Source organism: Roseateles albus (genome assembly GCF_028595345.1).
Classification (GTDB): Bacteria; Pseudomonadota; Gammaproteobacteria; order Burkholderiales; family Burkholderiaceae_C; genus Paucibacter_A; species Paucibacter_A albus.
The window spans coordinates 55,178-169,096 of sequence record NZ_JAQQXT010000005.1; the positions used below are offsets into that span (position 1 = coordinate 55,178).

The window sequence follows — 113,919 nt, forward strand, 5'->3', positions numbered from 1 at the left end:
CGCTGGATGCGCCTTGCTGGGGTCATGTGCCTCGCTTGGAAAACCCTTCCCCGGCGGCCGTTGCCGCCCATTTTTCGAATCACGCGCTCTTGCTGACGCAAGTCGCAACATTGTCTTTGCAATAAGTCTTTTTCGGAATCGTTAGCTATGACCCACTCCCAAACCGTCAATCAAATCCAGTCGCTGACCCCGACCACCGACGCCGAGCGCCGCAGCAACAAGACCTGGACGGTCAAAGAGGTCGTGGCGCTGTATGACCTGCCTTTCAATGACCTGATGTTCCGCGCCCAGCAGGTGCACCGCGAGAACTTCGACGCCAATGCGGTGCAACTCTCTACGCTGCTGTCGATCAAGACCGGCGGCTGCGAGGAAGACTGCGCTTACTGCCCACAGTCGGCGCATTTCGACACCGGCCTGAAGGCCGAAAAGCTGATCCCGCTGCAAGAAGTGCTGGAAGCGGCGCGTGCGGCCAAGGCCAATGGCGCCACCCGTTTTTGCATGGGTGCCGCTTGGCGCACCCCGAAAGATAGGCATCTTGAAGCGATTGGCGAGATGGTCAAAGAGGTCAAGGCGATGGGCCTGGAAACCTGCTTGACCGCCGGTATGTTGGGTGACGGCCAAGCCGAGCAACTGGCCGAGGCAGGCCTCGACTACTACAACCACAACCTCGACACCTCGCCCGAGTTCTACGGCCAGATCATCACCACGCGTACTTATCAGGACCGGCTGGATACGCTGGACCGGGTGCGCAATGTGGGCTTAAAGGTTTGCTCGGGCGGCATCGTTGGGCTGGGCGAGACGCGCGGTCAGCGGGCTGGTTTGATTGTGCAATTGGCCAATCTGAATCCGTATCCGGAGTCGGTGCCGATCAATAACTTGGTCAAGGTCGAAGGCACGCCTTTGGCCGACGCCGAGGCGCTCGATCCCTTTGAGTTCATCCGCTCGATCGCGGTGGCGCGGATCACGATGCCACGCGCGATGGTGCGGCTGTCGGCCGGGCGTGAGGAGATGCCTGAAAGCATGCAGGCGCTGTGCTTCTTGGCGGGGGCTAACTCGATGTTCTATGGGGACAAGTTGCTGACGACGAGCAATCCGCAGGCGGAGAAGGATAGGGCGTTGCTGGATCGGCTGGGGATGCGGTGCGCTACCGAGGAGGAGTTGGTGCCGCAGGCTGCGGCTGAGGATGGTTGCGGCAAGGTGAGTTGCCACTCGCATTGAGCTTGCACGAGTCATGGGCGTTGCTGTTCTGCTGAGACCGATGCCGGGAGTTCGCCCCGGCAGGCGACCTTCTTTCTTGGGCGGCCAAGAAAGAAGGCAAAGAAACCGCCCCTGCCGCATGGCCCTTCGGGTTCGCTGCGGTGCTCAGGTTTACCGGGCCGCGCCCAACTCACTTCGCTACGCTGCGTTCAAACATGGGGCGCGAATTCAGTCTTTGAAGTCGCTCCGCGACGCCCGGCAAACCTTCCGCTCCTCGCCCATGCAGAAGGGGAACCCCCAAATACCGACACGCCTCGCTGCGCATCGGCTCGCTAGAGCCGTGCCGCTCGTGAGACAGGGCAATAGTTGTTTCGCGATATCTCGGTCAGAAGGTTAGGCAGTAAATGCAACTGTTCCAGTCAATTTACCAATGGGGCGGACTCTTTTTTATATTTATTGGCCTGATTTATTCGGTGGCCGGGCTTGTTCGAGGTGACTGCCCTCTTGTTGGTCACCGCGTTTTCGCAGATTCGTGTGTTTCACGTTTTGCTTCGGGCGTCGGTATCGCGATGGTTTGGCCGGTGTTTTTACCCTTTGCAATTGTTTCTGTTTTTATGGATGGCAGGAGCGGGCGGAGAAACTGAATTTGCCGAGTTGCCTGTCTAAATTCACCGCGCAGTTTTGTAGGTTTTTGTTAGCTGGGTAGGTTGTAGTGAGCGAATGCGAACTCCAACGACGGGCACGAGCGCTGGATCAGCCGATGCGAAGCGAGGTGTGTTGGTATCTCGGGGTTCCCCTTCTGCATGGGCGAGGAGCGGAGAGTTTGCAGGGCGTCGCGAAGCGACTTCAAGAACAGGTTTCGCGCCCCCTGTCTGAACGGAGCGTAGCGCAGTGAGTTGGGCGCGGCCCGGCAAACTTGAGCACCACAGCGGACCCGAAGGGCCATGCGGCAGGGGCGGTTTCTTTGCCTTCTTTCTTGGACGCCCAAGAAAGAAGGTCGCCCGCCGGGGCGAAATCCCGGCGCGGTCTTAAAGAGATGGTGATGTGGCAGCGAAGCCCCGGCGCATTCCGGGGCATGAATGAAGATATTGCGGCCCTCCCAGAGACCCTGGAAGTAAAAGTAAGAGTTCAAAGTTCACGAGACTGGAGACAAACAACATGTTCAAGAAAATCCTGATCGCCAACCGAGGCGAAATCGCCTGCCGCGTCGCGGCCACCGCCCGCCGCATGGGCATCAAAACCGTCGCCGTCTACTCCGACGCCGACGCCAAAGCCAAGCATGTCCAGGCCTGCGACGAAGCCATCCTGATCGGCGGCCCCGCCCCCCGCGACTCCTACTTGCAATGGCAACGCATCATTGATGCGGCCAAAGCCACCGGCGCCGAAGCCGTCCACCCCGGCTACGGCTTTCTGAGCGAAAACGAAGCCTTTGCCCAGGCCTGCGCCGCCAACGGCATCGCCTTCATCGGCCCTTCTCCGGCCGCCATCCAGGCCATGGGCCTGAAGGCCGAATCCAAGCGGCTGATGGAAACCGCCGGCGTGCCGCTGGTGCCCGGCTACCACGGCGCCGACCAAGACCCGGCGCTGCTGCGCGCCGAGGCCGAGCGCATTGGCTTCCCCGTCCTGATCAAGGCCAGCGCCGGCGGCGGCGGCAAGGGCATGCGCGCGGTCTACCAGTTAGACGAGTTCGACGCCGCCCTGGCCTCCTGCAAACGCGAGGCGATCAACAGCTTTGGCGATGATGCAGTCTTGATCGAGCGTTATGTGCAACGCCCGCGCCATATCGAGATCCAGGTATTTGGCGACAATTTCGGCGACTGCGTCTACCTGTTCGAGCGCGATTGCTCGGTGCAGCGGCGCCACCAGAAGGTGCTGGAAGAAGCGCCTGCGCCGGGTATGACGGCCGAGCGCCGCGCCCAAATGGGCGGCGCCGCGGTGGCAGCGGCCAAGGCGGTGGGCTATAGCGGCGCCGGTACGGTCGAGTTCATCTGTGAGCAAGACGGGCGCTTCTACTTCATGGAAATGAACACCCGCCTGCAGGTCGAGCATCCGGTGACGGAAGCGATCACGGGGCAGGACTTGGTCGAGTGGCAATTGCGCGTCGCCGCGGGCGAGCCGCTGCCGCTGAAGCAAGAGCAATTGACGATGACCGGCCACGCCATCGAGGCGCGCATCTGCGCCGAAAACCCCGATGCCGGCTTCTTGCCCGCCACCGGATCGCTGCATGTGGCGCGCTGGCCTGAACATGTGAAGTTCCAGCGCGGCTCAGCCCCCTCGGGGGGCGGCTCAGGTACTCCTGGGCCGGGGGCAGGCATATTTGTGCGCATCGATGCCGGTGTGGATGAAGGCGACGCGATCAGCCCGTTTTACGACTCCATGGTCGCCAAGCTGATCGTCTGGGGCGAGGACCGGGCGCAGGCCTTGGCGCGCCTGGACGCCGCCTTGCGCGACACCCATATCGTCGGCCTGCAGACCAATGTGGCCTTTTTGCGCCGCTGCGCCGCGACCGCATCCTTTGCGAGCGCCGACCTCGACACCGCGCTGATCGAGCGTGAGCGCGCGGCCTTGTTCGAACAGCCCGGCCTGCCCTTGAGCACTAGCGCGGCGGCAGTCGTCGCCCATACGCTGGCGGCCGAGGCCACGCTGCAGACCAGCGACCCCTGGAGCCGACGTGACGGCTGGCGCATGTACGGCGCCTCGGCGCGTCGCTTCGATCTGGAGATTGCCGGCGTTCACCACGAGGTCTTGCTGTCGCGCCATCACCAGGGCGGCATGCAGTTGACGGTGGCCGGCGAGGCGATCGCTTTTGCCGCCAACTCGGCTAGCCTGGAAGCGCATGAACTGCTGCTGGGCTCCGGCCTGGCCCAGCAGCGCATCACCGTCAAAACCTATGCCGAAGGCGAAACCGTGGCGGTGTTCGCGCCGACCGGCTCGGCCCTGGTGGTCGAGATCGACGTGATCGCCCGCGCCGGCAGCGGCCCGGCCGAGGGTGGCCGCCTGACCGCGCCGATGCCGGGCAAGCTGGTTGGCTTCCTCGCTCAGGTCGGCGATGCGGTAGCCAAGGGTCAGCCGCTGGCGGTGATGGAGGCGATGAAGATGGAGCACACCATCAGCGCGCCCCGCGACGGTGTGGTGGCCGAGCTGCTGTTCGCTGTCGGTGATCAGATTGGTGACGGCGCCGAAATTCTCCGCTTGGAAGCCTCAGCATGAGTACGCTGCCTTCACGTGTCACCCTGGTCGACGTCGGCCCCCGCGACGGCCTGCAAAACGAAAAAGAGCTGGTCACCACCGAGCACAAGGCGGCTTTGGTCGAGATGCTTTATCTGGCCGGCCTGCGCGAGATTGAGGTCACCAGCTTTGTCAGCCCGAAATGGGTGCCGCAGATGGCCGATAACGCAGCGGTGATGGCGGCGATCACGCGCCAGCCTGGCGTGCGCTACTCGGTGCTGACGCCGAATCTGAAGGGGCTGGAGGCGGCATTGCCTACCCGCCCGGACGAGATTGTGGTTTTTGCTGCCGCGTCCGAAGCCTTCAGCCAGAAGAACATCAATTGCTCGATCGCCGAGAGTATTGAACGCTTCGCTCCGGTGGTCGCAGCCGCCCAAGCCGCGGGCATCAAGGTGCGCGGCGCGCTGTCTTGCGCGGTCGGTTGCCCTTATGAGGGTGACATCAGCGCCGACCAAGTCGAGCGAGTGGTGCTGCTGATGAAGGGCATTGGCGTTGATCATCTGGGCGTGGCGGACACCATAGGCGTGGGCACGCCCAGAAGGATTCAGGCGGCGATGGAGCGTGCCTTGAAGCATTACCCGCTGGTCGAGGTCAGCGGGCACTTTCACGACACCTATGGCCAGGCGCTGGCGAATATCTATGCCTGCCTGGAGCTGGGCATCCACACCTTCGACGCCAGCGTGGCAGGTCTGGGCGGCTGCCCTTATGCCAAGGGCGCGACCGGCAATGTGGCGACCGAAGATGTGGTCTTCATGCTCAATGGCCTTGACATCGAGACCGGCATCGACATCGACAAACTGGTCGACGCCGGCGCATTTATCTCCGGCGTGCTCGGTCGGCCACCGGTGTCGAGAGTCGGCCGGGCCTTGCTGGCGAAACGCGCTGCGGCCTGATAGATCAGGCCAGCAGATGCTGGTTGAAGAAAGCGAGCGTGCGGGTCCAGGCCAGCTCGGCGCTGGCCGCGTCATAGACCTCGGGGCGCTGCTCGTTGAAGAAGCCGTGTTCGGCGGCATAACGCTGTATTTCGGCTGAGGCCGGCAGCTTGGCTTGCAAGGCATCAGCGGCGGCCGGTGTGATCCAGTCGTCCAGATTGGCAAAGTGACCTTGGAAGGGAATTTTGATCAGCGCCGGATCGGCCAATTCGGCCGGCGGAATGCCGTAAAAGCAACTGGCCGCACTTAAGCTCGGCAGGTGCACGGCGGCGGCGATGGTCAGCGCGCCACCCATGCAAAAGCCGGTCACGCCGATCTTGGTGCAATGAGGGGCCAAGAAGGCCAAAGCACCGGCCAAGTCCTGGTGGGTGGCGTCGGCAAAGTCCAGGCCGCTTTTCAGATGCGTGGCTTCATCAGCATTGCTGGCCAGGCGGCCACGGTAGAGGTCGGGCGCCAGGGTGGTGAAGCCAGCCGCCGCAAAGCGATCGGCCACGCCGCAGATCTGCGGGTTCAAGCCCCACCATTCTTGAATCAGGATCAGGCCTGGGCGCTTGAGCCCTTCGCTGCTGTCGGCTTCGGCCAAGTAGGCGGCGCTGTTGGCGCCGTCCGGTCGCGTGAAGTGGATGGTCTGTCCCATGATGTTTCCTGGCTTTTTTTGCTAACGGTGATCAGCGACGGGCTCAAGGCAAGGCCTGGCCGCGAGCGCTGAGATAGAGCCGGTACCAGTCTTCGCGGCTCATCTGAATTGTTGTGGCGGCGGCGCAAGCGCGGATTCGATCGGGATTGGTGCTGCCGATGACGGCCTGTATACCCGCCGGGTGCCGCAGCAGCCAGGCCAGCACGATGCTTTCCGCGCTTACCGCATATTGCTCGGCCATGCTCAGCACCAGTTTGGCAGTGGCCTGCTGAGCCGGGCTGGCGCTGTCTGACTTGGCGCCGCTGAACGCGCCTTGCGCCAAAGGGCTCCAAGCTTGCAGCTGAATGCCTTGCTGCTGGCAATACTGCAGCGTGTCGGCCCAGGGCAAGGCCGTGGCGTTTTGCGCATCGTTGAAGCTGCTGTCGTGATCCAGCCAGTCCAACTTGGCCAGACTCATTTCCAGTTGATTGGCCACCAGCGGCGCATCCAAGGCCTGCTGCAACCAGCGCATTTGACCGGCCTGCATATTCGAGACGCCAAAAAACCGCACCTTGCCGGCGCTGCGCAAGCGGCTGAAGGCTTCGGCAATCTCGTGCGGCTCCATCAAGGGGTCGGGGCGGTGCAGCAGCAGGATGTCCAGATGCTCGACGCCGAGGCGCCGCAAGCTGGCCTCCGCGGCGGACACGATATAGGCGCCGGACAGGTCATAGCGGGCCGGCCCGCTGTCATCGGCGAAACGAATACCGCATTTGCTTTGCAAGAGGATGCTGTCGCGCAGCGAAGCCTGGCGGCGCAGCAATTCACCAAAGCATTGCTCGGCGGTGCCGCGCTTGTAGATGTCTGCATGGTCGAACAGCGTGATGCCGATCTCAAGTGCGGCTTCCAGCGCAGCATGGGCCTGCGCGATATGGCTTTCGGTGACGGCGCCGCCATTCCAGTCGCTGCCCATGCCCATGCAGCCGAGTATGAGGCGGCTGCTGGTTGGCAAGGGCCTGTCAACAGGGCGCGAGGGTGGGGTGCTTGGCATATTCATTCTGGGTTGAGTACCTTGGCCACCGGGTTGGGCCGCAGGCGGAAGGCGTCAGGCAGGCCCGAGCCCAAAAGCGGGCGCAAATAGAGACGGAAGGCATCGGTCACATCGGTGCCGCTGGCCGCAATGAATTCGTCCTCCATCACGCGGGTCTTGCCGGCCACGGCAGTGAGTGGAAGTAACTCGTAATCGACCGAGTAATAGCCGCTGCGCTTGATGGCGACCGAACCGTCACGGCCGGCATTGAAGGCGAACTGCACCGCCTTCTCGCCGACCTCGCGCGCCTCGCGTTGGTCCACATCCGACACGCAGCCAATAAAGCTGCGCTGCAGATAGCCGAAGGTGTCGCCGCGCACCCGTTTGATGCCGAGCTTTTCTTTGATCTCTTCGCACAGCAGATCGGCCAGCGCGCTATTGCCGGACAGCTGCACATTGCCGTGCGCGTCACGCTCCAGGTCTTTGGCCAGCTGTGCGGCGATGGGCTCACCCGAGGCGTCATGGATGCCCTCGGAGACGGCGATCACGCAGCGCCCAAAACGCTCGTAGGTCGCCTTCACGTCGGCCAGGAATTGCTGCAGATCGAACACGCGCTCGGGCAAATAAATCAGGTGCGGGCCGTCGTCGGGGAACTTCTTGCCCAAGGCCGAGGCGGCCGTGAGGAAGCCGGCGTGCCGCCCCATCACGACGCCGACATAGACGCCGGGCAGGGCCGCGTTATCGAGGTTTGCTCCCGCGAAAGCCTGCGCCACAAAGCGCGCGGCCGATGGGAAGCCGGGTGTGTGGTCGTTGCCGACGAGGTCGTTGTCAATCGTTTTGGGGATGTGAATGCAGCGCAGCGGGTAGCTGGCCCTGGCCGCTTCCTCGCTGATGATGCGCACGGTGTCGGACGAATCATTGCCGCCGATGTTGAAAAAGTGCGTGATGCCGTGCGCCTGTAGCACTTTGAACATCTTGTGGCAGTAGGCGGCGTCGGGTTTGTCCCGCGTGGAGCCCAGGGCCGATGAAGGCGTCTGCGCGACCAGTTCCAGGTTGTGGCTGGTTTCTTGCGTCAGGTCGACGAAATCTTCATTGATGATGCCGCGCACGCCGTGGCGGGCGCCGTAGACCAGGCCGACCTGGTGTTGCCGGCGCGCCTCGAGCACCACGCCGACCAAGGATTGATTGATGACAGCAGTTGGGCCGCCGCCCTGGGCGACGAGGATCTTGCAGAGGGACATGGACGTTCCTTGGCATGGTTTGATGGCAGCACAAAGGTGCGTGGTGATTGTGACTTAGCTTGGCTGCTTTGGCTTGCTTGCATAAGCGGCTCTAATGAATCTGAAGCTAAGCAAATCAAGCTTGCTTAGCGGCGGCCCTTGGGCGTACAACAGCACACCACAACAAGCCGCCAAGGCCCTGGAGACAAGCATGAAAGTCGGATGCCCCAAGGAAATCAAGAATCACGAATACCGCGTTGGCCTGACACCGGCCAGTGTGCGCGAGCTGACCTCGCGCGGCCATCAGGTGCTGGTGCAGACCGGCGCTGGCGCAGCGATTGGCCTGCTGGACGAGCATTACGTGGCGGCCGGCGCCAGTATGGCGCCCGATGCGGCGACGGTGTTCGCGCAGGCCGACATGATCGTCAAGGTCAAGGAGCCGCAGCCGCAGGAATGCGCGATGCTGCGTGAAGGTCAGATTCTCTACACCTATCTACACCTGGCGCCCGACCCGGCGCAGACCGCCGCACTGATCAAGTCCGGCGCCGTTTGCATCGCCTATGAGACCGTCACCGGTCCCGGCGGTGGTCTGCCACTGCTGGCACCGATGAGCGAGGTGGCGGGGCGCATGTCGATTCAAGCCGGTGCCGCCCATCTGGAGAAGAGCAAGGGCGGCATGGGCGTGCTGTTGGGCGGCGTGCCCGGCGTGGCCCCGGCGCATGTGGTGATCATTGGCGCCGGCGTGGTCGGCACCCATGCGCTGCAGATGGCCGTCGGCATGGGCGCGCGCGTCACCGTGCTGGACCGCAACGTTGATCGCCTGCGGCAGCTCGATCTGGTCTTCGGTAACCGCATCAGTACTGCTTATTCGAACGTGCAAAGCCTAGAGGAGTCGGTGCTGTCGGCCGACTTGGTCATAGGCGGTGTGTTGATTCCTGGCGCGGCGGCGCCCAAGCTGGTGACGCGCGAGATGATTTCGCGCATGAAGAAGGGCGCCGTGGTGGTCGACGTTGCGATCGACCAGGGCGGCTGCTTCGAGACATCGCACGCGACCACGCACGCAGATCCGACCTTTGTGGTGGACGGAGTTGTCCATTACTGCGTCGCCAATATGCCCGGCGCTGTTGCACGCACCTCGACGTTTGCACTCAATAACGCCACCATTGCCCATGCCGTGGCCTTGGCCGACAAGGGCTGGCGGCGCGCCTTGAATGACAGCCCCTACCTCTGCGCGGGCCTCAATGTGGCCTTGGGTCAGCTGACTTATGAGGCGGTGGCGCGCGACCTGGGCTATGAATATGTGCCGGCGGAAGGCTTGCTGGACTGACATTCCCATCTCGACAAGCTACTCTAGGGCGGCGGCATATTGATCCAAATCAGTCGCCCGTCACCCATCCGTCTAAAAGAGGTGTTAAGTTACGGGGTGAGATTTTTGTAGCCAAGGAGAGCATTGCCATGTCTGAAATCAACCAAGCCCATAAAGACCGCTTGATGAGCGATTTGCATTCCGTCGTGTCGGAAGCCGAGAGCCTGCTGCGTGCCACTGCAGGTTCGGCCAGCGAAGGCGCGTCCGAGTTGCGCGCCAAGGTGCAGGCCAGCTTGGATCGCGCCAAACATAATCTGGCGGATCTGCAGGATGCCGCCGTCGACAAGGCGCGCGCGGCCGGCCGTGCCACCGACCTCTATGTGCATGAAAAGCCATGGCAGGCCATGGGCATGGCGGCCGGTGTGGGCTTGCTGCTGGGTATGTTGATCAGCCGACGTTAATCAATCGGCAGTTCAACTCGGGTAAAGCCGGCGGCGATTTATTCGGCGCCGGCTTTTGTTTGGCTCATCCAGTTTTCCAACTGGTCGGCCGGCATGGGCCGGGCGAACAAGTAACCCTGACCTTCATGGCAGCCCAGATCGAGCAGCAGCGAGCGCTGTTCTTCGGTCTCGATGCCCTCGGCGATCACGGTCAGGCCAAGCCCGCGCCCCAGGTTGATGACCATTTGCGCAATGGTGGAACCTGCTGTGGAGGTCTGCGCCTCGCGCACAAAGGCCCGGTCGATCTTGAGTCGATCCACATCCAGTTGGCGCAGATGGCTTAGCGATGAGAAGCCGGTGCCAAAGTCATCGATCGCCACGGTGATGCCGAGCTTTTTGATATTGGCCAGGATATGCATCACCAACTCGGTGTCTTCCATGGCCATCGATTCGGTAATCTCGAGCTCCAAATTGCGGCCGGCCACGCCGATATCGCGCATGGCATCGTTCACCACGGTCATGAAGTCAGGATGGCGGAACTGCGCCAAGGAGACGTTCACGCACATGCGGAAGTCGGCATAGCCGAGCTCGATCATGTGTTTGAGCTGGTGGCAGGCCGTACGCAGCACGAACTCGCCGATGCTGATGATCAGCCCCGACTTTTCGGCCAGCGGGATGAACTGATCGGGCGGCACAAATTTGCCGTCTTCGGTGCGCCAGCGTAACAAGGCTTCGGCGCCTATCGGTTTGCCGCTGAGCAGATCAACCTGCGGCTGATAGACGACAAACAAACGGTTCTCTTCGAAGCCCGCGCGCAGGCCTTTCAGCAGTTTGAAGCGCTCGCGCGCATCGGTGCCCATGGCGGGCGAGAAGTATTCGGACGATCCGCGGTGCTGTTGTTTGGCTTGCTTGAGCGCAATCTGGGCGTCCAAGAGCAACTCCGAACCAACGGCAGCGGACTCGGTCAAGCGTACCAAGCCTGTCGTGGCCGATAGCTGCAGGCGCTCTCCGGCGACCGAGAAGGGTTCCAGGAACACGTCTTGAATTGTCTCGCCACAGACCACGGCGTTTTCACCCAGCAGGCCGAAGGTGTCCGAGCCAATCCGCGCCATCGCGGTGCTCAGGCCCAGCTTGCTGCCCAGTCGGGCCACAACAGCCTTCAAGACTTGATCGCCGAAATGGTGACCGAAGGCGTCATTGATGTCGGAGAAATCATCCAGATCGATCAAGGCCAACGTGACGCCGGCCGGGTCTTTCAGGTTCTTGTCCAGCAACTCGACAAAGCGGTTGCGGTTGGGTAGTTGCAGCAGCTGATCGTTATAGGCTTGATCCAGCAACTTGCCGTACAGCACTACGTTCTCGAAACCCACCGAGATATTGGAGCAAAACGCACGCAGCAACTGCTGATCGAGATCGCTGAGCCTGCGGCCCACATCGACCAGGGCCGCCATCGGCCGCCCGTTGGAGAGGCTGAAGTAGAGGCAAGTGCCCTCGTCGTAGATGTTCTCGCGTTGGTTCAGGCAACGCTGCAGGCGCTCCCGCACCGACTTGATTTGCACCGAGGCCAATGAGCAGTTGATCAGTCCGCTGTATTGCCCGGCGGCCGCGACGATGCGCACATCGGCCTCGGCCGCGTTTTCCATCTGCACGCAGACCATGCCTTCCGGCAAGATGCCCAACATCGCGCAGAGTTGAGTAACAACGCCCTCGGCAAAGCGGTGCAGCCCGCGCAGGCGGCTCAGCTCGGTGCTGGCCTCGACGATCATTTCCAGACCGCGTCGGTTCGAATCGAGCGAGCAAATCTGGCGGTAGGAGCGAATCGCGGCCGTCAACACTGTGTACAGCCGTGTGCGCGTCAGCTCGGATTTGGTCTTGTAGTCATTGATGTCATAGGCCTGCACCGTTTCGATCTCGGGCGCATAGCCGGGCTGACCGGTGCGCAAGATGATGCGCACGGCGCCGAGCCGCAGGTCGTCACGGATATAGCGCACCAGCTGCAGGCCGGCGTCTTCGGACTCCATCACGACATCGAGCAGGACGACCGCGAGGTCGGTCTCGCTGGTCAAGACTTGTCTGGCCTCGGCTGCCGAGTTGGCATGCAAAAAAGTCAGCGGAAGGCCCTCAACCAGCAGGCCTTGCATGGCCAACTCGGTCGCCTTGTGAACGTCCCCATCGTCGTCAACGATCAAGACGCGCCATGGCTGACTCGAAGCGTGATCGCCGGCATCGCCCATTTCTGGGCCATCCAAAAATTCCAATAGATCGTCGTCGTCCTTGTGATCGGACTTGGCCGGACTGTCTGTCTCGCGCATGTGGGCCTGTGCTCCAGCCTATGGATTGACAATGGCGTAAGGGTATTTCATTTTGCACCCTGCCGCTATGCGCGCAATTGCCTATGAAGCAACGCCCGTAGCGGCATTGTTTGCGGTTATAGACGATTTGCAGCAGCATTGATCGATTGAATAGCTTGGCAAGATGTTTTTTTGGAGAAAAAGATATGAAGAGCGAGCCGGATAGCCAGGAGCGAGGCGAACAAGAGCCCGCGCCTGCGGCGGGACTGTTGGCGTCCTTACGGCGTCTGTTTGTGCATGGCCTGGAGTTGGTGCAGATCCGTGTCGAGCAAATTTCGCTGGAGTTCGAGGCTGAAAAGCTCAGGCTGTTCAGTGCTCTGATTCAGTCGCTGCTCGCCTTGCTCTTGGCGGCGGCCGCGCTGGGCATGTTGAGCCTGTGCTTGTTGCTGATGACGCCGGAGACGTGGCGCTGGCTGACGGCGCTGGTCTTGGGTCTGCTGTACTTGGCGCTGGCCTGGGTTTGCTGGCGGCGGGCCGGTCGCCAGTTGAGTCAACCCGGCGGTGCCTTTGCCGGCACAGTGGCCGAGCTGGGTCGTGACCGCAATGCCTTGGAGCCCTGAATGTTTACACGCGAATTGGTCGAATTGAGGCAGCGCCAGTTGGCGCTGCGCCTGCGCAATATCGAGTTGCGCGCCGAAATGCGCGCCGAGGCCCAAGCCCTGCTCAAGCCGGTGGGCTGGTTTGGCGCAGCCGGCGGTTTGGCCGGCGCGGCGGTGATGGCGGCGGGCTTGCGGCGCCCTGGCTTCTTCAGCAAGCTGCTGGGCTTTACCAGCTTGGGCCTGCGGCTGGCGCGCTTGCTGACTGCCTTGCGCGCCAAGCCCTGAGTCTTACTTCTTCGTCTGCGGGCGACGTACGCCAGTGCTTACGGTCGTAGCGGATGTCGATCGGCGCGGAGCCGGCCGTGATCCGTTATCTCTCGGTGGCAGGCCGGTGTGCTGGGTCAGGATCTGGCCCGCGCGCGGCTTGGCGTTGAACGCTGGCTTCGCCGCTCCGGTCGGTGTCGAGTTCTTCCGCCGCGCACTTTCATAGCTGCCGTCGGTGACCGGCTGATAGGTCGGGATCAAATGGTATTTGCCGTTACCGATCAGATCGGCCCGGCCCATGGTCTGCAAAGCTTCGCGCAAGAGCGGCCAGTTGTTCGCATCGTGGTAGCGCAAAAAGGCCTTGTGCAGGCGTCGGCGGCGATCGCCGCGCACGATGTCGACGGTCTCGCTGGTCTCGGCGCTGCGGGTGATCTTCTTCAGCGGGTTCTTGCTGGTGTGATACATCGCCGTGGCGGTGGCCATGGGGCTGGGGTAGAAGGTCTGCACCTGGTCGGCACGGAAGCCGTTCTTCTTCAACCAGACCGCCAAGTTCATCATGTCCTCGTCGGACGTTCCCGGGTGGGCAGCGATGAAGTAGGGGATCAGGTATTGCTTCTTGCCGGCTTCTTCGCTGGCCTGCTCGAACATCTGCTTGAACTTGTCGTAAGCACCGATGCCGGGCTTCATCATCTTGGACAGCGGCCCGCCCTCGGTGTGCTCGGGTGCGATCTTCAGGTAGCCGCCGACATGGTGCGTTACGAGTTCCTTCACATACTCAGGCGACTTGACCGCCAGGTCATATCGGAGCCCTGAGCTGATCAGAATCTTCTTCACACCCTTCAAGGCCCGCGCACGGCGGTACATCTTGATCAGCGGATCGTGATTGGTGTTGAGGTTGGAGCAGATGCCCGGGTAGACGCAGGATGGCTTGCGGCAAGCGGCCTCGATCTCGGGCGATTTGCAGCCGATGCGGTACATATTGGCGGTCGGCCCGCCGAGGTCGGAGACGACGCCGGTGAAGCCCTTGACCTTATCGCGCATCTCCTCGATTTCGCGGATCACCGAGTCCTCGCTGCGGCTCTGAATGATGCGGCCTTCGTGTTCGGTGATCGAGCAGAAGGTGCAGCCGCCGAAGCAGCCGCGCATGATGTTGACGCTGAAGCGGATCATCTCCCAGGCGGGGATCTTGGTCGCATGGTCATGGCTGCCGTTTTCGTCGGCATAGCGCGGGTGCGGTGAGCGGGCATAGTTCAGATCGAACACATGGTCCATCTCGGCCGTGCTCAGCGGGATTGGCGGTGGATTGATCCATACGTCACGGTCACCGTGCTTTTGCACCAGCGCACGTGCATTGCCCGGGTTGGTCTCCAGGTGCAGCACGCGGTTGGCGTGGGCATACAAGACCGGGTCGCTCTTGACTTGCTCATAGGACGGCAGGCGCACGACGGTGCGCTCGCGCGCGGGCATTTGAATCTTGCCTGACAAGGGTGCCGCAGCTACAGCGGCGCTGGCCATGCGGACGATCTTGATCGGCTTGCTGCCATCATCGTCGGGCGCCTTGACCTGGCCGGTCACGCAGGCGGCGGCCTTGTCGGTCGCGGTTTCTTCAATCGTCTGATAGGGGCTGATATGTGCGTCGATGCGGCCCGGCAGATCAACGGAGGACGAGTCCAGCTCGAACCATTCGTGCGAGGTCGGATCGTCGGTGCGGCGCATGAAGGAGGTGCCGCGCACATCGGTGATGCTCTCGACCGGTTGGCGCGCGGCCAGGCGGTGGGCGATCTCCACAATGGCTCGCTCGGCATTGCCGTAGACCAAGAGATCGGCCTTGGAGTCGACCAGCACCGAGCGGCGCACCTTGTCTTGCCAATAGTCGTAATGCGCGATGCGGCGCAGCGAGGCCTCGATGCCGCCGATCACGATAGGCACCTCGTTCCAGGCCTCTTTGCAGCGCTGGGTGTAAACGAGGGTGGCGCGGTCGGGCCGGCTGCCGCCCTGGCCGCCGGGCGTGTAGACATCGTCGCTGCGGATCTTGCGGTCGGCCGTGTAGCGGTTGATCATCGAATCCATATTGCCGGCGGCGATGCCGAAAAACAGATTCGGTTTGCCCAAGGCCTTGAACGGCTCGGCGCTCTGCCAATCGGGTTGCGCAATGATGCCGACGCGGAAGCCCTGGGCTTCGAGCGTGCGGCCAATCACCGCCATGCCGAAGCTCGGGTGGTCCACATAGGCGTCGCCGGTGACGATGATGATGTCGCAGGAATCCCAGCCGAGCTGATCCATCTCGGCCCGGCTCATGGGCAGAAAAGGGGCGTGACCAAAACGCTTAGCCCAGAACGGGCGATAAGCCGTCAGGGCCTTGACTGGTTTCGGTGCGGTGAGGGTTGGGTGTGCGGACACGGCGGCAATTCTTTGGAGAGCAACCCGCGATTGTCCCTGACTTAGGACAAACCCGCTCATTGCCATCAAAAATCAAGGGCTTAAGCCCAGCAAGTGGCGGGCTTTGTTCATGCTTTGCTGATGAATCGGACGTACAGCTACTGCGTATCAAGCTGGCTGCTGCGCCTGCAAATTCCGACTTGCCCGAGCCGAGCGCGCTCTTCCTCGCTCATCGGTGGCAGCAAATTGACGTCCTTGGAGGCCAAGCTGGTCAAGAAGCCTTCCACAGCAGCTTGCCCGACTTCCAGCAAATCGAAGGAGCTGGGGTCCATCATCCATTGGTGCAGCAACCCGTCCACCAGGGCGACCAAGGACACGGCCGCGATGCGCGTATCGAGGCTACTGGGCAATTGGCCCAAGCCCACGGCGTGATTGAAAGCGGCGCGATTTTGCTCGCGCCACTCGCGGTGCGAGGCCAGTTTGCGTTCCTGTAAGGCCTGCATCTCGCCGGTGTACTCGACCTTTTGCATCGCGATTTCGAACACCCGGCGTGTGCGTTCGTTGTGCATGGCCGAGTAGAAAACGTTGACCAAACCCCAGCGCAATTCCGTCAGCGTCAGGTGGGCGGCGGCCGCGCTGGGAGGGTGCATGCCCTCCTCGAGCGGCATGGTGGCGCGCTCCATCATCGCGTTGAAGAGCTCGGCTTTGTCCTGGAAATGCCAGTAGATCGCGCCTCGCGTCACACCCGCCGCCAAGGCAATGTCCTGCAGCGAGCAGCGTGAAACGCCGCGTTGCTGGAACAGCAGTTCCGCTGCGTCGAGCAAGCTGTTGCGCGTTTCCTGTGCTTCGAGTTTGGTTTTTCTGGCCATCGTGGGGAAATTTTACCCTCATTTACATACATGCGCGAATGTATGTATAGAATGCGAGCCATTCTTGTTCAGTTGCCTCCACACATTTGCCTCCCATCACCATGCCGACAAAAAACGCATCTTTGACCCCACGCGCGCTGAGTACCGGCGCGCGGGTTCTCTATTTGATTCCCTTGGTCATCGCCGTGGCTGCCGCATTGAGTGCCTGTGGCGGCGGCACCGACAAGCCTGCCGGCGGCGGCGCGCCGCCTCCTCCGCAAGTCGGCGTGATCAGCGCCCAGCAGCAGGCCGTGGCCTTGCAAACTGAATTGCCCGGTCGGGTCGAAGCCTTGCGCACCGCGCAGGTCAGGGCACGCGTCAATGGCGTGGTGCTCAAGCGCTTGTTCACCGAAGGTGCGGAAGTCAAAGCCGGTCAGGCCTTGTTCCAGATCGACCCGGCGCCCTACCAAGCCGCGCTGGACAGCGCGCAGGCCAACTTGGCCAAGGCGCAAGCCAATCTGAGCCAGGCGGCCGCGCAAGCGGAACGCAACAAGCCTTTGTATGAAGGCCGGGCCATTTCGCAGCAGGAATACTTGATTTCGGTCGCGTCCGCCAAGTCCGCCGAGGCCGATGTGGCCGCTGCCAAAGCCGCCATCACCACAGCCAAGCTGAATCTGGACTACGCCCATGTGACGGCACCGATCTCCGGCCGCATCGGCCGTGCGTTGGTGACCGAGGGCGCGCTGGTCAGTGCAGCGGAAGCGACACAGCTGGCGCTGATTCAGCAAACCTCCAGCGTGTTCGTCAACTTCACTCAGAGCGCCAACGAGGTGCAGCAAATGCGCCGGGCACTCAATGCTGGGCAGTTGCGCAAGCTCGGCTCAAAGACGGGCCAGCCCGCGGCGGAAGTGCGCATCGTGTTGGATGACGGCAGCGAGCTCAAGCAGCCCGGTCGTCTGCTCTTCACCGATTTGAGTGTGGACCCCACTTCAGGTCAAGTGACGCTGCGCGCCGAAGTGGCCAATGCCGAGGCTCAGCTCTTGCCTGGCCAATATGTGCGGGTGCGCCTGGTGCAGGCCGAGTTGCCGGCCGGCATTCTGCTGCCCCAGCAAGCGGTCAAGCGCGGCAATCAGGGTGACTCGGTGCTGGTCGTTGGCCCCGACAACAAGCCGCTGCCGCGCCAGGTCAAGATCGGCCAGGCCGCCGGCAATCAATGGGTGGTGTTGGAGGGTCTGAAGGTCGGCGAACAAGTCATTGTTGACGGCTTCCAGAAGATGTTCGTACCCGGCGCGCCTGTGACGCCGGTGCCTTGGATGGCAGCTTCGGCTCCGGCCGCTTCGGCGCCCGCGCCCATGGCTGCTGCTTCGGCCGCCAGCCACTAAGCGGAGGGGCACGCAATGGCACGTTTTTTCATTGATCGACCGATTTTTGCCTGGGTGATTGCGCTGTTCATTTTGGTGTTTGGCGCTGTCGCCATCACCAAACTGCCGGTTGCCCAGTACCCGACCGTGGCGCCGCCGTCGCTGGTCATCAGTACCGTCTATCCCGGTGCTTCGGCCAAGACGCTGGACGAGAGCGTTATTTCCGTGATCGAGCAAGAGCTCAATGGCGCGCCCGGCCTGGCCTATCTGGAGTCGGTCAGCCAAGCCAACGGTACCGGTGCGATCACCGTGACCTTCGAGCCCGGCACCAATATCGACTTGGCTCAGGTCGAGATCCAGAACCGCATGGGCCGCGCCTCGCCGCGTCTGCCTTCGGCCGTGGTCCAGCAGGGCGTGCGCATCGACAAGGCGCGCAGCAACTTCTTGTTGTTCGTCACCTTGTCGTCCAAGCATGGGACCATGGATCCCGTGCAATTGGGTGATTACGCCTCGCGCAACATCATCCCCGAGATCCAGCGCCTGCCCGGCATCGGCCAGGCCCAGCTCTTCGGCACCGAGCGGGCGATGCGTATCTGGCTGGACCCGGCCAAGATGTTGTCTTTCAATATCAGCCCGTCCGAAGTCAATAACGCGATCCGCAATCAGAACGCCTTGGTGCCTGCCGGCACGCTGGGCGATCTGCCGAATCTGTCGACGCAGACCATGTCGGCCACCGTGGTGGTCAAGGGTCAGCTGGAAAGCGCTGCGCAGTTCCAGAATGTGGTGCTGCGCGCCAATGCCGACGGCTCAAGCGTGCGCCTGAAGGACGTCGCCCGCATCGAGCTGGGTGGCCAGAGCTATGGCTCCTACTCGCGCCTGAACGGCAAGCCATCCACCGGCATCGGCATCCAGCTGGCACCGAGCGGCAATGCGCTGGCGGCCGCCGATGCGGTGAAGGCGCGCATGCTGGAGTTGCAGCGCTACTTCCCCGAGGACGTTAATTACGAGATCCCTTACGACTCGTCCAAGTTCGTCGACATCTCGATCAAGCAGGTGGTGACGACCTTGTTCGAAGCCATCGTGCTGGTCTTCCTGGTGATGTATCTGTTCCTGCAGAACTGGCGCTACACCTTGATCCCGACCCTGGTGGTGCCGATCGCGCTGCTGGGCACTTTTGCCATCATGCTGACCATGGGTTTTTCCATCAACGTGCTGACGCTGTTCGGCATGGTGCTGGCGATCGGCATCCTGGTTGACGATGCCATCGTGGTGGTCGAGAACGTCGAGCGCATCATGAACGAGGAGGGGCTGTCTCCGCTGGAGGCCACCCGCAAGGCAATGGGGCAGATCTCCGGCGCCATCATCGGCATCACCGTGGTGCTGGTGTCGGTGTTTGTGCCCATGGCCTTCTTCGCCGGCTCGGTCGGCAATATCTACCGCCAGTTCTCGCTCGCCATGGTGGCGGCGATGCTGCTGTCGGCGCTGATGGCGTTGACGCTGACGCCGGCGCTGTGTGCCACGCTGCTCAAGCCGGTGCAGGCTGGTCATGCCCATGCCAAGACCGGTTTCTTCGGTTGGTTCAACCGTGGCTTCTCGCGCACCGCCAAGGGCTATGAGGGCTGGGTTGCCAAGCTGCTGCGCCGCAGCGGCCGGGTACTGATCATTTATGTGGCGCTGGTCGCCGTCGTCGGCCTGCTCTATGTGCGCATGCCGACCTCCTTCCTGCCCAATGAAGATCAGGGTTATCTGATCGTCAATGTGCAACTGCCGCCGGGTGCCACCACCAATCGCACCGAGGCTGCGGTCAAGCAGGTGGAAGACTTCATGCTCAAGCAACCCGAGGTGCAGGCCACCGTCGGCGTGATCGGCTTCTCGTTCTCGGGCCAGGGCCAGAATGCGGCGCTGGTGTTCGTGCCGCTGAAGCCCTGGAGCGAGCGCCATGGCCCCGAGCACAGCGCGCAGGCGCTGGCTGGGCGGGCCTTCGGCGCGATGATGGCGGTGCGTGATGCCTTCATCTTCCCGCTCTCGCCGCCGCCCATCCCAGAACTGGGCACGGCTTCCGGCTTCGCCCTGCGCTTGCAGGACCGCGCCGGCCTGGGCCACGAGGCCTTGCTGAACGCGCGCAATCAGCTGATGGGCATGGCGTCCAAGAGCAAGGTCATCACCGGCATGCGGCCGGACGGCCTGGAAGACGCACCGCAGCTGCAGGTCGAGATCGACCGCGACAAGGCCAATGCCCTGGGCGTCGCCTATGAGTCGGTGGCGGCGGTCATCGGCACGCAGCTCGGCTCGGCCTATATCAATGACTTCCCGAGCAGTGGGCGGCTGCAGCGCGTGATCGTGCAGGCCGAGGCCGCCGCGCGCATGAAGCCCGAGGACTTGCTCAAGCTCAATGTCAATAACAACCTGGGCAAGAGCGTGCCGCTGTCGGCCTTCGCCGCCACGCATTGGACCAGCGGTCAGATGCAGGCGGTGCGCTACAACGGCTACCCGGCGATGCGCCTGGCCGGAGATGCAGCTGTGGGCTCATCCACCGGAGACGCGATGAAGGAGCTGGAGCAGATGATCGCCAAGCTGCCGGCCGGCATCGGCTATGAGTGGACCGGCCTGTCACGCGAAGAAAAGCTCTCGGGCTCCCAGGCGACCATCCTGCTGGTGTTCTCGCTGCTGGCGGTGTTCTTGTGCCTGGCCGCGCTGTATGAGAGCTGGACCATTCCCTTGGCTGTGCTGCTGGTGGTACCGCTGGGCCTGCTGGGTGCCTTGGCAGGCGTGTCGCTGCGCGGCATGCCCAATGACGTGTTTCTGAAGGTGGGCCTGATCACCATCATTGGTTTGTCGGCCAAGAACGCGATCCTGATCATCGAGTTCGCCAAGGACTTGCAGGCCGAGGGGCTGGGGCTGATCGAATCGATTCTGCAAGCCTGTCATCTGCGTTTCCGGCCCATCATCATGACCTCGATGGCCTTCATTCTGGGTGTGATGCCTTTGGTGTTCGCCAGCGGCGCGGGCTCGGCCAGCCAGCGTGCCATCGGTACCGGCGTGATGGCCGGCATGATCTCGGCCACCGTCTTGGCGGTCTTGTTCGTGCCTGTGTTCTTCCTGGTGGTGCGGCGCATCTTCCCGGGCACCGAGCGGCAACGCCAGCTCAGCGCCCAACATCATCTCGGCGCTGGCGTGGCTCCAGCATCGACTCAGGAGCAAGCACCATGATTCGCCCAAGTTTTTCAATCAGTCTGATTGCGGCAGCATCAACCCTGCTGCTCAGTGCTTGCATGTCTTTGGCGCCTGAGCACAAGACGCCGGCGGCGCCGGTGGCTGCCACCTGGCTTCATGCCGAAGGCAGCTCCTCGGCCTCTGTTTCGGCGGTCGAGCTGCCCTGGCAGAGCTTTTACGCCGCCGACGCCAGGCTCAGCGAGCTGATTGCAATCGCCCTCAAGAACAACCGCGATCTGCGCGTGGCGCTGCTCAATGTCGAGCAGGCGCGCGCGCTGGCGCGGGTGGCTGACGCCAATCGTTGGCCGACTGTCAATGCCGGCCTTAGCGCCAACCGGCAGCCCAAAACGGACGGCAGCGGCGGCAGCAGCAATAACTACCAAGCCGGCCTGCAGATCAGCGCCTTCGAGCTCGATTTGTTCGGGCGCGTGAAGAGCCAAAGTGACGCTGCGCTGGCGCGTTACCTGGCCAGCGCCGAGGGCGGCCGCGCAGCCCAGATCAGCCTGGTGGCCGGCGTGGCCTCCAGCTATCTGGCGCTGCAAGCCGACCAGGAGCTCCTGCTCTTGGCCCGCCAGACCTTGGCCGCCCGTGAGGACACGCTGCGCTTGACGCGCATGAAGTTTGACGGCGGCGCCGGCTCGGCCCTGGACCTGAGCTCCGCCGAGTCCGCTGCGGCGTCTGCACGCGCCAGCCTCGCACAGGCCAAGCGCCAGCGCGAGCAGAGCGAGAACGGTCTGGTGCTCTTGCTCGGCCAACCCTTGCCGAGCGATATGGCTCAGGGCCAGCAATTGGCGGCGGCTCAGGTGTTCGAGCTGCCGGCCGGCCTGCCGTCCGAGGTCTTGATCAAACGCCCCGATGTCTTGCAGGCCGAGCAATTGCTGATCGCGGCGAACGCCAATATCGGCGCAGCGCGGGCGGCCTTTTTCCCGTCCATCAGCCTGACCAACAGCTTGGGGACGGCCAGCAATGAGTTGTCGCAGCTGTTCAGCAACACGGTCTGGAGTCTGGGTGCGCAAGCGCTGATGCCGATCTTTGATGCCGGGCGCAATCAGGCCAATCTGGAAGCCAGCAAGGCGGCGCAAGCGATTGCTGTCGCGCAGTACGAAAAGGCGGTGCAACAGGCTTTCCGTGAAGTAGCCGACGCCTTGGCGGGCCGCGCCACTTATGCGGAGCAAACGCAGGCACAGCTTGAGCAGGCGCGCGCCGAGGCTGAGCGGCTGCGCTTGGTGGAGCTGCGGTTTGCCAATGGCGCATCGAACAGCCTGGAGCTTCTGGACGCTCAACGTGCCAGTTATGCCGCGCAACAGGCCTTGTTGCAGACCCGCCTGGGTTTGCTGCTGAACAATGTGCAGTTGTACAAGGCGCTGGGCGGCGGCCTGGCCAAGAGCTAACTTGCCGGCCGCTTGAACGCAAAAAGGCGCTCCTCGGAGCGCCTTTTCTTATTGGCTTATGAGTTCGCGTGCATCAATGCGCGCGCACCCAGGCCAAGCCTTCGGACGTGGCGTAGCGCATCGCGGCGCGCTGGCTGATGAAACGCGGGGTGAAGCGCATCACACGGTCATGGCTGGCCATGCCGCGACCTGAGCGGATTGAAACAGACGCAGCAAAACTGCCATCGTCCTGGGGTTTGATCATGGGTGAGACAAGATATTTGCCCACCTCAATGCTGTTTTTAGTTTGCATTTTTTTCGAGAGAGGTGTGCGCCATGACAGATGTCGCGGCGCGATATGGCGAAGGGAGTTTTTCTATTGACTGCGTGATCGGGGGTCGCGCATGGGGTCGTGAGTCTTCGTGGCCTCAAACGACGGTAATGGCTTGGTCTTGGCTTGGTGGGCGCTTGACAGGTGCCGGGCTCAATGGGCCGACCTTGATATTCGCTTGCCTGGATTTGTAATTATTTTGGCAAGGTGAAACTGCGGCGCATTGTGGGTCAATGGGGCGCATTGGTTTTGTTGGGGGCAAAACCGTTTGATCTGGTGAGATCAAATTTGAAACGGGCAAAACTTGTAAATCAAAACAAAAGGGTCAGCACTTGCGCGCCAACCCTTTTTAGTGACGGCGCTTGCGCGCCGTACCGGGGCTTTTACAGGCCGCGGATGTTCGAAGCTTGCAGACCCTTAGGGCCTTGCTTGACTTCAAACTCAACCTTTTGGTTTTCGGCCAAAGTGCGGAAACCGCCGTTGTTGCGGATTTCGCTGTGGTGAGCGAACAGATCCTTGGAGCCGTCTTCAGGCGTGATGAAGCCGAAGCCCTTGCCGTCGTCGAACCATTTCACGGTGCCAGTTTGCATTGTTGTCATGATGTGTTCCTTTTGAACAAAATAAAAAACACTTCGCGGCTCGCGACAACGCGAGACCTTCGAAGACAGAAACACTCAAGAACAGTCAAACGGGGAGTTGAAACTGAAGCGAGCCTAGCGCGACGAATAAAGCGTACGTACGGCGGGGCTGCAGATTGAAGACCTTGAAGAAACGGTCTTGTGCGTATCTATCCGGTGAATGTAACACGAAAGATAGTGGTTTGTCGAGGAGTTTGAGTTTTCTCTGGCTCATGCCGCGCAAATCTTCACCGCCACGCCGCTGAGCACAGCGTTACCGGAGAGTGGATCGCGCAGGCTGTCATTCAGCAAGGCATTCAGATTGACGCCAGGTTTGATGCCTGCGATGGCCATCCGCACGCCGGGCAAGTCATGTCCCCAGCCATGCGGCAGGCTGACCACACCGGCCGACATGTCCAGGCTCAAGGCCACCCGCACTTGCAACTCGCCCAAGTCGCTGCTGAGCTTGGCTTGGCTGCCGTCGCGCAGACCCAGGCGCGCGGCGTCCTGCGGATTGATCAACAAGGTGCAGCGCTCCGGCCCCTTGGCCAGCAGCGGCAGGTTGTGCATCCAGCTATTGCCCGAACGCAGATCACGCCGGCCTATCAGGCTGAACTCGGGCGCCGGCAAGCTCAATGCCGCGTCGACATATTGCAGATCCGCCAGCAGCGAAGGCGGCGCCAGCTCGATGCGGCCGGACGGCGTGCGCAACAACTCGGGGATGCGCGGCTGCAAAGGGCCGAGGTCGATGCCGCCATCTGCTGCCTTGATCTTGGCGAGGGTCAGGTCTTGCTCTGTGGCTCCACCATAAGGCCCGGTGCGCAAGGCCAAGTCGATCAAGCGCTCCGGCCCGCGCAGGCCAGCGAGTTGCTGTGACAGGGAAGCGGCAGTGGCGGGCCCCAAACGCTGCAGATCTGCCGCGATGGCGGCGTCGTCCAATTCGATCAAATCGGCGCGCCAATCGCTGCCCTCGAGCATGGCCGTCAGCCGCAACAGGGTTTCCCATTCTTCGGGCTGCCCGTTTGGCTTGGCAAACACCGGGCCGGAAAAGCGGGCGTGGTTGCGAAAGGACAGCTGCGGAAAGGCCACATCGAAATGCAAGTCTTCCAGCGGCGACAGCCCCGGCAAGATCACATCGGCATGGCGGCTGGTCTCGTTCAGGTAGATGTCCAGGCTGAGCATGAAGCCCAGACCCTCGAGCGCGCGGGCAAGGCGTGGCCCGTTGGGCGTCGACAGCACCGGATTGGCGGCAATGCAGATCAAGGCGCGCACCTGACCGGCACCGGCGGTTTCGATTTCTTCGGCCAAGCAGGTGATGGGCAATTCACCAAACACCTCGGGCGCGCCGGACACCCGGCTGCTGCGCCGCCCGGTGCTGATGCCGCGGCCACTGCCGGGCTTGCCCTGGGTATTGGCCGCGAAGGCCGCCGCTTTGGGGAACATCGCGCCGCCGGGCGCATCCAGATGGCCGCTGAGTATGTTCAGCACATCGACCAACCAGCTATTGAGTGTGCCGAAGCGCTGCGTGCAGGTGCCGATCCGCCCGTAAACCGCTGCGCATTTGGCGGCGGCCAACTCGCGGGCCAAGCGGCGCAGCGTGATTGCATCAATGCCGCAGCCAGACGCCATGCGCTCGGGCGTGAAGTTAGCGGTCGCAGCGCGCAGCTCCTCCAGCCCGTTGATGTGTTCGCCTAGCCGGCCGGTGCGCACCAGACCTTCGGAGAACAGCGTGTTGACCATGGCCAAGAGCATGAAAACATCGCCGTTCGGCCGGATCGCCAGATGCTCGTCGGCCGCCGCTGCCGTCTCGCTGCGGCGCGGGTCAACCACGACGATACGGCCACCACGGGCGCGCATCGCTTTGGCCTTGCCTCGATAGTCGGGCACCGTCCAGAGGCTGCCATTGCTGACCATGGGGTTGGCGCCCAGGATCAAGAGCCAATCGCAGCGTTCGATATCGGGTACCGGAATTGACAGCCAATGCCCGAACATCAGACCGCTGGAGAGCTGCTTGGGCATCTGGTCCAGGGTTGAGGCCGAGAAAACATTGCGCGTGCCCAGGGCACGGGCCAAGCGCGGGAAGTAGCTCAAGAGGCTGATCTTGTGGGCGGCCGGATTGCCAATCACGGTGGCGACCGAATCCGAGCCGTATTGTTCGATCACCGGAAACAAACGCTTGGCCACTTCGCCCAGCGCCTCGTCCCAGCTGGCTTCAACAAAGCGTCCGTCACGTTTGATCAGAGGCTGGCGCAGGCGGTCGGGGTCTTCGTGCAGATCCTTCAGTGACACGCCCTTGGGGCAGATAAAGCCGCGGCTGAACACATCCTGCTGTGCGCCGCGGATGCTGATGACCTTGTCGCCTTGGGTTTGAAGATCCAGCCCGCAACAGGCCTCGCATAGAGGGCAGATGCGGTAATGCGTCTTTAGCGTGTCGCTCATGGTTCTCTATTCCAAATCAATCGACGAAGGTTGGTGTGAATTTTGTGGCCTGAGCCTTGCTATGCAGGTCTTCTAGGCGACAGCGCTGCGCTATCTTGCATACTGCGCCTTTGTCTGGCGAGGATGCAGCGATGAAGATAGCTATCGGCGGCGGCGTGCGTTTATTCGTGGATGTGGAAGGTCCTGAGTGGGTGCCGGACGGCCCCGCTTTGCGTCAAAAGCCGACGCTGATCTGCTTGCACGGCGGCCCAGGGTTTGATCACAGCGCGTTCAAGCCTATCTTCAGCCGGCTGGCCGACCTGGTGCAAATCATCTATTACGACCACCGAGGACATGGCCGCAGCGACGAGCGGCCGCGCGCCGAATGGGCGCTGGATACCTGGGCCGATGACGTGGTGCGCTTGTGTGACGCGTTAGGCATCGTCAAGCCTATCGTGCTGGGTCAGTCCTTCGGCGGCTTCGTGGCCCAGCATTACCTGGCTCGCCACCCCGAGCATGCGTCCAAGATCATTCTGTCCAGCACCTCACCGAATATGGTGATGGCGCGCAAGCTGGCGATGTTCGAAAAGCTCGGCGGCGCTCGGGCTCGGGATTTGGCCAACAAGTTCTGGACCGAGCCGACACCGGCTTCATGGGCCGCTTATTGGAGCGGTTGCCGCAAGCTCTACAACAGCACCGAGCCGCGCGACCCCGATGCCGGCCAGCGCACCTTGCTGCGTGAGGACATCCTCTTGCACTTTGTCGGCGGTGAAAAGCAGGGCATGGACCTCTTGCCCGGGCTAGCGCGGGCGCAATGCCCGGTGTTGGTGATGGCCGGTGAGGAAGACCCAGTCTGCCCGCTTGAAGATGCACGAGACATTGCGGCGGCTTTGCCGGCGCAATGGGCACAATTCGCCAGCTTCCCCGGCGTCGGCCACGGCGCTTGGCGCGATGACCCCGAGGCCGCGTTTGCGACGCTGCGGCGCTTTATTCAGGCCTGATCAGCTGCTGACCAGAGCGCCCAGTTCGCGCTCTACCAGCGATGCGTCGCCCAGATTCATTTCGATCAGGCGGCGCAGGTGGGTGATGCTTTCGATGTCGATGCTGCGACACAGAAAGCCGGCATGCTCGCCCTCGATATGGGCCAGTTCGCCGGCCATGGCGATGACGGTTTCCTTGTCGTTCAGGCGCACCTTGAGCAAGCAGGGCAGGTTCAGCGCCAACTCGGTCGCGCCGGGCAGGTTCAGCAAGGCACCTTTAAGAGACAGGTCGAGCACCTGGGCTTTCAGGTGTTCTTGCGTGGTGATCAACTCGGCCTCGACGTCGAAGGCGACGCGGGCGAAATGGCGGCGGTCGGTATTGATAGCAAGCTCCTTTTGCACCGCTTTGATGCTTGGCTTTGATGCTAGCAGATGCTCTCTGTGCTTGGCGACGAGATTAGCGCCGACAAAGACGCTGTTTCGGCGCTTCAGCCGTGGTTGGCGTAGATGGTGCTTTGATCGACCGCTTTTTGCAGGCGCTGGGGCACGATGGCGTCCAGCCCCATCGCTTCCAAGGTGTACCAAGCCGCGCGCAGATAGGCGGCGGTGGCTTCGCGGGTCTCCTCGCTCGCCTTCTCTCCCGGCTGCGCAAAGCCCAGGGCTGAAAGCCCCTCACCCCGTTTGGCGCGCGCGTTGTTGGGCTCCAGCGGCGCCGCCTTGTAGCGTTTGGCTATCTTGGCGAGCAAGGTTTGCACCTCGTCGTTGTGGGCCGATGGCCCCAGCAGACGCGCCAGATCCCCCAGCACTTGCTCGGCAGCGGCGGCCAATAGTTTGGCCGCGTGATCGCTGCCGCCGGCCAGATACAGGCCCGCGCCCAAGTCGGCGTATTCCAAGGCAATGGCCAGCTTGGATAAGTCGGCTTGTGTACTCATGTCTCAGGGATGGAATGGGGATGGCGAGTCGCCACAGAAAACTCAGCAAGTACCGCACAAAAGGCAAACACTTGCCAGCTAAGCGCCTGAGTGTAGGCGCAGCCGGGCCGCAGTCAAAGCTTGATGAGCGAGCAAAAAGCCCTGCCAATTGCAAAGGGACGCCATGGGGCGCAATAGACCTCAATAGGCCAGCTCATCAGGCCGAGCCGCTACGCAAGCAGTTGCCCCCGCCGCGCTGCGCTGCGGCCAACGCGCTTTCTGCTCGTTCCAGCAGGCGGGCGAGCTCGTCGCTTGGGCCGCGCCAGGCGCTCAAGCCCATGCTGAGGCTGGCGCCGGCACCTTGCTTGGGCCAAGCAGAGCGAACCCGCTCGCAGACCTTGCGCGCCGAAGCCAGGTCCACATCGCTCAAAACCAGCAAGAGTCCATGGCCGGCGCCACGACCCTGGTGAGCGATCAAATCTTCGGGTCGGCATTGACGGCGCAGCAAGTCGGCGAGCTGCGCTTGTAACTTGGCGCCATCGGCCCTGCCGTCGGCCTCCAGGGCCACCAGACATAAACCGGCGCCCAGCCGCAACGGCTGGGTCGCCAACTCGCTCAGGCTTTGCAGCAGCGTGGCGCGGTCCAGCAAAGCCGTGCCTTGATCCTGCAGGCTGAGCTGATGAAAGCGCCGGTAATGCTGCAGCGCCGCTTCGAAGTCCCGGGCTTGCTCGCACAGCTCGCTCAAGCGCAAATAGCAGGCGCTCAAAGAAGCCGTCAGCGCCGGCGTCCGGGGCTGGGTGGCCGCTTGTGCCAGGGCCTGCTCCAAGGCGGCGCGGCTGGCGGTGGATAAATCAATATCGGCTTGCATAGCGGACGGTATTGGGGCTGCGGGTGACAAGGCGAAGGATAGCGCCCAATAAATCAAACACAAGTCAACATCATGCGCTTTGCCGGGTCGGCAGCATGAGGCTGACGCTCAAACCGCCGCCGCCGCTGCGCTTGGCCAATGTGATGCGTCCGCCATGTGCTTCGGCGATCTCGCGCGCCAGGGCTAGGCCTAGGCCGGTCCCTCCGTCCTGGCTCTTACGTTTTGTTGAGTAAAAAGGAAGCAGCGCTTGCGCCAAGACCGTCTCGCTCATGCCGGGACCGCGGTCGGCCACGGTCAGCACCAGCGTTGCCTGCTCCTGGCGCAGGCTCAGGCTGACCTCATCCGCCGGCCCGCCGGCCTCATGCGCGTTCTTGATCAGATTGATCAGCGCCTGCTCGATCTGCGCGGCGTCAAAGTAACCGGCTTCAGTGGGCGGGCTAGCTTCCAGCTTGAATTGACAATGGGCACTCAGGCCGGCCAGAAAGTCTGCCCACACAACGGTCGTTGGCTGCGGCAGCGGCAGCTTGGCAAAGCTGGCATAGCCGGACAGGAATTGATGCAAATGGCTGGCGCGCCCGCCAATGCTTTTGAACACGCCTTCTAGCCGCTCGATCTGGCCACGCCGCGCCAGCTCTGCGCCGCTGTGCGCCAGCGATGAGATTGGCGCCAGCGAGTTGTTCAGCTCATGACTCATGACCCGGATCACCCGCTTCCAGCTGGCGACTTCTTGGCGCGACAGCTCGCGCGTCATGCGTTTGATTAAGAGCAGCCGGTGGGCTTGGCCCTGCAGCAAGAGCATGCGCTGGGAGATGTGAAACTGTTCCTCCTGGTCCATCTCTTGCACGCTGACCAGCTGATCTTGCTGGCTGCGCAGCGCCTGCGCCAGGGCTGGCGGGACATGGCTCAGCAGTTCATCCAGCTCGGCGCCGGCCAAGCTGCGGCCTTGGGCCAGCAATTGGCGCGCAGCGATATTGGCATAGCTGACTTGCCCCTGCTGGGTACATAAAAGCATGGCGACGGGCGTGTTTTGCACCACGGTGTCGAGCAGCAGTTCCCGCTGCGCAAGCAGCTGGCGTTGCTCGCGCAGCGCCAGGCCTAATTCGTTATGCAGACGCAGCAATTCGGCCAGCTCGGGCGGCTGACCGCTTGAGGGCGCTGCCAGCGACATGCTGAAGTCGCCGTCCCGGTAGCTCAGCACCGAGCCTTCCAGTGCGCGCAACAGCCGTTTGAGCGGCGCCAGCACGGCGCTGCTCAAGCAAAACAAAAGCAAGGCAAGGCCGCCCAACAGCCCGGCCACAAGCCACATCGAGGGCCGAGCAGAAAAAGCCGCTTGAAGCAGCCCACCCAGCAGCGCCGCCGCCAGCAGCGCCAGGCTCAGCCTTGTCTGCAGACCGGGTGCGCGCATCAGCCGGTGTCCAGACCGTAACGTTCCATACGCCGGTACAGCGCTTGGCGCGACAAGCCCAGCTCCTGAGCCGCTCGGCTGACCACGCCGCCGGCCGTCGCCAAAGCCCCCAGCACCGCTTCGCGGCTGGGCTCATCCAGATTGCGCGTGGCGGCCGGCGCTGCGGCCGCGCTCGCCAGGCCCAGATGGCCGAGCTCAATCTTGCCTTCATCGGCCAGCAAACTGGCGCGGGCCATGACGTTCTTCAACTCGCGCACATTGCCGGGCCAGGGGTGCGCCAGCAGGGCGCTGCGGGCCGCGTCAGTGATGCGCGCTCCGCTGCCCTTGCCGAGAAAAAACTCGGCCAGCGGCAAGATGTCATCGCGCCTGTCGGCCAAGGCGCTCAGTCGTAGTTCGAACACATTGAGTCGGTAGTACAAGTCTTCGCGGAAAGTTCCGGCGGCCACCATCGCCTTCAGGTCGGCATTGGTGGCGCTGATCACCCTAACTTTTGATTCGCGCGTCCGGCTGGAGCCCAGGCGCTCGAAGCGGCCGGTCTCCAAGACCCGCAAGAGTTTGACCTGACCGGCCAGCGGCAGCGTGCCGATTTCGTCCAAAAACAGCGTCCCGCCATGCGCGGCTTCAAAGCGGCCTTCGCGCGCCTTGTGCGCGCCGGTGTAGGCGCCGCTGTCGGCGCCGAATAGCTCGGCCTCGATCAAGTCGGCCGGCAAGGCGCCGCAGTTCAAGGCGACAAATGGGCCTTTGCGCTGGGCCGAGTTGGCGTGCACCAGCGCCGCAACCCGCTCCTTGCCGCAGCCGTTCGGGCCGCTGACCAAGACGGGCAATTCGGTGCGCGCGACCTGCGCTGCTAGCTCCAAGGTTGACAGCATCGCGTCCGAGGCAAACACCAGCCCGTCCAAGTCGAATCGCTGCTCCAGGGCCTCGCGGCGGCTGCGACGCTCTTGACGACTGCGCCTCAACTCGGCCGAGGTTTCCGACAGCTCCAGGAGATTGCCAATCGTGATAACCAGCTTGTTGTCATCCCAGGGCTTGGCCAGATAGTCGGACGCGCCGGCTTTGACCAACTCCACTGCGGCCTCTAGCCGCGTCCAGGCGGTCAGCAGGATCACCGGCAGGTCGGAATACTTGGCGCGAATGGCCCGGAACAGCGCCACGCCTTCCGCGCCCGAAGTGGTGTCGGCCGTGAAGTTCATGTCCTGTATCACCAGGTCGATGTTGCCAGCCCCTAGCATAGACAAGCCCTGCTCGGGGCTGGCCGCATACAGCGGCGCCATATCGTGCAGGGACAGCAGCAGCGAAAGGGCCTCCCCGACGCCGGGGTTGTCGTCAATGATCAGAACGGTTTTCATTTGGGCGCGAGCATAACAATCAAGCGCCCCGCAGTGCCGCCACCGGTGGCAGTGCCGCGGCCCGGCGCGCCGGCGCCCAGACGGCCAGTTGCCCCAGACCCCAGAGTATCAAGGCGCCGATCGGTAGAAAGAACAAGGGCAGCGGCGGCAGCTCATAGCTCTTCATCAGCAGCAGACTGATGCCGTAGGCGGCGACCATGCCCAGCCCAATGCCGAGCGTCGAGAGAATGAAATTCTCGGTTTGGAAATAGCGCAAGATCTGACCCTGGGTGGCGCCCAGCGCTCGGCGGGTGCCAATCATGCGGGTGCGCTGCTGGACCCAGAAGCTGGCCAGACCGACGATGCCAAAGGCCGTCACCACCAGCAGGGCCAGGCAGACTGCAGCCAGCAAGTTGATCATGCTGCGGTCCTGGCGGTAGTAGCGCTCACGGTAGTCTTCCAGGCGTTTGCTCTCTGACTTGATCCGGTTGGGCCCGCTCTTGTCCAGCGCCACGGCCGCCGCCTTCAACACCTCGTCGCGCTTGTCCGGCTCGGTGCGCAGCAGGTAGGTGCCGCTGCGAAAGCTCGCGCGAATCGGGAACACCATGTTGTAGCTCAGCGCCTCATCTTTGCCGCCCGGTTGGGCCGAAACCAAGGTGTCAATCAAACCAACGACGCGGATCGGCTTTTCGCCAATGCCGTAGATGACTTGGCCGAGCGCATCCCCCTTGGGGAACATGCGCTTGGCCATCGCCCGGTTGAGGATGACGGCAGGAATGCTGGCGTCTTCGGACTTGTCGACATCGGATTGGTTCTGGTACTCGCCGGCTTCAAAATCACGCCCGGCGACTAGGCGCAGGCCGGTCGCTTTCAACCAGCCTTCGCTGGCCGCATACTGCGATGCATCGACTCCGCTGCCATCCGACTTCGGCTGCAGACGCATGGTGCTCATCTGCATATTGTCGCCAAAGGGAAACTGGTTCAGCAGGGTGGCCTCCTTGACGCCGGGCAGGGCCCGCAGCGCCAGCAGATCAGCGCGGGTCAACGCGTCCTCGTTCTGGATCGGACCGATGCCTCCCATACGGATTGCAACGATCTCCGAGTCGGCCAGGCCCGAGGGTTCATTGATCTTCTCAATGCGTTGCATGATCAAGAAGAGCGCATTGCAGACGATGGCGCAGGTCAAGGCGATCTGCAGCACGATCAAAAATGACGCCGTTTTGTGGCGCTTCAGCGTAGCGAGGATGGGCAGGATGTCCATATTGATGATTCCGTCTTTATTGAGACTTCAATTGCAGTGCCGGCGTCACCTGGCAAGCGCGCCAGGCGGGAAGGATGCCGGCGACCAGGCTGGCGGCCAGGGCCAGGCCCAGCGTGGTGGCCAGCATCAAGGCGTCCATCTGGATCTGGGCGGCGTATTCGCTGGCGCCATTGCGCACCGCCAGCACGCCCAGCCAGGTCAGGCACAGGCCCAGTAGGCCGCCCAGCAGACCGAGACTGCCGGCCTCGACCAGGAACTGCGCAAAGATCTGCCGGCGCGGCGCGCCCAAGGCGCGGCGCACGCCGATCTCGCCCGAGCGGCGCAGCGCTTTGGCCAGTTGCAGGCCCACGGTATTGGTCAAACACACGGCCAGGAAGCCGAAGGCCAGCCAGAGCTGCAGGCCAAGATCATCGGGCACCACTCGGCTCTGCTTGAGCCAGGCCATCACGTCCCGCATGCGCACATTGCTGGGGCGCTCGAAGCGGCCGCTGGCGCGTTGCTGGTCCGAGTATTGGTTTAGATAGGCGAGGTAGTTCTTGGCCTTCTCCGGGCTGTCGACTTGGACCCAGTATTGAATCCAGGAACAAGGCGCGTTGAGGGCGCGGGCATTGCCACCGGCAGGACTGGCCCAGCAAGAGAAATTGCCGGAGATGCCGAACCTGAGCGCCATCGCCGTGCTGAAGGGGAAGTAGATCTCGTCGATCTTGGAGAAGGGCCCGTTGGTCAGGTCGTAGTAGCGCGGCACCACGCGCCATTCGTTCATCACGCCGACGATGGTGACGTCTTTGTCGCGCACCCGCAGCGTTTTGCCGCGGCTATCGGCACCGCCGAACAAGCGCTCGTTCAAGGCCTTGGAAATCACCGCCACGCGGGCCTCGGCCGCATCATCGGCCGCCGTCCAGCCCTGGCCGTACAGAAACGGCACCTCGAACATGGCGAAGAAGTCGGCCGAGGTATTGCGTGACCTGGCGATGAAGGGTTGCTGACCGGTTTGTGGCGGGGTGATCGCCATATTGCCGCCGGCCATCATCACCTGCTTGTCGGCGCGCGCCTCGCGCAGCAAGGTTTCGGCGTCGAAGCGGGTTAGTTGCAGATTGGGCTCTTCGCCGGGCTTGTAGCCGTTCATTGGATTGGCATCCAATTGAATATTGAACAGCTGGCTGCTCTTGCCTGGAATCGGGTTGCCCGACAGCACATGGAACACCGTCAGCGTCGTCATGCAGGCGGCCACGCCCATGGCGATGGTGATGAGCATCAGCGCGGTCAGCCCGCGCGAGGATTTGAAGCTGCGCAGCGCCAGCTCGAAGTAATAAGTGAGCATCATGAAGATTTCCTTTCGGTATTACTTGCTTGCAGCCATTGGTTGACGCCCGCCAATTCGGATGCATCGAGTGCGCCGACCGCTGCGCTGAGCAGCAGCTTGGCCAGCACATAGCGGTGGCGCGCTTGTTCATGCGCGTTTTGCGCCGAGGCCTGGGCTTGAATGGCCAGCAAGAGGTCGGTCATATTGCGCAGGCCCAGGGCTTGGCCGGTCTTGGTGGAAGCGAGTGCCTGATTGGCAGCGGCGACGGCCAGGCGGCTGCTGTCCATCTGCGCCATCGCCGACAGCACGGCTTGGTACTGGGCTTGGGTTTCGCGGATCAGTGCTCGGCGGGTGGACTCTTGATCGCTTTGCGCCGCGTCGCGCCGGTAGCCGGCCTGGCGCACCTGCGACTGGGTCGCGCCGCCGGCAAACAGCGGGATGTTCAGTTTCAGCGCGAGGGTGTTGACCGTGCGAGCGCCTGCCGAATCATTGAGGCTGCGGCGATCGCTGTCCAGGCCCAGGCTGAGCGTGGGCAGATGGCCGGCGCGGGCGGCCTCGATGCGGCGCTCGCTGGCGCGAAGGTCCAAACCACTGGCCTTCAATTGCGGGTTGCCGCTCAAGGCGCGAGTTACCCAGGCTTGCGGGTCTTGCGGCTGTGGCGCCAGCGCCGGCAGATCTTGCGCCAAGGCGGCCAAGTCGCCGGCCGGGCTGCCGGTAATCTCCGCCAAGGCCTGCTTGGCATCGGCCAGGCTTTGCTCGGATTGGAAAATATTGCCGCGCACCAACTCGTGGAAGGTGCGCGCCTGGTCCACATCGACCTGGGCAGACAGGCCTGCAGCAAAGCGGCTGTTGGCCTGCTTGACCTGCTCGGCAAAAGCGGCCTCATTGGCCCGCGCGGTGTTCAGCCCGGCTTGGGCGATCAGCACACCAAAATAGGCGTTGGCGACCCGGGCGCAAAGGTCTTGCTGGGCGGCGCGCAGGCGTTCGTCCTGGGCCGACAGCAAGGTGTTTTCGGCCTCCAGGCTGCGCCATTGGCCGATGTCCAGCAGGCTTTGGCTGATGCGGCTGTTGACGAGCGTGCCGTCGATGGCACCAGGTTTGCTGTGAGTTTGATCGACGCCGGCGCTCCACTGCGGCAGCAGCGCGGCGCGCGCCTGGGTGGCGGCTTCTTGCTGCACGCCGCGTTTGGCGCTGGCGCCGGCCAAGACCGGGTCCGCTGCCAGCGCTTGCGCGTAAATGCTCAGCAGGTCGTCGGCCCGCGCCAAGTTTGGGACGACCAGCACCGGCCAAGCCAGCGCACAGAGCAGGACTAGAGTTTTGGATTTCATAACGCTTAGCCGAGATGCATCTGCTCGGGCTTGAACAGTGCCGGGTCCAGCGCCAACTCGGCGGCGATGTCGACCACCTGGCCGTCGATCACATGCACATTGCGCTGGGCGCGGGCGGCCAACTGCGGGTCATGCGTGACCATCACGATGGTGGCGCCTTCGCGGTGCAGCTCCTCCAGCAGCTCCATCACGCTGCGGGCCATCTGGCTGTCGAGGTTGCCGGTCGGCTCGTCGGCCAGCAGCAGGCGCGGCTCGCCGGCCAAGGCGCGGGCGATCGCCACGCGCTGCTGTTGACCCCCTGACAACTCGGCCGGGTAATGCTTGGCGCGGGCCGACAGGCCAACGCGAGCCAAGGCCTCGGATGCACGCTTCTTGCGCTCGGCCGCGCCCATGCCGCGGTAGCGCAGCGGCACTTCGATATTGTCGAGCACGTTCAAATCACCGATTAGGTTGAAGGCCTGGAAGACGAAGCCGATCTTCTGGTTGCGAATCTTCGAGCGCTCGTCGTCGTTCATGCGGCTGACGTCAACGCCGTCCAGCTCATAGCTGCCGCCGCTGAAGGCTTCGAGCAGGCCGGCGATGGTCAAAAAAGTCGTCTTGCCCGAGCCGGATGGGCCGGTGACGGCGACGAACTCGCCTTGCTTGACTTCCAGATTGAAGTCGCGCAGCGCATAGGTCTCGACCATCTCGGTGCGGTAGACCTTGGCGAGTGATTTCATTTTCAACATGGTGTTGGCTCCTGAGTAATTGAAGAGTTAGCTGCTTAACGACTGATGTTGACGCGCTGTGCGTCCTTGAAGTTGTCCGCGCCCGAGATCACGACCTGCTCGCCGGCCTTCAGGCCTTCCAGCACCTCGACCTTGGCGAGGCTTTGCACGCCGAGCTTGATCGCGCGCTTCTCCGCCTGGTCGCCTTGCAAGACATAAGCAAAGTGGCCGCCGCCTTCTTCAACAAAGCTGCCGCGCGACAGCGTCAAAACCTTGTCGCGGTGGTCCAGCAACATGCGCACCGACAGGCGCTGGTTCTGGCGCAGCTGCTCGGGCTGCTGGCCGGCAAAGCGCAGCCGCGCTGCTACTTCGCCATTGACGACTTCGGGGGAAACCGAGCTGAGCAAGCCCTGCCACTTCTGATCTGCGCCACCGCTGATTTCGCCGGCCATCTTGGGGGTCAGCTCGCGTGCCAGGCTCTCGGCTACCTGGATCTGCACCTCCAGCGCAGACAGATCGATGACCGACAGCAGCTTGGCGTCCTTGGCTACGCTGGCCCGGTCGATGACAAAAAGCTGGCCCACTTGGCCGTCCACAGGCGAGCGCAGATTCAACTCCTCGACCTGGCGCTCGACATCCTTGACCATCAAGGCCTGGCGCTCGAAGGCCTGGCGCTTGGCCTGCAGTTCGAACTTGAGTGCGTCGTCCTTCAGGCCCAGCAACTCCTGCGCCTGCTTCAAGGCGACTTGCGCCTTGGCCTGCGTGTCACGCGCCTGATCGACCTGGGCCGCAGCGGTGGCGCCGGCCTGGAAGGCCTGGGTCTGTCGCGCCAGCTCGTTCTGAGCGGTCTTGAAGCTGATCTGGGCGGTCTCCAGCTGGCTTTGCGCCTGCGCGCGCTGCTGGCGCGAGTCGGCTTGGGCGCGCAGCCATTCGCTTTGTAACGCATCGGCATTGGCACGTTCCTGGCCCAAGCGCGCCGTCAGCTCCGGGCTGGCGATCTTCAGCAAGACCTGACCCCGCTTGACCTGATCGCCGGCTTGCACGCTCAAGCTGACGCTGCCCGGGTTGCCGGCAAACAAGGTCGGGCTGTTGGCGGCGACGACGCGGCCTTCGGCGGCGATGTCGCGCGTCAGCGGCCCAATCTCAACGGTGGCGAGTGACAGCCTGGCGAGGCCGACCGAGGCGCCGCCGCCGAACTGGCCCAGCAATTTTGGGCCGGCGTAGGCGACGAGTGCTAAGGCAGCCAAGGCCACGCCGGCCAGCGCGAAGCGGCGGCGGTTTTTGGTGGGGGGCAAGATTTGGTCCTGCGCAGAGGTGTCTCGAATCATGGGGTGCTTGTGTTGGGTGGCCTGCTTGGTCTATTCAACGCAAGCGGCGTGCCAGGTCTTGCCAATTGCCGGGCGTCAGTCAAATCAAGGGCTTAGGACGGTTTGGCCGGGTCGGGGACTGTCCGCGGACAGTATTCGGACAGAATGTGCGGACAAGGCGGCCGGACAATGCCTTCACAAAGCTGGAACCTAGCGATGACCTTGACCGAGTTACAGATACGCCGGGCCTTGCCCGAAGACCGCTTGCCGCTGGTTCGAATGCTGGAGCTGTACCAGCATGATTTGTCCGATATCTGGGATCAGGACTTGGACAGCCATGGCGAATACGGCTACGAGCTTGATCAGTATTGGCGCGACCTCAGCCACCACCCGTTTGTAGCCCTCGTCAATGGCCGCTACGCAGGATTTGCGCTGGTCAATCCTGCGCTCAAAGTGGGTGAGCCCGGCGCCTCGGCGCATTGGATGGCGCAGTTCTTCGTGCTGAAAAAATACCGCCGCGCCGGCTTGGGTGCCGAGCTGGCCCGCGCGGTGTTCAGCTCGCTGCCCGGCCGGTGGGAAGTCGGGCAGATGAGGGATAACTTGGCGGCACAAGCATTTTGGCGCCGCGTCATTGCCGGCTACACGGACGGCGCTTTCACCGAGCATGTGTTGAGCGAGGGCTGGTGGCAGGGGCTGGTGCAATGCTTTGTCAGCGCGCCGGCTCTTGTTGCGGCCTCGCCAACAGATCAAATTCGATAAGCAACTCGTCTTGCACCGCCAGCAAGCCGCCGGCGACCGAGAACGGCGTCAAGCCAAAGTCACTCTGGCGCAGCACCATGGCGCCGCGCGCATGGACGGTGGCGCTCTCCATGGTCGCGTGCAAGGCCAGCCATTGCTGCTGGCGCCGGCCATGCAGCTCGATTTCGACCAAGGCGGCGACTTTGGGCAAGGCGCCGGCAAGGCGCAGCGAACGCAGGCGCAGCAGCGGGAAAGCGCTGGCCTGCAAGCCCGACTCGCCCAGCATATTGGCGCGCGTGGCGGCGACCATCTCCGGCGCCAAGGTCGAGGCCCAAGCCGCACCCAAGGCTGCACGGGCGGCCGGCGCGTCGAGCTGCAACTCGTCAAGGCGCAAGGCCAGCTCGAACCCGGCTGCGGCCAATTCCGGCTCCCCCTGGGGAAGGCGCAGCCAGCCCATCAGCTTGGGCGCGTTCAGCACATGGTTGTGACCGAGTTTGGCGGCACGGCCGGCGCGGAATACATGGACGCTGAGCGTAGAGGCAGCGGCGTCGATTTGCCATAGCGCCTGCTGCTGGGCGGCGGCGCTTTGGCGCAAGTCGCCAAAGTCCGCGGCCCAGTCGCTCGCCTGAGCTGTTGCTGGCGCGATCCGCGGCGCGGCAGCACAGCTGATCAAGAGCCAGACGCCAAGAATCGCCGGCCAAACCCTTGAAAATTGTCTGAATATTGGGGTCGGGTTCATTTTGTTGGCCAAATTGCCGCAGAATTTGACTTGATTTTGACAGCCAAGCCGCTCCGTGCTGAATTAGTATGGTTGGCAGGCTCCAAGCCTTGATTAGGGAGACTTTTATGGCTGCAAGCCCGTTCCGCTCAGCGCTCGATTTGATGGCGCAATACGCCAGCTACCACCGCGATCGCCGCAATATCGCCACGCATTTCGTCGGCATTCCACTGATCGTTTTCGCCATCGGTGTGCTGCTGGCGCGGGCCGAACTCAGCTTTGGCGGCGTGCAGCTGACCGCCGCTTGGCTGCTCTGGGGCGCCAGCACGGCTTGGTATTTGACGCGCGGCAATCTGGTCTTGGGCTTGGCCGTTAGTGCCGTCAATGGCGTGTTGATGGCCTTGGCGGAGCCGCTGGCTGCCGGCAGCCTGGGCAATTGGTTGAGCTGGGGTGTTGGCGCCTTTGTCGTCGGCTGGGTGGTCCAGTTCCTCGGCCACTATTACGAAGGCAAGAAGCCGGCCTTTGTTGATGATCTGGTGGGGCTGCTGGTCGGCCCGATGTTCGTGGTCGCCGAGGCGATGTTTGCACTCGGCTGGGGGCATGACTTGCTGGGCGAAATTGAACGCCGCGTCGGGCCAACCCATTTGCGCGATTTGGCCCATCCGCTCGCATGAGCGTATTGATGGTCTCGCTCACATGAGCGGATTGAGGGGCGCGCTCGCATGAGCGGATTGCCGGAAGCGCTCGCATGAGCGTTGGGAGGCCCCCAGCGGCCGCCGCTATTTCCATCTTGATCATGGGCGCCGGCTCGGTCGGCTGCTATCTGGGCGGGCTCTTGGCTGCGGCCGGGCTGCGGGTGGACTTTGTCGGGCGGCCCCGTGTCCTGGCTGATGTGCGTGCGCAGGGTTTGACCGTTAGCGACCTGGGCGGTGGCCGCCATCATCTGCCCGCCGCCGAGCTGCATTTGCATGACAGCCTGCCGGCTGGGCTCAGGCCCGCGATTACCTTGTTATGCGTGAAGAGTGGCGCCACCGCCGAGGCCGCTGCGCAACTTCAGGCGAGTTTGCCGGCCGGCAGTTTGGTCGTTTCAATGCAGAACGGCGTCGGCAATACGGAACGCGCGCGCACCGCCGCGCCGGCACTTGATTGGCGGGCGGGCATGACGCCGTTCAATGTGGCCGAGCTCGTGCCCGGGCATTTCCACCGCGGCACCATGGGCGCGCTGGCGATGCAGGGCTCGCCCGCTGAGCCGGGCTTGCTGGCCTTGCAAGCTGCATTCAGGAGCCAGGGCATGGGCTTGCGACTGCACGCCGACCTGCGCGCGGTGCAGTGGGGCAAGCTCCTCATCAATCTGAACAATCCGGTCAACGCGATGTCGGGCCTGCCGCTGCGTGCCCAGCTCTTGCAGCGTGGCTATCGGCGCTGTTTTGCGGCGCTGCAAAGCGAGGCTTTGGATGTGTTGGAGCAAGCCGGTATCGAGGTCGCCGCGATGACGCCGCTGCCGCCGCGCCGCCTCATCACGATGCTGCGCCTGCCCACGCCGCTGTTTCGTATGCTGGCGGCGCGCATGCTCAAGATCGACGCCAAGGCCCGCTCCAGCATGGCTGACGACCTCGCCCTGGGTCGACCGACCGAGATCGACGCCCTATGCGGCGAGGTCGTTCGGTTCGCGGCCGGGCAGGGCGGCCAAGCGCCCTTGAACGCCCGCATGCAGGCGCTGGTGCAGGCTTGGGCACAAGGTCAGCAGGGTTTTTACAGCCCCCATGACTTGCAATTGGCGCTCGGTTTGCGCGCTGTTTGAGTTTTTCTTCCGGTGACTTTTTCCTCCTTGGTGCGGCGAGTGGATTTCGCTTCGATCAAGTTTTTATCGAATTCTGACCGAGAGTGACCGCTCACAATTGATGATTTTTGCCAGGCGTTTTGGCTCGAAACTTGGGTTGCAGCAGCCCGGCTCATGATCGGCATCAAGCCCCGCTCGCTAAGATGCCTGCAACATCGCGCACCGTATTTGATCCCGCCGTCCCGGAGACTTTGCATGACCTCGCCCACCCCCACTCAAAACAGCAGCAACGCCGCCCAAGGCGATATCTTCGGCTCAGCGCAGGCCTTGCCGGCCTTCCCTGCCTTCCGCGTCGCCGTGGCGCCGGCCTCGGCCTTGCCGGCCCAGGACATCAGCGCCGAAGTGCTGTTGGAGAAGTACGCCAAGGGCGATGAGAAGACGCTTGACGAGTTGCGCCAACGTGTGGCGCGCGCTTTGGCGCAGGCCGAGGCGCCCGAGGCGCGGGCCGAGTGGGAAGCGCGCTTTCTGGACGCGCAGCGGCGCGGCTTTGTGCCCGCCGGCCGCATCAATTCGGCCGCTGGCACCGAGCTGTCCGCTACCTTGATCAACTGCTTTGTGCAGCCGGTTGGCGACTCGATCGCCTCGAGCGAAGACGGCCACCCCGGCATTTACACCGCCTTGACCGAAGCGGCCGAGACCATGCGCCGCGGCGGCGGCGTGGGCTACGATTTTTCGCGTATTCGCCCGCATGGCGCCTGGGTCGGCTCGACCCAGAGCAGCGCTTCTGGCCCGGTCAGCTATATGCGTGTGTTCGACCGCAGCTGCGAGACGGTCGAGAGCGCCGGCAGCCGGCGCGGCGCGCAGATGGGCGTCTTGCGCTGCGACCACCCGGACGTCGAAGAATTCATTCGCGCCAAGGACAAGGGCGACCTGAAGAACTTCAATATCTCGGTCGGCGTCACCGATCAGTTCATGCAAGCGGTCGAGGCTGACGGCGAGATTGAGCTGACCCACAAGGCCGAGCCGGGCCAGAAACAGCGCGAAGCCGGCGCCTATCAGCGCGCCGATGGGCAATGGGTCTATCGCAAGCTGAAGGCGCGCGCGCTGTGGGACGAGGTGATGCGCAGCACCTATGACCACGCCGAGCCCGGTGTGCTGTTCCTGGACCGCATCAATGTCGACAACAATCTGCATTACTGCGAGTCGATCGCGGCGACCAACCCCTGCGCCGAGCAGCCGCTGCCGCCTTACGGCTGCTGCTGCCTGGGTTCGGTCAATCTGACCTGTTTTGTGCGTGACCCGTTTGGCCCGAATGCCAGCTTTGATGAAGAGGGCTATGCCGAGGTCTGCCGGGTCGCCACCCGCATGCTCGACAACGTCTTGGACGTGACGCCCTGGCCGCTGCCGGCGCAGCAGCAAGAAGCGCGCAACAAGCGCCGTGTGGGCCTGGGCTTCACCGGCCTGGGTGACACCTTGGTGATGCTCAACCAGCGCTACGACACCGAGTCCGCCCGCGATGTGGCGCGCCGTTTGAGCGAAGTGATGCGCAATGCCGCCTATGAGGCCTCGGCCGATCTGGCGGTCGAGCGCGGCGCCTTCCCGCTCTTCAACGCCGATCTGTATTTATCCGGCGGCAACTTCGCGTCGCGGCTGCCAAATGGCTTGAAGGACAAGATCCGCACGCAAGGCCTGCGCAACTCGCATCTGCTCTCGATCGCACCGACCGGCACCATCAGCCTGGCCTTTGCCGACAACGCGTCCAACGGCATCGAGCCGGCCTTCAGCTGGAGCTATACGCGCAAAAAGCGCATGGCCGACGGCAGCTTCAAGGAATATGCCGTCGAGGACCATGCCTGGCGCCTGTATCGCCATATGTTCGGCAAAGACGCGCCGCTGACCGATGCGTTTGTGACCGCGCTGGAGCTGAGCGCGGCCGACCATGCGGCCATGGTGGCGGCCGTCGCACCCTTTGTGGACACCTCGATCTCCAAGACCGTCAATGTGCCGGCCGATTACCCCTATGCCGACTTCCAGGATCTGTACACCGATGCCTGGAAGGCGGGTCTGAAGGGTCTGGCCACCTACCGGCCTAACAGCATTCTGGGCTCGGTCTTGAGCGTCGAGCCGAGCGCTGTCAAAGAGCCCGAAGCCTTGAAACCGGTGTTGGCCGATGGCAGCAACCAGCGCATGCTGGTATCGCGCCTGCCGAACGCCGTCTTGGCCTCGCTGCGCTGGCCGAGCCGGCCCGAGTTGCCCGGCGGCAACCCGGCCTGGAGTTACATGATCCGTCACCCGCATGGCGACTTCGCGCTCTTCGTCGGAGAGTTGCCGGCCGAGGGGCCGGACGCCGGCCTGTTCGGCAAGAATTTGCCTTTCGAGGTCTGGGTCAATGGCGCCGAACAGCCGCGCGGTTTGGCGGCTGTCGCCAAGACCTTGTCGATGGACTTGCGTACCAATGACGCGGCCTGGTTGCGCCTGAAGCTGGACGCGCTGGCAACGGTGGCCGAGGAGCGCGCCTTCGAGATGCCGATTCCGCCGAGCGGCGAGTCGCGCCTCTTCCCTGGTGTGGTGGCAGCCACGGCAGCGGTCATCCGCTGGCGCTGCGAGCAGTTGGGAGCTTTGCAAGACGGCGGCGCCACGCCGGTGATCGACGCGATGTTCAGCCGCGAAGAGCCGCGCACCAGCACCATGGGCACGCTGGCCTGGGCGGTGGACGTCGACAATCCGGCCACTAACGAACAATTCACGCTGACGCTGAAAGAGGTCAGCCTGCCGACACCGGAAGGTGGCTTTGTGACTCGGCCTTGTGCGATGGGCTTCTCGGGCAATTACCCGAAGGCGCTCGACGGCATGGCACGTTTGTTGAGCCTGGACATGCGGGTGATGGACCCGGCCTGGATAGGTATGAAGCTGCGTAAGCTGCTGAACGTGGGCGAGCCCTTGGGCCACTTCATGGCGCCGGTGCCGACGCTGACCGGCGAGCGCCGCCAGCAGATCTGGCCCTCGACCGTGGCCTATGTGGCGCGCCTGATCATCCATCGGTATGCGATGTTGGGTGTGTTGGATGAGCAGGGCCTGCCCTTGGTCGAGATGGGGCTGTTGCAGGCGCCGATTGCCAAAGCGCATGTGGGCGAGAAGGTGCAGGCGATGGCCGGCAAGCCCTGCCCGGAGTGCGGCAATAGCACGATGATTCACAAGGACGGTTGTGATTTCTGCACCGCCTGTGGGTATGTGGGGCAGTGTGGGTGAGGGGGTAGGGCGCGAGGCTTGACGCTCACTGAGGGAGAGCAGATTGACTGACAAACGGCCCTGTCACTGATCTATCGACTGAGGGTGCTCGCCCCGCGCCATGTAGAGTCACGCCATGACCCAAAAGGAATATCTGCCCATCGATCCTGCCAGAGAGCAAATGCAGTCAAAGCTGTCGACCGCCTTGCTCAAGCTGATCGGCACCGCGCCCGAGCCCAAGGCGCTGCCCAGCGCCAGTCCATCGCTGGCCGCCCAGGCAGCCAAAAAGGCGGCCAGCGACGCGGCATCCAAAGCGGCGATGGCGGCCGGCGCTTTTGCCTTGCCGCCGGGGCCGCTGGGCTGGTTGACGATACTGCCGGAGATGGCGGCGGTCTGGCATATCCAGTCGCAATTGGTCGCCGACATCGCCGCGCTTTACGGCCGCTCGGCGCAACTCGGCCAGGCGCAAATGATTTACTGCCTGTTCCGCCATACGGCGGCGCAGGCGGTGCGCGACCTGGCGGTCCGGGTCGGCCAACGGGTCTTGATCCGGCCGGCCAGCAGCGCGCTGCTGCAGCGCGTGGTCGGCGCGGTCGGCGCCAAGCTGAGCCAGCGGGTGCTGCAAAAAGGCGTGTCGCGCTGGGTGCCGGTGGTCGGTGCGGCGGCCGTCAGCGCCTATGCCTATTACGACACCCAGCAAGTCGCCAAGGCGGCAATCGAGTTGTTTGAGCGCGAACTCATCATCGACAACCCTGACTGAGCGCGCCATGCTTGACCCCTACACTGGGGGCCATGACGCCACCCACCATTCTTGATGTGGAAGCCTCGGGCTTCGGCCGGGGCAGCTATCCGATCGAGATCGGGTTTGTGGAACCGGTGGGTACGGTCTTCTGTTGCTTGATTCGGCCCGAACCTGATTGGTTGCATTGGGACGCTTCGGCCGAGACATTGCACGGCATCACGCGCGAAATCTTGCAACGTCATGGCAAGCCGCCGCTGTGGGTGGCCGAGCAGATCAATCGCCGCTTGGCCGGCCAGACCGTCTACTGCGATGCCTGGGCGCATGACTACCCATGGCTCGCGCGGCTCTTCGATGTCTGCGACCTGGCGCCGAGTTTTCGCCTGGCCGATTTGCGCAGCCTGCTCAGCGAGGCCGAAGCCATGCGCTGGGGCGAGGTCTTGGACCAGGTGCGCGCCGAGCAGCAGTTGCGCCGCCACCGCGCCAGCAGTGATGCGCTGGTCTTGCAACTGACATTGCAGCGGGTCAAGCAAGACTAGGCTCTGCTTGCCTTGATGCAGAGCAAGGCCGATCCGGCTGCACCGTTGGATCATGGCTGACTGTTCAGCGAGGAGATCGCCATGTTCAAGAAGATTCTTTTGCCCACCGATGGGTCCGAAACCGCTCAGCGGGCGGCGCTGGCCGCGATCGATTTGGCAGGCCGCTACGGCGCCACGCTGGAGATCGTCAGCGTCATCGACCCGGTGCCCTTTATGTATTTTCCCGATGGCGGCGCCGAGGCCATGGCCTATTACATGGATGCGGCGGAGGCTGCGGCCAAAGTCGGCTTGGACGGCGCAGCCTCGAGAGCCAAAGCTGCAGGCGTTCCATACAACAGCCATGTCTTGCGTGAACATGGCCCGGCGCAGGCGATCACCGAACATGCGGGCAGCAGCGGCTGCGAGTTGATCGTGATGGGCTCGCATGGCCGGCGCGGCCTGGACGCAGTCTTGTTGGGCAGCGTCGCACAAAAGGTGCTGACCCTCGCCACGATGCCGGTTTTGGTTGTGAAGTGAGGGCAAAGAAAAGCAAGACGCCTCATCATGCCCGCCTGACAGCGCCGCCGCATGGGCTTGCGCATCATCGGCGTGGCATTGCCTTAAGGTTTCAGCGTTTTCGGGCGGCCGGCGCCGGTGCTTTCGCCGCTTTCCTGGCGGTACTGGGTCCGGGCCTGCTGGCGGGCCTGTCCGACGATGATCCAGCCGGCATCACCACCTATTCGGTGTTGGGGGCCGACTTTGGCTACCGGCAGCTTTGGATCATCCCGGCCTCGACCATTTTGCTGGTGCAGTTCCATCTGATGGCGGTGCGCTTGGGTGCGGTGACAGGCCTGGGCTTTGTCGGAGTGATCCGGCAGCGCTGGGGCAAGAACGCCGGCTACTTTGGCGCGCTGGGGCTGCTGTTCGCCAACTTCGGCACCATCTGCGCCGAGTACGCTGGCATTTCCGCCGCCGGCTCGCTGGTCGCCATTCCCAACTGGATCAGCTCGCCGCTCGCTGCGCTGCTGATGTGCGGCTTGGTGGTCTACGGCTCTTTTCACCGCGTCGAGCGGGTCTTGCTGTTGATCTCCTCCACGCTGGCGCTGTACATCGTCGCCGGGATTCTGGCCGGGCCGGATTGGGGTCAGGTCTTGCATAACTCGGTCGTCCCCCATCTCCCGAGCAGCCCGGCCGGTTGGGTGGTGATTGCCGCCACCCTGGGCACGACATTGGCGCCTTGGGGCTTGGCTTTTATCCAATCCTATGCGGTGGACAAGAAGGTGACGCTGGACAAGTTGCGCTGGGAGCGTGTCGATGTGGTGGTGGGGTCGGTCTTGACCGGAGTGATCGGGCTGGCGATTGCGGTGGCCTGCGCGGCCACCTTGAACCGGGCCGGTGTGCATATCAAGGACGCCAGTGACGCGGCCGCCGCGCTCGCTCCGCTGGCAGGCAACTTCGCCACCGTTTTGTTCGGCGCCGGCCTGCTCGGGGCCTCGCTGCTGGCCGCGGCCATCGTGCCTTTGGCGACCGCTTATTCGATCGCAGAAGGGATAGGAGCGCCGGCATCGCTGGACCTGGACTCGCGCCACTTTCAGCTCTTTTATGCCGCCTTTGTAGGCTTGACGGTGGCGGCGGCCAGCGTCGTGTCGCTGCCGGGCCTGCCCTTGATTCCGCTGATCTACACCAGCCAGGTCGTCAATGCGGTGATGCTGCCCTTGCATGTGATCGCGCTGCAATTGCTGGCGCGCGATGCGGGCGTGATGGGCACGGCGCGCACCGGCGCTTGGGGCGCGCTGGCCGGTTGGGTCAGCATTGGCTTGATCGTCGCGTGCGTGGGTGCCCTGGGCCTGAGTTGGCTGGGGGTGATTGCCTGATGGGCTATTTTAGGTGACCGAGCTGCTCAATCACCTTGCCCAGCTTGCCTTCTGTCTCACGGCCTTTGGCCAGCGCCTGAATCACCGCCGTCATATAGGATTTGATCAGCCCGCTGAGGAATTCCTCTTGCTGCGAGAGCAGCCCGAGATTCATATAGCTGTCGTCCACATCTTTGGCCAAGGACTCGAACAAGGTCTGCACCTCGTTGGACATGGCCTTGTTCTTGGCTGAAATATCCGCCAGCGCCAAGCGGGTCATGCTGACCATCTTGATCACGGTGCTGTTGAGTTCGCGCACCGCCAGCTCGTTGTCAAGCGCCGTCACCTTGGTGCAAGCGCCCTCGATCAGCAGCGCCACATTGTCGATGGCGCGGCCGTGGCGTTCGGCCAGCTCGGGGTCCATATCGGGCGAGCGCGTCATCGGCAGATCGCGCAAAAACAGGATGATGCTGCCGAAGTTGAAGCTGGTGTGCGGGCCGAAGGGGCGGATGCGCGGGTCGGGCTTTTGCGCCGCCAGGTGGTCCAGGATGGACAGCTCCAGCGCGGTGCAGGTGGTCTTGCTATTGAGTGAAACCATGCCCATCTTGCCCTGGATGCGTATGCAGCCGTCCAGGCGATATCTCTCGAACGATTCGAAAAGCTGGGCGGCGATGCCGGCGTAATCGGTGCAGGCGTTCAGGGCGCGCTGGAAGTCCAGCACCACGCCGACTTCGCCCACCATATCGGCGCTGCTCATCACCGCGTTGACGGCCTCGTTGAGCTGGTTGCCCAGTTCGCGCTTGGAGCTCACGACGGCCAACTGGCGCTCGATCTTGGCGATCAGCTCAGGCATGTCGAAGGGCTTGCAGACATAGTCGTCGCCGCCGGCCGAATAGCCCAGCAGGCGCTCTTCGATCGAACTCAGCGCAGACAAAAATATCACCGGTGTGCCGGCAGCGCTTGAGCTGCGCAATTTGCGGCAAGTCTCGTAGCCGTCCATGCCCGGCATCATGCAGTCGAGCAGCACCAGATCCGGCGGCACCGAGCCTTCAATGATTTCCAATGCCTGGGCGCCGCCGGAGGCGGTCAGGATGTTGTATTGATCGCTCAGCAACTCTTCCATCAGGATCAAGATGTCGGGCGAATCATCAACGACCAAAATAGTGGGCAGGGCGGCGTTGTGCTGAGGTGCGTTCATGCTGACTTTCGGCGCAAGGCTTGAAGGTGGAGGGCGTGAGTCCAGGCAATACAGACTGTCGTTGCTCTTCCATATTACGGTGCGATGCTTGCCAGCATAGCTCGGAAATGCCCCCCGCTGGGGCCGCTTTTCCGCCAAAGCGCTCAGACTTGAGCGGGCCCGGCTCCCAGCTGTGTAGGCGTTTGTGACTGTAGTTGTTTGAGGCAATTGATGCACAGGCAGCTGCTGTACTGCGCGGCCAAAGCTTGGCGCAGCGGGGCGCTCAATTGCAGTTCGAAACAGTCGCAAAAGCCCTCGGCCGCAGCGCAGTGAAAGCTGCCGCCGCAGCGTGGGCAGCGGTCCTCAAGTGGCTTGCCGAGCGCGGTCATGCAAACAACCCGCCATGCTGTTCGCGCAGCAGCTTCTTTTGAACCTTGCCCATTGCATTGCGCGGCAATTCGCCGACGACGAAGATTTGCTTGGGCACTTTGAAGCCGGCAATCTGGCGTTTCAGTGTGGCGATCAGCGCCGCGCCGTCGAGGCTGTGGGCGGGCTTGGCCACCAGAACGGCGATGACGGCCTCGCCGAAGTCGGCATGCGGCACGCCAATCACCGCCGACTCGGCAACGCCCTCCAGCTCGTTCAAAAAACCTTCGATCTCGGCCGGGTAGACATTGAAGCCGCCGCTGATGATCAGGTCTTTGCTGCGCCCAACAATCGTGACATAGCCATTGGTATCGCGTTTGCCAACGTCACCGGTCTTGAACCAGCCGTCGGCGGTGAATTCCTGCTGTGTCTTCTCCGGCATGCGCCAGTAGCCGCTGAATACATTCGGGCCGCGCGCCTCGATGGCACCGATCTCGCCCGGCGCGCAAAGGCGGCCAGCCTCATCTTGCACGCGCAGCTCAACGCCGGGCAGCGCCGGCCCGACCGTGCCGCCCACCCGCTCGCCGTCCAAGGCGCGGCAGGGGTTGGAGCTCAGCATCAGCGTTTCGCTCATGCCGTAGCGCTCCAGGATGATGTGGCCGCTGCGGGTCTGCCAGTCGGCAAAAGTGTCCAACAGCAGCGGCGCGGAGCCGCTGATGAACAGCCGCATCCTCGTGCAGGCTGCGGGCGTTAATGCGGCCTCCCCGAGCATGCGCACATAAAGCGTGGGCACGCCCATGAAGACCGTCGCGTCGGCAAAGCGGCGTATCACATCGCGCGGCTCAAACTTGGCAAACCAAATCATCTTGGCGCCGGCAAGAATCGCGCCATGGGAGGCAACAAACAGACCGTGCACATGAAAGATCGGCAGCGCATGGATCAAGACATCGTCGCTGCGCCAGGCCCAAAAATCTTTGAGCGTGCGTGCGTTGCTGAGCAGATTGCCGTGGCTCAGCATGGCGCCCTTGGACAGGCCGGTGGTGCCGCTGGTGTAGAGAATGGCGGCCAGGTCGCCGGCGCTCTTTTCGGCGACATCGTGCCGATCGCTCATCGATGAGGCGCGATCCAGCAGGCTGCCGCTTCGGTCGCCGTTCAGGGTGAAGACATAGGTCGTGCCGGCCAGAAACGCCAGCTTGGACACCCAGCTAAACTGGGCTCCGGCGCAAACCAGCACGGCTGGCTCGGCGTCCTTGAGGAAATAGTCCAGCTCGGCCGCTTGGTAGGCGGGATTGAGCGGCAGGTAGACGTAGCCGGCGCGCAGTACGGCGAGGTAAAGCATCAGTGCCTCGACGCTTTTTTCGGTATGGGCGGCGATGCGGCTGCCGGCAGGCAAATCCAGCGACAGCAACAAGTTGGCCAGCATTGCCGTGCCGCGCTCAAGGTCGCGCCAGCTGTAGTGCAGCTCCTGGCCCTGCGCGCTTCCGTCGGAACACTCGGCGCATTCAATAGCGCAACTGTCCAGGTCGGCGGGGAAGGCGCCCTGCAGGGCGGCAAAAAGATTGGCGTTCATGTGGCTTGGAGGCAGAGCTGAAACAGCAGATGCAGCGATTGTGACCTGCCGCTGCTTGCTCTGTGCCGAACCGAGAAAGGCAGTGATTCAGCTCGCTTATCGCCGTTTGCGCAACTTGCCACGCCCGGCCCTCTTCCAGCATAGTGAGAAAAATTGACACGACCATCGACTCGATTCACAAATTGGTCATAAAAAAGAAGAGGAGACAACCATGTCCAAGATGATGTTGGCGACGCGTTTGCGTGCGGCCGTGCTGTTGGCGGTGCTGGGTTTTGCCTTGTTGATGGTCTTGCTGGCTCAAAGAGCCAGCAGCAGTCTGATGACCGTCAAGATGATGACCACGATAGAGCAGGTCAAGCGTGCCGAAAAAAATAGCCAGTGGCTTTCATGACAAGGCCAAGTCGGGCGCGATGAGCGAGGCGGACGCCAAGGCTGCCGCCGCCGCTGAAATCAGCAAGATTCGTTACTCAGGCAACGAGTACATCTGGATCAACGATATGGGGCCGCAGATGGTCATGCACCCGATCAAGCCCGAACTTGACGGCAAAGACCTGAGTGGCAACAAAGATCCCAAGGGCAAGGCCTTGTTTGTCGAGATGGTGCAAGTAGTTCGGGCCAGCGGTTCAGGCTATGTGGATTATTTGTGGGCCAAGCCCGGCGCTTCCGAGCCCGTGGCCAAGCGCTCTTTTGTGATGGGCTTTGCGCCTTGGGGCTGGGTCTTTGGTTCCGGCATTTATATCGATGACGTGCAGGCGATCGCCAATGGCGATGCCGCATTTGGCATGGTTGCGGTGCTGGTGGTGGGCGCGCTGGCCATGCTGGCGGTCGAGATCTTTGTGCGCGGGCTGCGGCGTCGATTGAGCGCGATGCAAAGCGTGATGCAGGCGGTGGCCGAAGGTGATCTGCGTGCCACGATCGAAGTCGGCCAGCGCGATGAGATCGGCCTGGTGATGGAGCAGGTGGTGGCGATGCAGGACCGGCTCAGTGAGTTGGTGCAGGCCATTCGCGGCGCGACGGACTCGATCGGTCATGCCTCCAGCGAGGTGGCTTCGGGCAGCCAGGATTTGTCCATGCGAACCGAGCAAGCGGCGTCCAATCTGCAGGAAACGGCGGCCTCCATGCAAGGCCTGACCGAGCAGGTCAAACACACGGCACAAGCGGCCCGGCAAACCAATCAGTTGGCCGACACGGCGGCGGATCGTGCCCGCGACGGCGCGGCGGTGATGAGCGAGGTGGTCGGCACGATGGAGGGCATCTCGGCCGCCAGCCGCAAGATTTCAGACATCATCTCGGTCATTGACGGCGTGGCATTCCAGACCAATATCTTGGCGTTGAACGCCGCCGTCGAAGCGGCGCGCGCGGGCGAACAAGGGCGCGGTTTCGCGGTGGTGGCCAGCGAGGTGCGCAGTTTGGCCGGCCGCTCGGCCGAAGCCGCCAAGGAAATCAAGACGCTGATCATGGACTCGGTCGAGCGTGTCAATGCCGGTACGCAGCAGGTTAGCCGCGCCGGGGCCTCGATGGATGAGATTTTGGGCGCGGTGCAACGCGTCACCACCACCGTCAACGAGATCAGCCAGGCGAGTGCGGGTCAGTCGGATGGGATCGCCCAGGTCAACCAGGCCGTCACCCAACTCGACAGCATGACGCAGCAAAACGCGGCCTTGGTGGAAGAAACGGCCGCCGCCGCTGAATCACTCAAGCAGCAGGCACAGGGGCTGAACGATACGGTGGCGGTGTTCAAGACCAAACGCTGATGCCCGGTCGGGTTCGCAAGGGCCTGAAAACGAAAATTGTGAATATTCCCGCTTTCGTTTGAGTCGTCAGGATTTCAGGCCCGGCAGCGCCAACCAGCGGCCCAGGCGGCCGCGCAAGGCGACGAAGTCCAGCGGCTTGGTCAGGTGCTCGTCCATGCCGGCAGCCATGCTGGCGGCGATATCGCTTTCCAGTGCATGGGCCGTCAAGGCCAAGATGGGGAAGGCCGGCAAGGCGCCCATCGCCTGCAACTCGCGCAGCTGGCGGGTGCATTCCAGGCCGTCCATGCCGGGCATCTGAATGTCCATCAAGACCAGATCGGGCGGGCTGGCCTTGCAAGATGCCAGGGCTTCCAGGCCGTTTTTGGCCAGGCGGCTGCGCAGACCCATGACGGCGAGGAATTCCAAGGCGACGACTTGATTGATTTGATTGTCTTCCACCAAGAGCACGGTGGGCGGCTCAATGCCGGCGGCGAACTTGGCCCCGCCCAGCAGGCTGTCTTGCTCGTCCGGCATGCCGCCATCGCTCGAATGCTGAGCAGACATGCGCAACCAGTTGGCCGCAACGGCGTTCTTAAAACTGCTGGTTTCCATATCGCTCCCTCCCCTTTGTGCCGCTTGCACACCTCATCGCGAATTTGGCGCTGCCTGCGCTGCTGGCGGCTCCTGCGCCTGGCGTCAGCAGTGCTTTTTATAGCCTCGGGCGCTTGACTAGGCGCTGATCCGAGCGTTGTTTGAGCCAAATTGCTGCCGGCCTGCATTGTTGCTGCTGCGCGGCCGCGCTGCAACAGGCTTGACCGGTGCTTCGTCCCGCGCAGCCCACAACCCCCCGCGATTGGGGGGCTTGACCGGCCTGAATAGTTGTCTGCACTGCCATCAAGCGCCGATTTGGCCTTTTTCTTGGCAGGACGGGATGTCTGCTGACAGCTTTGGTCATCCAGGCTTCCTAGAATGATCGGTCCCAGTGCAGCAGCAGGTCTACTCCATGTCAGAAGGCACCATCCGCATCCGCGGCGCCCGTCAACACAATCTGAAGAACATCGATCTTGATTTGCACACGGGGGAGTTGACCGTTGTCACCGGGCCTAGCGGCTCGGGCAAATCCAGTCTGGTCTTTGACACCCTTTATGCCGAGGGTCAGCGCCGCTATGTCGAGACCTTCTCGGCCTATGCGCGTCAGTTCCTTGACCGCATGGACCGCCCCGCCGTTGACCGGGTTGACGGCGTGCCGCCGGCGATCGCGATCGACCAGACCAACCCGGTGCGCACCTCGCGCTCCACGGTCGGCACGATGACCGAGCTGAACGATCACCTGAAGCTCTTGTTCGCCCGCGCCGCCGAGCTGTTCGACAAGAAAACCGCGCAGCCGGTCAGGCATGACACGGCGCAGACGGTCTATCTGGAGTTGCTCGAACGTACGCGCGCCGCAGATCCAAGAATCGTTTTGACCTTCCCGGTCGAGCTGCCGGCGACGACCAGTTCGGACGAGGTGACGCAGTGGCTGTCGGCCAGCGGCTTCACCAAGGTGCAGGCCGAGCGCGAGGTGGCCTCGGTGACCGGCCCGCGCAAGCTGCTCGACGTGGTGGCGGATAGATTCAGGTTGCAAGGCACCGACAAGCAGCGCGCGATGGAGGCGATTGAGCTTTGCTTGAAGCGCGGCAGCGGACGGATGAATGTTTATGTTCTGCCCAAGGAAGAAGGGCCAGAGCCTGAACTATGGCGCTACTCCACCGGCCTGCATTGCCCTGAAAGCGATCTGCGCTACCAGGAGCCGCAGCCGCCGCTGTTCTCTTTCAATTCAGCGATGGGCGCTTGCGAGACCTGCCGGGGCTTCGGGCGGGTGATCGGGGTTGACCTCGGCCTGGTGATCCCAGACGGCAAGAAGACGCTGCGCAATGGCGCGATCAAGACCTTGTCGACGCCGGCCTGGAAAGACAGCCAGGACGACCTGCTCAAGTACGCGGCCGACGCCGGCATCCCGCGGGACACCTCCTGGAATCAGCTCTCACAAGCTCAACAAGACTGGGTCATCAATGGTTCGCCGAACTGGACCGGCAACTGGAACAAGCAATGGTACGGCGTCAAACGCTTCTTCGAATATCTGGAGAGCAAGGCCTACAAGATGCATATCCGCGTGCTCCTGTCCAAGTACCGCAGCTACACAACCTGCGGCACTTGCGACGGCGCACGGCTGAAGACCGAATCGCTGCTCTGGCGTGTCGGCAGCAAGGAACTGGCCGATGCGTGGTTGCCGGCCCATCAGCGCCTGATGCCCAAAGGCGTGGACTGGAGCCGCGAACAACTGGAGGCTTTGCCGGGCCTGGCCTTGCACGACTTGATGCAGCTGCCGATCCACCGGCTGCGCAGCTTCCTCGATCAGTTGCAACTGCCCAGCACGCTCTTGGACGATGCCCTCAAATTGCTGCTGGAGGAGATCCGCAACCGGCTCAAATACCTCTGCGATGTCGGCATCGGCTACCTGACGCTGGACCGCCAGAGCCGCACGCTCAGCGGCGGCGAGGTGCAGCGTATCAACCTGACCACCGCTTTAGGCACCTCGCTGGTCAACACCTTGTTCGTGCTGGACGAGCCCAGCATTGGCCTGCACCCGCGCGATATGGGCCGCATCGTCCAGGCGATGCACCGGCTGCGCGATGCCGGCAATACGCTGGTCGTGGTCGAGCATGACCCGGCGGTGATGCTGGCGGCCGACCGCTTGATCGATATGGGGCCGGGCCCCGGCGAGCGCGGCGGGCAGATCGTCTTTGACGGCACGCCCGAAACGATCCGCGCGGCAGACACGCTGACCGGCGCCTATATGGGCGCGCGCAAGCTGGTCGGCATGGGCGTCAAGCGCCCGGTCGAAGCCAGCACGCCCAAGCTGATCATCGAAGGCGTGCGTGAGCACAATCTGCGCAATGTCACGGTCGAGTTCCCGCTGCAGCGTATGGTGGTGGTGACGGGCGTGTCCGGCTCGGGCAAGAGCACGCTGATGCAAGACGTTTTGTACCCGGCCTTGGCGCGCCATTTTGGTCAGCAGACCGAGACGCCGGGCCTGCATGAGCGCCTGCTCGGCGCCGATTGGTTGGCCGACGCGGTGTTCGTCGATCAGTCGCCGATTGGCAAGACCGCGCGCTCCAATCCGGCCTCTTACGTCGGCGCATTTGATGAGTTGCGCAAGCTGTTCGCGGCCGCGCCGATGTCGGCCGAGCGCAGCTACACGGCCGGCATGTTCAGTTTCAATGCCGGCGACGGCCGCTGCGCGACCTGCGGTGGCTCGGGCTTCGAGCATGTCGAGATGCAGTTCTTGTCCGACGTCTATCTGCGCTGCCCCGATTGCGATGGCCGGCGCTACCGGGCCGAGATGCTGGACGTCAAGCTCGAAAGAGCCGAGCGCAGCATGAGTGTGGCCGACGTGCTTGAATTGACCGTTAGCGAGGCAGTGCGCCTGTTCAAAGACGACCGCGAGGTGGTCGCCAAGCTGCAGCCGATTGTCGATGTGGGCCTGGAGTACGTGAAGCTGGGTCAGCCGGTGCCGACGCTGTCGGGCGGCGAGGCGCAGCGCCTGAAGCTGGCTGGTTTCCTCGCCGAAGCCGCCAGCAAGCCGCGCCAAGCCTTAGCCAAAAAAGGCACGCTGTTCATGTTCGACGAGCCGACCACCGGCCTGCACTTTGATGACATCGCCAAGCTGATGCGGGCGATGCGCAAGCTGCTGACCATCGGCCATTCGCTGATATTGATCGAACACAACCTCGACGTGATCCGCGCGGCCGACTGGCTGATCGACCTTGGCCCCGAAGGCGGCGAGGGCGGCGGCGAGCTGGTCTGCGTCGGCACGCCCGAGCAGGTCAAGGAGCACCCCACATCGCATACCGCGCTGGCGCTGCGCGAGTATTCGGCCCATATGGACCGGCCGGCGGTGGCGGTAGATCACAAGGTCGAAGAGGGCATGCCGCTGCAGAGCTTGATCCGAGCCCGCCGCGCCCGTGCCAAGGCCGACGAGGTAATCCAGATCGTCAATGCGCGTGAGCACAATCTGCAGTCGGTCAATGTGTCGATTCCGCGCGGCAAGTTCAATGTGATCACCGGCGTGTCGGGCTCGGGCAAGTCGACGCTGGCCTTCGATATTCTGTTCAACGAGGGTCAGCGCCGCTATCTGGAGTCGCTGAATGCCTATGCGCGCTCCATCGTGCAGCCGGCCGGCCGGCCCGAGGTCGATGCGGTCTGGGGCATTCCGCCGACGGTCGCCATCGAGCAGCGCCTCAGCCGCGGTGGGCGCAAGAGCACGGTGGCCACCACCACCGAGGTCTGGCATTTTCTGCGCCTGTTGTATGTGAAGTTAGGTGTCCAGCATTGCATGCATGACGGCACGCCGGTGCGGCCGCAAAGCGTCGAGTCGATCGCCGCGCAGCTGCTGCGCGATCACATGGGCCAGCATGTCGGCCTGTTGGCGCCGCTGGTGATGAACCGCAAGGGCCTCTACACCGACCTGGCCAAATGGGCGAAGACGCGCGGTTATACGCATCTGCGCGTCGACGGCGAGTTCATTGCCACCGCGCCTTGGCCGCGCTTGGATCGCTTCAAGGAGCACACGCTGGAGTTGCCGGTCGGCGATCTTGTCATCTCGGCCGCCAACGAAGGCGAGCTGCGCGAGATGTTGGCCAAGGCGCTGGACCTCGGCAAGGGCGTGCTGCATTTGCTCACACCCTTGGACGGCTTGCACAAGGCGATCGCCGAGGCGCATTCGACGCTGGGGATCGGCACGGTCAAGGTCTTCAGCACCAAGCGCGCTTGCCCGACCTGCGGCACCAGCTATGCCGAGCTGGACCCGCGCATGTTCAGCTACAACAGCAAGCATGGCTGGTGCACGGGCTGCGTGGGCACCGGCTTGGCCTTGACGCGCGAGCAACGCAAGGCATTGGATGATTCCATCCAGGATGACAAAGGCGGCCGCGAGCAGAGCTTTGCCGGCCAAGAGGTCGAGATCGAAGGCTTGGCCGATCAGCCCTGCGGCGAATGCCATGGCGCGCGATTGAACCCATCGGCGCGAGCAGTGACTTTTGAAGATCAGGCCATCAGTACCGTGGCGTCCTGGAGCGTCAAGGACGCGCGCGCTTGGGTTGATGGCCTGACGCTGCTGGGCCGTGACGCCGAGATTGCGCGGGATGTGGTGTCGGAGATCAAGGGCCGGCTGGAGTTTCTGGAGGAGGTGGGCCTCGGCTATCTGACGCTGGACCGTGCCGCACCGACCTTGTCCGGCGGCGAGGCGCAGCGCATCCGGCTGGCTGCGCAGCTGGGCTCGAATCTGCAAGGCGTTTGCTATGTCTTGGATGAGCCGACGATTGGCCTGCATCCGCGCGACAACCAGATTCTTTTGAAGGCGCTGGGGCGCTTGAGCGATCTGGGCAACACCCTGGTCGTGGTCGAGCATGACGAGGACACGATTCGCCGCGCCGACCACATCATCGACATCGGCCCCGGTGCCGGCAAGCGGGGCGGTCATGTGGTCGCCGAGGGCACGGCGGCCGATCTGGCGCTGCAGCCGGACTCGGTGACGGGGCGCTTCCTGTCCAAGCCGCTGATCCATCCGCTGCAAGCGCGCCGTGAGATGGTCGATGGTGCGCCGCGCCTGCGCGTGCTGGATGCGAGTTTGCACAACCTTCAGCATGTGACGCTGGATGTGCCGCTGCACCGCCTGGTCGCGGTGACCGGCGTTTCGGGCTCGGGCAAATCGACCTTGGCGCGGGATGTGTTGCTCGCGAACATGGCGCAAGCCGTGCCCTTGCGCAAAGCGCCCGCGCATTGGATTGGTTGTGCCGGCATCGAAGGCCATGAACTGGTCGACCGGGTGCTGGAGGTTGACCAGACGCCAATCGGCAAGACGCCGCGCAGCTGCCCTGCGACTTATATCGGGTTTTGGGACGCGATCCGCAAGCTCTTTGCTGACACGCTGGAAAGCCGCGCGCGCGGCTATGCGGCGAATCGCTTCAGCTTCAACACCGGCGAAGGCCGCTGCCCCGGTTGCGAGGGCCAGGGCATGCGCACCATCGAGATGAGCTTTTTGCCTGATGTCAAAGTGCTCTGCGACCAATGCCATGGCCAGCGCTTCAACCCTGAGACCTTGGGCGTTAGCTGGCGGGGCAAGAGCATCGGCGATGTGCTGGCGATGGAGGTCGACGAGGCCGCGCCGTTCTTTGCGGCGATGCCGGCGATCGGCCATCCGCTCAAGCTGATGCAGGACGTGGGGCTGGGTTATCTGACCCTGGGTCAACCGTCACCGACGCTGTCTGGCGGCGAGGCGCAGCGGATGAAGCTGGTCAGCGAGCTGGTCAAGGTGCGCGACGAGGTTGGGCGGCGCGGCCAGAAGGCGCCGCACACGCTGTACGTGCTGGACGAGCCGACGGTGGGCCTGCACATGGCCGATGTGGAGCGCCTGATCCGGGTGCTGCACCGGCTGGTCGCGGGCGGGCATTCGGTCGTCGTGATCGAGCATGACCTCGACGTGATCGCCGAAGCCGACTGGGTCATCGACCTGGGGCCGGATGGCGGCACGGCCGGTGGTGAGGTGGTGGTGGAGGGCACGCCGGAGGTGGTCGTGGCGGCGGGCTCGCACACCGGCGTAGCGCTGCGGCCGGTGTTGGCGCGGGGCACATAACGGCTCATCTGTGGTGGCAAAATCCGTCGGCGTAGTTTGACTTTGGCGCCCGTTGGCGCCCGAGTCTCGCGGCATGAAACCATACCGATCAAACACCCCACTCTCAGCGAGGAGCCCTGTGATGAACCCGGAAAACCTGAAAACGTCCGCACTGATGGCGGCCATCCTCACGCTTGCCGCGCCAGCAATGGCCGCCCCGCAGAAGGCCGACAGCATCTGGTCGGGCGGCACCATCCTGACCATGAACGACAAGGCCATGCGCGCCGAAGCGGTGGCTGTCGCCGACGGCAAGATCATTGCCGTGGGCAAGAGCCGCGAGGTGATGAAGTTGAAGGGCCCCGCCACACAGCTCGTGGATCTCAAGGGTCAAACCCTCATTCCCGGCTTTGTCGACGCACATGGCCATATCTTCGGTGGCGGTTTGCAGGCACTTTCGGCCAATCTGCTGGCGCCGCCCGATGGTGAAGTCAAGGACATCGCCTCGCTGCAGCAGACGCTGCGTGACTGGGTGCAAAAGAACGCCGCTGCGGTCGACAAGACCCAACTCATTCTTGGTTTTGGCTATGACAACGCCCAACTGAAAGAACTGCGCCATCCGACCAAAGAGGAGCTGGACGAGGTCTCCAAAGACATTCCGATTCTGATCGTGCACCAGTCGGCCCATTTGGCCACTGCCAACTCCGCCATGTTGAAGGTCATCGGGTATGACGCCAACACCAAAAACCCCGCAGGCGGCGTGATCCAACGCAAGCCCGGCAGCACCGAGCCCAATGGCACGATCGAAGAAACAGCTTTTTCCAGCGCCCTCCCGGCGGTCTTGGGTCGTGTGGGGCCTGAGGGCTTGAAGACCTTTGCGCGCGAAGGCGCCAAGCTCTGGGCCCGCTTTGGCTACACCACGGCCGAAGAAGGCCGGTCCACGCCGCAGATTGTCGCCGTCATGAAACAGGTGGCGGCCGAGGGCGGCTTCGCCAATGACGTCAACACCTATCCCGATGTGCTGGTGGACCGGGCCTTCATCAAGGCGAACCAGAGCAACACTTACACCAACCGCTTCCGCGTCGCCGGTGCCAAGCTCACCATCGACGGCAGCCCGCAGGGTTTCACCGCCTGGCGTGACAAGCCTTATTACAAGCTGGTCGGCAACTATCCCGAGGGTTATTCGGGTTATGCCGCAGCTTCTGCCGAAGATGTGATGGGCGCCGTGCAATGGGCGGCCGAAAACGGCATCCAGGTCATCACTCACTCCAATGGCGAGCGGGCCTCCGACCTCTTGATTGCCTCACACCAAGCGGCGCAGGCGCGCTTCCCGCAAGCCAAGGCTCTGCGCCCAGTGCTGATCCACGGCCAGTTCCTGCGCGAGGATCAGCTCGACAGCTACAAGTCGCTGGGCGTCATTCCCTCGCTGTTCCCCATGCATACCTTTTACTGGGGTGACTGGCATCTCGATCACACGGTTGGCCCGCAGGCGGGCTTGAACATCTCGCCCACCGGCTGGGCACGCAAGCGCGGCATGATCTTCTCCAGCCATCACGATGCGCCGGTGGCCTTCCCGGACTCGATGCGGGTGCTGGACGCTACCGTCACTCGCCGCGCGCGCGGCTCGGGCCGCATCGTTGGACCGGAGCATCGGGTTGATGTCATCACTGCTTTGAAAGCGATGACGATCTGGCCGGCTTATCACCACTTCGAAGAAAAGACCAAGGGCAGCTTGGAGGTCGGCAAGCTGGCCGACTTCGCGCTGCTGTCGAAAGATCCGACGGCGGTGAAGCCGGACACGATTGCCGAGATCAAGGTCACCGAGACCATCAAGGAAGGCAAGACCATCTTCCGCCTTGAGCCCGGCACCAAGAAGGCAGCCGCAGCACCCGACATCACGCCGCTGCTGACGGCCTTCGGCGGCCACGGCGGCGAGCCCGGCGAGGCCTGTGCACATGATGCGATGTTCCGCATGACGGCTGTGATGGCGGGCGGCGACGGGCAGCGCTGAGCCGGCGAGCCCGCGCCAAATGCGCTGACCTTGGCGAAGACGGTCTTCAGTGCGGTTTGCGCGGCTTGTCTTTGCCAAAGCTTTTGGGACGGTAGACATTGCCGTCCCATTCACCCTCGGGCTTGTGCGCGGTCTTGGCGCGGCGTATCGCCGCGTCGGCCTCGCTGGCGGCTGATTTTTTGAAGCGCCGGCTGCGCCAGTAAACACCCAGGCGGTGGCCGGCATCGCGCAAACCCCAGGCGACGCGGCGCAGGCGCGCGTCCATTTGCTGGCGCAAGCGTGGGCTCAAGCACATGCGAATCGCCAGGAAGATACAAGTCAAAAGGCCGGCGGCGGCCAACACGGTGCTGAGGTTCATGGCGCGAGTTTGCCTGAATTGGCTGACAGGGCGTTCAGCGGCCATGACCATCGTTTGACCAGGGGCCGGCCTTTTAGAATGCCGGCTGCCCTGACCCTGGGCGAGCCTGGAGAACGCGGTTTGTTGAACCACAAGAAAACCCCACACCCACTTGAGAATGCCAAGCGCAGCAAGGCCTTGGCCACCAGCTGTCTGATGGCGGCGCTGATGAGTGCGCTGACCTTGTCGGCGCTTGCACAACCGGTGGCCCCGGCGCCGGCCGGCTTGAAGCTGGAGCAAGTCTTTCGTGCCGAGCCGTATCGCGGCGAGAACGCCAAATCCCCTGAGTTCAGCCACAGCGGCCGCTACCTGGCCTACCTTTGGAATCCCTTCGGCGAGCCGGGGACCGATCTCTATGTGCATGACAGCAAGACCGGCAAGACGCAGCGCCTGACCTCGCCTGCACTGATGGCCGCTTTTGATGCGCCGGAAGATCTGGCTCGTTTCGATAAAAAACTGCAGCAAAAGCGCAGCGAAACCGCCGAGCGGCAAGCCAAGGAAGAGGCGCAGGCGGCCTATCTGCTCGGAGCCTCTGTCGACCTGGGTCAATGGGAAGCGGCTGCCCTGGAACAGGTGAAGAAGGATTACGCCGCCAAGAAGGCCCGCGACGACGCCCAAAAGGCGATCGACAAGGCCGAAGCCGAGGCCGAGAAGCTCGCCGCCCAAGCATTGGAAGCCAAGCGGGCCGGCAAGCCGCTGGCAGCTGCGAGCCCAGCCTCGGCCGCCTCTGCGGCAGCCGACAAGCCCGAGAAAGACAAAGAGCAATGGGAGTGGCGTGACGAGCTGAAGAAAAAGCAGGCTAAGGACAAGCTCAAGCCGACCGACTTGTATCCCGGTGCGACTCAAGTCGTCTGGGCCAATCATAAGGATGAGTTGATCTTTGCCTACCGCGGCGGCCTGTTCCGCTGGGTCGCCGGTGACAGCAAGATCACGCCGCTGCAGTCGACTTCGCGGGCTTTACGCATGGTCGCCTACAGCGCCGATGATCAGGCTTATGTCTATATGGACGACAAGCGCGTGCTGCGCGCAAGGCTTGGCGCCGGCGGCGTGCAAGTGCTCAACCGCGAGCTGATCCATCCGGATGATGCCGAGAAGAAGTACCAGATCGAGTCCACCACGATCAGCGAAGACGGCCGCTGGATGGCCTTGGTCGGCCGGGCACCGCTCAAGCCTGCCGAAGAGGGCAAGCCCGCGCCTGAGCCGAGCGGCCGCAAGGTCGAGATCATGAATTACGCCGAGCGTTTCGCCACGGCCAAGAAGGTCGACCGTGAGGTCTCCGACGACAAGCTGACGAACAAGCCGCTGGCCATCTATATCCGCAAGGTGCCCGGGCTTGAGGATGCACCGGCCAAGCAGCCTGCGCCGGTCTTCACCCACGCCGGCGGTGACAGCTGGTTTGAGCTGAGCCCGATTGCCTGGGCGCGCGACGGCAGCCGCTATGCCTTCAGCACTTGGGAGCGCGAGAAAGAATTGCTGCGTGTCTACATCGGCGGCGCGGATGAGAATGCCAAGCCGGAGCTGGTTTTGGAGCGACGCGGCGATGTGGGCCACGAGGTGGTTAACGTCGTCAACCCGCAGTTCACACCGGACGGCAAGACGCTGGTGCTGACGCTGGACGAGAAGGGGTTTCGCCAGCCTTATGGCTGGGATATCGCGGCGCGCAGCCTGCGCCCCTTGCTGGAAGGCGGCAAGGGCGAGTTCGAGGCGCATCAGGTGCTGGGCTTTACGCCCGATAGCAAGGCCATGTTTGTCGTCGCCAACAAGGGTGACCTGGCGGCAATGAATCTGTTCCGCGTCAATCTGGCCGACGGCGCGATGCAAGCGCTGGGCGTTACCGGCGACTATCACCGCAACGGCGTGGTCTCCTATGACGGGCTATGGTTATCGGCCAACGCAGGCAACTGGGCGGCGCGGCCGGAACTGAAGCTGATCGATGCCGGTAAGGGCTCCAGCAAGGTCTTGACCGACAGCCACGACAAGGCCTGGGCGCAAGTGGACTTGCTGCGGCCCGAGCGCTTCTCGTTCAAGAACCGCCATGGCGACAGCATCCCGGCCTATGTGTTCAAACCCAATGGCTGGACCGCTGCCGACAAGCGCCCGGCGGTCGTCTACATCTACGGCGGCCCCTTGAACGACCGCCATTCGGTCGAGGCCGACAGCTTCCAGCCCAGCGCCTATGTGTTCGCCATGTATATGGCGGCCAAGCATGGCTATGTGATGGTGACGATCGATTCACGCGGACACTCGAACTACGGCCGACGCTTCTCCGATGCGAACTGGGAGAACCCTGGCCTGCCGCAGACCGAGGACTTGGAGGATTTGTTCGCCCATATGCGTGCCAACTTCGGCATCGACCCGGCACGCGTCGGCCTGAATGGCTGGAGTTTTGGCGGTTTTCAGACCCAGTACACGATGTACAACAAGCCCGATCTGTTTGCCGCAGGCATCGCCGGAGCGGGACCGACCGAATGGGAGAACTACAACAGCTGGTACAGCGGACGCACCATCGGCAAGGTCGATAGAAGCAAGCCCAATCTGCGCAAATACTCGCTGCTGCCCATGGCCAAAGGCCTGAAAAAGCCACTGCTGCTGGTGCACGGCATGATGGACCCTAACGTCTTGTATCAAGACACGGTGAATGTCTACCGCGCGCTGTTGGAGTCCGGCAAGGAAGGCTTGGTTGATCTCTTCCTGGACCCGGACGGCGAGCACGGCATGGGCGGCGCGGTCAAGACCGTGGGCTGGCACCGCAAGTACGAAGCTTTTTGGCTGCAGCATTTGGGCCGCGCCCAGCCCGCCCAGCCTTGAGGCAGCGGATCAGGGCGCGCTTGCCACGATCTTGACCTTCTGACCCGGTTTCGGGTCAGCGTCCAAGGCGCCGTTCAGCAGGCGCAGCTGGGCCTCGGCACGTTCACCCAGCGGCGAGGTCTTGGCCAACTGGGCGAAGCCGCCCGCCGGCATGGTCACGCTGCGCAAAACCCAGGGTTTGGCGGCAGCGCGGTCGGCCGGCGTCATGGGGCGGAAGCTGGCTTCGGCTTCCTGCATCCGGCGCGAGGCGCGCGCCATCGCATTGGCATCGCGGGCGCGGTAGATCAGCATGTAGTTGGCCTTGTTCGGCCCGCTGATGAGGGTGAATTCGATCGGCAGACGCTGGCCCTGGGCGTTGCGCTGCACGGCGTTGATATGGCTGGCCGGCAGGCCGCCCAGCGACAGCTTGTCGACTTGCACCTGCTCCGCTTGCGGCAAGATCTGGCGCAGGATTTGCTCGTGGCTGCCGCTGAACTTCGGCGGTACGGGGCGCAGCACCAAGCCAGCATCCTGCTCCGGGTTGCTCAGGATCAGCGCTTCGGCGCCGTTCTGGATCTTCCAGCCGGCAGGCGCGGTCAGGGCGAAGCCCAGGCCCGGGTGATAGAAATTACGCCCCCGGCTCAGGCCTTGCTCGGCGCTCTCGCCATAGCTGATGCCCTCAATGGCGGCTAGGTAGCGGGCGCGACCGTCGTCTTGGTAAATCTTGCTGCCGTCAATGCCGGCATATTGCTGTGCCGTTTGGCTGATTTGACTCAGACGCTGATCATTGCTGGGATGCGAGGCCAGCCAGCTGCTGCCGCTGGGGGCGGGCCGACCTTCCAGCCTAGCCTGCTCGGCGGCAAAGCGCTCCTGGTTCTTCAGCACATGGATCACGTCCACCATATTTTTGGGGTCGTAGTGGCTGCGTGACAAATACTCGGCGCCCAGACCATCGGCCTGCAATTCTTGCTCGCGCCCATAGGACGCGATATAGCCGGCGGCCACGCTCTGTGAGGCTTGACCGATCAACTGGCCGGCGCCGCCCAGGCCTTGCGACTCCAGCACCGCGCCGAGCACGCTGGCGGCCAGCACGCCGATGCCGGCGCTTTGTTGGCGGGTAGCGCGCTGCGCACCGTGTCGGGCCGTGACGTGTCCGATTTCATGCCCGATCACGCCGGCCAGATCGGCCTCGCTCTCCAGGTAAGCCATGATGCCGCGTGTCACATAGACATAGCCGCCGGGCAGCGCAAAGGCATTGACCTCGGGGCTGTCAAGCACGGTGAAATGCCAAGTTAGGTGGCTGCGGTGCGAGGCCTTGGCCAAGCGTTGGCCCAGCTCGTTCACATAGGCTTGCAGCTTGGGGTCGGCAAGCTGGGTGTACTCCTGCAGCACCTGCGCGTGGGCCGTGCGGCCCTCGGCGATTTCGCTGGCCTCGTCCATCACCGTGCGCTCGGTCTTGCCGGTGACGGGGTTGACCGAAGTTGTGCCGCAAGCGCTCAGGGCGCCCAAGGCGATCAACAAGGCGGCGCAGGCCGCCCGGCGAAGCAATGCCTTAGGCAAGGGCCTCATTCAATGCTTGTTGCGTGCGGCCCAGAGCAGCAGCACATTGTCCAGTACCGCGCGGCTGAGAGCATCGCGCTCCTTGGGGTCGGCCAGGCGGGCGCGCTCCTCATCGCTGAGTTGCGTCTCGTCGCCACCCAACAAGGCGACCGGAGCCAGCAGCGGGCCGGTGACGGCGTCGTCAAACAGCGGCTCCCAAGCCTCGGGGGCCAGGTCCACGGCGGTCAGGAAGCCAATCGCCCATTCTTCGGCATCGGTCAGATCGGGCTCGCCTTCGACATCGCTTTCAGCGACGCTGAAGATCGGCTCCCACAACTCCGGCTTGGCTGTCCACTGCCAGGCAATCGAGCGCAGGTGGCGCAGCACCAGCAGGGTCACGCGCTTGCGCTGCTTGCCGCTGGCGAAGGGGTAGTTTTCGGGTTTGGTCGACGCTTCGAGGTCGTCACCGTCGCCGCCCCAGGTGAGCGGCAGCCAGGCTGCGCCGGGCAAATCGGCCAAGGGCTTCGGGCTCAACAGCAGCGCTGCCAGGTAGCCATCCAGCGCTTCGATATTCATCGAGGCCTCGGTGGGCAATTTGGTCAGCATGTCATCCAGCGTCGACAACTCCTCGTCAGAGAGTGGCAGATTGTCGGATTGGGGATCGTATTGGGGATATTCCATCGCGTGATTGTCGCAGGCCCAGGTCTTAGAAGCGGCTGCGCGCTTTCTTGCCGTCGAATTCAGCCAGTTGCGCCTTCAGCAAGGCCATCAGCACGCGCGCATTCTTCTCGGTCAGCGCAATGATGGTGCTAGGCTCAATGCCCTCGACTTCGGCCTTGGGGTTGATCAGGGCATCGACCTTGAACAGCACCTGACCGTGGATATTGTTCGAGGCGGCCTTGAACTTCTGGACTTCGATTTGGTAAATTTTCATGCCGGCATCCTACTCCGGACTGTCATATTCGCGCCAGTGCTGCGGCAGCTCCGCCCTTTCAACAGGGTTCAGACCTGACCCTCGGCCTGGCCTCGGGCGATGCGCCAGAGCCGCTGTCCCAAGGTGAACACGGCCACCGCGATGGCGCCAGCGGCCAGGCCAACCAAACCGTCAACAGTCAAGCCAGCCAGCGGCGCCGCTGGGCCCATGTGGGCAGCCAGCGCCGGGGCCAAGCCGTGGAGCTGCGGCAGACCATGGCTGAGGATGCCGCCACCGACCAAGAACATCGCGATCGTGCCCACCACCATCAGCGTGCGCATCAAGCCGGGCGCCAGGCTGACCATGCCTCTGCCCAGGCCGCGCAGCGGTGCGAGTTTGCTTCGACTCAGATAGAGGCCCGCATCATCCAGCTTGACGATCGCCGCCACCAGGCCGTAGACGCCTATGGTCATCAGTACCGCGATGCCGCTCAAAACCAGCACCTGCTTGGGGAAGGAGGCGGCGGCGACGGTGCCCAGGGTGATGGCGATGATCTCGGCCGAGAGTACAAAGTCGGTGCGGATGGCGCCCTTGATCTTGTCGCGCTCGAAGTCGAGCAGGTCTTGCGCCGAATGGAGTGCGGCTGTTTTCAGCGCCTGCTGCGTCTTGGCTTCATCGTCGACGCTGTGCAGCAGCTTCTCGGCGATCTTTTCGAAGCCCTCGAAGCAGAGATAGGTGCCGCCCACCATCAGCAGCGGGGTCACGGCCCAGGGCGCCCAGGCACTGATGGCCAACGCGCCCGGTACCAAAATCGCCTTGTTGCGTGCCGAGCCCTTGGCCACGGCCCAAACGACCGGCAACTCGCGCTCGGCGGCGACACCGCTGACTTGCTGGGCGTTGAGGGCCAGGTCGTCGCCGAGCACGCCGGTGGTCTGCTTGGCGGCAGCCTTGCTGAGCAGGGCCACGTCGTCCAGCAAAGTGGCAATGTCGTCGATCAAGGCAAACAGGCTGGAAGCCGCCATGGGATTTTCTTTCGATGCGTAGCGAGGGAGGTGCCGCTTTGTACCGCATCTCGTGCGTGGCAAACTCGGCCTCATTCAAATTTCATCGCCTCCTATGAAGCTCCTTGCCGCCATCATTTCTTTTGCCTCGCTGTCTGCGGTGCTGCCCGTCCATGCTCAGAGTCAGGCCGCCAGCTCGGCCAGCGCACCGAGGGCTTTGCCTGCAACGGCGGTTCCGAGCAGCGTCAAACAAATCTATAACGAGGCGGCCGATGCGCGCGCCGAGCTGAATCTCGCGCTGGCCAAGGCGCAGGCACAGCAAAAGAATGTGCTGGTGGTCTTCGGTGCCAATTGGTGCGGTGACTGCGTGGCGCTCGACAAGAAGATGAGCGCGGGCAGCTTGGCCGAGCACGTGGACAAACGCTTGGTGTTGCTGAAGGTCAATGTGGGGCGCTTTGATCGCAACACCGATTTGGCCGCCCAGATGGGCGTGTCCTTGAAGAAGGGCATCCCAGCGGTGGCGGTGCTCAAGCGCGACGGCGAGGTGCTCAGCGCCACCAATGGCGGCGAATTGGCGGACGCCCGCAATATGGGCGACGTGGCCGTGTTGACGGTGCTTGAAGGTCTGCATCCCAAGCATTGACGAGGTTTGAATGACCTGACCCCCGACCAGATCGTGGCTGTCGGACCTGCCGTGACTGATGTGGCTTTGATGCGGGCTTCGGCTGGACTAGGGCGGGGTCAGGCCTTGCCTTTTCGAGTGGGCTGGACTATGTTTGGGCATGGCTCGCCCTCCACGCATTGAATTCCCCGGCGCGGTTTACCACGTCAGCGCTTGGTCTGAGGCGGGTCACGCGGCCTTCGCGCTGGAGTCCGACCGTGCGGCCTTCTTGAGCCTCGTGGCCCAAACCATGCAACGCTTTGACGCCCAGCTGCTGGCCTTTTGCGTGCTGCCCGACCATTACCATTTGCTGCTGTACACCCGCCGTGCCAATCTGTCGCGTTTGATGCGCCATTTGGGCGGCGTTTACACCCAGCATCACATGCACCAGCGGCGCGGCGAAGGCGCGCTGTTCCGTGGCCGCTTCAAGGCAGTCTTGGTTGATCGCGAGGCGCATCTGCTCGATGCCTGCCGCTATGTGGAGCTCAACCCCTTGCGCATGGGCCTGGTGGCCTCGCCTGAGCAGTGGCCCTGGTCCAGCTTCGCTGCGCATGCCGGTCTCGAGGCCGCGCCGCCGTGGTTGGATGTAGTCGGCCTGTGGCGTTATGTGCTCGGGCGGGAGCTGCGTAACCCGGCCGATCAGCGGCAGGCCGCCGAACGCTATGCCAAATTGGTCGTCAAAGAGCCGGCTTTGCAGCTCTGGCCGGGGCGCTTGCGGCAGCAGATATTTTTGGGTGATGAGGCCTTCGCCAAGGCCACGTTGGCGCGCGCCCAAATGTCCACCCAGGCTGCAGCTCAAACCAAGCTTCCAACTGCCAAAAGCCCGCACAGCCCTGCGGTAAGCGGGGGCTTTGACTGGTCAGCATGTTTGCGCGACAGCGACTCGCGCGAACAAGCGCTGTACCGCGCTCACACCGAGGCGGGGCAAACGATGAGTGCCTTGGCGGCGCTCTTGGGGCTGTCGGTGTCGCGCGTTAGCCGCCTGATCGCAGCCTACGAACAGGCGGCTGCACTGGGGACAAGGTAGGCCTAAGCCGCCTGCGCCTTCAGCCATTGCAGCAATTGCTGCAAGGCCCGATTGGAGTGACTGGCGCGGCGGGTGCAAAGCATATAGCCGACCGTGAAGGCAACCTTGTCTTCAAATGGCATGGCGATGCGCCCGGCACCGAGTTCATCGTCGATCAAGCAGCGCTGCACGACAGCCACGCCCAAGCCGGCCACCACCGCCTGCACCAGCATGGAAACCTGCTCGAAGTCGGCGCTGGGCTTGAACTCATGCGCGCCCAGGCCGACGGAGTCCAGCCAGAGGCGCCAGTTCTGTTGGTAGTTGGTATTGCACAGCAGCGGGCGACTCAAAAGATCGACCGGCTCACTCAGCGCATCGCTGCCTTGCAGGTCTTTGGGATGGCAGATCGCCACGAGCTCGCGGCCGACGATGTACTCGGCGTCTATGCCGCTGGGGAAGCTGCCGCTGCTCGGGCGCAGCCAGGCGTCGATGTCAGCGTCGCTGAAGTCTTCGTCATATTGCGAGGGGGCCAAGGAGAGCGAAATTTGCGGATGCAGGGCCTGCCAATCGGCCAGGCGAGGGATCAGCCATTTGGCGGCCAAGGTGGGTGGCACGGCCAAGCGCAGCCGGGTCGGGATGTCCGGCGAACGCTGGGCGGTTGCCGCGGACTCCAAGGTTTGCAAGGCGGCGCTGATTTGGCTGAGATAGTCACGGCCGCGCGCGGTCAATTCGATACCGCGAGACTGGCGTACAAAAAACGTCTGGCCCAACTGCTCCTCAAGATGCGCGATGGCGCGACTGATGGCGCCCTGGGTGACGCAGAGTTCTTCGGCCGCTTTCGAAAAGCTGCCGAGCCGGGCCGAAGCCGCAAAAGCATGCAGCTCATGCAAAGAAGGGGAACGGATACGCATGCCGGCATTTTCAATGATGGGCGTGGCACTTGGACCTTCTTGGGCCTATTCGAGCCTATTCGCCCAGGAATCGGCCCGATCTATCCCTGCTTTCTGTGGATAAGTCCGTGGGCAAGCTGCGGCCAGCGCTTTTAAGTCATTGATATGACTGGTCTTACAGCGGTCTGCTGCTTTTTGGGGCAGCCCAGGCCTAAGGCCTCGTCTCTGCGACCGCTTTGAGATTCTTAAGGCCTGCCTCGAAGTCTTTGCCCACCATGCCATCGGCGAACAAAGCCAGCCAATGGAACAAGGGGTTTTTGCCCATATCGCCATTCATCAGCCAAGTGACCTGGGTGTCGCCGCTGGCTTGCGTCTCGAAGCGAAACTCACCACTGGAGGTGGTGCCGAAGTCGGGGAAAAACAGATCGTAGGCGACCCGTTTGGGCGCCTCGGCTGCCGTGAAAGTCATCTTGCCGTCGCCCTCGCTGGCGCTCTTCCAGGCCCAGACCGCGCCGGCCCCGGTGTCCGGGCCGCTGTATTCGATCGTCATGGCCGGATCACGCCGGTTCCAAACGCTCCACTGTCGCCATGCGCCGGGGGCAGCCACCAATGGGTAGATTTTCTCTGGGCTGGCGGCAATCTGCACGCTGCGAGAGACGCTGAAGGTAGAGGGCAGCAGCCAGCCGCCTATCAGAAGGAGGGCCACCAAGCCGACAAGGCTGAGGCCGAGAACTTTCAGGATTTTCATGCGCAGCTCCGTTTGAACTGCCCGTCAGCATGCAGCCAGGCTGCGAAGAATGCAATCCTCGCAAACCTGCGGCAAGCAAGTTTCAATGCGTCTGTGTCTGCAAGGGAGCAGCCAGATCGGCGTCCACCCAGGCTTCCTGACTGGCTTCGCGTGCGGCGGCCAATTGCTGGCAGAGCTCGAACACGCCGAGCTTGTCGGCGCCGATATGTTCGGGCATGGGTGCATTGCCGATTTCGGCCGGCAGGTCGGCCAAGGCGCCGAGCAGCTCGAACAGCAGCTCCAGCGTGGGCTCACCGCCGGCTTCCATTTGACGAGCAAGACCTAGGCTGCGGCACAGATACCAGCAGGCGCTCGCCGCGTCGTCGCACTGAGCGTGGTACTGGGCTTGCGTTTCCAGCGCAGCGCTGCGAGCGGCTTGCTCTTGGCGCGTCTGTGCTTCATCCAAGCTCGTCGGCCAAGTGCTGTCGATCAAAATGCTGTCGTCCTGCTGGGTTTGCGGGATCGGGGGAAGCCTGGAATGTCGCGCCATGATGTGCTTTCACTGCTATCGGCCCAATACTAGGCGGAGGCCCCGGCCGGCGCTTCCCGCAAATCGGGGGGAGCGCGCGGTGAAAGCGACCGTCGGCGTGAATTATCGCGCACGCGGTCGGCATTCGTCAGCGTTTCTTGACCGGTCTTGTCCATCCCGCAATGGCCACCTGTTTGCCGCGCGCAACACTTAGCTCACCGGTGGCAACGTTTTTGCTGATGGTGGAACCGCCGCCAATGGTGGCGCCGGCGCCAATGACCACCGGAGCGATCAACACGCAATTCGAGCCGACATGCACATCGGCGCCGATTTCGGTGCGGTGTTTGTTGGCGCCGTCGTAGTTGGCGGTGATGGAGCCGGCGCCGTAGTTGACGCGCTCGCCGACGGTGGCGTCGCCCAAATAGGCCAGATGGTTGGCCTTGGCGCCCTTGGCCAGGGTGGAGTTTTTGACCTCGACGAAGTTGCCGATATGCACTTCCTCGCCCAGATCGGCACCGGGCCGCAGCCGCGCGAAAGGCCCGACCAAGGCGCCCGCGCCGACCTTGACGCCTTGGGCCTCGCCGTCGATATGGGTGAATTCATGGATACGGGCGCCGGCGCCGATCGTGGCATTGCGGATCACGCAGTTGGCGCCGATGCGCACGCCGTCGCCCAGACTGACTTGGCCTTCAAAGACGCAGTTGACGTCGATCTCGACATCTTGGCCGCAGCTCAAAGTGCCGCGCAGATCGAAGCGCGTCGGGTCGGCCAGACGCACCCCGGCTTCCAGCAAGTCATTCGCCTGTTCGCGCTGAAAGCGGCGCTCCAGATCGGCCAATTGCACCGGACTGTTGACACCCAAGACTTCGGTTTCGTTCGGTGCGGCAATGCCCAAGACCGGCACGCCTTCGGCCACCGCCATCGCGACGATGTCGGTCAGGTAGTACTCGCCCTGCACATTGTTGTTGTTCAGCTGGCTCACCCAGCGCTTCAGTGCCGCCGTGGGCGCGGCCATCATGCCGGTATAGCCTTCCTTGATGCCGCGCTGCTCGGGGCTGGCGTCTTTGTGTTCAACGATGGCCAGCACATTGCCGTCCGCCGTGCCGCCTTGGCGCAGGATGCGGCCATAGCCGCTGGGGTCGCTCAAATGGATGGTCAGCAGCACCAGCGCCTTGCCGTCGCAGGCCTCGACCAGTCGGCGCGCCGTGGCCTGCTTGATCAAGGGCACATCGCCGTTGAGGATCAGCGTCGTGCCATCACCTTCGATGGCGGGCACCGCCTGCTGGATCGCATGGCCGGTGCCGAGCTGAGGCATCTGGCGCACGAACTGCACACCGGGGCCGGCGACTGCCGCTTCGACCACTTCGGCGCCATGGCCGGTGATCACCACATTGCGCGCGCCGCCTAGGCCTTCGGTCATGTTCAGCACATGTTGCAGGAGCGAGCGGCCGGCCAGTTTGTGCAGCACCTTGGGCAGGGCGGACTTCATGCGGGTGCCTTTGCCCGCGGCCATGATGACAATATTCAGCGACATGAGTGTGGTGGGTACGGTCTGAGAAGCCGCAATTATGGCGGGGCCACGTGGCCGAGAAATGACGAGCTTTGGCGGCGACGCTGCAAGTTAATATTCAAGGCGTCAAATCACCCTTCATCGACCAGTCTTGAATCTATGAGCAGCATTACTCCAATCCGCGTGTATCCCGACAGCACTTGGTCCGAAGACGGGCCGACTCGGGGCGTTGAGGCTGTGATTGAGGCCGGGGAAGTTCTGCAGTTCCCCAACTTGCCCTTTGTTTTGACGCCGGCCGAGCGCAAGTTCTTGGACCCTCGCTGGGCCGATGCAAAAGCCAAGAATATTTCGGTGCGTTGGCCGGCCAATGAACTGCGGGGTGCCGCCGGCGACGCTGCCGATCTGGCGGCGCTGCAGGCGATGATTGGCCGCTACGCCGAGCAAAGTGAGGCTCTGGCACTGCGCTTGTTCCCGCATTACCGGGGGCATCTGCGGCGCGGCAATAGCTCGTTCAGGACGGTCAATGTGGCCGGGCGAGAGACCAGCTGGCGCAAGGACGACACGCGTCTACATGTCGATGCCTTCCCGTCCAACCCCATGCAGGGCACAAGGCTGCTGCGCGTTTTTTGCAATATCAATCCAAACGGGCTGCCGCGCCAATGGCGCGTAGGCGAGCCCTTCGAGGATCATGCCAAGCGCTATTTGCCGAAGATCGGTCGGCCGATTTATGGCTCGGCAGCCTTGTTGGAAATGCTGCACATCACCAAGCGCCGCCGCACCGAAAGCGACCACCTGATGCTCAAGCTGCACGATCTGGCCAAGGCTGACGCCGAATTTCAGCGGAGCAGTCCGCAAGCCCGAGTCGACTTTGCGCCCGGTACGACCTGGGTGGTGTTCAGCGACCAAGTGCTGCATGCCGCGATGGGCGGGCAGTACATGATGGAGCAAACCTTCTATCTCGACGCGGCGCACCAGCAGCGTCCCGAGGCTTCGCCACGGGGCACGCTGGAGCGTTTGCTGGGCCGCGAGCTGCGCTAGCCCGCTGCCCAAGGGGCGCGGAGGGCGGGGCTCAGCCCAGCTTCACCGGCACAAAGATCTTGTTGTCGCCGCGTTGGATCAGCAAGGCCACCATATTTCCGGATTTGGCCAAGACGTCGCGCACCTGCTCGCTGGACTGTGCCGGGCGGCCATTGATGGCCAAGAGCACGTCGCCGGCGTTGACGCCGGCACGCGCTGCCGGCCCGTCTGCGTCTTCTATCAGGAGGCCGGCCGCGCCACCTACGGCGCGTGATTCCTCTTTGCTCAAGGGGCGCAGCGCCAGGCCTAGCCGGCCTTGCGGGGCGGCGGCTGTGCTGGCCACTTTGGCCTCGGCCTCGGCGCCACCCAAGACGATGTCCAGGGTTTGCGGCGCTTGGTCGCGCCAGATCTTCAGCTTGACCTTGTCACCAGGTGCCGACAGGCCGATCAGGCTGGACAAGGCGCCCGAGCGCACGACCGGTTCGCCGTCTACCTCGGTGACCACATCGCCGGGCTTGAGCCCGGCCTTGGCGGCGGCGCTGTTTGGGCTGACTTGCGCGATCAAAGCACCGTCGGGCCTTGCCATACCGAAGGAATCGGCCAGCGACTGGTTCAGGTCTTGCACGGCGACGCCGAGCTTGGCGTGTTGGGCGCTACCGGTCGCAACGATCTGATCCTTGACCTTCAAGGCCACATTGATCGGGATCGCAAAGCTCAGGCCTTGGTAGCCGCCGGACTGCGAATAGATCTGCGAGTTGATGCCGATCACGCCGCCCGAGCCGTCAAACAGCGGGCCGCCGGAATTGCCGGGGTTGACGGCGGCGTCGGTCTGGATGAAAGGCACGACCGCGTCATTGGGCAGCGAGCGGCCCTTGGCGCTGACGATGCCTTGCGTGGCGGTCTGCTCCAAGCCGAAGGGCGCGCCAATTGCCAACACCGGGTCACCGACCTCCAACTGGCGCGGGTCGCCCAGGCGCACGGTCGGCAAGTCTTTGCCTTCGATACGCAAAACCGCGATGTCGGTGGCCTTGTCCAGCCCCAGGACCTTGGCGGAAAACTCGCGCCGGTCGCTGAGCTTGATGGTGACCTCCTTGGCGTCATTGACCACATGGGCATTGGTCAGGATCAGGCCGTCGCTGCTGATGATGAAGCCCGAGCCCTGGCCGCGGAAAGGCTGACCGCCTTGCTCGCGGCCACGCTGGCCGGGTTGGCCGCGGAAGAACTGCGAGAAGGGCGACTGCGGGTCGCTGAAGGCTTCGGGCATGCCTTGCTCTTCACGGCTGGCATGGCGCATGCCTTCGACGGTCACGCCGACCACGGCCGGGCCGGCCTGCTTGACGATGGCGCGGAAGTCTGGCGCACCGCCGGCGTTCAGGTAGGGGACGGGGGCGATCTGTGGGCTTTGCAGCTGCTGAGCAGTTGCTTCGTTAGTGCCGGTGGCTGCAAGTGCATTCGCACTCGTCGCTTGATGCTGAGCGGGGTCAGACTTCAGCCATTGCGGCGCGATCAGTGCAGTGGCCACACCGCCTGCGGCCAGGCCCGCAGCCAGCAAGGCTGCATTCAGTGGTTTGATGTTCATGGCGTTTTCCTGTCGTCAAAGCCGCGGAAGATTCCGCATGAACTGAACGATAGGCTTGGCCGATTAGGGCCTGATTAGGCCAAGATTAGGCGAAAGTTAGGCTGACCCGCAGGCCGCCCAGCGGCGAGTCGCCCAGGCTGATGCTGGCGCCATGCTGCTCGGCCAGATTGCGCGCGATGGCCAGGCCCAGGCCGGAGCCGATCGTGCTTTGACCAGCGCCGCCGGGGTTGCGGCGGTAGAAACGATCAAATACCCGCTCGCGGTCTTGCGGCGGAATGCCGGGCCCATCATCATCAACCCACAGCGTTGCTCGGCCTTCTGTGTTGGTAACGCTCAATTCGACTTGACCGCCGGCCTTGCCGTGGCGTAAGGCGTTGTCGAGCAGATTGCGCACCAGCATGGCCAGCGCCGCCGGCTCCGCTTGCACTTGGACGGGCGCCTCGGCCTGCAAGCTCAGCTCGGTGCCGCGCGCCAGGGCGAGCGGCAGACAGTCGGCCATCACGCCGCGCACCAACTCGCTCAAGTCCAGCGTCTGCAGGACCAGCGCCGGGCCGCCGGGCTCGGCGCGCGCCAGCGCCAGCAACTGCTCAACCAAGCGGGCGGCACGTTCGATGCCGGCGGTCAAGGCGGCCATGGCAGCGGCGCGGTCGGCCTCGGTCGGTGCACGCTGCAGCAGCTGGGCTTGCAGCTTTAAAGCGGTCAGCGGCGAGCGCAGCTCATGCGCGGCATCGGCCACAAAAGCACGCTGCTGATCCAGCGAGCTGCCCAGCCTTTGCAACAAGGCATTCAGCGCCTTGACCAAGGGTGCGACGTCATCAGGCAAACCGGCCGTGGGCAGCGCCGCCAGGGCCTGTGCATCACGCTGGCTGACCTCGGCCGCAACCGCTCGCAGCGGCGCCACGGTCAAAGCGCTCAGCCACCAACCCAACAAGGCCAGCAAGGGTGCCAGCCAGAGCAGCGGCAGCACGCTGCGCAGGGCGGCCGCTGCCGCGAGCTTTTGGCGAATCTGCACCGGCTGCGCAACTTGGATCACCCGGCCCGGTGTGGCCACGCTGAAGGTGCGCCAGCGCTGGCCGGCGACATTGATTTCGGCCAAGCCCAGCAAGGCGCGCGCCGGCAGATTGGCATGCTCGCGGGAGGCATAGATGCTGCGGCCATCGGCGGTCCAGATCTGCACGACGAAGTCGAGTTGCTCGTCCCCCAAGGTGCGCGCCTGGCTGGGCGCGATCTCGCCTTGATCGCGCAGCGCCAGAGCCATCTGGCGCAGCTGATAGTCGAACAAGGCCTCGGTCTCTGCCAGCACCGTGCGGTAGCTGCTGGCCCCCATCACCAGCGCTGCGGCCGCCAACAGAGCCAGCAGGCTCAGCAGCAAGCGCGCGCGCATCGAATTCAAGCTCATGAACTTTCGCCGCCGCCAGCCTTGGGCGAGCCGATGTAGTAGCCGACCCCGCGCATATTCTGGATGAAGTCGGCCCCGAGTTTGCGGCGCAATTGGTGGATATAGACCGTCACCGCATTGCTCTCGATCTCCTCGCCCCAGCCGTAAAGGCGGTCTTCCAGTTGGGCGCGTGACAGCAGGGCGCCGGGCCGCTGCATCAAGGCCTCCAGCAGGGCCAGCTCGCGGGCCGACAGCAGGACGGGTTGGCCGCTCACCGTGACCTGACGGGTTGCGGGGTCCAAGCTGACGGCACCGCAAGTCAAGAGCGGCTGGCTGCGGCCGCTGTGCCGGCGCAGCACCGCGCGTATGCGCGCATTGAGCTCATCCAGCTCAAAGGGTTTGACCAGATAGTCGTCGGCGCCGCTGTCCAGGCCCAACACGCGCTCGCCCGGCCCGTCGCGTGCGGTCAGCACGATCACCGGCGTGTTGTCCTGGCGTGCGCGCAGTGCCTTGAGCACATCCAAGCCGCTGGCAGCGGGGCCGCTGCTGGACTGAGCGGAATGAGCGGGATGAGCAGGCTGAGGCCCGCCCTCGGGCAGGCCCAGATCCAGCAGCACCAGGTCGAAGCGCTCACTCGCCAGCGTAGCCTTGGCAGCGCTGATGTCGCGCACCCAGTCGACCGCGTAGCCGTCCTGGCGCAAGGCCAGGCGCAGGCTCTCGCCAATCATCAAATCGTCTTCGACCAGCAGCAGGCGCATTCAGCGTGGGCGCAATGTGATGACCGAGCTTTGTGCCTGCGGCTGCGGCGCGCAGCTCTCGTCCTCGTCAAAGGCGATGTCGCCATTGGCGTCCGGTACGCCGGTGGCTTTGAGGGTTTGGAAGGGGAAGAGCTCGCGGTCCATCATGTGCGAGGGCACGACCTTGCTCATGGCGGTGAACATATTTTCAAGCCGGCCGGGGTACTTGGTCTCCCATTCATTGATCATCGCCTTGACCTGCACGCGCTGCAGGTTTTCTTGGCTACCGCATAAATTGCACGGAATGATGGGGAACTCGCGGTGCGCGGCCCAGCGCACCAGATCGGGTTCGGCCACATAGGCCAGCGGGCGAATCACCACATGGCGGCCGGTGTCGCTGACCAGCTTTGGTGGCATGCCCTTCATGCGCGCGCCGAAGAACATATTCAGCAGCAGGGTGACGATGATGTCATCGCGGTGGTGACCCAGCGCGATCTTGGTGGCACCTAACTCCTCGGCCACGCGGTACAAATTGCCTCGGCGCAGGCGCGAGCACAGCGAGCAGGTCGTTTTGCCTTCGGGCACCAGGCGCTTGACGATGGAGTAGGTGTCTTGCTCCTCGATATGGAAGGGCACGCCGCGCGCCTTCAGATACTCGGGCAGGATGTGCTCGGGGAAACCGGGCTGTTTTTGGTCCAGATTGACCGCCACGATTTCGAAATTGATGGGCGCGCGCTGCTGCATATTGAGCAGGATGTCCAGCATCGAATAGCTGTCTTTGCCGCCGGACAGGCAGACCATCACCTTGTCGCCTTCTTCGATCATGTTGTAGTCGACGATGGCCTGGCCGACCTGGCGATGCAGGCGTTTGGAGAGTTTTTTGAGCTCGACCGACAGCTTGGGGTCGTCTTTGGTCTCGACGTCGTCCAATTCGGGGCGGGCGAAGGTTTCGGTATTCATGGCGGTCATAAGACTTCAGGGGTTTACCAAGCGCCGCATTCGGCACTGATGGCGACTTGGCAGTCGGGGAAAATTTCTAACTTGGTCACTTTGATGCGCACACCGGCGACGCCGGGCAGCTTCATCAAGCGCGTGCAGAGCTTGCCCAGCAGCGCTTCCAGCAGATCGGTGTGCTCGGCCGTGCACTCGTCGATGATGATGGCGCGCACGCGGCGGTAGTCCAGCACATGGCCGATGTCGGCGTCGCGCGAGACGATGGCCTGCGCGCCAAGATTGACCTCGGCATCGACCTGGATTGGCTGCGGACCTTCGCGCTCGAAGTCCAGCACACCCAGATTCGCGCCGAAGCGCAGGCCGGTGATGTGAATGATCTGGCGGTTGTTGCGGCGCATCGCCAGCGTCGGCTGGCCTTCGCTCAAGGGGCGCAGAAATGCCTCCACCGCCTTGGCCGCGACGACGCCGTCGCCAAGCGCGGTCTGCGCGCTGGGATGCTGGTGGCCGCTGGCGTCGCCGGCGATGAACAGGCCCAGCGGGGAAAAGCGCGGCTCGTCGCGGAAGGGGTGGGACGGCGCGGTGATGCCGGCGCGCTGTAGCGCGTCGCCAACCAAGAGCCAGGCACTCGGCTCGGCCTCGAAGCCCAAGAGCACGGCCACATGGTCAAAGCGCTCGTCACCGAACTGCTGTGACTGCACCGTGACCCCCTGTTCATCGGCCAACAAGCGCGTCGGCATGGGATTGCGCGGGCGCATGGTGATGACCCCGGCCTGGGCTTTGAGTCGCTCCACCAGGCTTTGCTGGGCGCGCCAATCGCTGCGCGACCAAAGCGTGACCTGGTGGCCGCGCGCCTGCAGGAACAAGGCGTTTTCGGCCGCGTTGTCGCCGCCACCCAAGAGCAGTATGCGGCCGGCGGGCAGTTGATCGCGACAAGCGGTCAGGCTCAGCGCGTCCATCAGGCGCGGGCTAGGCCTTGCGGCCGGAGGGAAATAGAGCTCGGGGCGCAGGGGCTTCAGGCCTGTGGCGAGCAAGAGCGCGCGTGCGTTCAGGCTGCGGCCATCAGCCAGCTGCAAGCGCCAAGCTGCGTCGGCGGCCCAATCCAGATGGGCAAGTGCTTGGCCGAGCAAGACTTGCACGGCGGGCAGGCTTTCGATGTGGCGCGCGTACTGCTGGCCCAAGGTCGCGAGGTTCTGGCCTGGCGCACCCAGCACCCAGTCTTGGCCGAACTGCAGCGACTGCAAGCCGGCGCAGAGCTGCGGCTCACGCTCGATCAGGGCAACGCTCAGGCCCAGCTGATGCAGCCAAGAAGCCGCGCTGCAGCCGGCCGGCCCGCCGCCGATGATGGCAACGTCGTAGGGGTTGGGCGGCTGAGAATCGGGCATGTCGAGGGGCGAAGGCGTGGAGGTGACTGCCCGATTATCCCCGGCCGCGCCGAATCCTTTGAAGGCGCCAGCCCATGAGCACGGCCAGCACCAGGCCATAAATCAACGGCTCGCCAAAATTCTGCTTGCCCGCGCGCATCCAGATGAAGTGCAGCATGCCTATCACTGCGACGGCGTAGACCGCCTTGTGCAAGGTCTGCCAGCGCTTGGCGCCCAGGGCCTTGATGGCGCGGTTGAAGGAGGTGGCGGCCAAGGGTAACAACAAGAGCCAGGCCGTGAAGCCCATCAGAATAAACGGCCGCTTGGCGATGTCTTTGGCGATATCGGCCGGCACCAAGCCCATGTCCAGCCAGGCGTAAGACAGCAGATGCAGTGAGGCGTAGAAAAAGGTGAACAGGCCCAGCATGCGGCGAAAACGCGCCAAGGCCGGCAGATTGAACAGCTGGCGCGCGGGCGTGACAGCCAGCGTCAGGCATAGCGCGCGCAAGCTCCAGTCACCCAAACCCCGTATCAGCGCCTCGGCCGGGTTGGCGCCGAGTTGATTGCTCGCTGCCGCCCAGACCAAATAAAGCAAGGGCAGCAGGCACAGCGCAAAAAGCAGCGGTTTGGCGGCGGGGTGCAGCCAGAGCGAGCGACGCGCCATCTCAGAAGTTGCGCTTCAAGTCCATGCCGGCGTAGAGCTGACCCACCTGATCGGCATAGCCGTTGAACATCAGCGTCGGCCGCTTCTTGGCGAACAGCCCGTCTTCGCCGATGCGGCGTTCCGACGCCTGGCTCCAGCGCGGATGGTCGACCTGCGGGTTGACGTTGGAATAGAAACCATATTCTTGCTGCGCCGCCTTGGTCCAGCTGCTGGTGGGTTGCTTCTCGACGAAGCGGATCTTGACGATGGATTTGGCAGACTTGAAGCCGTACTTCCAGGGCACGACCAAGCGCAGCGGCGCGCCGTTCTGGTTCGGCAAGACCTCGCCATACATGCCGAAGGCCAGCAATGTCAGTGGATGCATGGCCTCGTCGATGCGCAGGCCTTCGACATAGGGCCAGTCCAGCGAGCCGCCGCGCAGGCCCGGCATCTGGGATTTGTCGGCCAGTGTCGTGAATTCGACGAACTTGGCCTTGGAGGTGGGCTCGACCTTTTTGATCAGCTCGGCCAAGGAGTAGCCGACCCATGGAATGACCATCGACCAACCTTCGACGCAGCGCAGCCGATAGACGCGCTCCTCCATGGGGCTGAGCTTGAGCAAGCTGTCCAGATCGAACACGCCGGGCTTGCCGACTTCGCCCTCGACGCTCACGCTCCAGGGCCGAGTCTTGAGCGAGCCGGCGGTGCGTGCAGGGTCGGCCTTGTCGGTGCCAAACTCATAGAAGTTGTTGTAGGTGCTGGCATCTTGGTAGCTGGTCGGCTTGTCCATCACCAAACTACCTGCCACCGCGCTGCGCGCACCGGGCAGCTTGGGCAGTTTGCCGCCGCCTGGTACCTGCGCCAGAGCCTCGCGGCCGGCCCAACTGGCCAAGGCTGTGCCTGCTGCCCCGCTGGCCATCAGGCGCAGCCATTGGCGGCGCTCCTCGTAGGCGGCTTGAGGGGTGATTTCCGAGGCGGAGATGAGCGGACTTTTGCTGAACATGGGGCAACTTTCGATCGGTTGTGGGCGCTAGCTTTATCTTCTGTCGCGCCAATCGCCAAAAGCTTACGTGATTTGACGAAATCTCGTCAGCGCAAGGGCAGGGCGCTATTGGCCCAGCTTGGCGGGCATTGCACGGTCTGCAAGAGCCGCGCATGCTCACCACTGTCGCGCAGTGCCTTGAGCCCGCGGTTGAAGTCGGCCAGCAGTGCAGCGCTGCGGGGCTGCTGTGGCGGCAAGATCAGGTGAGTGCTGAAGCTGTCGGTCAGCAAGCGCGGGTGGGCTGCGAATTCTTCCCGCTCCTGAGCGCTGAAGTTATGAGTTAGCAGGTCGCAAGCGACGTTGCGCTCCATCGGCATCGCGTCGATGCGCCCGCGTATCATTTTTCGCAAACCGGCCAGATCGTTGGGCGTGTTGTCGCTGCGCAGCTCATTGCTGCGGATCAAGGCCCAGAACTCGGGGGTGTAGGTGTAGTCGCGTATCACGCCCAGGGTGTAGGGGCGCAGATCACGCGGCTGCGTCCATTGCAGCGCGATGCTCTTGCGGTGCACGATCAGCCATTGTTCGGTCAGGATGTTGTCGCTGAGCAAAAAGTCGCGCCGCCGCTCGGCCGATGCGCCCCAGTGCGCCGAGGCGTCCCATAGGCCGGACTTGGTCTCCATCTGCGCGCGCGACCAGGGCTGAAAGTAAAACTCTGCCTTGTGGCCCGCCAATTCGAAGGCGCGCCGCACGATGCTCAAGGCGATGCCTTTGTCGGGGCGCGACTCTGTCGCATAGGGCGGCAGCTCACCGGTGGCGATGCGTACCGTGTCGGCCCTGCTGTCACAGGCTGCCGCACTCAGAACAAGGTAGAAACCCAGTAAGCGCAGCAGTGTTGGCATCGGCTTAGAGCGTGCCGTAAGAGTGCAGACCCGACAAGAACATATTGACGCCCAGGAAGGCAAAGGTCGTCACGACCAAGCCACTCAGCGCCCACCAGGCCGACACCATGCCGCGCAAGCCCTTCATCAATCGCATATGCAGCCAGGCCGCATAGTTGAGCCAGACGATCAGCGCCCAGGTTTCTTTCGGATCCCAGCTCCAGTAGCCGCCCCAGGCTTCGGCCGCCCAGAAGGCGCCCAGAATTGTGGCGATGGTGAAGAAGGCAAAGCCCAGCGCAATCGCCTTGTACATCAAGTCTTCAAGGATGGGCAGGGCCGGCAGGCGCGCGGTGAGCGGTGTGCGAAAAGCAATACATATGCCGAAGAACACCAGCAAGCCGCCCATCTTGCGAGCCCAGCCGTCCAGGCCTTGTATCGTTTCTGGCGGCAGGTCGGCAGCAAAGAAACGCGCCGCCAGAATGGCGCCAATCAAAGCCAGCGGCAGACCGACCAAGCCGATCAACAGCGCGCGCTGTGAGGCGGTCTTGAGCAGATAGGCCAGCGCCACCATCGCCGCCAAGGCAAAAGTGCCGTAACCGACGAAATTGGCGGGCACGTGGATCTTCATCCACCAGCTTTGCAGTGCAGGCACCAGCGGTTGAATCTCATGCGCCTCGCGCGCCACGGTGTACCAAAGCAAGAAGCTGACCGCTGCGCTGATCACCAGCAGCACATAGGCGCCCAGTGAGCGGGTCTTGAACCGGGCTTCGTAATAGAGGTAGAACAGCGCCGTCATCCAGCAAAACAGCACAAAGACTTCGTAGAGATTGCTGACCGGGATATGGCCGATATCGGGAGCGATCTGATGGCTCTCGAACCAGCGCACCATGGTGCCCACCAGCGCCATAAAAACAGCGCCCCAGGCCAGCTTGGAGCCAATCGCTTCGGCTGCGCTGGTCTCGCCCGTCTTGGCGAAGAAGCCACCCCAATAGAACAAGGTGCTCATGAAAAACAGCAAGCTCATCCACAGAATGGCGCTCTGGCTGGAGAGCATGTACTTGAGCCAGAAGACCTTGTCGGCAGCGGCCAAGTCGGCACCGAAAGCGTCCGTGTGTTGACCATAAAGATTGATCGCCAGCAGGCTGGCCGCACCGGCCAAGACCACCAACAAGCGCAGCGGCCGCCAGAACCAGCCCAGCGCGATCAAGGCTGGCATCGCGAAGATCAGGATGCCTTTCTCATACACATCCATCGACGCGCCATAGCGTGTGAAGGCAAACAGCCCGCCGGCGATGATCAGCGCGGCAAACAGCCAGTCGAAAACATCACGGCTGCCGAGCGGGCCGCGTGCGCCGGGTGCTTGGAGCTTGAGGCCGTTGGCGGCCGGGTGGGTGGCGCTGTTCATACGCTGTCTTTCAAAATATCGTGCTTGAGCTGTGTGAATTCGGTCGCGGTGTCCGGGGTCTCGCGGCTGCAGGACAGGGCCATGCGGATACGCGTCGCCTCGCTTTGCCCGGGTGCCGGCTCCAGCCAGACCCACAAGCGGCGCTCTCTGACATAGAGCATAGCGAATACGCCGATGATCAGCAGGATGGCGCCCAAATAGACCAGTTTTTGCCCCGGCGCGCGGGTCACCTGGAAGACGCTGGCCTGGACTTGTTTGAACTCATCCAGCTGCAAGAGCACAGGCGCCGGGTAGAACATGCTGTCCGACAAGGCCAAGACCGACTGCGTCATAAAGGCTTGCGTTGCAGCATCGGCAGGGGCTGCAGGCAAACCGGCCTGCAGTCGATTCTGTTTGTAGAGTTCGAACAAGCTGCCGTTGAGGATGCGCAACAGCACTTCGGAGACGCGCTGGCGTTCCGCTTCGGGCACTTCGCTCTCGATGAATTGCGACAAGGCCGGCAAGCCGCCGGGTAGATTTGCACCGGATTTATTGTCTGCTTTGACGCTTTCTGCGCCGGCAAACAGCGCCAAGGCACGCCGCGCGGTGGCTTGCAGCTGCGGCGTCATTTGCGGCTTGTCAGTCGGGGTGGCGGCCTCGGCATAGCGTTTGGCGGCGCGTTCGCGCTCGGCAGGGTCCAGCAAGGCCTGGCGTAATTGCAGCCAACCGTCCATGCTCATTTTGTCATCGGCCGGGATGCGCAGGTAGCGGAAGGTCTCGGAGGTCGATTCACGCACGCCGGCCAAGAAGACGCGTTGCCCGTCCAACTCCACCGGCACCATATAGTTGTTGTACTCGCGCGCTTGGCCGGACGCGTCGCGCAGCCGGTAGCTGAACGAGGGGCCGACATTGCGCAGCTCTTTGTCGGTGCGGGTCTTGGCGCCGCTGCCCAGGTGGCTTTGCAGCGAGTTGACCAGATCCACCTTGCGTACATCGGTGCCGCCTGCAGTCGGCGCGCCGCCTAGGTTTTCGACGTTGATGACGCGCAGCCCGGCAAACTCCAGCTTCAAGGTCTGTTCATCACTTTTCAGCTCGGTGCTGCCGCCGACCCGGCCTTCGATCGTGAAGGGCTTGGCCGCGTTGCTGCTGATGTTGCTGCCGGCCTTGCCCATGGGGCGGGCAATCATCTTCAGGTCGGAGCCGCCGTCTTCGAAGCTGCTTTGGTAAATCGCGATGCCACGGTGAAAGGCGGGCTCATTGACCTTGACCTTGGCTTGAGTGATGGCGCCGGTTTCGTGGTCGCGGATGCTGATCTCGCTGGCAAACAGCTTGGGCATGCCGGTTTCGTAATACTCAACGATGAACTTTTGCAGCTCTACATCGAAGGGCAGGTCCTGCAGCACCACGCCATTGGGCATGCTCAAAATCGCCGTCGCAGCGCGGCCACCTTCGGGCACCATCAGATTGCCGCGAAAACTCGGGTTGTTGGTCGGCAAGCGGTGTTCGGGCTTGACTTCGCTGATCAAGCCGCCGCCTTGGTAGATGGTTTTGTTTTGCGCCCACATCAGCGCCCGCACCAGCAAATCCCCGTCGAGCAGGCCGCCCAGGCAAATCAGCACAATGGATGAATGCGCGGCCAGATAGCCGAGTTTGTTGGCAGCGCCCTTGCGCGCCGCGACCATCACGCCCTTGTCGCGCACCTGTACGCGTGCCTTCCAGCCTTCGGCGCTCAAGTAAGCGGTGACTTGGCTCAGGGCTAACTCGGGGCCGGTGGCGATGTGTCCTAGCGCCTTGTGGTGGAAGGACTGCAGCGACTGCTCGCGCACAGACTCTTTGAAATTCTTCAGATCATGAAAAATCTTTGGCGCGTTGCGTGCGATGCACAAGCTGGTCGATGTGACCAAAAAGGCCAGGATCAGCAAAAACCACCAAGCACCATAAACCGTGTAGAGGTCGAACTTGCCAAACACCTCGGCCCAAAATGGACCAAACTGATTGACATAGTTGTTCAGCGGCTCGCGCTGTTTGACGACCGTGCCAATGGTGGAGGCAATGCAAATGACCGTCAGCAGCGCGATCGCAAAACGCATCGATGACAGCAGGTCGAGCAGATCACTGCCGATGCTGTTGCGGGGCCTGTTTGCAGGGGCGCTCGGGGACTCACTCATGGGGACAGTGTCAATTGACATGGGTTGCGTTGCGGTGCGAGCAAAAAAAAGACCGGTGAGATTCACCGGCCTTTTGCAGATTTAAAACTTATCAGCGGATCGGCCCTATGACGAGTGCCGAAATTTGCTTTAGCGCAGGCCGGCAATGTAGTCCGACACGGCCTTGATTTCGCGGTCGTTCATCTTTGCCGCGACGCCGTTCATTTGCAGGCTGTTGGCACGGGTGCCGGAGCGGAAGGCATTCAGCTGCAGTTCGGTGTAGTCACTGTGCTGACCGGCCAAGCGGGGGTACTGGGCCGGAATGCCGGCGCCGTTCGGGCTGTGGCAGGCGGCGCAAGCAGGGATCTGGCGATCGGCAATGCCGCCGCGGTAGATGCGTTCACCCAGCGACACCAGGCCGGCGTTCTTGGAGAAACCGGGTTTGGCCTGCTTGGAGGCGTAGAAGGCGGCGACGTTGCGCATGTCTTCTTCAGATAGCGTGGCGGCCATGCCTTGCATGACGGCGTTCCTACGCTGGCCCGTCTTGAACTCGGTCAATTGCTTGACCAAGTACTGCGGGTGCTGACCCTGCAAGATCGGGTTGGCAGGGCTGCCGCGTGAGCCGTCGGCCGTATGGCAGGCGGCACAGACTTGAGTCGAGGTCGCTTGACCCTTGACCAGATCTGGCTTGGCGGGCGCGACGGCCTCGTTCGCAACAGCGGCGGAAGCAAGCAAAAGGCCCAAAAGGCCAGAAGTCAGAAAAGCGGCAGTCTTAGTCATGAATTTATAGATTCGGTAAGCGCAACTTTAAGATTTTACAATGGCAATCCATTCAGCCAGAACAATCCATGACCAACACCACTCCTGTGTCGCAGCATTCTGCGCAAATTGAGACAACTCCAACGGAAAAAGTGGCGTTGGGCTGGACCCATACGGCCCGTTTTCTGACCACCGCCAGCGAGTTGGTGCATTTGCAGGCCAATGAGTTGCCCGAAATCGCCTTCGTGGGGCGCTCCAACGCCGGCAAGTCCACCGCGATCAATACCTTGGCGCAGCAAAAACGGCTGGCGTTTGCGTCCAAAACACCGGGCCGCACGCAGCATATCAATTTGTTCGAACTCGGCCCCAAAGACGCCGCCGACGCCTGGTTTGCCGACTTGCCCGGCTATGGCTACGCGGCGGTGGCACGCTCGGCCAAGCTCCGCTGGCAAAAGGTGATGGCGGACTATCTGGAGGTGCGCCGTTCACTGTCGGGCGTGGTGCTGATGGTGGATTCGCGTCTGGGCATGACCGATCTTGACAAGCAGTTGCTGGAATTCGTGACGCCGCGTGTCAGTACCGGAGAGATCAAATTGCTGGTTTTGCTGACCAAATCCGACAAGCTCAACCGCAAAGATGCCGATGCGGCGCTGTTCGGCACGCGGGCTTTCTTGGCCGAGAACGCCAGCGCGGAGTCGGATATCACGGTGATGCTGTTCTCGGCGCTGAAAAAGCAAGGCGTCGGCAAGGCCGCGCAGATCCTGCATGCTTGGGTCCACCCAGTGCCCAAGACCGCCGCGGCTGAGATTGCCGATGGCGCCGGTCAAGCTGACGGCGCTGCGTAATTCATCAGTTAGGCGCCGGGCAGAAGATCCTGCATCAAGGTGTCCACCGCATGCTGGACGAGGTTGTCGTCGTCCAGGGCGGTGATCAAACCATTGGCCAGCAAGCGTTCTAGCGCTCCGCGCGTGATGGTGTGGCGTTGCTCGGTGTTTTGGCCGATGAAGAGGTAGAACTGCTCTTTGTCACTGATCCACGCAAGCTGAGCCGTCATCCACTCGCTTTGGATGAATAAGTGATACCAGCCGCCCACCCGCTGGCGTGACATCCAGTTGGAGACCGCTGCCGCCGAGGCATCGTGATCATGTTGCTCAAAGAGCTGCATAGGCACGGTCGGCAGCTGCCCTCGGTCTACTTTTGCATGCGCCCAATGCTCGGGCAGCTCGCTTTCGCGCTCGTTCAACAAACGTTCCAGCAATTCCTCTGGGCTGGGCTCTGCTTTGGCGGTGACGGCGGCCGGCGCATCGATCGGGGTCAGCAAGGCCGGTAGTCCGCGCAGAAGGCGGCCATGCTGCAACATCAACTCCCGCAGCACCTGTTCGCGCTGGTCGGCATGCAGAGCGACGCTGTCGCAGCCCTCGCGCAATGCATCAATCAGGCCGGGTAGGCTTTGGCGCAAACGCTCGCGCGCTGCCTCATCGGAGGGCTGCTGCAGGCTCTCCAAGAGATGATCAACCCATTCGATGTGCGCCAAGGCCTGCGCCGAGGTCTGACCGTGCAACACCATGGCCTGCACGATCACATCGACCCAAGTTGAATGCAAAAACTGTCGCAGCTTTGGACCTAAGGGAGCATCGGCTGTTTGGGCTTTGATTTGCTCTCCCAGCAATTGCCGCCATTGCGGGCGCATTTGCTCGCGCTCCAGGGAGGCCAAGGCCTGCGCGTTGCGCTTGCTGCGCTCTTGCGCTTGGCTGCTCAAGTGGTGCTCCACCCGGCCCAGCACTTGCTCAAACTGCACCGCAGTGGGCCGCGCTGCGTCGATCAAGACTTGAATCTCGGTTGTCATCAGGCGTAGAAAGGCCTGCAACTGTTCGTCATCGGCACGCTCGAATGCCATGCCGTGAGCGGCCACGCGGTTGAGCAAGGCCCAGGTGGGGTGGTCTTGCTTGTGCAGCAGGCTGTTGTCGTGGCGAGCCAGGCGCACGACGGCCACTTGCAGCCGCGCCAGCAAGGCTTTCAGGGGCGGCAGCAAACGTGTGTCGGCCAGAATCTGCTCATACAGACGGCTCAGCATATCGGGGCTTTGATCGGCCTTGAAGACCGGCGCCACCGTGCTGTCCGCCCCATTCCTGGGCGCACGGCTGTTGTGTTCTTGGACGCGGCGGGCCAGGCCGTCCAAGGTGGCAGGCTCGGTATTGCGGCGCCCTTGCGCCATGCGCTGGGCAATGTCGTAGTCCTGTGCCCGCGCGGCATGGCTGGACACCATATGGCTGACGTCGGCGGCCCGCAGCTTGGCGCATAGCGCCGCATAAATGCGGTGCAAGCCTAGCGCCAGCGGCGTGGCGGCGACACGCATCAGCTCATAGCGTTGCTGCGGCTCCAACTCGATGCTCGACAGGGCGACCAACAAGGCCTGCGCAAAAAGGGCGACGCGCACCGGGTTTTCGTTTTTGCGGGCCCGCGCCGTGCCACGCAAGGCAGCGAAGAAATTGCTGAGTTGGTGCAACTCTGGGCCGCTGCGATCCTCGGCGGCCTGAATGACATGGGCAACGGCGACATCCTGCAAAGCCTGACGCTCGTCGACCAGGCTGAGTGCATCCAGGTTGGCCGAGCGGCGCTGCAAGGGGTCTTCGCCCCGCTCGGCGGCCTGCAGCAAGGGCAGTAAAGCGTCGACGAAATCGGTGGCGAAACGGCCGCGCATGCGGCGCCAGCCTTCAAGCAAATGGAAATGCTTGGCCCTGGCGTCCAACTCGCTTTGGATGGCGGCCTGCAAATCGCGGCTCAGCGGCGGCGTTTCGAGCCGTACTTCGTTCAGCAAAGAGGAGAGGGATAGGGCAGAGGACATGGATTGACGTGGACCCCACAGGGTTGACTAGAGATGGGGCCGAGCAAATCCTGGGCCTCAGCCGGCAATTATCAGTCGCAGGCGCAGAGTGCTGCCGCTTGCGGTGGGTACTATTCAACGCATTCGCGATAAACGAAAAAGGGGCCGCATTGCTGCGGCCCCTTTTGGCTTGCTGAGCTCAAAGCCTTGCGGCTTTGAAGGCAGGCATTACATGCCCATATCGCCCATGCCGCCCATACCGCCCATGCCGCCGCCCATGCCGCCGCCGGCAGGTGCTTCGTCCTTCGGTGTTTCAGCGATCATGCACTCGGTCGTCAGCATCAGCGAAGCGACCGAAGCGGCGTTCTGCAATGCAGTACGTGTCACCTTGGTTGGGTCCAGGATACCCATTTCGATCATGTCGCCATAGCTGTCATTGGCAGCGTTGAAGCCGTAGTTGCCCGAACCGGCCAACACTGCATTCACGACAACGCTGGCTTCGCCACCGGCGTTGTAAACGATCTCGCGCAGAGGCGCTTCGATCGCCTTCAACACCAGCTTGATACCGGCGTCTTGGTCGGCGTTGGCGCCAACAATGGTGCCAGCAGCTTGCTTGGCGCGCAGCAGAGCCACGCCGCCACCGGCCACGATGCCTTCTTCTACAGCAGCGCGCGTGGCGTGCAGGGCGTCTTCAACGCGGGCCTTCTTTTCCTTCATTTCGACTTCGGTGGCAGCGCCAACCTTGATCAGTGCAACACCGCCGGCCAGCTTGGCCACGCGCTCTTGCAGCTTTTCACGGTCGTAGTCGCTGGTCGCTTCTTCGATCTGGATACGCACTTGCTTGACACGTGCTTCGATGTCGCTAGCTGCGCCCAGGCCGTCGATGATGGTGGTGTTTTCCTTGCCCACTTCGACGCGCTTGGCTTGGCCCAGATCGGCCAAAGTGACCTTCTCCAGTGTCAGGCCGACTTCTTCGGCGATGACCTTGCCGCCGGTCAGGATGGCGATGTCTTCCAGCATGGCCTTGCGGCGATCGCCAAAACCTGGAGCCTTGACGGCCACAACCTTCAGGATGCCGCGGATGGTGTTGACCACCAGCGTTGCCAGCGCTTCGCCTTCGACGTCTTCTGCAATGATCAGCAGTGGACGGCCCGACTTGGCGACTTGCTCCAATGTCGGCAGCAGGTCACGGATGTTGGAGATCTTCTTGTCGTACAGCAGCACGAAAGGGTTGTCCAACAGAGCGGCTTGCTTCTCTGGGTTGTTGATGAAGTAAGGGCTCAGGTAGCCGCGGTCGAATTGCATGCCTTCGACGACGTCCAACTCGTTGTCCAGCGACTTGCCGTCTTCGACGGTGATGACGCCTTCCTTGCCGACCTTGTCCATCGCGTCGGCGATGATCTTGCCGATCGACTCGTCGCTATTGGCCGAGATCGAACCAACTTGCGCGATTTCCTTGGAAGTCGTGGTGGCCTTCGAAGCCTTCTTCAGCTCGGCGACCAGGGCAGTCACTGCCTTGTCGATGCCGCGCTTCAGATCCATCGGGTTCATGCCGGCGGCCACATACTTCATGCCTTCGCGCACGATGGCTTGTGCCAGCACGGTAGCAGTCGTGGTGCCGTCACCGGCGTTGTCGGAGGTCTTGGAAGCAACTTCCTTGACCATCTGCGCGCCCATGTTCTGCAGCTTGTCTTTCAGTTCCACTTCCTTGGCCACGGACACACCGTCCTTGGTCACGGTAGGGGCGCCGTACGAGCGCTCCAGCACCACATTGCGGCCCTTAGGACCCAGGGTCACCTTGACCGCATTGGCCAAGATGTTCACGCCTTCAACCATGCGTGCGCGGGCTTCGCCGCCGAAAACTACGTCTTTTGCTGCCATGAAAATATCTCCAAATCTTGAATAAGGACCACGCTTTTGCTTGCCAAATCAATTGTTGGGAAGAAAAGCGTAGCGGGCGGCGTGCTGGCTAAGCGGCCGAAGCGCAGGAACCGGAGGGTACTTCCTGTACGTGAGGATTCCGAGCATTCGCCCAATGACGCCAGCGCGTCGCGGAGTAGCTTTACTTCTCGACCACAGCGAAGAGGTCTTCTTCGCGCATGACCAGGAGCTCGTTGCCGTCAATCTTGACGGTCTGGCCGCTGTACTTGCCGAACAAAACGCGGTCACCGACCTTGACGTTCAGGGCGATCAGGTCGCCACGGTCGTTGCGTTTGCCGTTACCGACGGCCAGCACTTCGCCTTGATCGGGCTTTTCGGCCGCTGCGTCAGGGATGAAGATGCCCGAGGCAGTCTTGGTTTCTTGCTCGAGACGTTTAACGATCACACGATCGTGCAGAGGACGCAAATTCATCACTTCTCCTAGAGAGTTTCGACACTTTGAGTCGAGGCGCTCGGCTGAGCCGGCTACCCCGATGGGGACAATTCGAGATTCGCGCAGACCGGCTGGGCCGGATCTGCTGAATCGTTAGCACTCGCTTGAGTTGAGTGCTAGCAATCGAATTATATGGGCGAGTGCCAAGCTTTCAAGCCCCACCCATCGACTGTCTTCTGGTCTTTTGTGAATGGGTGTCACTGCGTGGCCCTGATTGACAAGGTATCGGTAGAGCCCCGAACTGCATCCCGGCGAACCTGGGTTTATGCTTGTGAAAACAATCTGGGAGGCGGACTTTGGCTCTATTTGAGCGAATGTTGAAACGATTGGGGCTACGGCCGCCGCTGCGCATGCTGTGTAAGCTAGTTTGCGGGCTTGCACTGCTCGGTTTGGGTGTCATGCCGCCGGCCTCGGCCAACTCGCTTCACAGCCTGCGCTTTTCGCAACTGGGGGTGGACGACGGCCTGCCCGGCGGCGCCGTTCTCAGCATGGTGCAAGACAGCCAGGGCCTGGTCTGGCTGGGCACCACGGCGGGCTTGGCGCGCTATGACGGGCGCCGCATCAAGGCTTTTTATGCGCGCCAGGATCAGCCCGCCACGCTCAGCCATTCCTTGATCGACGCCTTGCTGGAGGACGAACAGGGGCAGCTCTGGATCGGCACCCGCGCCGGTTTGGACCGCATGGATCTGGCGAGCGAGAAGATTCAGCGCCAGCCCATGCCCGAGGGCATGGGCTTGGCGGAACGTCGCATCCTGGCCTTGGCGCCCGCTGCGCCCGGGCGCTTGTGGGTGGCCAGCACGGGCGGCCTGCTCTTGTTCGACAAGGCGAGCCGGCGTTTTGTGCCCTGGCAGGCCGGATCGGTGGGCCAATCACCGGACAAATCACCCGACAAAGCACCCGACAAGACAGCGGCCCGCGCCTTGCTGGCCGATGGCCAGGGTGGCGTCTGGCTGAGCCGTGGCCACCAAGTGTTGCACCTGGATTCAAGCGGCCAGGTGCTGCGCCAATTCAGCACCTTGGACGGGCTGTCGGCTTCTTCCTACAGGCCGGAGGACCTGATGGTCAACCGCTTGGCGCTGGATGGTCAGGCTCGTTTATGGGTCGGCATGGCCGGGGGACTGCAGACTTGGCGCGTTCCGGGCGACGGCACATCGCCACGTCCCGATGACTTGGCGCAGAAATTGCAGCTGCCCCGTGAACGCGTCTTTGCTCTGCTGCTGGACCGGGACCGCGCGATGTGGGTCGGCCAGGGCAGTCGGCCTGCCTTGCATCGTTGGCGCGAGGGGACGGCGCAGCTCGAGAGCTTTCAGCACCTGCCGGCGGTGGAAAGCAGTTTGGCTGCGGACTCGGTCGGCGCGCTGATGCAAGACCGCAGCGGCATTTTGTGGGTCGGCACGCTCATGTCCGGGGTCAGTTTGGCGGACTTTGGCGGGCGGCGGTTTGCGGCCTATCTGAGCCTGCCCGGTGACCCCTTGAGCTTGTCCAACGATGTGGTGATGGCGACCGCCTTTGACGGCGCCGAGCATCTGTGGGTGGGCACCTATGGTGGTGGGCTCAATCGCTTGCATCTGCCCAGCGGGGCGACTCAGCGCATTGCGCCCGAGGCGATGCCGTTAACGCATATCAAGGCCTTGTTGCGCGAGCCGGATGGGCGACTGTGGGTCGGTGGTGAGCGCGGTTTGCAGCTGTTTGATCCCAAAACTCAGCGCAGCCGCACGGTCGAGCTGCATCAGAGTACGTCTGCGGGTGCCTCGATCAGCTCGCTGTTGAAGCTGGCAAACGGCGAGGTCTGGGCGGGCAGCTCCAACGGGCTTTATCGCATCAATGCCAAGGGCCAAGTGCAGAGTTTTCAGGCCGATGCAGGCCGGGCCGGAGCATTGAATCACGCCATCGTTGATGCCTTGATGCAAGACCGCGATGGGCGGCTTTGGATAGGCACCAAGGGCGGCCTGCATCTATGGGATCCGCTCACCGAGACGTTTTTGCGTCCGGTGCAGGGCAATGCCGACCTGCCCAATCCGGCGGCGCTGCAGGTCTATGGGCTGCGCCAGGACGCGGGCGGACGCATCTGGTTGATCAGCGAGCTGGGTCTGTTTGAGCTGCTGCCCAAGTCGCGCACGCCGGGCGCCGAGAGCTGGCAGCTGAAATCCTTCGCGGACGTGCCGGGCATGCCCAGCGGTGCCTTCGAGTCGATTCAAGACGCGCAATTTGGCAGTATTTGGATGGGCAGTGAACATGGGCTGACCGAATTCCAGCCCGAGCAGGGCTGGGCGCGGTTTTATCCCAGCGCCAGCCATTTCGGCGGCGGTTTCAACTTTGGCGCCAGCGCCCGCGCCGTTGACGGAACGCTTTACTTCGGCGGCAAGGGCTTGCAACGCTTCCGGCCCGAGGCCTTGCGTGACAATGGCCACGCGCCTCAGGTCGTGCTCAGCGATCTGCGTGTTTTCAATCAATCACTGGCCCCCGAGGCAGCGCCGGCGCCGGCCAGTGCGGGGCTTTATGGTGCCAGCGGCCCGCCCTTGAGTCTGGCCGATCTGGGCGTTACCGGGCCGCTGCACCGGGCCAACAAGGTGCAGCTGAGCCCCCGCGAGGCCATGGTCAGCTTCGAGTTGTCAGCGCTTCATTTCGACAAGAGTCCGCTGCTCAAGCATGCCTGGAAGCTCGAAGGTTTTGACCGCGACTGGATCTATGGCCAAGACAATGTAGGGCTGGCCACCTATACGAACTTGGACGCTGGGCGCTATCGCTTGATGGCCAAGGCGGCCAACCCGGACGGCGTTTGGGGCGAAGCCAGGCAGTTGCTGGAGGTCGAGGTGCTGCCGCCGTTTTGGCGCACTTGGTGGTGGAACAGTGGGCTGCTGCTGCTGGTCCTGCTGACACTGGGGACGGCTTATCGCTTGCGTGTGCGCGGCCTGCACCGGGCGCGCACGCAGCTGGAGCAGGAGGTCGTGGCCCGCACGCAAGAGCTGCAGCAGCAGACCCTCCAACTGGCTCAGGAAAAGCAAATCGCCCTGACCCAGACCGCCTTAGCCCTTCAGTCCCGGGAAGCGGCCGAAAGGGCCCGTCACGACATCACCTTGTTGAGCGAAATTGGCCGCCAGCTCACCGCGTCCCTGGATGTGGGCTCGATTCAGCGCACGCTCTATCAGCAGGTGGATGAGTTGATCGAGGCCTCGGTGTTCGGGCTTGGCCTGGTCAATTGGAAAACACGTAACTTGGCCTTCGACTTTGTCATGCATAGCGGCGAGGCCTGCAAGCCCTATATACGCAGTCTGGCTGAGGTGGAGATGCCTGCGGTGCAAGCGGTGCTGCAAGGCAAGGAGTTGCTGGTGGATCAGATCGAGCGCGATAGCCGCGTGCTCAACAACCAGGAAGGCGCCAGCCGGATCCAGCTGCAAACGGGCGCCGATCCGGCGGCGGTGCATTCGGGCATCTATGCGCCGATGCTGCTCAAGGGCAAGGTGGTCGGCCTGCTCTTTATGCTGAGCGAGCGCAGCCACGGCTTCACGGCCAATGATCTGGCGATTCTGAGCACCTTGGGTGCTTACGCGGCAGTGGCGCTGGACAATGCCGATGCTTACCGTCAATTGCAACTGACCCAGACCCAGTTGGTTGAGCAGGAAAAAATGGCTGCGCTGGGGGCCTTGGTGGCGGGCGTTGCGCATGAGCTGAACACACCCATTGGCAATAGCTTGTTGATGGCCAGCACCTTGCTGGACCGCGGCCGCGAGTTTTCGCAACATCTGAGCCAAGGGGGCATCAGACGTTCGGAGTTGGACCAGTATTGCCAGGCCAATCAGGAATCGAGCGAGTTGCTGGTGCGCAGCCTGCAAAGCGCCGCCGGCCTGGTGACCAGCTTCAAGCAATTGGCGGTCGACCAGACCTCGGAGCAGCGCCGCCCCTTCGAGCTGCACCAGCTGTGCAGTGAGATTGCGCAGACGCTGGGTAGCCGCTTGCGCCGCGAGGGCCATGAGTTGCGCCTTGACGTTGCGCCGGGCTTGGCGCTTGACAGCTTCCCCGGCCCGCTCGGCCAGGTGCTGAGCAATTTGGTGTTGAACGCGCTGATCCACGGCCTGGAGGGGCGGCGCGAAGGCTTGCTGACGCTGCAAGCCAGCGCGTTGGGCGATGCGCAGATCAAGATCAATTTCAGCGACAACGGGCGCGGCATCAGCGCCGCCAATCTGCCGCATGTGTTCGAACCCTTCTTCACCACCAAATTAGGGCAGGGCGGCAGTGGCTTGGGGCTGCACATCAGCTACAACATAGTCAGCTCAGTGCTGGGCGGCAGCATCACCGTCAGCAGCGAGCCGGGTGCGGGCGCGCAGTTCGAGATCATCATTCCAAAAGTGGCGCCTTAGGCTGCCGGAGATAATCGCCGACCTTTGTGCCCTGAGCCTTCCATGCTGACCCTCCAAACCGCGCTGACCTTCTTCACCCTGGCCCTGCTCTTGGGCTACACGCCGGGGCCCGACAACGTCTTCGTGCTGATGCAGTCGGCCACCCATGGACGGCGTGCTGGCTTTTATGTGGTGCTGGGTTTGTGCACCGGCTTGATGGTGCACACGCTGGCGATCGCCTTGGGGCTGGCTGCGGTGTTTGCCGCCTCGGCCACCGCCTTCATTGTGTTGAAACTGGCGGGCGCGGCGTATTTGGCCTACTTGGCCTATCAGGTCTTGCGTGCACCGGTCGGGCCGCTGGCAGAGCAAGACCAAGTCAGCATGAGCCCATGGAAAATGTATGGGCGCGGCGTGGTGATGAATTTGACCAACCCCAAGGTGGTGTTCTTCTTTCTGGCTCTGTTGCCGCAATTCGTCAACGCACAGCAGGGTGCAGTGGCCTGGCAAATCGCGCAGCTGGGCTTGATCTTCATCGTTGCGACGCTGATCTCGTTTGGCTCCATCACCTACTTTGCCGGTGCCGTCAGCCGCGTGCTGAAGCGCTCGACCAGTGCCCAGCGCGGCCTGAATTGGCTGGCCGGTACGGTCTTTATTGGCCTGGCCTTGCGGCTGGCTTTTGCCCAGCGTTGAGAAATCCCTCAAGTCGGCCGTGGCCGCTCGGGCCTACTGGATAACGCTCAATTCCGTCGGGCCAAAGCACAGCGCCATGGCGGCAGTTTCATCAAGCCCGGACGCTTCTTGTAACGCCGCGCCCAGCAGGCCCGCTGCGTGAGTCTGGAACTGCGCTTGCATACGCTCTCGCAAGGCCTTGAACATCGGGCCGCGTTTGTCGCCGCGCTGCGCCACCAGGCCGTCGGCCCAGGTTTGCAAGCGCAGCGCATCGTGCCAACGGCCTTGATGGGCGGGCAGCCAGGCCAGCGCGTCGGCCATCCACCAGAGCATCGCCTCGGCCTGCAGCGCCGCCACGGCCTCGCGCAGCAATTGCACGGTAGCGGGCTCGGCGTCTTGAGCGATGCGCAAAAAAGCCCATTGGGCCAGCACCGGTTTGTTCTGTAGCAACTGGCCGGTGCTGCGCATTTCGGTCACAGCCAAGTCGAGCAGTTGGGTGGCGGCCGCCAGATCACCTTGGCTGCTCTTGAGTTGGGCCAATAGTTGCGCGGAGTTCCAGGCCCCATAGTCATCCCCCTGGGCGCGTGAGCTGGCCAGGTAGCTGGTGATGCGGTCTTCATAGAGGCTGTCATTGCCCATATCCCGCAGCAGCATCAAGTCGTGCCAGGCGCGAAAGCGGCGCTGCCTTGGCCCCCAGGCTTCGGGCTCAAGTGCCCGCATGCGGGCTATGGCATCCACGCGTTGCTCCAGCGGTGCTTGCTGGCGCATCAAGCAGCCGGTTTCGCGGTCAAGCGCGACGTAAAGCGCGGGGACTTCACCGAGCTCTCGAAAGGCTTGCTGGGCACGGCGCGCGCTATCAAGGGCCAAGGCCGGCGAGATCACTTGGGCCATCACGCCGAGATGGCTTTGCGCCAAATCAAAACGGGCTTGCAGCCGCGCCGGCCAGTGATCACGGGGCAGGGCGGACACCAACGCGTGGTCTTGCTGCAATTCGCGCTTGTGACCGGCTCTGGCTCGGTAGTTGGCACTGGCCGAAAACAGCGCGACGCCCTGCAACTGCAGGGCGGGTTGCTGCAAGGCGGCTTGCAGCGCGGCGCGCAAGCTGTCGTCCTCAAGCTTCAGTTGCGCCAACCAGGGGCGCAGGAAGGTTTCAAACAGTTCCAAATCGGCCCGCTCAAACAAGGCAATCAAATGGTTGACCAAACCGCTCATAGCGCTCATCGCCGCGGTCTCTTCATCACTGGCCTGCAGACCTTCGGCGGCATAGCTGCGCACGCTGTCATAGAGCCGCCAGCGGGGCGCATTCCCACTCTCGCTGCTGCTGAGCAACGCGTGCTCGCGCAGGCCGTCGAGTGCGTCCAGCAGGTCGGCATCCACGGGGGTGCCCAGTACGGCTGCGGCGGCGTCCAGGCTGAAACTGCCGGCAATCACCGATAAACGCTGCAGCAGTCGCAACTCGGTGGGCTGCAGCAAAGCGCAGGACCAAGCCAGCGCAGCGCGCAGCGTGCGGTGGCGCTCGGGCGCGCCGCGCTCGCCTCGGGTCAGCAGGGCAAAGCGCTCATCGAGCCGGGCATGTACGCCGGCCCAACCCAAGAGCGGCACGCGCGCGGCGGCCAACTCCAAGGCCAAGGGCAGGCCGTCGAGCATGCGGGCAATCGCGCCCGCCGAGGCGGCGGCGGCCGGCGTCCAGGGCAGGGCGGCGTCATGCTGCTGGGCGCGTTGGCGCAGCAGCTGTACGGCCGCGGCGTCGCTGTTGTCCAGGCCTTCGCTGGCATCGCTTGGAACGGCCAAGGGCGCCACGGCCACAACGGTTTCGCCGCTGACGCGCAGCGGCAATTGGCTGGTCACCAGCAACTGCAGGCGCGGCGCATGGTTCAGCAGGGCCGTGGCCAATTCGGCCACCGCTTGAACCAGGTGTTCGGCGTTGTCCAGCAGCAGGCGCATGGACAGCGGCGCCAGCGCGCGCGCCAGGGTATCGGCGCTGGTTTGGGTGCTGGCACCCAGGTTCAGGGTGCGCGCCACCGTGGCCAGCAGGGGCTCGGCGTCGGCCAGCGCGTCAAGCCGAATCAGCCAGACGCCGTCGGCCGGCGCGGCATGTTGGGCGGCACTCAGGGCCAGGCGGGTCTTGCCCACGCCGGCAGGCCCGTGCAGGGTGATCAAGCGCTGGCTAGCGAACATATCCTGCAACTGAGTCAGTTCGGCGTCGCGGCCGATCAGCCCGGCTTGGGGCGCGGGCAGATTGCCGAGGCTGGGGCTTGGATTGCTGGCCGGTGCCGGGGCAGCCACCTTTGCTGCCTGCCCGCCCGCCGTGGGCCGCGCATCGTTGACCCCCATCAGACGGTAGCCCCGGCGCGACACGGTTTCCAGATGGCGCGGCGCCTTGGCATCTTCGTCCAGCGCCACTCGCAAAGCATTGATGGCGACCTTGAGCACCGAATCGCTGACATGGCGATGGCCCCAAACGGCGTCCAGCAATTCGTCCTTGGTGACCAGCTTTCCGCCGCTCTTGGCCAAAAACACCAGCACATCGAAGTAGCGGGGCCTCAGCGCCACCGGCTGCTGCTCTCGCAACAGGCGTTGCGCGTGCAAGTCGATCTCAAATGGCCCGAAGTTCAGGCGCTGTGGTGAGGGCTCTTGGGCATGCATGCGGGGCACTTTAGCAGGCGAATTGTTCGACCTGCCCCCCTATTAACACGCAACGCTAACCAAACGCTAACCCGCAGTTGAGGACTTGGGTGGCAGGGCTGCAGACACTGTGATCCATGCCTTCCACCACCCACAACAACAAGCCCGAACACGGACCACTGCCTATTGAAAAGGTGTTTGTCCTGAAGCTGGCTGAAAGCACGACCGCCGGTGAATTGACCGGCCGCTTGGAGCATGTGGTCAGCGGGCGGCAGTTCGAGTTTGGCTCGGCGCGCCAGTTGATGGCGCTGCTGCGGCAGACCGGCCCCGACGGCAGGCTCAAGCCCTGACCCCATCACTCTTTGTACCCCTATCTCCACTTCAAGGAATTCATCATGTCGAACCGCATTGCCGCTCCTTTCAAGCTCCACCCGCTGGCCCTGGTGGCCAGTGCCGCCCTGCTGGGCTTAGCCGCACCGGCCGCGCAGGCGGCTGAAAAATATTGGGCTTGCGCCAACACCGTGGCCTGGAATACCGCCAATTGCTGGAAGACCAAGGCAGGCGTCGTCACGACGGCGCCGGACACCGGTGACTCTGCCTACCTCGACAACGCCACGTCGGCTGCCCGCACGGTCACCTTCGGCTTCAATCCCGGCAAGGTCTACGGCTTCACCGAGATCAAGGCCTCCTCCAGCGGGAACATGACGCTCAATATCAACAGCGCGGCCTCGAACTTCAGCAGCGACTATGTCGACCTCGTGGCCACCGCTGCGGGCAGTGCGAGCATCACGCAGTCAGCTGGCGTGGTCACTACCGCAACCCGCCTGAGGATGATAGGCAACACCGCCAACGTGAATGCCAAAAGCCAGTACACCCTGGCAGGCGGAACGCTCAATACCGAGCTGCTGGACATGCGCAACCTCGGCAGCATGAGTTTCACGCAAACCGGCGGCGTCAATAACGCGAACAATATATTTCTGAGCAGCGATGTCCTTGCAAGCTACTCGATGTCCGGCAGCAGCACGCTCAATACCAACTTCCTCTCGCTCGGGTTTTTGCAAGGCAGCGACACCTACAAGGGCCAGTTCGCCCAAAGCAGCGGCATCCACACCAATCAGTACGGCATTGGTGTGGGCGCCGGCTCGCAATATCTGCTTTCGGGCACCGGCAAGGTGGTGACTGGCAGCGGTATCACTGTGTCATCTGATGGCCTCTTCAATCAGAATGGAGGCACCGTGTCGGGTGGCAGCCAGACCATGATCAATGGCGGCGGCACCTACAAGATTGCCGGCAGCAGCAGCTTCGCGGGGGACAAGTTGCTAATCTCGGATGCTGGCAGCTTCCTGCACGGTGCCGGCAGCGTCACGGTCACCAACACGCTGTCGGTGTTCGGACCCAGCGCTGCGTACTACTTGTCCGGCACCGGCGTCCTCAACAGCGCTGCCGTCGGCGTGGGCTCGAACACGGGCGCCGGGGCCAGCTTCAATCAGTCGGGCGGCACCCACACCATCACCGGCGACCTCGCGCTCTCCGGCATCGCCAACGGCTTCTACAAGCTTCAAGGGGGCAGCCTCAGCAGCAACCGCACCATCGTCGGCGACAAGACCATAGGCACTTTCGAGCAAAGCGCGGGCTCCCACCAGACGACGGCGCTCATCGTCGGCCAGGCAGATGGCGGCGATGGCCGCGTCAATTTGTCCGGGGGTGTGCTGAGTGCGACCAATGCCAGCATTGGCGCGGCCGGCAAGGGCAGCTTTGCCCAAACAGGCGGCAGCTTTGTGGTGTCCGGCACAACGCAACTCGGCGGCGCGGCGGCCGGCACTTACACCCTCAGCGGCGGCTTGTTGAACACGGCCAGCCTGAACATCAATGCCAAGGGCCAACTGATCTTCGACGGCGGCAGCATGACCGGCGGCGTGATCAACCAAAACGGCAAGCTCTTGGTCAGCAAGGACGGCAGCACCTCGGCCAATATCAAGCTCGGCAGCAGCTCGCTCACGCAGCTCGACGCTACCTTCACCAACGCCGGCACGATGACGGTCACGCGCAGCCTGGTGGCAGACCACAGCATCATCGGCAGCGGCACGCTGTACAACCATGGCGTTGGCACCATCTCGGGCCAGGGTAGCATCCTGGCCACCGTCAATAACGCCGGCACCCTGCAATCCAAGGGTGGTGACCTGACCCTGGCCAGCGCCAGTTTCGTCAACAGCGGCAAGCTGCGCAACGGCGTCGGCAGCAACCTGTTCGTCAACGCCGCCAGCGTCAGCAACAACGGCAATATCGACGTGAACTCCGCCGGAGCGGTCGTCTTTGATGCCAACCTCGGCAACCAGTCCGGCAAGGTCGTCAAGCTGCAAGGAGGCACGCTGGCGACACCGAAGCTCAGCAACTTTGCCGGCGGCACGGTCACCGGCTTCGGCACGCTCAGCGGCGACCTTCGCAATCTCGGCAATGTGGACTTTTATGGCCCGACCAATATCGTCGGCAACGTCAGCAATGAAGCGGGCGCAGACTTCCTGGTGCGCAACAACCAAACCTTGATCACCGGTGACTTGGTGAACAACGGCACCATTCGCACGATCAAAGGCAAGGTCGTCTTTGAGGGCACGCTCACCAACAACGGCGCCTATATCAGCGATCCGTCCGAGAACCACTTCACCGACCTGATCGTCAATGAGCAAGGTTTCCTGGTTGGAGAGGCCGGCGACAGCTTCATCTTCAGCGGCAACTTCATCAACCACAGCGCACAGGCCTCGCAGTGGCAGACCGGCGCGGCCAGCCTGGTGTTTGCTGGCCCGGGCAGCAAGACCATGCTGCTGGCCGGCGAGGAATTGGGCTTCAGCGCAGCAGGGGCCCAGAACAATTTCAGCTGGGGTGAGTTGGCACTTGCCGGCGGCGCGAATCTGGCCTTGGCCGATGGCAATGCGAGCAGCGGGGCTGCGCTTTATGTGGGCCGCGTCACGGGTGTGGCGCTGACCGGCAATGCGGTCAGCAATATCACCGGCAACGGCTTCAATATCTATTACGACGCCAGCCTGGGCGACAACGCCTACCTGGGCGGCCAGACCTTCGCATTGCAAGACGGCGGCGTGCTGACGGCCATGGCACCCGTCCCCGAGCCGGCGAGCTATGCGCTTTTGCTCGCGGGCCTCGCGCTGATCGGCGTGCATTGCCGCCGCCGGATGCAATGAGCCGAATTGACCCCGACGGCAGACTCAATCCCTGACCCCTTCACCTTTGTAAACAACCTGACGGAGAACCTTGACCATGAAAAACCTCAACACTTTGAAGACCCTGATGATCACCGCCACTTTGCTGGCCGCTGGCGGCAGCGCGATGGCCCAAGCCACGCTCGACCACAACAAGGCTTTGGCCGGCAACTCGCTGCCGGGCGATGCACCGGGCTACCCCATCACCCTGAGCCAACCCGGCCACTATGTGCTGAAGAGCAATTTGCAGGTGCCGGCGGGCTTGAATGGCATTGAGATCACCGGCAAAAACGTGACGCTGGATTTGAACGGCTTCGGCATCATGGGCACGGGCGATTGCATCCGCAATGACAGCACCAAGGTGGTCACTTGCACCGGCACTGTGGGCAGCCCGATCGGGGTCCGCGTGGTGGCTGACGCCGTGACCATTCGCAATGGCACGGTCTCCGGCTTCGAGTTTGGTATTGACTTGGTTTACCTTGGAAACGGCACCCAGGGGGGTGTCGTACTGGCAGACCTGCTGCTGACCCGCAACCTGAGATATGGGCTGGCTTCTAACGCATCCAAAGGCCCGCACCTGCGCGCCAGTGGGCTTATTGCGACGCTCAATGGCGAAAACGGCATGAGGGTCTCCAACGGCCTTATTGAGCGCAGCCAAGCCAATAACAACGGTGGGGACGGCTTTGATTTGAACTCGCAGGTCGTTTCTTTGCTGGACAGTTTTGCCTACGGGAACCGATTTGCCGGGGTGAGAAATGGCGTGTTGCGCGGGGTGAACGTGCAGCTCAACGGCACGAACCGCATCGGCGGGCTGTCGATGGGCGGCAATATGGATGGCGGCACGCCATTCTGAACTCAGGCGCAGCAACTAAGCGGAGCCCATGAGCATGGCCAAGACCTTTGACTTGAACCTGTCGGCTCCCCAGGGGTTGCGGCGGGTAGCCGCCAAATCGGCCGACAAGCGCATGCCGGTGCAGGCTTGGGCCTGGGTCTCCTTGCTGCTGATCTGCGTCTGGCTGTGCCTGAACTCGGCAGCAGCCCGGCCGACGGTGCCAAGCATTGCCCCACAAGCATTACCAGTGGTGGCGCCTGCGCCCGAGCCGACAGTGGCAGGGGCGGGGTCAAGCCTAGCCGCCGCCACCGGGCCATCCATCCGGTGGGACGGGCAAGAGTTGGTGATCGAGGCCCAGGCCGCAAGGGTGGCCGAGCTGGCCAGAGCCTTGGCCGCACAGACAGGCACCGAGTTGCTGGGTGAGCTGGCCTTGTTGAACGAGGCACGCCCGCTCAGCTTGCGCTGGCGTGGCCGCGACCCGCAGCTGGCCTGGGCCTTGCTGCTGCAAAGCCAGGCCAGCTACGCGACGCAATGCTCGAACCAACATTGCCGCGTCTGGATATTGGGCCACCTATTGGGCCACCCATTGGGCCGCCTAGCGCCCGAGCCTGCAGGCGCTGCACCATCCCTGGCAAGCCCGCCATATCGCACCGTCGAGCCCGATCCACCGGGACTGTTTCCCGCCGAGTGATGCAGCAGCCGCCTCAGCCTGCCTGCCCGCTCATTCAAGCCCAACACCAACACCGAAAGCGCACCATGAATTTCAAGTACCTGCCTTCGCTGCCAAGCCTACTCATATTGGGCTGCCTGGCCGTCTCGGGCCAAGCGAAAGCCTCAGCGATCACCTATGAGTTCAGCGGCGTGGTGGCCAGCGACACGGCCGAGCGCGGCTGGCGGCAGCTCACCGGCAGCTTCAGCTTCGACAGCGCCGCCATCGACGCCATTGCCGACGCCAGCACCGCCGCCTATGCGCATGCCGGCGCGCCCTGGGGCATGAGCGTCAGTTTCGACGACGGCCCGGCGGTGTTGCTCGACTATGGCTTCAATATGCTGGTCAGCAATGACTTGCAGGGCATCGATCAATGGGGTGCTTTGGCCCTGAACGGCAGTGGCAGCGAGCTGTTCTCGCTCAGCCTGGTTGATACCTCGGCCAGCATCTTCGGCAGTGACGCCTTGCCGCTTGGTGGCCTGACCCTGGCCAATTTTTCTTTCAACAGCTTTCGCTACGAGTCGGCCGACGCCGAGTTGCAAGGGCAACTCGGCAGCCTCTACTGCGTGGCCGGCTGCGACGCTCAGCCACCCGTCTCGGTGCCGGAGCCCGGTAGCCTGGCTTTGTTGGGGGCGGGCGTGGTCGCGCTGCTGTTGCGGCGGCCATTGCTCCAGCGCTGAATCAGCTGGGCTGGGGCAAATGCATCAAAGCCTGCCCCATTTGAATTCTGGCGCCGTTTGCTATCCCAGGACTCAAGCTGAAGCCCTTGGGCGCGAACACGATGATGGTCGAGCCGTGCTGGAACCAGCCCATCTCTTCGCCCTTTTTGAAACTGGCCTGGCAGGGTAATTCGTTGGCGCCCCGGTAGTCGACATGCAGCAGCAGGTCGAGGAAATGCAAGCGCAGGCTGGCCACCAGGATCGCCGCCACCGGCACAATCGCGATCGGCTCGCCGGTCTTCAGCTTTGATCTCAGCACCGCACGCTCATTGCGGCAGAACAGGCGCTCGACCCGCTTGAGCGCGATCGGGTTGACGTTCCAGGTGTCGCCGGCGATGTGTGTCACATGCTCGACCGTGCAGTCTTGCGGCGCATGGAAGCGGTGGTACATCGCCGAGGTCAGGCGCAGCGTGACAAACATGCCGTCTTGGAATGCGGACGTATCTTGCGTCGGCCCGAACAGGTCTTGCATCGAGTACGGGAAGCCCTTGGCCTGAAAGATCTGGCGCCCTTCGACTGAGCCGCAAGCGCCGACGATGGCGTCGCAGGGGCTGCTCAGCACCTCGGCGCTCATGTCGACCTGGCGTGCGCCCGCCACCAATTCACGCGTGAAGCAGTCATGCAGGCTGTCGAACTTTTGTTTCTTGGCGTCACTCAGATCGAGATCGGTGAACAGGCGCCAGACCGCGATCGAAGCGCGGGCCAGCAGCGGATGGCGGATTTGGCTGAATTTGCCCATCAGCCGGGTCAGGGCGATGCGCGGAATCCGGTTGGTGAGCAAGAAGTTCAGATCCTCCTGTTGGAGCATCTTTCGCAGGGAAATTGTCATATTCACGAGGCTGTCAAGCAGCGCTGATTAGATAGAGGGACTGGACTTCTTCTGATTGCGTCATGGAACAAACATCGACTTTTGCGCTTTCCGCCTTGGCCCTGGCGGCCTTGGCCTGGACGCTGCCCCGCGCCAAGCGGCGGCTGGAGCTGTCGCGCGCCAAGCACCGCTCGCTTGCCGGCCACTCTCGCATGGCCAAGCGCCTGGCCGGCTGGATTCCCGGCTATACCTATGACGAAGTGCGTTTCTTCAATTCCGACGCCGCGCCCGAACAGGTCGTGAACCGCCGCCGCATTGGTTTCAAGCGGCTGAGCGAGACCTTTGCGCAGCGCTATGCCAAGAGCATCGCGATGACGGCGCGCGCCCGCGAGGGGATTTCCGATCTGCAATTCACCGGCAGCTACCGGGTGCCGTTTCAATACAGCCCGTATCTGCGTGAGCATCTGAAGACCGGCAGCTTCTTGCAAGCCTCGTCGGGCGTTGAGGTGGTGGATTTGGATGGCAACCGCTTTTACGATCTGACGGGCAGTTACGGCGTCAATGTCTTCGGCTACGACTTCTACCGCGACTGCGTGGACGAGGGCATCGCTTTGACGCACCAGCTTGGGCCGGTGCTGGGTGCTTACCACCCCTGCGTGGCCGACAACGTCGATCGCCTGAAAAGCATCTCGGGGCTGGACGAAGTGTCCTTCCATATGTCGGGCACCGAGGCGGTGATGCAGGCCGTGCGCTTGGCGCGTTATCACACCAAGCGCAAGCACCTGGTGCGCTTTTGCGGCGCTTATCACGGCTGGTGGGAGGATGTGCAGCCCGGCATCGGAAACCCGCTGCCCCCGCGCGAAACCTACACGCTGCAGGAGTTGGACGAGCGCAGCCTGCAAGTGCTGCGCACCCGCAAGGACATCGCCTGCGTCTTGATCAATCCGCTGCAGGCGCTGCATCCGAACAAGGGCGCGCCGGGTGACTCGCAGCTGCTCGACAGTGCCCGGCGCGCCGGCTACGACCGTGCGGCCTATACCGCTTGGCTGAAGGCGCTGCGTCAGGTCTGCAGCGAGCGTGGCATTGTGCTGATCTTCGACGAGGTGTTCCTGGGTTTCCGGCTCGCACCGGGCGGCGCGCAGGAATACTTTGGCGTGCGCGCCGACATGGTGACCTACGGCAAGACCCTGGGCGGCGGCTTGCCGGTCGGCGTGGTCTGTGGCAAACGTGCGTTGATGAAGCGCTTTCGCGAAGAGCGTCCGGCCGATATCTGCTTCGCTCGTGGCACTTTCAACTCGCACCCCTATGTGATGGGTGCTATGAAGGTGTTTTTGGATAGGCTGGAGAGTCCGGCCATCAAGGATGTCTATGCGGGCCTGGATGAGCGCTGGAACGCACGCGCCGAACGCTTCAATGCGGCGCTGCAGAGCGCCGGTCTGCCGGTGCGGGTTGCTCATATGCAGTCAATCTGGACGGTGTACTACACCGAGCCCTCGCGCTACAACTGGATGCTGCAGTTCTATCTGCGCGAGCAGGGTTTGGCCTTGAGTTGGGTCGGTACCGGGCGCCTGATCTTCAGCCTCAACTACAGCGATGCGGACTTCGATCAAGTCACGCAGCGCTTCGTCAAGGCGGCTCAAACAATGCGGGCCGAGGGCTGGTGGGAGGCAGATGCCGCGCTGACGAATAAGGCCATCAAGCGCGGCCTGCTGAAGGAAATGCTGAGCCACTGGTGGGCTGGCGGCAGCAAATCCTAAAGCGTTATTTAACCGTGTTTCGCATTCAGGTCATGCGCAACATGGTTCATCGGGTCGATCAACTCGCCGCGCAGCAGATACAGCGGCGCCTTGTGATACAGCATGATGTCGTGGAAGGGGTCGGTCAGGATCTTGGTCATCCAGGCCACGCCGGTCATCAGGTCTTGCTGAATCCACAGCTGCAAAACGCGGAAGATCAAACCCGCCGCGCCTAGCGCCAACCAGGCGATGCCCACGTCATGCAGCCAGCCCTGCACATCGGTGGCCGGCTGGATCAGGCCAAACAGCGAAGGCTGCAACCACAGCGCAGCGGGAATAGCGACCCAGATCGCCAGCAGCACGATTTTGCGCTGGATGTTGTAGCCGATCTTGATTTCTTCCTTGTGCTCATCGGTGGCCTGATTGATATGGTCATAGCCGCGCGGCTCGAAGAAGAAATGCCCGGCTTGGCGGCTGGTCATCGACACACACCAGGCCAGTAGCGCGGCCATTGCCGGGTTGAAGAACAGCATCGCATACGAGATCAGAAAGAAGATCGCGCTCAGCAAGTGCAGGCTTTGATTGATGCGGCTGTGGTGGTAGTAGCGGTGGTCGTCCCAGCGCTGCACTCGCAAAGTGTGGGCAAGAGTTTGAAGAAAAGGCTTGTCGTTCACGCGCGCGTCCTCGTTCGTCATTTGCAAGAGCCGCCGCCCGGGATGGGCCGGCATGCTGCGAGCGCAATGGTGACTTCGCTGCGTGAAAATTCCGTGACGATGCGGCGCCGTAATCTTTTGTATCTGTCATCGAACTGTTATGCGCGCCGTGCACCATGCGCACATGAAAAACGTTACGACCGCAAGCTCCAACGGCATCCTGGTGGATAACTATCCGGCGGCGCAGCGCTCCTTGCGGATTGCGTTCGTGACCGAGACTTACCCGCCCGAGGTCAATGGGGTGGCGATGACGATTGCCCGCGTCGTCGAAGGCTTGCATGCGCGCAATCACGATGTGCAGCTGATACGGCCACGTCAGGATGCCAGCGATGCGGCCGAAACCGGCGTGCGTTTTCATGAGGTCTTGATGCGCGGCCTGCCAATTCCGCGCTATCCGAATCTGCGCATGGGTTTGCCGTCCAAGAAGGCCTTGGTACAGCTCTGGTCGCTGCACCGCCCGGACGTGGTGCATATCGCCACCGAGGGGGCGTTAGGCTGGTCGGCCCTGCAGGCTGCCACGCATCTGAAGTTGCCGGTGTGCTCGGACTTCCGCACCAACTTTCACGCCTACAGCCGGCATTACGGCATCGGCTGGCTCTACAAGCCCATCATGGCTTATTTGCGCAAGTTCCATAACCGCACGCAGGCGACCATGGTGCCGACCGAGGCGTTGCGCCGTGATCTCGAAGCGGGTGGTTTCAAAAAGCTCAGCGTGGTGTCGCGCGGTGTGGATGTTCAGCAGTTTTCGCCGCTGCGGCGCAGCCAGGCCTTGCGCGAGCAATGGGGCGCGGCACCCGACGATTTGGTGGTGGTGTATGTGGGCCGGATTGCACCGGAGAAAAACTTGCCGGCGTTGATGGCCGCTTTCGAGGCCATCAGCAAAAACGATCCACGCGCTAAATTGGTGATCGTGGGCAGCGGCCCGCAGCAGGCTGAGTTGCAGCAGCAGCTGCCTAACGCAATATTTGCGGGGCAGCGCAAGGGTGAAGATCTGGCCGCTCATTACGCCAGCGGTGATCTGTTCTTGTTCCCCAGCCTGACCGAAACTTTCGGCAACGTCACGACCGAAGCGATGGCCAGCGGTTTGGCCGTGCTGGCCTTTAATTACGCCGCCGCCGCGCAGCTGATCCGCAGCGGTGTCAATGGCCAGGTGGTGGAGATTGACGACGCGGCCGGCTTTGTACAGGCCGCCGTCGACTTGGCCGGCGATGCAGCGGGCCGCCGGCGCATGGGCGAGGCAGCAGCGGTGACGGCTCAAGCGCTGGATTGGAGCAGCATCGTGGCGCGCTTCGAGGGCGTGCTCGACTCGGTGATTCACCGGGGCGAGGAGCCCTATCGTTCGCCTATCGTGGCGCCTAAACAGCGCATGGTTTGATCTCGGTCTGGCGGCGAGCCCGCCAGATCAGCAAGCCCATCAAGCTGGCGATGCAAAGACCAAAGCCCCACATCAGGCCGACGATCGACACATCCAACGCCAAAAGGCTGGCATAGACCGCCAGCATCACCAGCACGCTGGCGTTCTCGTTGAAGCCTTGTACGGCGATCGAGCGGCCGGCGCTGAGCAGCTTGTAGCCCCGGTGCTGCAGCAGCGCGTTCAGTGGCACCACCATCAAGCCGCCGACCGCGCCGACCAAGGCGAGCAAGGGAATGGCGACCAGCAGCGAGTCGGCGCTGGCAATGGCCGGGATGAACAATCCCAAGAGCACGCCGAACACCAGCATCCGTTTGGCCGCGTGCAAGGGCACCCAGCGCCCGGCGATGGCCGCGCCGGCAATCACACCGACCGCCACCGCCGCTTGCAAATAGGCCGCCTGAGACAAGGGCAGGTGCAAGACATCGGCCGCCCAGCGCAAGACGGCAAATTGCAGCGTCGCACCAACGCCCCAAAACAGCGTGGTGACCGCGAGGGAGAGGCCGCCATCGGCGTCGGCCCATAGCCGCCGATTGGATTGCCAAAAATCTGCGCACAGGCGCCGGGGGTGCAGGCCGCAAGCGGGATAGCGAGCGCCGCTGTCGGGCACGCCCAGATTGAGTGCCGCCGCCAGACCGTAAACCAGCATCAACAAGAGGATGGACAGGCTCAGCCGGCTGGGTGTGAGCCAATCCAAGGCTTGCAGCGCTTGTTGCGCCGCGCCGAAGCCGCTCAAGCCGAGCAACCAGGGGCTGACCAGCAAGCCACCCAGCACCGTGCCGAACAGCGCTGCGCAGACCACGCTGACTTCCAACCAACCATTCGCTTGCACCAATCGTTGTGGGCCGACCAGTTCGGTGACCAGACCATATTTGGCCGGTGCATAGGCGCTGGCTCCGAAGCCGACGATGGCAAAGGCGGCGAACGGATGCAGGCCTAGCGCCAGCCCGAAGATGCCCAGCAGCTTGACCCCGTTCATCCAGGCCATCAAGCGCGCCTTCGGTATGGCGTCTGCCAGGGGGCCGACAAAGGGGGCCAGCACGACATAGGAGATCGTGAAGCCGAACTTCAGCATCGGCGCCCACCAGCCGGGCAGATCCAGCTCCACCAGCCGGGCAATGATGACGATCAGCAGGGCGTTGTCGGCCAGAGCTGAAGCGAACTGCGCCGCAAGCAGCAGAAAGAATCCAGTGGGCATGAGCTGAGGTCTGCTGGTCGATTTGAAGGCAAGAGCGTGACAGCAGCGCGTGAAACGCTGGTGACAGGAGGCTGAACTCGATTTAGTCACTTCATCTTCAACATGCAGATCAGGCCGCAAGTCCTTATTTTTGAACGATTTTTACTTCTTGCCTGGTTTGCAACTCTCCGCTAAGTACTTGATTTAATTGAAAAATATTTGACCTGCCTTGATCTTTGACCTCGCATCGAGTAAAGTGGGGATAAGTGCAGATTGGTGGGTCGCCGTGGCGAATTTTGTGTTTCAAGGGGCTTCAGCCTTGGCAATGGATGCCAAGGGGCGTTTGGCCGTCCCTACACGCCACCGCGAGGTCTTGCAGGCGCTGTGCGCCGGTCAGTTGACGATCACCAAGCATCCCGATGGCTGCTTGGTGGTGTTTCCGCGTTCGGTGTGGGAGGGTTTTCGGGAGCGTGTGGCGGCTCTGCCAATGTCGGCCTCCGGCTGGAAGCGAGTGTTTCTGGGTAATGCGATGGATGTCGAAATCGACGGTGCTGCGCGCGTGCTGATTTCGCCCGAGTTGCGTGCCGCCGCCGGCTTGCAAAAAGATGTGATCTTGATGGGCATGGGCAGTCATTTCGAACTCTGGGATGCGGCCGCCTATGCCGCACATGAAGCCCAGGTCATGCAGTCCGAGATGCCGGACGCCTTGAAGGACTTCAGCTTCTGATGGATACGCAAGCACCACAGTTCTCGCACACCACCGTGCTCTTGAATGAAACCGTCGAGAGCGTCCTGACCTCACCCGACGGTATTTATGTTGACGGCACTTTTGGGCGTGGCGGGCATTCCCGCCTGTTGTTGAATAAGCTCAGCCCACAGGGCCGTTTGATCGCGATTGACCGCGATTTGGAGGCGATTGCCGCCGCCACCGAAGGGCCGGATCGCATCAGCGACCCGCGCTTCACGATTGTTCACTCGGCCTTTGCCGATATGCGCGCGCAGCTGCGCGCCATCGGCATCGAGCAGGTGCAGGGTGTGCTCTTGGACCTGGGCGTGTCGAGCCCGCAGATTGATAACCCCGAGCGTGGGTTCAGCTTCCGCTTTAGCGGGCCGCTGGATATGCGCATGGATACCACCCGCGGCGAAAGTGCCGCGGATTTCCTGGCCCGCGCCGATGAGCGCCAGATTGCGGAGGTCGTGCGCAACTATGGGGAAGAACGGTTTGCTGTGCAAATTGCAAAGGCGCTTGTTGCTCGCCGCGTCGAGGGCCGAGCCGTCCGAACCACGGATGACTTGTCCGAAGTCGTGGCTCGTGCGGTCAAGACACGCGAGCCGGGCCAAAACCCCGCCACGCGCACATTTCAAGCTCTTCGGATTCACGTCAATGGCGAGCTTGAGGAGCTTGAGCAAGGGCTGAACGCGGCGCTGGCGCTGCTCGCACCCGGCGGGCGCATGGCCATCATCAGCTTCCATTCGCTTGAAGATCGCATCGTCAAGAACTTCATCGGCGGCCACAGCAAGCAGGTGGTCGACCGCCGCGCGCTGTTTGCCGAGCCCAAGCCCTTGGCCTTGGAGGCGATTGCCCGCATCAAGCCCAGCGAGGCCGAGGTGCAGGCCAATCCCCGTTCACGCTCGGCCGTCCTGCGCATTGCGCAGCGCACCGACGTGCCGCTGCCTGTTGAGCATCACAAGCGCCGGCGGGGCGAGTAGGCCATGTTGGGCCGGCTGAATTTTGTTTTGCTGCTGATCGTGCTGGGGTCCGGCATGGTCTTGGTGCGCAGCGCCTATGAGGCCCGCCGCCTGTTTACCGAGGTGGACCGGGCGCAGGCCGAAGGCCGCCGCCTGGAGGCCGACAGCCAGCGCCTGCAGGCCGAGCGTCATGCGCAAGCGACCAATTTGCGCGTGGAGCAGGTTGCCCGTGAGCGCTTGAAGATGCGCGCGATCAGCCCGAATGTGATTCAAACCGCCGAAGATCACGCCGCCGCTGCGGCCGCCAGCAAAGCCGGAGCCTCGCGATGAAATGGTTTAAGCGCGCTCGCTCCAGCGGTGCCGAGCCGAACAAGCGTTCGGCGCGCAGCGCCAAAGCCATGGTGGCCAACCAGGGCACGCGCAGTGTCACCTATTCCAGCAGTCCATTGCTGGCATCCAAAACGCCGGTCTGGCGTTCGCGCTTTCTGGTTGCCTTGGTCGGCATCGCTTTCACCGGCTTGCTGGCCCGCGCCCTCTATGTGCAGGTGATTGGTACGCAGTTTTATCAAAAGCAGGGCGAGGCGCGCTATGTGCATCAGCTGGAACTGCCGGCCAGTCGCGGCCGCATCAATGACCGCAGCGGCCAAGTGCTGGCCGCCAGCGTGGCCGTGCCCTCGGTTTGGGCCATCCCCAAAGAGGTTGACGCCGACCCCGAAAAGCGTAAGGCGCTGGCCAAGATCCTCGGTATCTCTAACGCCGAATTAGAGCGTAAGCTGGACCCTGCCACCCGCTTTGTCTGGCTGCAACGCCAGGCTGATGACCAGATCGCCGCGCAGATCAAGGCCTTGGGGCTCAAAGGCGTGTTCCAAGACCGCGAATACAAGCGCAAGTACCCGGAAGGTGAAGCCGCCGCCCATGTGGTGGGCTTCACCAATATCGAGGACAAGGGCCAGGAAGGCATGGAGCTGGCGCGCCAAAAAGACCTGCAGGGGCGTGATGGCAGCCGCTCGGTTGTGCGCGACCGGCTGGGCCGCGTGGTGGAAGACATCGGCGAGCGCGTGCCGGCTGCCAATGGCCGCGATATCGACCTGTCGATCGACTCCAAGGTGCAGTTTTTTGCCTACCAGCGCATCCGCGACGCAGTCGCCGAGCACAAGGCCAAGGCCGGCAGCGTGGTCGTGCTGGACGCGCAAACGGGCGAAATCCTGGCCCTGGCCAACTTCCCCAGCTACAAGCCCGATGAGCGCAAAAACCTCAGCGGCGCACAGCTGCGCAACCGGGCTCTGACCGATATCTTCGAGCCCGGCTCGACCATGAAGCCAATGATTGTTGGCCTGGCTTTGGAAACCGGCCGGGTCACGCCCGACAGCGTCATCAACACCGGGCGCGGCAGCGTCAGCATCGCCGGCTGGTCGCCCACCGACCATACGCCGCGCGACACGCTGACCGTCACGCAGATCATTCAAAAGTCCAGCAACGTCGGTGTTGCCAAGCTGGCCCTGTCCATGCCGCCGCGTGAAATGCATGAGCTGTTCACTGCCATCGGCCTGGGTCAGCGGCCGCAGATCGACTTCCCTGGTGCTATCACCGGCAAGCTGCGGCCCTACAAAAGCTGGCGGCCGATCGAGCAGGCCACCATGGCCTACGGCTACGGCCTGTCCGCCTCGCTGCTGCAGCTGGCCCGCGCCTACACCGTCTTCGCCCATAACGGCGAGGTGATCCCGATCACCATGATGCGCAAGTCGCCCGACGAAGTGGTTACCGGCATTCGGGTGTTTTCACCCAAGACGGCCGAAACCATGCGCGGCATGTTGCAGCTGGCGGCCGGCCCCGGCGGCACCGCGCCGCAAGCAATGGTCAGCGGCTATAGCGTCGGCGGCAAGTCGGGCACAGCCCACAAGCAAGAAGGCAAGGGCTATGCGAGCAAGAAATACCGTTCCTGGTTCGTGGGCATGGCGCCGATCGGCAACCCTCGCATCATCGTCGCGGTGATGGTCGACGAGCCTAGCAACGGCGCCTACTTCGGCGGCGCGGTAGCCGGGCCGGTGTTCAGCCAAGTGGTCGCGCAAAGCCTGCGCCTGCTCAATGTGCCTACCGATCTTGAGGTCAAGCCACAGATCATCGCCAGCCAAAAAACGCAGGCCGTAGAAGAGAGTTTCTGAAACCATCA

Annotated in this window: 95 protein-coding genes and 1 pseudogene (2 of these 96 only partly in view); 44 read left to right on the top strand and 52 right to left on the bottom strand. The window is 63.0% G+C overall.

Annotated elements, in window-relative coordinates; translation table 11 throughout:
• The 5 genes from bioD to PRZ03_RS09710 all read left to right on the top strand — a co-directional run.
• On the top strand, positions 1 to 125 hold the 3' end of the coding sequence (bioD, locus tag PRZ03_RS09690) for a dethiobiotin synthase (protein ID WP_273600128.1). The gene continues 580 nt to the left of window position 1, outside the view; 125 of the gene's 705 nt are visible here — the last part of the coding sequence; the start codon falls outside the window, past its left edge; the stop codon is at positions 123 to 125.
• Between the two features lie 22 nt (positions 126 to 147).
• Positions 148 to 1,218 carry a biotin synthase BioB gene (bioB, locus tag PRZ03_RS09695; RefSeq protein WP_273600129.1) on the top strand — a complete coding sequence of 357 codons (1,071 nt, stop codon included), beginning with the start codon at positions 148 to 150 and terminating at the stop codon, positions 1,216 to 1,218.
• A 383-nt stretch (positions 1,219 to 1,601) separates the two neighbouring features.
• A complete protein-coding gene (locus PRZ03_RS09700) occupies positions 1,602 to 1,841 on the top strand; it encodes a hypothetical protein (RefSeq protein ID WP_273600130.1) in 240 nt (79 codons plus the stop codon).
• A 514-nt stretch (positions 1,842 to 2,355) separates the two neighbouring features.
• Positions 2,356 to 4,407, top strand: coding sequence for an acetyl-CoA carboxylase biotin carboxylase subunit (locus PRZ03_RS09705; RefSeq protein WP_273600131.1), 2,052 nt, complete (start codon positions 2,356 to 2,358; stop codon positions 4,405 to 4,407).
• Positions 4,404 to 5,318, top strand: coding sequence for a hydroxymethylglutaryl-CoA lyase (locus PRZ03_RS09710; protein WP_273600132.1), 915 nt, complete (start codon positions 4,404 to 4,406; stop codon positions 5,316 to 5,318). The genes PRZ03_RS09705 and PRZ03_RS09710 overlap by 4 nt, the downstream gene beginning before the upstream one ends.
• Positions 5,319 to 5,322: 4 nt before the next feature.
• On the opposite strand, the gene PRZ03_RS09715 is transcribed toward PRZ03_RS09710, so the two are convergent.
• From PRZ03_RS09715 to PRZ03_RS09725, 3 genes are read right to left on the bottom strand one after another with little or no spacing between them, the layout of a single operon-like run.
• Positions 5,323 to 5,994 carry a dienelactone hydrolase family protein gene (locus PRZ03_RS09715; RefSeq protein ID WP_273600133.1) on the bottom strand — a complete coding sequence of 224 codons (672 nt, stop codon included), beginning with the start codon at positions 5,992 to 5,994 and terminating at the stop codon, positions 5,323 to 5,325.
• 43 nt (positions 5,995 to 6,037) lie between these two features.
• Positions 6,038 to 6,982 (bottom strand): aldo/keto reductase, encoded by a 945-nt coding sequence (locus PRZ03_RS09720; protein WP_273600134.1) that lies wholly within the window; start codon positions 6,980 to 6,982, stop codon positions 6,038 to 6,040.
• 41 nt (positions 6,983 to 7,023) lie between these two features.
• A complete protein-coding gene (locus PRZ03_RS09725; protein ID WP_273600135.1) occupies positions 7,024 to 8,241 on the bottom strand; it encodes a 6-phosphofructokinase in 1,218 nt (405 codons plus the stop codon).
• 190 nt (positions 8,242 to 8,431) lie between these two features.
• Between PRZ03_RS09725 and ald the strand changes: the two genes are divergently transcribed.
• On the top strand, positions 8,432 to 9,547 hold the full coding sequence (gene ald / locus PRZ03_RS09730) for an alanine dehydrogenase (protein WP_273600136.1): 1,116 nt from the start codon (positions 8,432 to 8,434) through the stop codon (positions 9,545 to 9,547).
• Positions 9,548 to 9,675: 128 nt separating this feature from the next.
• Positions 9,676 to 9,987, top strand: a complete 312-nt coding sequence (locus PRZ03_RS09735; protein ID WP_273600137.1) for a DUF883 family protein — start codon at positions 9,676 to 9,678, stop codon at positions 9,985 to 9,987.
• Positions 9,988 to 10,025: 38 nt separating this feature from the next.
• On the opposite strand, the gene PRZ03_RS09740 is transcribed toward PRZ03_RS09735, so the two are convergent.
• Positions 10,026 to 12,278: a GGDEF/EAL domain-containing response regulator gene (locus tag PRZ03_RS09740; RefSeq protein WP_273600138.1), complete on the bottom strand. Its 2,253-nt coding sequence runs from the start codon at positions 12,276 to 12,278 to the stop codon at positions 10,026 to 10,028.
• A 185-nt stretch (positions 12,279 to 12,463) separates the two neighbouring features.
• On the opposite strand from PRZ03_RS09740, the gene PRZ03_RS09745 reads away from it, so the two are divergent.
• Both PRZ03_RS09745 and PRZ03_RS09750 read left to right on the top strand, forming a co-directional pair.
• Positions 12,464 to 12,877 (top strand): phage holin family protein, encoded by a 414-nt coding sequence (locus tag PRZ03_RS09745; protein ID WP_273600139.1) that lies wholly within the window; start codon positions 12,464 to 12,466, stop codon positions 12,875 to 12,877.
• The gene (locus tag PRZ03_RS09750) at positions 12,878 to 13,141 is read left to right on the top strand and encodes a hypothetical protein (RefSeq protein ID WP_273600140.1); all 264 of its coding nucleotides are present in this window, start codon (positions 12,878 to 12,880) and stop codon (positions 13,139 to 13,141) included.
• 3 nt (positions 13,142 to 13,144) lie between these two features.
• On the opposite strand, the gene PRZ03_RS09755 is transcribed toward PRZ03_RS09750, so the two are convergent.
• Both PRZ03_RS09755 and PRZ03_RS09760 read right to left on the bottom strand, forming a co-directional pair.
• Complete coding sequence (locus tag PRZ03_RS09755) at positions 13,145 to 15,520, bottom strand: YgiQ family radical SAM protein (protein ID WP_273600141.1); 2,376 nt, start codon at positions 15,518 to 15,520, stop codon at positions 13,145 to 13,147.
• Positions 15,521 to 15,657: 137 nt separating this feature from the next.
• Positions 15,658 to 16,368, bottom strand: coding sequence for a TetR family transcriptional regulator (locus PRZ03_RS09760; protein WP_273600142.1), 711 nt, complete (start codon positions 16,366 to 16,368; stop codon positions 15,658 to 15,660).
• Between the two features lie 101 nt (positions 16,369 to 16,469).
• Between PRZ03_RS09760 and PRZ03_RS09765 the strand changes: the two genes are divergently transcribed.
• Genes PRZ03_RS09765 through PRZ03_RS09775 form a run of 3 tightly spaced genes read left to right on the top strand, consistent with a single transcriptional unit; the run spans position 16,470 to position 22,312 of the window.
• Positions 16,470 to 17,729: an efflux RND transporter periplasmic adaptor subunit gene (locus PRZ03_RS09765; RefSeq protein WP_273600143.1), complete on the top strand. Its 1,260-nt coding sequence runs from the start codon at positions 16,470 to 16,472 to the stop codon at positions 17,727 to 17,729.
• 15 nt (positions 17,730 to 17,744) lie between these two features.
• Positions 17,745 to 20,918 carry an efflux RND transporter permease subunit gene (locus tag PRZ03_RS09770; RefSeq protein ID WP_273600144.1) on the top strand — a complete coding sequence of 1,058 codons (3,174 nt, stop codon included), beginning with the start codon at positions 17,745 to 17,747 and terminating at the stop codon, positions 20,916 to 20,918.
• Positions 20,915 to 22,312 (top strand): efflux transporter outer membrane subunit, encoded by a 1,398-nt coding sequence (locus PRZ03_RS09775; RefSeq protein ID WP_273600145.1) that lies wholly within the window; start codon positions 20,915 to 20,917, stop codon positions 22,310 to 22,312. The genes PRZ03_RS09770 and PRZ03_RS09775 overlap by 4 nt, the downstream gene beginning before the upstream one ends.
• A 73-nt stretch (positions 22,313 to 22,385) precedes the next feature.
• Here PRZ03_RS09775 and PRZ03_RS09780 read toward each other — a convergent pair whose 3' ends face one another.
• From PRZ03_RS09780 to PRZ03_RS09790, 3 genes are all read right to left on the bottom strand, one after another.
• Positions 22,386 to 22,604: a hypothetical protein gene (locus PRZ03_RS09780; RefSeq protein WP_263534709.1), complete on the bottom strand. Its 219-nt coding sequence runs from the start codon at positions 22,602 to 22,604 to the stop codon at positions 22,386 to 22,388.
• Between the two features lie 401 nt (positions 22,605 to 23,005).
• Positions 23,006 to 23,212: a cold-shock protein gene (locus PRZ03_RS09785; protein WP_263534780.1), complete on the bottom strand. Its 207-nt coding sequence runs from the start codon at positions 23,210 to 23,212 to the stop codon at positions 23,006 to 23,008.
• Between the two features lie 258 nt (positions 23,213 to 23,470).
• Positions 23,471 to 25,678 carry a molybdopterin-dependent oxidoreductase gene (locus tag PRZ03_RS09790; RefSeq protein ID WP_273600146.1) on the bottom strand — a complete coding sequence of 736 codons (2,208 nt, stop codon included), beginning with the start codon at positions 25,676 to 25,678 and terminating at the stop codon, positions 23,471 to 23,473.
• Positions 25,679 to 25,809: 131 nt separating this feature from the next.
• On the opposite strand from PRZ03_RS09790, the gene PRZ03_RS09795 reads away from it, so the two are divergent.
• Positions 25,810 to 26,658: an alpha/beta fold hydrolase gene (locus PRZ03_RS09795; protein WP_273600147.1), complete on the top strand. Its 849-nt coding sequence runs from the start codon at positions 25,810 to 25,812 to the stop codon at positions 26,656 to 26,658.
• On the opposite strand, the gene PRZ03_RS09800 is transcribed toward PRZ03_RS09795, so the two are convergent.
• The 10 genes from PRZ03_RS09800 to PRZ03_RS09845 all read right to left on the bottom strand — a co-directional run bounded on the left by PRZ03_RS09800 (position 26,659) and on the right by PRZ03_RS09845 (position 37,043).
• The gene (locus PRZ03_RS09800) at positions 26,659 to 27,039 is read right to left on the bottom strand and encodes a PilZ domain-containing protein (protein WP_273600148.1); all 381 of its coding nucleotides are present in this window, start codon (positions 27,037 to 27,039) and stop codon (positions 26,659 to 26,661) included. It abuts the gene before it with no gap.
• 86 nt (positions 27,040 to 27,125) lie between these two features.
• Positions 27,126 to 27,569, bottom strand: coding sequence for a hypothetical protein (locus PRZ03_RS09805; protein ID WP_273600149.1), 444 nt, complete (start codon positions 27,567 to 27,569; stop codon positions 27,126 to 27,128).
• A 196-nt stretch (positions 27,570 to 27,765) separates the two neighbouring features.
• Positions 27,766 to 28,416, bottom strand: a complete 651-nt coding sequence (locus tag PRZ03_RS09810; protein ID WP_273600150.1) for a GGDEF domain-containing protein — start codon at positions 28,414 to 28,416, stop codon at positions 27,766 to 27,768.
• A gap of 70 nt (positions 28,417 to 28,486) precedes the next feature.
• Complete coding sequence (locus PRZ03_RS09815; RefSeq protein ID WP_273600151.1) at positions 28,487 to 29,821, bottom strand: sensor histidine kinase; 1,335 nt, start codon at positions 29,819 to 29,821, stop codon at positions 28,487 to 28,489.
• Positions 29,821 to 31,170, bottom strand: coding sequence for a sigma-54-dependent transcriptional regulator (locus tag PRZ03_RS09820; protein ID WP_273600152.1), 1,350 nt, complete (start codon positions 31,168 to 31,170; stop codon positions 29,821 to 29,823). Before PRZ03_RS09820 ends, PRZ03_RS09815 begins: the two co-directional genes overlap by 1 nt.
• 19 nt (positions 31,171 to 31,189) lie before the next feature.
• Positions 31,190 to 32,410: an ABC transporter permease gene (locus PRZ03_RS09825; protein WP_273600153.1), complete on the bottom strand. Its 1,221-nt coding sequence runs from the start codon at positions 32,408 to 32,410 to the stop codon at positions 31,190 to 31,192.
• Between the two features lie 16 nt (positions 32,411 to 32,426).
• Positions 32,427 to 33,734, bottom strand: a complete 1,308-nt coding sequence (locus PRZ03_RS09830; RefSeq protein WP_273600154.1) for an ABC transporter permease — start codon at positions 33,732 to 33,734, stop codon at positions 32,427 to 32,429.
• Positions 33,731 to 35,041, bottom strand: a complete 1,311-nt coding sequence (locus PRZ03_RS09835) for a TolC family outer membrane protein (RefSeq protein ID WP_273600155.1) — start codon at positions 35,039 to 35,041, stop codon at positions 33,731 to 33,733. The genes PRZ03_RS09830 and PRZ03_RS09835 overlap by 4 nt, the downstream gene beginning before the upstream one ends.
• Positions 35,042 to 35,046: 5 nt before the next feature.
• Positions 35,047 to 35,769, bottom strand: coding sequence for an ABC transporter ATP-binding protein (locus tag PRZ03_RS09840; protein ID WP_273600156.1), 723 nt, complete (start codon positions 35,767 to 35,769; stop codon positions 35,047 to 35,049).
• A gap of 35 nt (positions 35,770 to 35,804) precedes the next feature.
• Entirely contained in the window at positions 35,805 to 37,043 is a 1,239-nt protein-coding gene (locus PRZ03_RS09845) for an efflux RND transporter periplasmic adaptor subunit (RefSeq protein WP_273600157.1), read from the bottom strand.
• Positions 37,044 to 37,244: 201 nt separating this feature from the next.
• On the opposite strand from PRZ03_RS09845, the gene PRZ03_RS09850 reads away from it, so the two are divergent.
• Complete coding sequence (locus PRZ03_RS09850) at positions 37,245 to 37,814, top strand: GNAT family N-acetyltransferase (protein ID WP_273600158.1); 570 nt, start codon at positions 37,245 to 37,247, stop codon at positions 37,812 to 37,814.
• Here PRZ03_RS09850 and PRZ03_RS09855 read toward each other — a convergent pair.
• On the bottom strand, positions 37,765 to 38,532 hold the full coding sequence (locus PRZ03_RS09855) for a hypothetical protein (RefSeq protein WP_273600159.1): 768 nt from the start codon (positions 38,530 to 38,532) through the stop codon (positions 37,765 to 37,767). The two genes, PRZ03_RS09850 and PRZ03_RS09855, sit on opposite strands and share 50 nt — an antisense overlap.
• Positions 38,533 to 38,639: 107 nt before the next feature.
• Between PRZ03_RS09855 and PRZ03_RS09860 the strand changes: the two genes are divergently transcribed.
• The 7 genes from PRZ03_RS09860 (at position 38,640) to PRZ03_RS09890 (ending at position 46,650) form a co-directional block, all read left to right on the top strand.
• Positions 38,640 to 39,185 carry an Mpo1 family 2-hydroxy fatty acid dioxygenase gene (locus tag PRZ03_RS09860; protein ID WP_263534694.1) on the top strand — a complete coding sequence of 182 codons (546 nt, stop codon included), beginning with the start codon at positions 38,640 to 38,642 and terminating at the stop codon, positions 39,183 to 39,185.
• 74 nt (positions 39,186 to 39,259) lie between these two features.
• On the top strand, positions 39,260 to 40,312 hold the full coding sequence (locus PRZ03_RS09865) for a 2-dehydropantoate 2-reductase (protein WP_273600160.1): 1,053 nt from the start codon (positions 39,260 to 39,262) through the stop codon (positions 40,310 to 40,312).
• Positions 40,313 to 40,546: 234 nt separating this feature from the next.
• The gene (locus PRZ03_RS09870; RefSeq protein WP_273600161.1) at positions 40,547 to 43,540 is read left to right on the top strand and encodes an adenosylcobalamin-dependent ribonucleoside-diphosphate reductase; all 2,994 of its coding nucleotides are present in this window, start codon (positions 40,547 to 40,549) and stop codon (positions 43,538 to 43,540) included.
• Between the two features lie 115 nt (positions 43,541 to 43,655).
• A complete protein-coding gene (locus PRZ03_RS09875) occupies positions 43,656 to 44,279 on the top strand; it encodes an EcsC family protein (RefSeq protein ID WP_273600162.1) in 624 nt (207 codons plus the stop codon).
• A 32-nt stretch (positions 44,280 to 44,311) separates the two neighbouring features.
• Positions 44,312 to 44,797 carry a 3'-5' exonuclease gene (locus tag PRZ03_RS09880; protein WP_263534690.1) on the top strand — a complete coding sequence of 162 codons (486 nt, stop codon included), beginning with the start codon at positions 44,312 to 44,314 and terminating at the stop codon, positions 44,795 to 44,797.
• 81 nt (positions 44,798 to 44,878) lie between these two features.
• A complete protein-coding gene (locus PRZ03_RS09885; RefSeq protein ID WP_273600163.1) occupies positions 44,879 to 45,313 on the top strand; it encodes a universal stress protein in 435 nt (144 codons plus the stop codon).
• Positions 45,310 to 46,650 carry an NRAMP family divalent metal transporter gene (locus tag PRZ03_RS09890; RefSeq protein ID WP_273600164.1) on the top strand — a complete coding sequence of 447 codons (1,341 nt, stop codon included), beginning with the start codon at positions 45,310 to 45,312 and terminating at the stop codon, positions 46,648 to 46,650. The genes PRZ03_RS09885 and PRZ03_RS09890 overlap by 4 nt, the downstream gene beginning before the upstream one ends.
• Positions 46,651 to 46,654: 4 nt before the next feature.
• On the opposite strand, the gene PRZ03_RS09895 is transcribed toward PRZ03_RS09890, so the two are convergent.
• From PRZ03_RS09895 to PRZ03_RS09900, 3 genes are all read right to left on the bottom strand, one after another.
• Positions 46,655 to 47,827, bottom strand: a complete 1,173-nt coding sequence (locus tag PRZ03_RS09895) for a response regulator transcription factor (protein WP_273600165.1) — start codon at positions 47,825 to 47,827, stop codon at positions 46,655 to 46,657.
• 143 nt (positions 47,828 to 47,970) lie between these two features.
• Positions 47,971 to 48,195, bottom strand: coding sequence for a cysteine-rich CWC family protein (locus PRZ03_RS24100; RefSeq protein WP_409993952.1), 225 nt, complete (start codon positions 48,193 to 48,195; stop codon positions 47,971 to 47,973).
• A complete protein-coding gene (locus PRZ03_RS09900) occupies positions 48,192 to 49,742 on the bottom strand; it encodes a malonate--CoA ligase (RefSeq protein ID WP_273600166.1) in 1,551 nt (516 codons plus the stop codon). The genes PRZ03_RS24100 and PRZ03_RS09900 overlap by 4 nt, the downstream gene beginning before the upstream one ends.
• Positions 49,743 to 49,953: 211 nt before the next feature.
• Here PRZ03_RS09900 and PRZ03_RS09905 point away from each other — a divergent pair, with 211 nt between their 5' ends.
• Both PRZ03_RS09905 and PRZ03_RS09910 read left to right on the top strand, forming a co-directional pair.
• Positions 49,954 to 50,133, top strand: a complete 180-nt coding sequence (locus PRZ03_RS09905; RefSeq protein WP_273600167.1) for a hypothetical protein — start codon at positions 49,954 to 49,956, stop codon at positions 50,131 to 50,133.
• Entirely contained in the window at positions 50,102 to 51,496 is a 1,395-nt protein-coding gene (locus PRZ03_RS09910) for a methyl-accepting chemotaxis protein (RefSeq protein ID WP_273600168.1), read from the top strand. Before PRZ03_RS09905 ends, PRZ03_RS09910 begins: the two co-directional genes overlap by 32 nt.
• Positions 51,497 to 51,562: 66 nt before the next feature.
• Here the strand turns inward: PRZ03_RS09910 and PRZ03_RS09915 are convergent, their stop codons facing one another.
• On the bottom strand, positions 51,563 to 52,087 hold the full coding sequence (locus tag PRZ03_RS09915) for a response regulator (protein ID WP_273600169.1): 525 nt from the start codon (positions 52,085 to 52,087) through the stop codon (positions 51,563 to 51,565).
• Between the two features lie 391 nt (positions 52,088 to 52,478).
• Here PRZ03_RS09915 and uvrA point away from each other — a divergent pair, with 391 nt between their 5' ends.
• Together uvrA and PRZ03_RS09925 are read left to right on the top strand one after the other, a co-directional pair.
• On the top strand, positions 52,479 to 58,148 hold the full coding sequence (uvrA, locus tag PRZ03_RS09920) for an excinuclease ABC subunit UvrA (RefSeq protein WP_273600170.1): 5,670 nt from the start codon (positions 52,479 to 52,481) through the stop codon (positions 58,146 to 58,148).
• A 121-nt stretch (positions 58,149 to 58,269) separates the two neighbouring features.
• Entirely contained in the window at positions 58,270 to 60,135 is a 1,866-nt protein-coding gene (locus tag PRZ03_RS09925) for an amidohydrolase (RefSeq protein WP_273600171.1), read from the top strand.
• Between the two features lie 46 nt (positions 60,136 to 60,181).
• Here the strand turns inward: PRZ03_RS09925 and PRZ03_RS09930 are convergent, their stop codons facing one another.
• A complete protein-coding gene (locus PRZ03_RS09930; protein ID WP_273600172.1) occupies positions 60,182 to 60,493 on the bottom strand; it encodes a hypothetical protein in 312 nt (103 codons plus the stop codon).
• Positions 60,494 to 60,616: 123 nt separating this feature from the next.
• Here PRZ03_RS09930 and PRZ03_RS09935 point away from each other — a divergent pair, with 123 nt between their 5' ends.
• Positions 60,617 to 63,340, top strand: a complete 2,724-nt coding sequence (locus tag PRZ03_RS09935) for a S9 family peptidase (protein ID WP_273600173.1) — start codon at positions 60,617 to 60,619, stop codon at positions 63,338 to 63,340.
• 9 nt (positions 63,341 to 63,349) lie between these two features.
• On the opposite strand, the gene PRZ03_RS09940 is transcribed toward PRZ03_RS09935, so the two are convergent.
• The 4 genes from PRZ03_RS09940 to PRZ03_RS09955 form a co-directional block, all read right to left on the bottom strand.
• Complete coding sequence (locus PRZ03_RS09940; protein WP_273600174.1) at positions 63,350 to 64,888, bottom strand: M48 family metalloprotease; 1,539 nt, start codon at positions 64,886 to 64,888, stop codon at positions 63,350 to 63,352.
• Positions 64,889 to 65,539 (bottom strand): UPF0149 family protein, encoded by a 651-nt coding sequence (locus PRZ03_RS09945; RefSeq protein WP_273600175.1) that lies wholly within the window; start codon positions 65,537 to 65,539, stop codon positions 64,889 to 64,891. It abuts the gene before it with no gap.
• Positions 65,540 to 65,564: 25 nt separating this feature from the next.
• The gene (locus PRZ03_RS09950; RefSeq protein ID WP_263534678.1) at positions 65,565 to 65,792 is read right to left on the bottom strand and encodes a hypothetical protein; all 228 of its coding nucleotides are present in this window, start codon (positions 65,790 to 65,792) and stop codon (positions 65,565 to 65,567) included.
• Positions 65,793 to 65,860: 68 nt separating this feature from the next.
• Complete coding sequence (locus PRZ03_RS09955) at positions 65,861 to 66,793, bottom strand: DUF808 domain-containing protein (RefSeq protein WP_273600176.1); 933 nt, start codon at positions 66,791 to 66,793, stop codon at positions 65,861 to 65,863.
• 94 nt (positions 66,794 to 66,887) lie between these two features.
• Between PRZ03_RS09955 and PRZ03_RS09960 the strand changes: the two genes are divergently transcribed.
• Both PRZ03_RS09960 and PRZ03_RS09965 read left to right on the top strand, forming a co-directional pair.
• Entirely contained in the window at positions 66,888 to 67,415 is a 528-nt protein-coding gene (locus PRZ03_RS09960) for a thioredoxin family protein (protein WP_273600177.1), read from the top strand.
• 139 nt (positions 67,416 to 67,554) lie between these two features.
• Positions 67,555 to 68,460 carry a transposase gene (locus tag PRZ03_RS09965; protein WP_273600178.1) on the top strand — a complete coding sequence of 302 codons (906 nt, stop codon included), beginning with the start codon at positions 67,555 to 67,557 and terminating at the stop codon, positions 68,458 to 68,460.
• A gap of 2 nt (positions 68,461 to 68,462) precedes the next feature.
• Here the strand turns inward: PRZ03_RS09965 and PRZ03_RS09970 are convergent, their stop codons facing one another.
• The 4 genes from PRZ03_RS09970 to glmU form a co-directional block, all read right to left on the bottom strand.
• Complete coding sequence (locus PRZ03_RS09970; RefSeq protein ID WP_273600179.1) at positions 68,463 to 69,350, bottom strand: LysR substrate-binding domain-containing protein; 888 nt, start codon at positions 69,348 to 69,350, stop codon at positions 68,463 to 68,465.
• 190 nt (positions 69,351 to 69,540) lie between these two features.
• Positions 69,541 to 70,077: an SRPBCC family protein gene (locus PRZ03_RS09975; protein WP_273600180.1), complete on the bottom strand. Its 537-nt coding sequence runs from the start codon at positions 70,075 to 70,077 to the stop codon at positions 69,541 to 69,543.
• Between the two features lie 82 nt (positions 70,078 to 70,159).
• Complete coding sequence (locus PRZ03_RS09980) at positions 70,160 to 70,606, bottom strand: hypothetical protein (protein ID WP_273600181.1); 447 nt, start codon at positions 70,604 to 70,606, stop codon at positions 70,160 to 70,162.
• Positions 70,607 to 70,733: 127 nt separating this feature from the next.
• On the bottom strand, positions 70,734 to 72,119 hold the full coding sequence (glmU, locus tag PRZ03_RS09985) for a bifunctional UDP-N-acetylglucosamine diphosphorylase/glucosamine-1-phosphate N-acetyltransferase GlmU (RefSeq protein WP_273600182.1): 1,386 nt from the start codon (positions 72,117 to 72,119) through the stop codon (positions 70,734 to 70,736).
• 135 nt (positions 72,120 to 72,254) lie between these two features.
• On the opposite strand from glmU, the gene PRZ03_RS09990 reads away from it, so the two are divergent.
• The gene (locus PRZ03_RS09990) at positions 72,255 to 73,133 is read left to right on the top strand and encodes a Kdo hydroxylase family protein (protein WP_273600183.1); all 879 of its coding nucleotides are present in this window, start codon (positions 72,255 to 72,257) and stop codon (positions 73,131 to 73,133) included.
• Positions 73,134 to 73,164: 31 nt separating this feature from the next.
• Here PRZ03_RS09990 and PRZ03_RS09995 read toward each other — a convergent pair whose 3' ends face one another.
• From PRZ03_RS09995 to PRZ03_RS10050, 12 genes and pseudogenes are all read right to left on the bottom strand, one after another.
• Positions 73,165 to 74,691 (bottom strand): Do family serine endopeptidase, encoded by a 1,527-nt coding sequence (locus tag PRZ03_RS09995; protein WP_273600184.1) that lies wholly within the window; start codon positions 74,689 to 74,691, stop codon positions 73,165 to 73,167.
• An 85-nt stretch (positions 74,692 to 74,776) separates the two neighbouring features.
• Entirely contained in the window at positions 74,777 to 76,090 is a 1,314-nt protein-coding gene (locus tag PRZ03_RS10000) for a sensor histidine kinase (RefSeq protein ID WP_273600185.1), read from the bottom strand.
• Positions 76,087 to 76,827 carry a response regulator transcription factor gene (locus PRZ03_RS10005; RefSeq protein WP_273600186.1) on the bottom strand — a complete coding sequence of 247 codons (741 nt, stop codon included), beginning with the start codon at positions 76,825 to 76,827 and terminating at the stop codon, positions 76,087 to 76,089. The genes PRZ03_RS10000 and PRZ03_RS10005 overlap by 4 nt, the downstream gene beginning before the upstream one ends.
• Entirely contained in the window at positions 76,828 to 77,766 is a 939-nt protein-coding gene (gene ttcA, locus PRZ03_RS10010; protein ID WP_273600187.1) for a tRNA 2-thiocytidine(32) synthetase TtcA, read from the bottom strand.
• Between the two features lie 23 nt (positions 77,767 to 77,789).
• A complete protein-coding gene (locus PRZ03_RS10015) occupies positions 77,790 to 78,158 on the bottom strand; it encodes a dihydroneopterin aldolase (protein WP_263534779.1) in 369 nt (122 codons plus the stop codon).
• Positions 78,159 to 78,242: 84 nt separating this feature from the next.
• Positions 78,243 to 79,241, bottom strand: a pseudogene (locus PRZ03_RS10020) (NAD(P)/FAD-dependent oxidoreductase); the annotation flags it as partial.
• Positions 79,177 to 79,785, bottom strand: coding sequence for a protein-methionine-sulfoxide reductase heme-binding subunit MsrQ (locus PRZ03_RS10025; RefSeq protein WP_273600188.1), 609 nt, complete (start codon positions 79,783 to 79,785; stop codon positions 79,177 to 79,179). The pseudogene PRZ03_RS10020 and the gene PRZ03_RS10025, both read right to left, overlap by 65 nt.
• A gap of 1 nt (position 79,786) precedes the next feature.
• On the bottom strand, positions 79,787 to 80,767 hold the full coding sequence (gene msrP / locus PRZ03_RS10030; RefSeq protein ID WP_273600189.1) for a protein-methionine-sulfoxide reductase catalytic subunit MsrP: 981 nt from the start codon (positions 80,765 to 80,767) through the stop codon (positions 79,787 to 79,789).
• Between the two features lie 86 nt (positions 80,768 to 80,853).
• Positions 80,854 to 81,645, bottom strand: coding sequence for a substrate-binding periplasmic protein (locus tag PRZ03_RS10035; protein ID WP_263534663.1), 792 nt, complete (start codon positions 81,643 to 81,645; stop codon positions 80,854 to 80,856).
• Positions 81,646 to 81,649: 4 nt separating this feature from the next.
• Entirely contained in the window at positions 81,650 to 83,029 is a 1,380-nt protein-coding gene (gene ccsB, locus PRZ03_RS10040; RefSeq protein ID WP_273600190.1) for a c-type cytochrome biogenesis protein CcsB, read from the bottom strand.
• Positions 83,026 to 85,176 carry a cytochrome c biogenesis protein ResB gene (locus tag PRZ03_RS10045; RefSeq protein ID WP_273600191.1) on the bottom strand — a complete coding sequence of 717 codons (2,151 nt, stop codon included), beginning with the start codon at positions 85,174 to 85,176 and terminating at the stop codon, positions 83,026 to 83,028. The genes ccsB and PRZ03_RS10045 overlap by 4 nt, the downstream gene beginning before the upstream one ends.
• Before the next feature lie 129 nt (positions 85,177 to 85,305).
• Positions 85,306 to 85,935, bottom strand: coding sequence for a c-type cytochrome (locus tag PRZ03_RS10050; protein ID WP_263534660.1), 630 nt, complete (start codon positions 85,933 to 85,935; stop codon positions 85,306 to 85,308).
• 68 nt (positions 85,936 to 86,003) lie between these two features.
• Here PRZ03_RS10050 and yihA point away from each other — a divergent pair, with 68 nt between their 5' ends.
• A complete protein-coding gene (gene yihA / locus PRZ03_RS10055; protein ID WP_273600192.1) occupies positions 86,004 to 86,759 on the top strand; it encodes a ribosome biogenesis GTP-binding protein YihA/YsxC in 756 nt (251 codons plus the stop codon).
• Positions 86,760 to 86,767: 8 nt separating this feature from the next.
• Here the strand turns inward: yihA and PRZ03_RS10060 are convergent, their stop codons facing one another.
• The 3 genes from PRZ03_RS10060 to groES all read right to left on the bottom strand — a co-directional run bounded on the left by PRZ03_RS10060 (position 86,768) and on the right by groES (position 91,091).
• Positions 86,768 to 88,759 (bottom strand): DUF1631 family protein, encoded by a 1,992-nt coding sequence (locus PRZ03_RS10060; protein ID WP_273600193.1) that lies wholly within the window; start codon positions 88,757 to 88,759, stop codon positions 86,768 to 86,770.
• 207 nt (positions 88,760 to 88,966) lie between these two features.
• Complete coding sequence (gene groL / locus PRZ03_RS10065; RefSeq protein WP_273600194.1) at positions 88,967 to 90,619, bottom strand: chaperonin GroEL; 1,653 nt, start codon at positions 90,617 to 90,619, stop codon at positions 88,967 to 88,969.
• Between the two features lie 181 nt (positions 90,620 to 90,800).
• Positions 90,801 to 91,091: a co-chaperone GroES gene (gene groES / locus PRZ03_RS10070; RefSeq protein ID WP_263534656.1), complete on the bottom strand. Its 291-nt coding sequence runs from the start codon at positions 91,089 to 91,091 to the stop codon at positions 90,801 to 90,803.
• A 335-nt stretch (positions 91,092 to 91,426) separates the two neighbouring features.
• Here groES and PRZ03_RS10075 point away from each other — a divergent pair, with 335 nt between their 5' ends.
• Complete coding sequence (locus PRZ03_RS10075) at positions 91,427 to 95,470, top strand: two-component regulator propeller domain-containing protein (protein ID WP_273600195.1); 4,044 nt, start codon at positions 91,427 to 91,429, stop codon at positions 95,468 to 95,470.
• A 42-nt stretch (positions 95,471 to 95,512) separates the two neighbouring features.
• Positions 95,513 to 96,139 (top strand): LysE family translocator, encoded by a 627-nt coding sequence (locus PRZ03_RS10080; protein WP_273600196.1) that lies wholly within the window; start codon positions 95,513 to 95,515, stop codon positions 96,137 to 96,139.
• Between the two features lie 33 nt (positions 96,140 to 96,172).
• Here the strand turns inward: PRZ03_RS10080 and PRZ03_RS10085 are convergent, their stop codons facing one another.
• Positions 96,173 to 98,764 carry an ATP-binding protein gene (locus tag PRZ03_RS10085; RefSeq protein WP_273600197.1) on the bottom strand — a complete coding sequence of 864 codons (2,592 nt, stop codon included), beginning with the start codon at positions 98,762 to 98,764 and terminating at the stop codon, positions 96,173 to 96,175.
• Positions 98,765 to 98,880: 116 nt separating this feature from the next.
• Here PRZ03_RS10085 and PRZ03_RS10090 point away from each other — a divergent pair, with 116 nt between their 5' ends.
• The 5 genes from PRZ03_RS10090 (at position 98,881) to PRZ03_RS10110 (ending at position 104,176) form a co-directional block, all read left to right on the top strand.
• Positions 98,881 to 99,093, top strand: coding sequence for a hypothetical protein (locus PRZ03_RS10090; protein WP_263534626.1), 213 nt, complete (start codon positions 98,881 to 98,883; stop codon positions 99,091 to 99,093).
• 45 nt (positions 99,094 to 99,138) lie between these two features.
• Complete coding sequence (locus PRZ03_RS10095; RefSeq protein WP_263534625.1) at positions 99,139 to 101,937, top strand: beta strand repeat-containing protein; 2,799 nt, start codon at positions 99,139 to 99,141, stop codon at positions 101,935 to 101,937.
• Between the two features lie 76 nt (positions 101,938 to 102,013).
• Positions 102,014 to 102,808 carry a hypothetical protein gene (locus PRZ03_RS10100; protein WP_273600198.1) on the top strand — a complete coding sequence of 265 codons (795 nt, stop codon included), beginning with the start codon at positions 102,014 to 102,016 and terminating at the stop codon, positions 102,806 to 102,808.
• Between the two features lie 34 nt (positions 102,809 to 102,842).
• A complete protein-coding gene (locus PRZ03_RS10105) occupies positions 102,843 to 103,478 on the top strand; it encodes a hypothetical protein (protein WP_273600199.1) in 636 nt (211 codons plus the stop codon).
• Positions 103,479 to 103,543: 65 nt separating this feature from the next.
• Positions 103,544 to 104,176, top strand: coding sequence for a PEP-CTERM sorting domain-containing protein (locus tag PRZ03_RS10110; protein ID WP_273600200.1), 633 nt, complete (start codon positions 103,544 to 103,546; stop codon positions 104,174 to 104,176).
• 1 nt (position 104,177) lies between these two features.
• Here the strand turns inward: PRZ03_RS10110 and asd are convergent, their stop codons facing one another.
• Entirely contained in the window at positions 104,178 to 105,023 is an 846-nt protein-coding gene (gene asd / locus PRZ03_RS10115) for an archaetidylserine decarboxylase (RefSeq protein ID WP_273600201.1), read from the bottom strand.
• A gap of 83 nt (positions 105,024 to 105,106) precedes the next feature.
• Here asd and PRZ03_RS10120 point away from each other — a divergent pair, with 83 nt between their 5' ends.
• The gene (locus tag PRZ03_RS10120; RefSeq protein WP_273600202.1) at positions 105,107 to 106,780 is read left to right on the top strand and encodes an aminotransferase class III-fold pyridoxal phosphate-dependent enzyme; all 1,674 of its coding nucleotides are present in this window, start codon (positions 105,107 to 105,109) and stop codon (positions 106,778 to 106,780) included.
• 8 nt (positions 106,781 to 106,788) lie between these two features.
• On the opposite strand, the gene PRZ03_RS10125 is transcribed toward PRZ03_RS10120, so the two are convergent.
• A complete protein-coding gene (locus PRZ03_RS10125) occupies positions 106,789 to 107,487 on the bottom strand; it encodes a hypothetical protein (protein WP_263559121.1) in 699 nt (232 codons plus the stop codon).
• Positions 107,488 to 107,596: 109 nt separating this feature from the next.
• Here PRZ03_RS10125 and PRZ03_RS10130 point away from each other — a divergent pair, with 109 nt between their 5' ends.
• Positions 107,597 to 108,847: a glycosyltransferase family 4 protein gene (locus tag PRZ03_RS10130; protein WP_273600203.1), complete on the top strand. Its 1,251-nt coding sequence runs from the start codon at positions 107,597 to 107,599 to the stop codon at positions 108,845 to 108,847.
• Here the strand turns inward: PRZ03_RS10130 and lplT are convergent.
• The gene (gene lplT, locus PRZ03_RS10135) at positions 108,828 to 110,081 is read right to left on the bottom strand and encodes a lysophospholipid transporter LplT (RefSeq protein ID WP_273600204.1); all 1,254 of its coding nucleotides are present in this window, start codon (positions 110,079 to 110,081) and stop codon (positions 108,828 to 108,830) included. The two genes, PRZ03_RS10130 and lplT, sit on opposite strands and share 20 nt — an antisense overlap.
• A 277-nt stretch (positions 110,082 to 110,358) precedes the next feature.
• Here lplT and mraZ point away from each other — a divergent pair, with 277 nt between their 5' ends.
• From mraZ to PRZ03_RS10160, 5 genes are all read left to right on the top strand, one after another.
• On the top strand, positions 110,359 to 110,787 hold the full coding sequence (mraZ, locus tag PRZ03_RS10140) for a division/cell wall cluster transcriptional repressor MraZ (protein WP_263559151.1): 429 nt from the start codon (positions 110,359 to 110,361) through the stop codon (positions 110,785 to 110,787).
• Entirely contained in the window at positions 110,787 to 111,770 is a 984-nt protein-coding gene (gene rsmH / locus PRZ03_RS10145; RefSeq protein WP_273600205.1) for a 16S rRNA (cytosine(1402)-N(4))-methyltransferase RsmH, read from the top strand. The genes mraZ and rsmH overlap by 1 nt, the downstream gene beginning before the upstream one ends.
• 3 nt (positions 111,771 to 111,773) lie before the next feature.
• Positions 111,774 to 112,079, top strand: coding sequence for a cell division protein FtsL (gene ftsL, locus PRZ03_RS10150; protein WP_263559117.1), 306 nt, complete (start codon positions 111,774 to 111,776; stop codon positions 112,077 to 112,079).
• 68 nt (positions 112,080 to 112,147) lie between these two features.
• Entirely contained in the window at positions 112,148 to 113,911 is a 1,764-nt protein-coding gene (locus PRZ03_RS10155; protein ID WP_273600331.1) for a peptidoglycan D,D-transpeptidase FtsI family protein, read from the top strand.
• 7 nt (positions 113,912 to 113,918) lie between these two features.
• Position 113,919 carries a 1-nt sliver of a UDP-N-acetylmuramoyl-L-alanyl-D-glutamate--2,6-diaminopimelate ligase gene (locus PRZ03_RS10160; protein WP_273600206.1) on the top strand. It continues 1,490 nt past the right edge of the window, so a 1-nt sliver of its 1,491-nt coding sequence is all that appears in the window; the start codon is cut by the window's right edge — 1 of its three bases falls inside, at position 113,919; its stop codon lies beyond the right edge, outside the window.

Excerpts from the sequence above, each read along its gene's own strand:
- PRZ03_RS09750 (WP_273600140.1), top strand. The coding sequence starts at position 12,878 with ATGTTTACACGCGAATTGGTCGAATTGAGGCAGCGCCAGTTGGCGCTG.
- lplT (WP_273600204.1), bottom strand. The coding sequence starts at position 110,081 with ATGCCCACTGGATTCTTTCTGCTGCTTGCGGCGCAGTTCGCTTCAGCT.
- groES (WP_263534656.1), bottom strand. The coding sequence starts at position 91,091 with ATGAATTTGCGTCCTCTGCACGATCGTGTGATCGTTAAACGTCTCGAG.
- PRZ03_RS09970 (WP_273600179.1), bottom strand. The coding sequence starts at position 69,350 with ATGCGTATCCGTTCCCCTTCTTTGCATGAGCTGCATGCTTTTGCGGCT.
- PRZ03_RS09825 (WP_273600153.1), bottom strand. The coding sequence starts at position 32,410 with ATGGACATCCTGCCCATCCTCGCTACGCTGAAGCGCCACAAAACGGCG.
- groL (WP_273600194.1), bottom strand. The coding sequence starts at position 90,619 with ATGGCAGCAAAAGACGTAGTTTTCGGCGGCGAAGCCCGCGCACGCATG.
- bioB (WP_273600129.1), top strand. The coding sequence starts at position 148 with ATGACCCACTCCCAAACCGTCAATCAAATCCAGTCGCTGACCCCGACC.
- PRZ03_RS09875 (WP_273600162.1), top strand. The coding sequence starts at position 43,656 with ATGACCCAAAAGGAATATCTGCCCATCGATCCTGCCAGAGAGCAAATG.
- PRZ03_RS09770 (WP_273600144.1), top strand. The coding sequence starts at position 17,745 with ATGGCACGTTTTTTCATTGATCGACCGATTTTTGCCTGGGTGATTGCG.
- PRZ03_RS09975 (WP_273600180.1), bottom strand. The coding sequence starts at position 70,077 with ATGAAAATCCTGAAAGTTCTCGGCCTCAGCCTTGTCGGCTTGGTGGCC.
- PRZ03_RS10045 (WP_273600191.1), bottom strand. The coding sequence starts at position 85,176 with ATGAGTGAGTCCCCGAGCGCCCCTGCAAACAGGCCCCGCAACAGCATC.
- PRZ03_RS09850 (WP_273600158.1), top strand. The coding sequence starts at position 37,245 with ATGCCTTCACAAAGCTGGAACCTAGCGATGACCTTGACCGAGTTACAG.
- PRZ03_RS09740 (WP_273600138.1), bottom strand. The coding sequence starts at position 12,278 with ATGCGCGAGACAGACAGTCCGGCCAAGTCCGATCACAAGGACGACGAC.
- PRZ03_RS09900 (WP_273600166.1), bottom strand. The coding sequence starts at position 49,742 with ATGAACGCCAATCTTTTTGCCGCCCTGCAGGGCGCCTTCCCCGCCGAC.
- PRZ03_RS09925 (WP_273600171.1), top strand. The coding sequence starts at position 58,270 with ATGAACCCGGAAAACCTGAAAACGTCCGCACTGATGGCGGCCATCCTC.
- PRZ03_RS09840 (WP_273600156.1), bottom strand. The coding sequence starts at position 35,769 with ATGTTGAAAATGAAATCACTCGCCAAGGTCTACCGCACCGAGATGGTC.
- PRZ03_RS10120 (WP_273600202.1), top strand. The coding sequence starts at position 105,107 with ATGGAACAAACATCGACTTTTGCGCTTTCCGCCTTGGCCCTGGCGGCC.
- PRZ03_RS09865 (WP_273600160.1), top strand. The coding sequence starts at position 39,260 with ATGAGCGTTGGGAGGCCCCCAGCGGCCGCCGCTATTTCCATCTTGATC.
- PRZ03_RS09885 (WP_273600163.1), top strand. The coding sequence starts at position 44,879 with ATGTTCAAGAAGATTCTTTTGCCCACCGATGGGTCCGAAACCGCTCAG.
- PRZ03_RS09860 (WP_263534694.1), top strand. The coding sequence starts at position 38,640 with ATGGCTGCAAGCCCGTTCCGCTCAGCGCTCGATTTGATGGCGCAATAC.
- PRZ03_RS09995 (WP_273600184.1), bottom strand. The coding sequence starts at position 74,691 with ATGAACATCAAACCACTGAATGCAGCCTTGCTGGCTGCGGGCCTGGCC.
- PRZ03_RS24100 (WP_409993952.1), bottom strand. The coding sequence starts at position 48,195 with ATGACCGCGCTCGGCAAGCCACTTGAGGACCGCTGCCCACGCTGCGGC.
- PRZ03_RS10025 (WP_273600188.1), bottom strand. The coding sequence starts at position 79,785 with ATGGCGCGTCGCTCGCTCTGGCTGCACCCCGCCGCCAAACCGCTGCTT.
- PRZ03_RS10075 (WP_273600195.1), top strand. The coding sequence starts at position 91,427 with ATGTTGAAACGATTGGGGCTACGGCCGCCGCTGCGCATGCTGTGTAAG.
- PRZ03_RS09745 (WP_273600139.1), top strand. The coding sequence starts at position 12,464 with ATGAAGAGCGAGCCGGATAGCCAGGAGCGAGGCGAACAAGAGCCCGCG.
- PRZ03_RS10110 (WP_273600200.1), top strand. The coding sequence starts at position 103,544 with ATGAATTTCAAGTACCTGCCTTCGCTGCCAAGCCTACTCATATTGGGC.
- PRZ03_RS10080 (WP_273600196.1), top strand. The coding sequence starts at position 95,513 with ATGCTGACCCTCCAAACCGCGCTGACCTTCTTCACCCTGGCCCTGCTC.
- PRZ03_RS09780 (WP_263534709.1), bottom strand. The coding sequence starts at position 22,604 with ATGCAAACTAAAAACAGCATTGAGGTGGGCAAATATCTTGTCTCACCC.
- PRZ03_RS10050 (WP_263534660.1), bottom strand. The coding sequence starts at position 85,935 with ATGACTAAGACTGCCGCTTTTCTGACTTCTGGCCTTTTGGGCCTTTTG.
- PRZ03_RS09795 (WP_273600147.1), top strand. The coding sequence starts at position 25,810 with ATGAAGATAGCTATCGGCGGCGGCGTGCGTTTATTCGTGGATGTGGAA.
- PRZ03_RS09705 (WP_273600131.1), top strand. The coding sequence starts at position 2,356 with ATGTTCAAGAAAATCCTGATCGCCAACCGAGGCGAAATCGCCTGCCGC.
- PRZ03_RS09805 (WP_273600149.1), bottom strand. The coding sequence starts at position 27,569 with ATGAGTACACAAGCCGACTTATCCAAGCTGGCCATTGCCTTGGAATAC.
- rsmH (WP_273600205.1), top strand. The coding sequence starts at position 110,787 with ATGGATACGCAAGCACCACAGTTCTCGCACACCACCGTGCTCTTGAAT.
- PRZ03_RS09870 (WP_273600161.1), top strand. The coding sequence starts at position 40,547 with ATGACCTCGCCCACCCCCACTCAAAACAGCAGCAACGCCGCCCAAGGC.
- PRZ03_RS09830 (WP_273600154.1), bottom strand. The coding sequence starts at position 33,734 with ATGATGCTCACTTATTACTTCGAGCTGGCGCTGCGCAGCTTCAAATCC.
- PRZ03_RS09735 (WP_273600137.1), top strand. The coding sequence starts at position 9,676 with ATGTCTGAAATCAACCAAGCCCATAAAGACCGCTTGATGAGCGATTTG.
- PRZ03_RS09905 (WP_273600167.1), top strand. The coding sequence starts at position 49,954 with ATGTCCAAGATGATGTTGGCGACGCGTTTGCGTGCGGCCGTGCTGTTG.
- PRZ03_RS09700 (WP_273600130.1), top strand. The coding sequence starts at position 1,602 with ATGCAACTGTTCCAGTCAATTTACCAATGGGGCGGACTCTTTTTTATA.
- PRZ03_RS10005 (WP_273600186.1), bottom strand. The coding sequence starts at position 76,827 with ATGCGCCTGCTGCTGGTCGAAGACGATTTGATGATTGGCGAGAGCCTG.
- PRZ03_RS10035 (WP_263534663.1), bottom strand. The coding sequence starts at position 81,645 with ATGCCAACACTGCTGCGCTTACTGGGTTTCTACCTTGTTCTGAGTGCG.
- PRZ03_RS09855 (WP_273600159.1), bottom strand. The coding sequence starts at position 38,532 with ATGAACCCGACCCCAATATTCAGACAATTTTCAAGGGTTTGGCCGGCG.
- yihA (WP_273600192.1), top strand. The coding sequence starts at position 86,004 with ATGACCAACACCACTCCTGTGTCGCAGCATTCTGCGCAAATTGAGACA.
- PRZ03_RS09930 (WP_273600172.1), bottom strand. The coding sequence starts at position 60,493 with ATGAACCTCAGCACCGTGTTGGCCGCCGCCGGCCTTTTGACTTGTATC.
- PRZ03_RS09820 (WP_273600152.1), bottom strand. The coding sequence starts at position 31,170 with ATGAAAACCGTTCTGATCATTGACGACAACCCCGGCGTCGGGGAGGCC.
- uvrA (WP_273600170.1), top strand. The coding sequence starts at position 52,479 with ATGTCAGAAGGCACCATCCGCATCCGCGGCGCCCGTCAACACAATCTG.
- PRZ03_RS09895 (WP_273600165.1), bottom strand. The coding sequence starts at position 47,827 with ATGAACGCACCTCAGCACAACGCCGCCCTGCCCACTATTTTGGTCGTT.
- PRZ03_RS10000 (WP_273600185.1), bottom strand. The coding sequence starts at position 76,090 with ATGAGCTTGAATTCGATGCGCGCGCGCTTGCTGCTGAGCCTGCTGGCT.
- PRZ03_RS09765 (WP_273600143.1), top strand. The coding sequence starts at position 16,470 with ATGCCGACAAAAAACGCATCTTTGACCCCACGCGCGCTGAGTACCGGC.
- asd (WP_273600201.1), bottom strand. The coding sequence starts at position 105,023 with ATGCTCCAACAGGAGGATCTGAACTTCTTGCTCACCAACCGGATTCCG.
- PRZ03_RS09940 (WP_273600174.1), bottom strand. The coding sequence starts at position 64,888 with ATGAGGCCCTTGCCTAAGGCATTGCTTCGCCGGGCGGCCTGCGCCGCC.
- PRZ03_RS10155 (WP_273600331.1), top strand. The coding sequence starts at position 112,148 with ATGGTGGCCAACCAGGGCACGCGCAGTGTCACCTATTCCAGCAGTCCA.
- PRZ03_RS10105 (WP_273600199.1), top strand. The coding sequence starts at position 102,843 with ATGGCCAAGACCTTTGACTTGAACCTGTCGGCTCCCCAGGGGTTGCGG.
- PRZ03_RS09960 (WP_273600177.1), top strand. The coding sequence starts at position 66,888 with ATGAAGCTCCTTGCCGCCATCATTTCTTTTGCCTCGCTGTCTGCGGTG.
- PRZ03_RS09980 (WP_273600181.1), bottom strand. The coding sequence starts at position 70,606 with ATGGCGCGACATTCCAGGCTTCCCCCGATCCCGCAAACCCAGCAGGAC.
- PRZ03_RS09950 (WP_263534678.1), bottom strand. The coding sequence starts at position 65,792 with ATGAAAATTTACCAAATCGAAGTCCAGAAGTTCAAGGCCGCCTCGAAC.
- PRZ03_RS09880 (WP_263534690.1), top strand. The coding sequence starts at position 44,312 with ATGACGCCACCCACCATTCTTGATGTGGAAGCCTCGGGCTTCGGCCGG.
- PRZ03_RS09965 (WP_273600178.1), top strand. The coding sequence starts at position 67,555 with ATGGCTCGCCCTCCACGCATTGAATTCCCCGGCGCGGTTTACCACGTC.
- PRZ03_RS09725 (WP_273600135.1), bottom strand. The coding sequence starts at position 8,241 with ATGTCCCTCTGCAAGATCCTCGTCGCCCAGGGCGGCGGCCCAACTGCT.
- PRZ03_RS10085 (WP_273600197.1), bottom strand. The coding sequence starts at position 98,764 with ATGCATGCCCAAGAGCCCTCACCACAGCGCCTGAACTTCGGGCCATTT.
- PRZ03_RS09810 (WP_273600150.1), bottom strand. The coding sequence starts at position 28,416 with ATGCAAGCCGATATTGATTTATCCACCGCCAGCCGCGCCGCCTTGGAG.
- ccsB (WP_273600190.1), bottom strand. The coding sequence starts at position 83,029 with ATGAACAGCGCCACCCACCCGGCCGCCAACGGCCTCAAGCTCCAAGCA.
- PRZ03_RS10090 (WP_263534626.1), top strand. The coding sequence starts at position 98,881 with ATGCCTTCCACCACCCACAACAACAAGCCCGAACACGGACCACTGCCT.
- PRZ03_RS10100 (WP_273600198.1), top strand. The coding sequence starts at position 102,014 with ATGAAAAACCTCAACACTTTGAAGACCCTGATGATCACCGCCACTTTG.
- glmU (WP_273600182.1), bottom strand. The coding sequence starts at position 72,119 with ATGTCGCTGAATATTGTCATCATGGCCGCGGGCAAAGGCACCCGCATG.
- PRZ03_RS09990 (WP_273600183.1), top strand. The coding sequence starts at position 72,255 with ATGAGCAGCATTACTCCAATCCGCGTGTATCCCGACAGCACTTGGTCC.
- PRZ03_RS09790 (WP_273600146.1), bottom strand. The coding sequence starts at position 25,678 with ATGAGCGACACGCTAAAGACGCATTACCGCATCTGCCCTCTATGCGAG.
- PRZ03_RS09915 (WP_273600169.1), bottom strand. The coding sequence starts at position 52,087 with ATGGAAACCAGCAGTTTTAAGAACGCCGTTGCGGCCAACTGGTTGCGC.
- PRZ03_RS09945 (WP_273600175.1), bottom strand. The coding sequence starts at position 65,539 with ATGGAATATCCCCAATACGATCCCCAATCCGACAATCTGCCACTCTCT.
- PRZ03_RS10060 (WP_273600193.1), bottom strand. The coding sequence starts at position 88,759 with ATGTCCTCTGCCCTATCCCTCTCCTCTTTGCTGAACGAAGTACGGCTC.
- msrP (WP_273600189.1), bottom strand. The coding sequence starts at position 80,767 with ATGTTCAGCAAAAGTCCGCTCATCTCCGCCTCGGAAATCACCCCTCAA.
- PRZ03_RS09815 (WP_273600151.1), bottom strand. The coding sequence starts at position 29,821 with ATGCGCGCACCCGGTCTGCAGACAAGGCTGAGCCTGGCGCTGCTGGCG.
- PRZ03_RS09710 (WP_273600132.1), top strand. The coding sequence starts at position 4,404 with ATGAGTACGCTGCCTTCACGTGTCACCCTGGTCGACGTCGGCCCCCGC.
- PRZ03_RS10015 (WP_263534779.1), bottom strand. The coding sequence starts at position 78,158 with ATGCGCCGCAACAACCGCCAGATCATTCACATCACCGGCCTGCGCTTC.
- PRZ03_RS09715 (WP_273600133.1), bottom strand. The coding sequence starts at position 5,994 with ATGGGACAGACCATCCACTTCACGCGACCGGACGGCGCCAACAGCGCC.
- PRZ03_RS10130 (WP_273600203.1), top strand. The coding sequence starts at position 107,597 with ATGAAAAACGTTACGACCGCAAGCTCCAACGGCATCCTGGTGGATAAC.
- PRZ03_RS10125 (WP_263559121.1), bottom strand. The coding sequence starts at position 107,487 with ATGCCGGCCCATCCCGGGCGGCGGCTCTTGCAAATGACGAACGAGGAC.
- PRZ03_RS10095 (WP_263534625.1), top strand. The coding sequence starts at position 99,139 with ATGTCGAACCGCATTGCCGCTCCTTTCAAGCTCCACCCGCTGGCCCTG.
- ald (WP_273600136.1), top strand. The coding sequence starts at position 8,432 with ATGAAAGTCGGATGCCCCAAGGAAATCAAGAATCACGAATACCGCGTT.
- PRZ03_RS09760 (WP_273600142.1), bottom strand. The coding sequence starts at position 16,368 with ATGGCCAGAAAAACCAAACTCGAAGCACAGGAAACGCGCAACAGCTTG.
- PRZ03_RS09785 (WP_263534780.1), bottom strand. The coding sequence starts at position 23,212 with ATGCAAACTGGCACCGTGAAATGGTTCGACGACGGCAAGGGCTTCGGC.
- PRZ03_RS09955 (WP_273600176.1), bottom strand. The coding sequence starts at position 66,793 with ATGGCGGCTTCCAGCCTGTTTGCCTTGATCGACGACATTGCCACTTTG.
- ftsL (WP_263559117.1), top strand. The coding sequence starts at position 111,774 with ATGTTGGGCCGGCTGAATTTTGTTTTGCTGCTGATCGTGCTGGGGTCC.
- PRZ03_RS09835 (WP_273600155.1), bottom strand. The coding sequence starts at position 35,041 with ATGAAATCCAAAACTCTAGTCCTGCTCTGTGCGCTGGCTTGGCCGGTG.
- PRZ03_RS09775 (WP_273600145.1), top strand. The coding sequence starts at position 20,915 with ATGATTCGCCCAAGTTTTTCAATCAGTCTGATTGCGGCAGCATCAACC.
- ttcA (WP_273600187.1), bottom strand. The coding sequence starts at position 77,766 with ATGAATACCGAAACCTTCGCCCGCCCCGAATTGGACGACGTCGAGACC.